A 113,794-nucleotide genomic window follows, 5' to 3' on the forward strand; every position below is an offset into this window, starting at 1 on the left:
GCGCCGAACGGGCGAAGGCGCTCGCTTCCCGATTGGCGCAAACGTACGGCGTCCATTTCGTCGCTGGTTCGGTCGCCAAAAAAACAGCCGCCGGCGTGACAAACACGATGATCGTGGCCGACCGCCATGGCCAAATCGTCGGCGAATACAGCAAACTCCATCTGTTCCAATTAATGGATGAACATTTGTATTTGCAGCCGGGAAGCAGCTTAGGCTTGTTTTCGCTCGACGGGCTTGCATGCGCCGGGGTCATTTGCTATGACATCCGCTTTCCGGAGTGGATTCGCGCCCATGCGTTGGCCGGAGCGGAAGTGCTGTTTGTCGTCGCCGAATGGCCGCTTCCCCGCCTGCACCATTGGCGGACGCTCTTGATGGCGCGGGCGATTGAAAACCAATGCTACGTCGTCGCCTGCAACCGGGCTGGCCGCGACCCGAACAACGTCTTTGCCGGCCATTCGCTCGTCATCGACCCATGGGGCGAAGTGATCGCCGAGGCGGACGAGAAGCCGGGCATTCTCTCGGCCGACATCGATCCCGCACTCGTTGCGGACGTCCGCGCACGCATCCCGGTGTTTGCCGACCGCCGGCCGCACGACTACGAAGCGGCAAAAAATTTTTTCAAAACGTATTGACAATCGATTGATCGACCATGTATCATTCGAATCAAACAACCAAACGATTGACAACATCGTGAAAATTGCAAAAACTGAATACGAGAAATCGGTACTCTTATCAAGAGTTGGCTGAGGGAATTGGCCCAATGAAGCCCAGCAACCGACCGTAATACTATCGTGAGATAGGGCGCACGCCAAGGGCGGCGCCGGAAGCGTCATGCTTCCGCAGGGCACGGTGCTAAGTCCAACAGAAAGACCGATGTCTTTCTGAAAGATAAGAGGCGCGAAGAACGAATGAATCTTCAAGCCTCTTTCCGTATGCGAAAGAGGCTTTTTCATTTGCCGGAAACGCCGAGATTTCAGCGCCGCGTCAGAACCGGCATTTGAAAACGAGCGAAATGAAAAAAGGGGGAACAAGGAAATGACCACTGTTCAAACATCGGTTTACGAACCGCTGACCGAACCGAAGGCGGTATCTCTCGCTGTCCGCCTCGGCCTATTCCGCGACGGAGCGCCGCTTGCCTGCCGCGAGATCGGCGACGGGAACTTGAACCTTGTTTTTCATATCGTCGATCAAGAAACGAAACAAGGCGTCATCATCAAACAAGCGTTGCCGTACGCCAAAGTGGTCGGCGAAAGCTGGCCGCTCACGTTAAAGCGCGCTGTCATTGAAAGCAACGCGCTGCGCACGTTTGCGAGCTACGTGCCGCAATACGTGCCGAAAGTCTACTATTCTGACGAATCGCTCGCCATTACGGTGATGGAAGACTTATCCCGTTTGCAAATCGCCCGCAAAGGGCTGATCGAAGGGAAAACGTATCCGCTTTTGTCCCAGCATATCGGCGAGTTTGTCGCCAAAACGGCATTTTATACGTCTGACTTCGGCATGAACCAGCAAGAGAAAAAGAAATTGGCGCAAAGCTTCGTCAATCCGGAACTGTGCAAAATTACCGAAGACCTCGTCTTCACCGACCCGTTTTTTGACCACGAAACGAACAACTTTGAAGACGAATTGCGCCCAGACGTTGAAGCGCTTTGGCGCGATGACCGACTCCACCTAGAAGCAGCAAAGCTGAAGCGCAAGTTTTTAACCGAAGCCGATGTGCTCTTGCATGGCGATTTGCATACCGGCAGCATTTTCGTAAGCGCCGACGAAACGAAAGTGATCGACCCAGAATTCGCCTTTTACGGTCCGATCGGGTTTGACCTTGGCCAATTTTTCGCCAATTTGCTGTTAAATGCGTTGTCCCGCTCTGAATTAGAGCGCCAACCGCTCTTTGACCACATCGACCGGACATGGGACGTCTTTGCGTCCGTGTTCTCAAACCTTTGGCGCACCGAGAGCGTGGAAACGTACGCCGCGACGCCGGGCTTGCTCGAGGACGTGCTCCGGCACGCGTTCATCGACGCCGTCGGCTTTGCCGGCTGCGAAGTCATCCGCCGGACGATCGGCCTCGCCCATGTGGCGGACCTTGACGGCATCGAGCACAAAGATGAACGGCTTGTTGCCAAACGGCATGCCCTCCGTCTCGGCCGCCGCTTGATCATTGAGCGCCGCGTGTTCACCGGAACGGAAGACTTCCGCCGCCTGTTTGCCGAAACGGAACAATAATGCCATACAATCGTCCGGGTCTCGACGCAAGCTGCGCGGCGCTGACCCGGACAAACCAAAAAAAAGAGAAAGGAAGATGGCGATGAGCACCTTTGCCATCCCACGCTCCGTTGAATGGCGCGAGACGCATGTGACGATTTTAAACCAGCAAAAGCTTCCATCCATCATCGAATATATCGACTTGCACACTCTGGAAGACGTCTATGAGGCGATTGCCACGCTGAAAGTGCGCGGCGCGCCGGCGATCGGCATCACCGCCGCCTATGGCCTGGCGCTTGCCGCTTTACGCTACGACACCGAATCGCTCGATGAATTCCGCCGTCGCTTGAAACGAGATCGTGACTACCTAGCCAGTGCCCGGCCGACTGCCGTCAACTTGTTTTGGGCGCTCGATCGGCTCGTCACCGCTGCGGCCGACGCCCTTTCCGTCAACGAGGCCAAAACGACGCTCGTCCACGAAGCGATTCGCATTCAAGTAGAAGACGAGGATGTGTGCCGCCGCATTGGCGAGCATGCCTTGTCGCTCTTCAGGCCCGGCGAGCGGGTGATGACGATTTGCAACGCCGGCTCGATCGCCACCGCCCGCTACGGAACGGCGCTCGCCCCGTTTTATTTGGCGAAAGAAAAAGGAATTGAACTATCCGTTTACGCTCTCGAGACGCGGCCGGTGTTGCAAGGGGCGCGCCTGACCGCTTGGGAACTGATGCAAGCGGGCGTTGATGTGACGCTCATCACCGACAACATGGCAGCGCAAGCGATCAAGGCGAAAGGCATTGGCGCCATCATCGTCGGCGCCGACCGGATCGCGCAAAACGGCGATACGGCGAACAAAATCGGCACGTTCGGCCTGGCCTTGCTCGCGAAGTCGTTTGACATTCCGTTTTACGTCGCTGCGCCGTTGTCCACGATCGATTTGACGACGAAAACAGGTGCGGACATCCCGATCGAAGAGCGCCATCCGGATGAAGTGACCCACATCGCCGGCGTGCGCATCGCCCCGGAAGGCGTCAACGTATACAATCCGGCGTTTGACGTAACGCCAAACGAACTCATTACCGCGATCATTACCGAAAAAGGCATCATTCGCGGCAATTACAACGCAACGCTGCCATCATTATTCACAAAGGAGGAGCAGCATGAAACGATTTAAGGCCTTATCGTTCCTTTCTCTTCTTTTCTTTGCCGTGTTCTCCGTCTTGGCCGGCTGCACGAACGAGCAAGACGCCGTGAGCTCTAAGCCGGCCAACGAAACGAAGCAAACGGCCATCCAAGGCGACACCGTCTCATCCAACAGCCAAACCGCATCGAGCAGCGAACAGGCGGCCATCCCGGAGAAGCTGAAAAAACCGGTGAAGATCGCCGCCATTATGCAACTGTCCATCGGCACGTTCTCATCGCAATACATCGCCGGCGTCAAAGAACAAGTGCAAAAATTCGGCGGCGAGGTGCAAATTTACAACGCCGACAACGATTTAACCAAAATGGCATCGTACGTTGAGACGGCCATTACACAAAATGTGGACGCCATTTTGCTTGACCACGGCCGCGCCGATGCGCTCGAAGGCCCGGTGAAAAAAGCCGTCGCCAAAGGCATTCCAGTTGTGGCGTTTGACAACGATTTGAACATTCCCGGCGTCACCGTCATCGACCAAGACGACTACAGCCTCGCCTGGAAAACATTAAAAACGCTCGCAGAAGACTTAAACGGGGAAGGCAACATCGTCACGATTTGGGTCGGCGGCTTTACCCCGATGGAACGCCGCCATGTCATTTATGACGCGTTCAAAAAACGCTATCCGAACATTAAAGAAATTGCCAAGTTTGGCACGGCGAGCGCCAACACAGCTTTGGACACACAAACGCAAATGGAAGCGATTTTGAAAAAATACCCGAACAAAGGCGACATTGACGCTGTCTTCGCAACTTGGGACGAGTTCGCCAAAGGGGCGACGCGCGCCATCGAGCAAGCTGGGCGCACGGAAATTAAAGTGTATGGCATCGATTTGAGCGATGAAGACTTGCAAATGATCCAAAAACCAAACAGCCCATGGGTGGCGACAACGGCGACCGACCCAGCCGAAGTCGGCCGCGTCCAAGTGCGGTTCGCGTATCAAAAAATCGCTGGAGAAAAAACGCCGAACATTTACTCGCTTGAGCCGCATTTAGTGAAACGGTCCGATCTTCCGGACAAACAAGTGTCGATGAATGAGCTTTCGCAATACATCCCGGGCTGGGGGCAATCCAATGTCGCCATCTCGCCGTGGATGAAAACGTTGGAAGCCCAGGTGAACAAAAAATGAACGGGTTGTCAATGCGGGGCATGGAAAAATCGTTTGGCGCCGTGCGCGTGCTCGACGGCGTGGACTTCGACGTTCGTCCTGGCGAAGTCCACGCCCTTTTAGGCATGAACGGCGCCGGCAAAAGCACGCTCATGAACATTTTGGCCGGCGCCATTCCGCCTGACGCTGGTACGATCACGATCGACGGTACGATATACACGTTTTCATCGCCGCGCGAAGCAAAACAAGCCGGCATCGGCCTCGTCGTTCAAGAAGTTGACACAGCGCTCTTTCCCGGCTTGCCGATTTACGAAAATGTAGCGGCGGACGAGTTCGTCCATGTGAAGCAACGGCCGATTCGCTCGCTGCGTCAAGAAAAAGAGCGGGCCGCCGCCCTGCTTCGCCGCGTCGGCCTGTCGTTGCCGCCGACGAAATTGGTTCGCGACTGCTCGCTCCATGAAAAGCAGCTGATTGTGCTCGCCAAAGTGCTGTCATCCAACGCGCGCTATATCATCCTAGACGAACCGACGGCCGCCTTAAGCGAGGCGGAAACAAGGCGTCTGTTTGCCATCATCGATGAACTGAAGCAGCAAGGCGTCGGCTTTATTTACATCTCTCATAAACTGAAAGAAGTTCAGGAGATCGCTGACCGGCTGACGATTTTGCGCGACGGCCGCGTCGTCTATCACGGAGGCGCCCGCAGCCTGCCGCTTGAGGACATCGTCCTTCATATGACTGGAACGAAGCGGACCGCCGCCGCGAAACAAGCACGCACATACAGAAGCGACATCGCGTTTGCCGCCCGCGGAATTTTGATCGACAAAACCGGGACAACAGTCGACCTATACGCCCACCGCGGCGAAATCGTCGGCATCGCTGGCCTCGTCGGCGCCGGCAAGACGGAGCTTGCCGAAAGCCTCATCGCCCACCGGAACACATCCGGCGAGTGGGAAATTGATGGCAGACGCTATGTGTTCTCATCGCCTTATGAAGCCATCGACGCCGGCCTTTGCCTCATCCCGGAAGAACGGCGCAAACAAGGGTTGTTTTTGCCCGAATCAGTGAAAACGAACTTGACCGTCCGCCTTCTTTCCCGCCTGTCGCGCTGGCAATGGATCAGCTGGGCGAAAGAAGCGGCTGAAGCCGACGGGCTCGTCCGCTCGCTAGGTGTTCATCCGCCGTCAAGCACCACCGTCGTTCGCCACTTGAGCGGCGGCAATCAACAAAAAGTCGTCATCGGCAAATGGCTCAACACAAACGCACGCGTCTTTTTGTTTGACGAACCGACCAAAGGGATCGACGTCCATGCGAAGCAAGAGGTGTTTTCCATCATTCGCTCCCTTGCCGATGAAGGAAAAACGGTGCTGTACTTTTCCAGCGAATTTCAAGAGCTGCTTGACATTTGCGACACCATCTACGTGATGGTCGACGGCCGGCTGCTCGCTCGCCTGCCGGCCGCTGAATTGACGTATGAACAGCTTGTTTACTATTGCAGCGGAGGTGAGATCCATGAGCCAGCCAGCCGTTTCCACAACGCCGTCGAAAAAAACGGCGCCGTCCATTCTTGAATGGTTGTATAAACACGGCACCTTGCTGGCCATTCTTGCCGTTATCGCCTACTTCGGCATCACGCAAGACCGATTTTTTACGTATGAAAACTTCAGTGACATTTTGCGGTCCATTTCGATCGTGACGCTCGTGGCAATCGGCATTACGTTTTCGCTCATCGTCGATGGCTTCGATTTGTCCGTCGGCTCGACGGTGAGCCTAGCGACGATCGCGAGCGCAGCGGCGCTCGTCCTGTACCGCCAAGAAATTTTCATCACCCTGCTCGTGCCGCTGTTGCTCGGCATTGCTGTCGGGCTCTTGAACTCGTTGTTGATCGTCAAATTCAAATTGCCCGATTTGCTCGCGACGTTGGCGACGATGTACGCCATTAACGGCGTGCAGCTCACCTATACGAAAGGGTTTTCGATCTACAACGACATGCCGCTGCCCGATGGCGGCACGGCGCCGGGCAAATTCATTCCTTCCTTTTTATTTATCGGCCAGGGAGAGCTGTTCGGCGTGCCGTTTTCGGTCTTGCTTATGCTGTTTGTCGTCATTGCCGCTCATCTGTTTTTAACGTACACGAAACCCGGCCGCCTCTTTTATTTGACCGGGGAAAACCGCGAGGCGGCAAGGCTCTCAGGCATCCCGGTCAACCGCTATCGGACATATGCATACGTCATCAGCGGGTTTTTTGCGGCCTTAGGCGGCATCGTCCTTGCCTCGCGCATCGGCACCGGGCAAGTGTCGGCCGGCGCCTCGCTTTTAATGGACAGCGTCGCCGCCGCCTACATCGGCTTTTCCGTCTTTGGCGCCGGCAAGCCGAACGTCATCGGCACATTGTTCGGCTCGATTTTAATGGGCGTGTTGCTGAACGGCTTGACGATGGCAAACGTTCCGTATTACGCCCAAGACATTATAAAAGGCGCCATTTTAGTCGGCGCCCTCGCCTTGTCGCATTGGCAAAAAAAATAACGCCCGATCTCTGCCCCCGTGGATGGCAATCCTCGGGGGCAGACGCGTTTTTCTAGGCAAGCCGTCAGCCTCTTTTTCCGCCTGCTTCATTGCAGCATCCGCATACAACGCCTTCCAAACCCTTTGCCTGTTCCACGAACGCAAGAGCGTCATCTACGTAAGCGGCGCTCAAGCTCCAACAGCTTCGCCTTCACATCGGTGCGGCTTCCAGCATAGCCAATGAGAGCGCCGTTTTTGCCGACAACGCGGTGGCACGGAACGAGAATCGACAGTTCATTCGCCCGGTTTGCCTGACCGACGGCGCGCACCGCTTTCGGGCGGCCGATTTGCGCGGCGATGTCAGCGTATGTCGCCGTCTCGCCGTACGGAATGCGGCAAAGCGCCGCCCACACCTCTTCTTGGAAGGCAGTTCCCTTCCACTTCAGCGGCAAGTCAAATGCTTGGCGTCGACCGTGGAAATACTCATCCAGCTGCCTAAGCGCGCGTTCAAGAAGCGGCGACCAGCTTTTGACAGCCGGATGTTCGCCGGCGAACGCGCGCCATTCTTCTGGAAACAGCTCGACTTTGACAATCGCGTCGCCGTCGGAGGCGATGTAAATGTCGCCGAGCAGCTCTGAGCGGTATACTGCATATTCAATCGTCATCGTCGTCCTCCCTTTCCATTCGTTCGATCGGCAGCGTGATATGGAACGTCGTGCCGACGCCGACTTCGCTTTCCACTTCAATTTTCCCTTGGTGCTCTTCTATGATTTTATAGCTGACCATCAAGCCGAGGCCGGTGCCGCGTTCTTTCGTCGTATAAAACGGCTCGCCAAGCTTTTTGATTTTATCTTTTGGAATGCCGCATCCTTGGTCGGTGATGGAGATGCGCACATAGCACCCGGCGCGGGTGATGCGCACCGTAATGTCCCCGCCTTTTGGCATCACTTCGATGGCGTTTTTCAAAATATTGATGAACACTTGCTTCAACTGATTCGGCTCGCAATACACCGGCGGCAGCCCGCGCTCGAAGTCGGCGATGATTTGCACGTTGTGCATCATCGCTTGGGCGCTGATCAAATCGATCGTGTCTTGCATAATTTTGCAGATATCATTTTGTTTGTACTGCACCGCCTGGGGCTTCGCCAAGACCAGAAACTCGGTGATGATCGACTCAATCCGTTTCAATTCCGACATAATGACATTAAAATACATCGAATAGTCGCCGTCAATGCTTCCTTGCAACAGCTGAATGAAACCCTTTAGCGCCGTCATCGGATTGCGGATTTCATGGGCGATGCCGGCGGCCAATTCCCCGACGACGTTGAGCGTATCCGACTTGCGCAACTGCAGCTCCATCTCCTTGCGCTCGGTCACATCGCGCAGCATCATCATCCCGACGCCGGGAATCACTTCCTTTTTCAGTGAAAACTCAATAATTCTCCCTTTTCCCTCGTCGAAAAATTCGACCTCGCCGCTCGCTTCGCCGGTGCGTTGGCATTGTTGAAGCAGCTTGTTGAGCTGGCGGCGCGCCCGCTCCGGAACGAGCTCGACCACCATTCGGCCAAGCAGCGCCTCCTTTTCGACGGAAAAAATGCCGCAGACAACCGGATTGGCGTCGATGATCCGATGCTTGGCATCCCAAAGCAAAATACCATCCATCGCATGATCGAAAATGCTCCGGAACTTTTGCTCGCTTTCGCGCAGCTCGCGCTCGATTTTCCGCCGCTCGCTCACATTGCGGAAAATCGTCAAGTGGTACCCGTCGATCGCTCCTTTTTTCATGGTGAACTCGAGCTGCTTATCCTCACCGTTCGGCATATGAAACGTCAGCTCGTCACGGATTTCCCCTTTGCGCCGGAACTCGCTGAAAATGCGTTTCACCTTTTCGTCCCCATAGTCGACAAAATCAAACAAATTGCGGCGCACAAGCAAATTCAAGGGCAGCTCAAACGTCCGGCTCGCCGCCGGATTGGCGTTCAATATGTAGCCAAAATCGTCCCAAATGAGGATCGCCTCATGCGCTTGTTCGAAAATAGCCCGGAACCGTTCTTCGCTTTTTTGCAACTTGATTTCCATATTTTTTCTTTCTGTCACATCGCGCATAATGGCCATGTAAAACCCGCTATAGACGTTGGAAGTCGCCGTCAGCTCAAACATTTTCACCGTTCCGTCCGGGCGGACAAGCGACAACTCGCCTTTGGCCGTTCCCTTTTCTTTCACTTCCGCGAGCAGCCGAGCGAACTCATTGGCGCATTCGCGGGCGACGAACTGCTGAAACGACAAATTGAGCAGTTTTCCTTTTTCCAAGTTCAAGCTCATCGAAAACGCCGGATTGACATCGATAAACCGCCCAAATTCATCGAAAATGACGATGCCGTCAACGGCGCGGTTGAATACGTCGCGAAACAAAAACTCATGAATGATGCGTTCGCGCTCAAGCGCCTTATGGGCTGAGATGTCGCGCATCATGACAAGGTCAAATTCGTCGAACACATCCTTTTTCATCGAAAATTCCACATGCTTCACTTTGCCGTCCGGCAGTTTGATGAGCAGTTCATCGCTGAACGAACCGAACTTTTGCAGCATCGACTGCTGAAACAGCAAAATATCGGGCGGCACAAGTTCGAGGAACGAAGAAAACGAATGGCCGATCAACGAAAACTTATCCATCTCAAACAGCTTGCACGCCGCTTCGTTCACATCGACAAATTCACCGTTTTTATTTAAAATCACGATCGCATCGAGCGACCGCTCAAAAATGATCGAATAACTGTTCAACCGCTCTTTTAACCGCCGATTTTCCTCTTCAAGCGACCGCACATCCGTCGATGCATTTTGTTCTTCCCGAGGAGAAAGGCTTTGGGCCATATCCATCTCTCCTTGTCTATTCAAACCATTCAACGAAATATATATTCGATGTGGAAAAATTTACTCCTCCCTTGATTTACGAAGATTTTTTAAAATTCTTTTCCACAATGTTCGACAAGTTTTTCAGCTTTTTCATTTGGCTAAACTGCATGATAGTCAACTCTCCCCCCTCGCTTAAAGCCAAATGAAAGCTTCCAATTGCATCTATAAATTATAGACAAAGGAGTTTTGCTGCTATATTATAGACAAAGGGGTTTTGTTGCGATGAACATCGTCTGTGCGACATTGAATGCCAAATATATTCATATGAATTTAGCCATCCGCTATTTAAAAGCATACGCTCAGCCCGAATTTGACGTCAAGCTTGTTGAGTATACGATCAAAGACCCGGTGCTGAACATTGTGACTGATTTGTACCAACGCCGTCCGGATGTCATCGGCTTCAGCTGCTACATTTGGAACATTGAAGAAACGATCAAAGTCGTCAAGCTGTTGAAAAAAGCAGCGCCGAATATTGTCATCGTCGCCGGCGGACCGGAAGTGTCGTACGATGTGCGTGAATGGATGGAGCGGGTGCCGGAGTTTGACTTTATCGTCGTCGGCGAAGGAGAGGAAACGTTTAAACAGCTGCTTTTCGCTTTAGACGGCCATGGAGACGTCCGTGATGTCGCCGGTCTCGCATTTCGCGACGGGGGCCGCATTGTCATCAATCCGCAGCGAAACAAAATCCACCTTGCCGACATGCCGTCGCCGTTTCGCTTCCCGGAAGACATTCCTCATCTTCCAAACCGGGTCGTGTATGTTGAAACGAGCCGCGGCTGCCCGTTCAGCTGCCAATTTTGCCTGTCCTCGATTGAAGTCGGCGTCCGCTACTTTGACCGCGAAAAAATTAAAGACGACTTGCGCTACTTGATGCGGCACGGAGCGCGGACGATCAAGTTCGTCGACCGGACGTTCAACATCAGCCGCAGCTATGCAATGGACATGTTTCGCTTTTTAATTGACGAACATGTACCGGGCACGGTATTTCAGTTTGAAATTACCGCCGACATTATGCGCCCGGAGGTCATCGAGTTTTTAAACAAGGAGGCGCCGCCCGGCCTGTTCCGTTTTGAAATCGGCGTCCAGTCGACGAACGACGAAGTAAACCGGCTCATTATGCGCAAACAAAACTTCGCCAAACTTTCGCGAACGGTGACGATGATTAAAGAAGGCGGGAAAATCGCCCAGCATTTGGATTTGATCGCCGGGCTGCCGGAAGAAGATTACGACTCGTTCCGAAAGACGTTTAACGACGTGTTCGCCCTCCGTCCGGAAGAACTGCAGCTTGGCTTTTTGAAACTGCTGCGCGGCACTGGGTTGCGCCTGCGCGCCGAGGAGTACGGCTATGTGTATATGGACCATGCGCCATACGAAGTGCTCGCCAACAACGTCTTGTCGTTTGATGACGTCATCCGCATCAAGCAAGTGGAAGACGTGCTCGAAAAGTATTGGAACGCCCATCGAATGGACGAAACGATCGAGTACTTGGTGACCGATGTGTTCCCATCGCCGTTTGACTTTTTCCAGCAGTTTGGCACGTATTGGGATGAGCGCGGCTGGGCGCGCATTGGCCACCAGTTGGAAGACTTGTTCCGCCGCCTGCATGAGTTTTTGCGTACGTGTATGCCAGATGCCCTGCCTGTCGCCGAGTCGCTTATGAAATACGACTATTTGCGCAACCAAAAATACAAACCACGCAAGCCGTGGTGGAATGAAAAAACGGAGAAAACGACGCGCACAACCGTTTACCGCGCGCTGCTTGAGCGCCCCGAGGTGCTTGGGGAGGACTTTGCCGCCCTCGGGCTCGGGGAAAAGGAATTGTTTAAACATACGGTCGTGGAAATCGTGCCGGTTGATGTCGGCCGCTATATCGCCGCGAAGCAGCTCTCGTTTGCGCCAACCGTCATCGTCGCCTATTTTGATCCGTCCGGCACCGGCGCAACGCTGTTTTCCGCGCCGCTGTCCGCCTTGTCCGCTTCGGCATCCGCCTAACGGCCAAACGCCGGAGGCACGGCTTTTTTGTGCACCACGTGAAAAAGCAGGGAGCGTTATCCCTGCTTTTTTCGTTTCTTTTCATTTTCTTTCGCCCGTTTTTGTTCCTCCATGATCCAAAGCGGCTCGTGGGCAGCGAAATCGCCCCATTCAAACGCCGTTTCTTCATTCGTTCGAGCGGGCCGCTTCTTATGCTCTTTACCCATCCCCGCCTCCTTGCCGCCCTTTTTTCGAATTGCGGTTCGCGCCGCGGATCATGTCCTCCTCGCCGGCATATTGTGCCGCAAATTCGGTATCCGGCAGGCTTTCGGTCGGCGTTTTATTGTTGTTTTTCGCCGCGTCAAATTTCACTTTTCGTTTCATCGCTTTGCCTCCTCCTGATCGATCGTTTCCCGCTGGTAAGCGACAAGCACAATTTCTTCTCCTGTTTCTTCACGCAGCCGCTGTTCAAGCTGCTGGAGCTGGCGGAGCGTCCCGTCATGGAGACGGGCGACCGGGAACGCTACATTGTTCACCCGCATCCTCCTTCCCACATTTTTTCTTATCGTGTCTCGGCCGCACTGCCTTTATGCATCGCTAGAACGTTACGGCTTGAGCACGACTTTAATACAGCCGTCTTTCTTTTCGTCGAAAATTTCGTATGCGTATTGCGCCTCATCAAGCGGCAGGCGATGGGTAATGATATCGGTCGGATCGAACTTCCCTTCCACGATCCACTCGTATAACGTCGGAATGTAATGAATGACCGGCGCCTGCCCCATTTTCAGCGTAATGTTGCGTGAGAACAAATCGCCGAGCGGAAACTGGTTGTAGCGGGCGCCATATACCCCGACGAGCTGGATCGTTCCGCCTTTGCGCACCGCCTGCGAAGCGATGACGATCGCCCCCATCGCCCCGCCTTGCAGCTTCAGCGCTGAGCCAATAAGCTCAAGCGGCGTCATCTTTCCGTCGAGCCCGACACAATCGATGACGACATCGGCCCCGCCTCCGGTCATTTCTTTAATATATTCTCCGACATTCTCGTATTCAGTGAAATTTAACGTTTCGACTTTGTTCGTCTTTTTCGCATGTTCGATCCGATAATCGATGTAATCAACGGCGATGACGCGTTTCGCCCCTTTCATCCAGGCAAACTTTTGCGTCAGCAGCCCAACTGGGCCGCAGCCGAGCACGACAACAGTGTCGCCATCTTTTACCCCCGCCTCATCAACGCCCCAAAACGCGGTCGGGATGATGTCCGACAAAAACAGTAATTTTTCATCTTCCAACTCACAGTTTTCCGGGACGACAAACGGAGTGAAGTTGGCAAACGGAACGCGCAAATATTCAGCCTGCCCGCCCGGGTAGCCGCCAAACGTCTCGGAATAGCCGAAATACCCCCCCGATTCGCCGTTTGGGTTCGACGCATCGCATTGGCTTTCGAGCCCGTGCTGGCAATACCAGCATTGCCCGCAGGCGATCGTAAACGGCACGATGACCCGGTCGCCTTTTTTCACTTTCGTCACCGCCGGGCCGACTTCCTCGACAATGCCCATCGGTTCATGGCCGATAATGAAATCTTCCGGCATGTTCGGAATCATCCCATGCACTAAATGGAGATCGGAGCCGCAAATCGCGGTGCTGGTAATTTTGACAATAATGTCATCGTCTTTTAAAATTTTCGGATCAGGCATTTGTTTGACAGCTACATCTTTGATGCCTTGATACGTAACGGCTTTCATGCTACTCCTCCTTCATCGGTTTCTGGGCGAATGAGCCAAAAAGCAGCAGCGCCGCCAAGCAGCGCCATGACGCTAAGAAGCAACAGGAGCGGCGCCGTGCCATGTTTCATCAGCCACGCCGCCAGCAGCGGACCAGCGGCAACGCCGATAAAGCGAAGCGAACTGTAAAATGATGTCACCGTTCCGCGCTCTTTTTCCTCAATCCCTTCGGTGATCAGTGCATCCAAACATGGCAACGCCGCGCCAATGCCGATTCCAGCTGCCGAAAACAGCGCCATCAAAAACGAGAGGGACGGATAAAGCGGAACGATGGCTAACGCGAGGGCGGATAGCGCGCTGCCGGCGATAATGCCCCATTTCATCCGCCATTTATGGTCGCCAATTACTTTCCCGGCCGCAAACGAGGCAAGACAGAGGGCGCCAAGCGGGATGGCGAGCACCCACCCTTTCATCATTCCATCAATGCGATAAACGTCCTCAAGGCGGCTCGAAAGAAAAAATAAAAAGGCAAACAACACGAGCATCAACAAGCCGCCGATGGCAAACACGCCAACGAGCCATCGCCCTTCGCGGCGGAAGATCGCCCCCACCATTGCCACAAACGCTCGAAACGGCAGCGGCCGTTCACGACGTGTCGGCGCCCGGACAAACGATGCCATCATTACCACCGATACAAGGCAAAAGACAGGGAACGAAAAGAACGGCAAAAACCAAACCAATCCAGCCAGCAGCGCTCCGAGAATCGGGCTTAGCACTTTGCCAAACGTATTCGCCGTTTCAATCGTCCCTAAACAGCTGCTCGCCTCGTCGTCGTTCGGAAACAAATCGCCGACAAGCGGGAGCACGATCGGAAATGCCCCCGGCCGCTCCAAGCCCTTGCAGCATGCGCCCAGCAATTATCCATACGTACGGATCATCCATCCGCCAAGCGGTCCACCCTGCCAGCATCCCGCCAGTCGCCGCCAAAAACAGACTCGGGACGATGACCTTCTTCCTTCCGATGCGGTCGCTTATATACCCGGCAACCGGAATGAACAAAATCGCCACGATTGAATACATCGTAATCACTAAACTTGACTGCACCGGCGTAATGCCAAGCTGTTTTCCCATGACCGGCAGTACGGGGATCAGCATCGAATTTCCAAGCGTCATCACAAGGGGAATCGAAGCGAGCGCGGCCACCGTCCACCCCCGCCCGACCTGCCTCCCTGTCTGTTTCGGCAGCTGCATCGTCCACTCCATCGTTCCATTCCTTCCTTATGTACTGGTATTCACCATACCTTTATCATCTCCGTTTTCTCGGCATACATGCGAAAGGAAGATGCGCAACAAATGGATGCTCCCCTCAAAATAAAGATGCAGGGCATCCCGTTTTTTCAGATGCCCTGCAGATGACGCCCTTTTTTTGCGTCCGGTATCATTATTTTCCTCCAGTAAACGAAATGCCTTTGATGAAATAACGGTTGAAAAACGCATAAATGACCAACACTGGCAGCGTAAACACCATCGATGCAGCCATAATGTAGTTCCAGTAGCTGATGTATTACCCTTTGAAGCTGTTAAGCCCGAGCGGCAGCGTAAACAATTGCGGATCGGACAAAATAATGAGCGGGCGCATGAAATCGTTCCACGAACCCATGAAGACGAAAATGGCCTGAGCCGCCAGAGCTGGACGAGCGAGCGGCAATGTCATGCCCAACAATTGCACTTTATGAAAGGCCAGAAAGATCGCAAACCAAATCGGCCCGATAATAAAAAGAAGCAGCACAAATAAAGTAGGAGACAAAAACAGGTAGCTTGCCCCCGCTTCGCGCCACATTCGCTTCGTTGACATTCTTTTCATCTTATTCCCTCTCCTTGCCGAGAATCGAAAATCGCTATTCCCCTCTTTCTAACGCAGCCGAAAACAGCTGCAGTTAGAAAGAAAGGAACAGCTCCCTGGCAGAGCATGCCCGTCTGCCAGGGGCTGATTCGCCTTATTTGCTCTCGATTTCGCTATTGGCCGTTTTTTGCGCTTCTTTCAATGCCTCAGCAAGCGGACGTTCACCGAGGAAAGCGCTGACAAATTGGTTATTGAAGTTGTTCGTAATAATCGGCAAGTTCGTTCCGTTTTGCCATACAGTTGCATACGATGCGCCAGCGACAAGCAGTGCACGCAGCGGATCTTTGTCAAATCCTAGTGCCGCAGCGACCGATTTGCGCGTCGGCAAAGCGTATCTTATTTGCAATCTTTTTTAATGAAAAATTCCTCCTGTAATTCCCAACCATATCTCTTTGTTAGATCGTCCATACTAATCATACCTCATCAAAAAAACCATCAAGGAGGAATTTCATATGGCTCGTTCAAGCAACAAACTGCTTGTCCCAGGCATCGAACAAGCGTTGGAACAAATTAAGTACGAAATCGCCCAAGAGTTTGGCGTACAGCTCGGGGCTGGCACGGTTTCGCGCGCCAACGGCTCCGTCGGCGGAGAGATTACGAAACGGCTCATTGCTCAAGCACAAAGCGAATTGGCAGGACGAAAAATCGAGTAGGAGAGGGTGACTAACCCTCGTCCTCTCACACCACCGTACGTACCGTTCGGTATACGGCGGTTCCATTAAGTCTGACGCAGAGATTCATATCGTTGATAAAGACTCTTCAGCCCTTGGCTCTCCCAATAGGAGTTGCCAAGGGCTTTATGCAGGATGGGACTGGCGGCCACTCTCCAATATTTCTTCCGAGTGTTTCCCCATTCATATGCTTTCTGCTTGGGCACTCCTAAACTTTGCAGTTTTCGGACTCTGGTTCTCGGAAGTTTCCACTCTTTCCATTGGCACATGCGCAGCCTTCGTCGAATCCATCCATCTAGTTCTTTGAACACACTTGGGGTCTCTGCTAGCGAAAAGTATCCACACCATCCCAGAATGTATTGATTGAGCTGTTCGATTCGTTCGGGCATGGGAATCGGTTTCGATCGGCTCGTCATGGTGCGTATCCTTTGCTTCATGCGCCGAATGCTTTCCTTTGCAATTCGGATTTTTGGCTCCTTACTTGGGGTGAAGCTAAAACCGAGGAATTTTCTCCTCCACGGACGATCCACTGCCGATTTGGTTTCGTTGACTTTCAGCCGGAGTTTCTTTTCGATGAATGCCGTGATCGATTTCATCACCCGTTCCCCGGCCTTCTTCGTCCTTACGTAGATATTGCAGTCATCCGCATACCGTACAAACTTGTGCCCTCGTTTTTCCAATTCTTTGTCCAGCTCATCCAGGAGAATGTTGGACAGGAGTGGACTGAGCGGCCCTCCTTGTGGAGTCCCCTCTTGTGTTTCCATGACCACCCCGTTGATCATGACCCCTGCCTGTAGATACTTCCGTATCAACTTTAGGAGGATTTTGTCTGGAATTCGTTTCGCTAATATCCCCATCAGTTTGTCATGGTTGACTCGATCAAAGAACTTTTCCAAGTCGATATCTACCACCCATGTATATCCTTCCTGAATATACTGCTTCGCCTTTTTCACCGCGTCGTGTCCTCTTCGACCGGGACGAAACCCGTAGCTGTGTTCCGAAAAGGATGGGTCAAAGATCGGCGTGAGCACTTGGGCGATGGCCTGTTGGATGAACCGGTCTGTCACGGTCGGGATTCCTAGTAACCTGACTCCTCCGTTCGGTTTCGGGATTTCGACCCGTCGGACCGGGCAAGGTTCGTAGGTCCCTTCTTCTAAAGCGTGCCGTATCGCGTCCCAATGTTCCACGAGGTGTCTTCGCAGGTCTTTGACGGACATTCCATCGGTTCCATGGGACCCTTTATTCTTTTCCACTTGTTTGAGTGCTCGCAGGAGATTCTCTCGTGACATTACCTGTTTCATCCACATTCCGATTCTTCCTCTCTACGTGAACGGTCCGTTCTATTTGTGCCATCTTCTTCTCCACCCTCTTGAGGTTCCCCATGGACTTCACCATTTCCCCCCTCAAGCAGGCCCTTTCGGGTTATCTGCTTCATCAAAGAAGATGAACGCCTAGTGGCCGTTCTCCTTCATGGTTCGGTCCTTCCCCTTCTATCTAAGCTAGACGGGTACTATGACCTCTGCTGACTTCTGTCCGTTCAGCGTTGGATCGCTCCAACGGTTGCCAAGCGCACTTGGCTTCCCGGACAGACCTCCCCGGGTAAGAGTGCAGTCTTTCCTTCCATCCATCTGCTTCATTTACTCGGTATCACCTTCGGCAGAAAGGGCTTCGTTTTGTCGTGCAAACTCACCCAATGATACCCAGCCTCCTATGAAGTTCGTGTTCCTCAGACCGGAAGTTTGCCGCCCGCTTCCTTCAGATTCTGCGTCGCCGCAGACACCCTTGCGTTAAGCTAACTGCTACTTCTGCCTTCGCAGTTCGGGACTTTCACCCTATAGACTGCACCCATGCCGGGCGCACACGGAATAAAGCCGAGCGAAATCACTCGGCTTTTTTCGTTTTGGCATCCATCGCTTTCAAATGGCGGTGGGCGTCGGCTTGGCGGCGATGTCCCTCCTTGCCGCTGTCGCCCCCATTCCCCTTTTTCTTTTCATAATGAGCGCCTGGCCGCAACGGACGGGCGTTCCCATGGCTTTTCCATTTCACATAACTCTCTTTTTCAGGAGAAAGGCTTCCTTTGGTCGGATGAGAATGTTTCTGCTTGCGCGGCGACTGTTTTTCGTTTTTTGATGGCTTCGGGTTTGACTCGTTATGGTTCTGTTTCTTTGACGGCTGTTGTGTCGGTTGTTCTTTGACCGCTGGCATTTTGTTTTCTTTTTCTCCACCTTTGGCCTTATCTTTCCAACCTTCTCCTTTCCGGCCGTTTCCATCTGCCGAGCGGACAGATGCTGGCGCAGCCGGTTTCACCTTTTTCTCGATTTGCAATAGTTTTCCGGTTGTCATCCCCCGTTTGACAGCTTGGTTGCGCACTGCCATCGTACTATTGGCCGTGGTAATGACAATCCGGTCATCCGCCACTGACCGCTGGATTTCCGCGAGCGCTGCGGACAGCTTCCGCGCTGAAGAGGCGTCGCGCTCCCTCTCCACCGTCGTAATCAGCACTTCCCCGCCTTTCTTTAAATACCCCTTTTGTTCGCTTAACGCAATGATTTGTTTCGTTACCGAAGAAAACGGTTGACGTTTCCAGGAAGGAAGCGCCGCCAGCACCTTCTTTCCTTCCTCATTGTAAGCCTTCAGCGTCAACACGCGCAGCTCCGCGTCGACGCCCGCTTCCATGCTTGGGTTGATGTCGATCGACATGTAGGCGTACACCGCATTGGAAGGCCATTGAATCCAAGTCGCTAGAAGCACCGTGGCCGCCGTTAGAACGCTTATGAGCGCATATCGAAACGAACGGCGGCGAAACGGAAAAGGACGGCCAACCGCATTCGCTTTGACCTCTTCTCCAATCTCGCATTCTTTTTCTTTTTTCAATCGAAGAAATTCCCCTTCCGGCGTCAATACAGTGACGAACTCTTCATCCAACTCCAGCACAATTCCCTTTTTCACGATGAAAGCACCCCTTTTATATAGTCCTTCAAGTAAATGTAATCGCCTGCCAAAATGACCGCGACCGCAATAATGTATTTTCTGTTTCTCTCAATCGTCTTGCGGCTGACCGACGCCATCGTTTCCAGCTGTTTGATCGGCAGTTGCTTTTTTCGAAACAAAATACCAAGCCATTCGTCATTCGCAACAAGCAGTTCAGCCACACGAATAGCGTTGAGGCGGGCGTCTTTATGTTTTGGCGATTGTTCGACTAAATCGTGAAAATGAATGCCGAATTGTTTCAGCACTTGCTGGTAATGGAGAATTTCTTCCCGACGCTGTTCCTGTTCGATTTGCCTATAAAACTCCTCAACCGATAATTTCGCATCTACGTACGTTTGCGCCGCCTGCTCGCCGTTTTCTTCATCTTCGACATGCCATATGGCCTCTCGCGTTCTCACCTCTTTTCGAATGTAATCGATGAGGCGCCGCTTAATGAGCAGCTCCGCAAACGACAGAAAGGAACCTCCTTTGTGCAACGCATATTTTTCAATCGCTTCGTTAAAAGCGATCAGCCCGATGCTCGCCTCATCATCTTCCTCGCGGATGAACCTCTTGCATACACTTGAGACTGTTTTGACGATAAACGGCTTATATTGCCGGATAAGCTCATTGCGCAACGCTTCATTTTCCCGCTGAATTTCCACAACCGTCCGTTCAAGCGTTCTCTCTCTTCTTTTCAATAATGTCCCAAACACCCTTTTCACCCCGCTCATACAAAACCGGACTGACGCTCGTTCTTTATACTATTCGCACATCGCAATCCAAATATGACCGTCGTTCAAAGGGGATTTTTTTAGCTGTGCAAGTGAACACAGGTCCCCAAAAGAGCCCAACGCCGCCGCGCCGAGCACACGCCTTCCATCGGCAAAAAATCAGGTGTTTTTCCCATCTAATGAAAAAGGGGTGAAACGCGGTGTTGCCGAAAAGTTTGACGAAATGGAAAAAGGGGCTGTTTCCCCATTGGGACAGCCCCCTTTCCATTATGTGGCCGCTCATCCAGCCTTTTCTTCCGTCCGTGCCATTTCATTCAGCTCACTATGCTTGCGGCCGTAGATAAAGTAAATCACTAGACCGATCAGCAGCCACGAGACAAAACCGATCCATGTCATCGCCGGAAGCTGAAGAACGAGGTAGCCGCAGAATAAGACAGCCAAAATCGGGACGACCGGGACAAACGGAACGCGGAATGCCCGCTTTAAGTCCGGCTGCGTTTTACGCAACACCAACACGCCGATCGAGACGGTGATAAAGGCAAAGAGTGTGCCAATGTTCGTCAGTTCCGCCAATTTGTTGAGCGGGATGATGCCGGCGAATACCGCTACAGCCGCTCCCGTCAGCCACGTATTGACATACGGCACTTGGCGCGTCGGGCTGATGCGAGCAAACACTTTCGGCAGCAAACCGTCGCGGCTGATGGCGTAGAAGAGACGCGTCTGCCCATACATCATCACAAGGAGCACGGTCGTAATGCCGGCGATCGCCCCGAGCGAAATAAAGCCCGCCACCCAGTCTTGGTGGATATAGTTTAACGCAAACGCCACTGGGTTTTTCACGTTGAGCTGCTCGTACGGAACGATGCCTGTCAATACGAGTGAAACCGCAATATACAACAATGTGCACACAAGCAACGAGACGATGATGCCAATCGGCATATCACGCTGCGGATTGCGCACTTCTTCCGCCGCCGTCGACACCGCATCAAAGCCGATGTAAGCGAAAAACACCGTCGCCGCGCCGGTCGCCACGCCAGAGAAGCCATACGGCATAAACGGCGTCCAGTTCTCCGGTTTGACGTACCAAACACCGACCGCCAAAAAGAGCAGCACGACCGCCACTTTAATGGCAACGATCACCGCATTAAAACGAGCCGATTTTTTCGCACCTAAATTCAACAAAAACGTAATGAACAGAACGATGATAATCGCTGGCAAATCGATGAACGTTCCTTTCGCCGGATCATACGCACTCGTTAGCGCCTTCGGCAGCTCGATGCCAAAACCGGCAAGCAGTCCTTGGAAATAGCCGGACCAACCAACGGCGACCGCCGACGAAGCAACCCCGTATTCCAAAATCAAATCCCATCCCAAAATCCAAGCGATGAGCTCACCAAACGTGGCATAGCTGTAAGTGTAAGCGCTCCCCGACACTGGCACGGTTGAGGCAAATTCTGCGTAACAAAGCGCCGCAAACACACACGCCAACCCAGACAAAATGAACGAAAGAACGAGAGCCGGACCAGCGTGTTCCGCCGCCGCCACCCCAGTCAGGACGAAAATGCCTGTCCCGATAATGGCGCCGATGCCAAGCATCGTCAAATCAAATGCGCCTAACTCTTTTCGCAGCGAAGCTCCTTTTGCCCCCGATTCTTTCATGAGCAACTGAATCGGTTTTTTACGAAACAAATTCATAGATGTCTCCCCTTGTCGTTTTTTGTAGAAAATTGTTGAATTTTATTGTCGAATACAGTTGTCATTCTACATGATCCTTGTTTTTTTGTAAAGTGCGAAAATAAGAAAAACAGCAAAAAATTTTTTCCGTTTTGTGCGGCAAAGCAAAAAATAGTTTTTTTGAAATAACAAAAAATATTAATTTACAAATTTTTCAGATAAATATATAATGAATATGTGACAAATTTGCGACAGAAAGGAGGATGGTTCTTCCGATCATCGTCATGCATCGATATCTCATTTTGAAAACGCTTGAATTCAAATCAAGGAGGGATTTTCATGGCCGTCAAAAAGCAGTCGTTTTCCGATCCGGTCGGCGCTAATTACGAAGCGATCGCCCAGTCAGCTTCATTTCGCGCCCTCATCCAAGCGAAGAAACGCTTTATCGTTCCGGCGACCGTCTTTTTCTTCGTTTTTTACTTCACCCTTCCGGTATTAACGTCGTACTCGAAAGCACTCAATGCGCCGGCGATCGGGCCGGTCAGCTGGGCTTGGCTGTTTGCCTTTGCGCAATTTATCATGACATGGGCCTTATGCATCCTTTATTCGAAACGCGCAGCACAATTTGATGCCATCGTCGAGCAAGTGAAGCAAGAAGCGAAGGAAGGAGGAAACGCCTAATGCACGGGTTGGCCTTTTTCCTCTTTCTCATCATCGTTGCCTTGACGCTCGTCATTACGTACTACGCCTCCAAGCGCACGAAAACAACGAGCGAATTTTACACCGCTGACAGCAGCCTCACCGGCTGGCAAAACGGGCTCGCCATCGCCGGCGACTATATGTCCGCCGCCTCTTTTCTCGGCATTGCCGGCATGATCGCGCTGACGGGATTTGACGGCTTCTTTTACAGCATCGGCTTCCTTGTCGCTTATCTTGTCGTCTTGTATATCGTCGCCGAACCGCTTCGCAACCTCGGCAAATACACGATGGCCGATATGATCGCCGCCCGTTTTGACGATAAGAAAGTGCGCGGCGTCGCGGCGTTAAATACGATCGCCATCTCGATTTTCTATATGATCGCCCAGCTTGTCGGCGCCGGCGGCCTCATCAAGCTTCTGTTGGGCTTAGACTACGTTTATTCCGTCTTGATCGTCGGCGTTTTAATGACCGTGTATGTCGTATTTGGCGGCATGACGGCCACGAGCTGGGTGCAAATCGTCAAAGCCGTCTTATTGATGGTCGGTACGTTTATCATTTCCATCATCGTCTTTGCTAAATTCGATTTCAGCATCGCCAAAATGTTCCATGAAGTCAAAACCGCGACACCGCTTGGCGAAGCGTTTTTAAACCCGGGCAACAAGTTTAAAGACCCGCTCGATACGATTTCCTTAAACTTGGCGCTCGTGTTGGGGACGGCCGGGCTGCCGCATATTTTGATCCGCTTCTTTACGGTCAAAGACGCGCCGACCGCGCGCAAATCGGTCGTGTATGCAACATGGATCATTGGGATTTTCTACGTAATGACGATCTTTTTAGGGTTTGGCGCCGCCGCGTTCGTCGGCTATGACAAAATCGTCGCCGCCAATCCGGCCGGCAATATGGCCGCCCCGCTGTTGGCAGAAGCCCTTGGCGGAGATTTCTTGTTCGCTTTCATCTCTGCCGTAGCGTTTGCGACCATTTTGGCCGTTGTCGCCGGGCTCGTTCTGTCAGCCGCCTCGGCGTTTGCCCATGACTTTTACAGCCATATTTTGCGGCGCGGCCAAGCGACGGAAAAAGAACAAATGCTCGCCGCCCGCTGGGCGTCTGTCGGCGTTTCCGTATTATCGATTTTGTTGGCGCTGGTCGCGCAAAAAATGAACGTCGCGTTCCTTGTATCACTGGCATTTGCGGTCGCCGCCAGCGCCAACTTGCCGACGATCGTATTCACCATTTTCTGGCGCCGCTTTAACACGACTGGAGCGATTACGGGGATGCTTGTCGGCCTGATCAGCGCCTTGGTGCTCGTCTTCTTCAGCCCGAACGTCTGGTCGCCGCAGCCGGGTGCTGCCATTTTCGTCGGCGAACCGCTCTTTAAGCTCGCCAACCCGGGCATCATCTCGATTCCGCTCGGCTTTGTCGGCGCCATCGTCGGCACGCTCGTCTCGTCGAAAAAAGCGGATGAAAAGAAATATACGGAAATTGTCGTCAAGGCGAATACTGGGATCGGACGCGTGTAACACAACGAAGAAGGGGCTGATCCAAAACGCGAATGCGTTTTGGGTCAGCCCCAAATTGGCGTTACAACAGTTTGTATAGGTAATATTCATTGACAAATTCTCCGCCCACTCTTAATGATTGAACCCTCTCGCCTTCTAATACGAATCCCATCTTCCTATATAAGTTGAACGCCTTATCGTTCCCTTTCATGACCGTAAGTCCTAATCTCGAAATTCCAACTTCCTTTGCCCACTCAAACGCTTTGTTGAATAGTTTAGTGGCAATGCCCTGTCCTTGATAGTCTTCAAGAACTCCCAAAACAACATTGGCAGAATGTCGATTTCGTTTTACATCGCCTCCCTTTTATCATCCTTTATGCCGTCGCCGTACGATGAAACACCTTCGCAAACTGCGTATACCGCTCCACTTGGCGGCGGTCGACTTCATAGCCGATGCCCGGGGCGTTCGGCACGCGGATCAAGCCGCCTTGCACCTCGACTTCCGGTGTGATAATATCCCGCTCCCAATAATGGGACGACGCGGCGGTGTCGCCGGGAAGCGCGAAGTTTTCCAACGTCGTGATCGCGATATTGTGGGCGCGCCCGACCCCTGCTTCCAGCATCCCCCCGCACCAGACCGAAACGCCGCGCTCAGCGCAAAGATCGTGGATGCGCTTCGCCTCCCAAAGCCCGCCGACGCGCCCGATTTTGATGTTGATGATGCGGCAGCTGCCAAGGTCAAGCGCCTTGCGCGCATCGTCATAGGAACGAATGCTTTCATCAAGGCAAATCGGCGTCTGAAGAAGCGGCTGCAGCCGGGCGTGATCGACAAGATCGTCAGCGGCGAGCGGCTGTTCGATCATCATCAGCCCAAATTCATCGAGCGCCTGAAGCCGCTTGGCGTCAGCGAACGTATACGCCGAATTGGCATCCGCCATGAGCGGCACGTCGGGAAACGCGCGCCGCACGTCGCGAATGACATCAACATCCCATCCCGGTTTGATCTTCACTTTGATCCGCCGGTACCCTTGCGCCACATACCGCTCAATCACCTGAAGCAGATCGTCGACCGTCGGCTGGATGCCAATGCTGACGCCGACTTCAATTTCCTTTTTCGTTCCCCCGAGAGCTTGACAAAGCGGGACGCCGAGCCGCTTCGCATATAAATCCCATACCGCTCCCTCAAGCGCCGCTTTCGCCATGTTGTTTTGGCGGATGGCGGCAAATCGCTCTGGCAATTCCGCTGGATGCCTAAGCGGCTTCGAAAACAAGAGCGGCACGAGAAACTCTTCAAGCATATGCCAGTTCGTTTTCACCGTTTCCTCGCTGTACCACGGGGCGGAAAACGCAACCGATTCGCCCCAGCCGGAAACGCCATCGCAGTCGACCGCCTCCACTAAAATAAACTCTTTCGTTTGAAACGTGCCGAAGCTCGTTGTAAACGGCGCCTTCAACTCCATTTGCAAATGGCGCAATATGACGTACTCGATGTTGATCGCCATTCCTCTTCCCCTTTCTGCGGCAGTCATTCGTTTCTCCTCACCCATATGTAGTGCATCGCCGGCTCCCCGGAACGGCGCCAAGCGCCGGCGGCAATCCAGCCTTCCGTGAGCAACCGCTGAAACAGAGCGCGCGTCGCCAGCCGCCACTCAAGCGCCAGCGCGAGATCCCGCTCTTTCAGCTGCGGAAAGTCAAGCGGAACCGCAGCCAACAACAGCGGTGCTGCTGTTTCATCGATGTCTCTCAGCAAGGGCCGCAACAGACCGTCAGCCCTTTGACCTGCCTCGAGCACCGTCAGACTTCTGGCCTTGAGAAGATCAGCTTTAGCCAAGCTCCGCTCCCCGGTCGGACGCTCATCAAGCCGCCATTCGACAATGAAGCGGTCGGACGGCAGTTGACCGTTCAACGCGTCATTCATTTCGCCGTAGCAGTTTTCCACATACTCGACGCCAAGGGCCCCAAGCTTCGCCAAGTTCAAATAGCCGTTTCGACTTTGCAACGGGTCATACGTCCAGCGGATGACTCGATAACCGCGCCGCCGCGCTTCTTCCGCCTGTTTCATTTTCAAGCGATAGCCGAGGCCACGATCACGAAACGATTCAGCAATCCCCATCATATGGGAACAAAGATACAATTCCCCATTTCGAAACCCAGGAAAGCTGTAGACAAAGCCGACAAGCTTCCCGTCCGCATACGCCCCGATGATAATGCCCCCGTTTTTCGCCACCGTCAGCGTTTGATGGAGCGGAACCGGCGCCGTTTTCCAAATCTCCTCCTCAAGCCTGGCCATCTCTTTCAACTGTTCGATCGTCTCAATGATTTGCAGCGACAGAGACACGTTCTTTCTCTCCCTGTGGCGCAAACGTCGAAAACGTATGGATGACCGTTCGCGCCAAAATTTCCACGCCGGAAAGCAAATCGTCGCGCCGGAATGTCATCTGCGGATGATGGAGCCCAGGGCGCAAGTCACAGCCTAACCCGAGCATCGTTGTCTTCAGCTCCGGTTTTTGAAAGGAATAAAAATGGAAATCCTCTCCTCCCGATGTCACAACCGGCGGAACGCATTTTTCCGTCCCTAAAGTCGTGATAATCGCCTCCTCCATCAGCCGCACAGCATCTGGATCAGGATCAGCGGCGACGATGCGCGTCCGCTCAACAAGCTCAATATCAGCTCCGTAAATCGCAGCGACCCCATTGATCACATGGCGCAGCCCCTCGACGAGCCGCTCCATCGCCTCGTTCGTTTGCGCCCGCAAATCAAGGGCAAATTCCGCGTAGTCCGGGATCGTGTTCGCATCTTTTTCACCGGCGTGAAACTTCGTCATTTTGATCGACGCTGGCACTTGTGGGTCGATATGAATTTTGCCGAGCTCCTGCACGATGGCGCTGCCGACTTCAATGACGTTGACGCCTAAATGCGGCCGCGCGGCATGCGCCGCCACGCCGCGAATCCGCCCCTCGATGCATTGCGCCGCTCCGTGAATGATCGCTGGAGACGCATAACCGCCTTTTACCTCTTGAATTGGGCGCAAATGAACGCCGTACAAAAACGTTAGGCCATCAGCCGCTCCTTTTTCGATCATCTTCAGCGCCCCCGTGCCTTTTTCCTCAGCCGGCTGGAACAAAAACCGCAGCGTCCCCGGCGGCTCATAGCCGATGCGGCGAAGCAATTTCGCCACGCCAAGCACAATCGTCATGTGAGCGTCGTGCCCGCACGCGTGGTTCGGCTGCCAAACGCCGTCAACTTCTTGCCAAAGAGCGTCCATATCGCTGCGCACTCCGACCATCAACGGCCCTGTGCCAATTTCCGCCACCACGCCCGGACAATCGGCAAACGTCCGCGCCCGATACCCTTCGCGCTCCAACTCTCGGCGAAGAAATTCGGTTGTTTGCCACTCTTCCCAACTGATTTCTGGATGACGATGAAGGTGATCGAAAATCTCCCATAGCTCCGCCTTCATCTGCTGAACAATTTCTTTCATCCCGCTCTCCCCCGCTGTTTAAAATCAATAGAAAAAACATGGTTATATTCATTATAATATTCAAGCAAACAAATACAACGATAGGCAAATGATTGGAAAAAACAACTACACGCAGTTAAGGGCGGCGCTTGACCAGTTGGTTGACGACCTCAGAAAAAATGAGCCCCATCGCAATCGCCCCAGAAATCATGAACGCTTTTGCCGCTAGTGAAATGGCCGCATTGTAATCGTTCATGACAACATGGCGCATCGCCTCAAACGCTGTTCCGCCCGGCACAAGGGGAATAATGCCAGAGACGATAAAAATCGTCGCCGGCGTTCGATAGCGGCGGGCGAACCCGTTGCTTACAAAAGCGACGAAAAACGCCGCTGCAAACGTGGCGGCGACACCGTCCACCCCCGACCGGGCGGCGGCCATATACATCGCCCAGCCGCTCATGCCGACAAATCCGCTGTGCGGCAGCAATCGTTTCGGAATATTGAAAATGACGCCAAACAGCGATGACGCCACAAAGCTAAGCAACAGCTGCACAATCATCATCGGTACTCCCTGCTAACGAATCGATAAAATAAAGGCAATGCCGGTGCCGATCGCAAACGCGGTTAAAAACGCCTCAGCACCGCGCGACAAACCGGCGATCAAATGGCCGGCCATTAAATCGCGCACCGCATTGGTAATCGCCAGCCCCGGCACGAGCGGCATCACCGAGCCAATCATCATGTTTCCTACGTCCCTGACAAATCCGGCACTTTCCATCAACAGCACGATCCCACCGGCGACAAAAGCGGCAAAAAATTCAGCGAAGAATCGGATTTTCACGAACCGATGCATCATTTCAAAACACCAAAACGCCATTCCACCAGAAAGAAGGGAAGGGAGAAAATGATTCATGCCGCCTAACAGCGAGGCAAAACAAGCGCTCGCCGCCGCTGCGGCAGCGGTTTGCTGCCAAAGCGGATAACCGAGTGGCTGCTGCTGAACGCGTTCCAGTTCTTTGCGCGCTCCGTCGAGCGACAGTTCGCCGCTGCTGATGCGGCGGGAAATGTGGTTGACAAGCGCCACCTTGGATAAATCGGTCGAACGCTCGGAAATGCGAATAAACCGTGTTACATTCGTTCCCTCAACGGAAAACATGATGCCCGTTGGGGTCACATAGCTGTGTGAGCGGGAAACACCGAACGAAGCGGCGATACGCCCCATCGTATCTTCCACCCGGTACGTCTCCCCACCGCTTTCAAGCATCAATTTTCCCGCTAATAAACAAACATCAACAATGTCATCCACCCGCTCCGTCATGACCGGTTTGCTCCTTTCGTTTTCGCCCGGCATGGCATTGGCCGGTGCCCCCTTATCCCGTCAGCCCCACTAGGCGCTCATCGCAAAAACAAACTCCCACCAAACGGATTGGCAGGAGTCGCCTTGGATATCGTCGTTACCAAACTTGTTTCCATTATACCAAACAGGCGGCTAACTGCCAAACCGTGAAGGGAATCTCACCGTTTCCCTTTCTTTCCTATTTTTCTGCTTCTTTCGCCTGATTTTTCGCGCCTACAGTCGAAAACAGACGGGTCAACTGCGAAAACGTTATAACGAAACCCAAAGCAAAAGGAGGAACGATGGTGATGAACAAGCGATTTTCGCTCCCTCGCATACTATCAACAAGCGCACTTGCCGCTGCTGTTGCGCTCACTCCTTACAGCCCGGCGGTGTTCGCCAGCACAGGAATCGAGGGGAAAACAGACGGCAACACGGCAACCGAAGCAGATGCCGGTGTCAACCACGACGTCCCGGTTTTGTTGCCAGGCGACTTTTTCTACTTTGTCAAAACCATGATGGAAAAAATCGAACTTGCCCTCACGTTTGACGATGCGGAAAAGGCGAAACGGCTCGCTGAATTCGCTGAAGAGCGGCTAGCCGAAGCAAAGGCGCTGCTTGAACGCGGAGACGTCGAGCAAGCAAAAGAAGTGCTCGCCAATGCCCTGAAACAACAAGATCAAGCATGGAATGTGTATGAAAAAACAAAACAAGCGGATGAACCAAGCGGAGAAACCGCAAAACCTGATGCCGAAGCATTGCGCCAACAGCTGGAAGAAAAATTTTCGCAAAACATCACGGCCTTGCAAGCCGCACTTGAACGGGTGAAAAACCCGCGCGCCAAAGAGGTGCTCGCCCGCAACATTGAAAAAGCGAAACAAAAACTGGAAAATAAAATCGAAAAGCGGCTGGCGAAACAGGCAGAACAAAGCAGCCAAGTAGAGGAAATAGGCGATGAACAAACAGCACCGACAGCACCGGCCGGCGAAACGGAGGAAGCGAAAAACGAGAGCGCACCAACGGCTCCTGAATCCATCGAAACAGAAAAGCCAGCCGCTGCACCGGTGGAAGACGATACAGCGGTTCGTCTAGATGAACAAACGAACACCGCCGCCAAAGCAGACACGAAATCGTCGCTGACGCGAGCCATAAAAGCGGAAGCAAAGGGCAGTGTCCGCCAAGGTGTCGCCGCGAGCGCCAAAGCAAACGGCCGGGAACATCAAGCAGCGGCAGCCGGAAAGCAGCAAGCAGCGTTCCGCGCCTCTGTCTCTGTTTCACAACCTCCGAAACAAACAGCCAAACCGCAGGTGAAAAACGACCATTCGCCGGCCCATAGAAAACAAGACAAGGAAGAAAAGAACAAAAAATAAGTTCCGTTTTTGAAGCTGTTGCTAAAGCAAGGGCTGTTTTCCGAAGCGAACGGGAAACAGCCCTTTCTCCTTGACAATAATGGACATCGTCGTTCCATTGTTCTTTCACCTCCGCCTTAACCGCTCGCTTCCTTGCTCTTGCTTCCGTCATTCAGAATATTCGAGATTCTAATAAACCCCAAAACATAGAGGATCGTAAATCCCCAGCTAATCACTTCGCGAATCACAATCGCTCGGTCAAACGCCTCGATGCTATAGCGAATAATCAAATGCGCCTTGATTGCCGCCGGCAATCCATCGCGCAGGGCAAAGCCAACAGCGCTTCCCCATCCCTCGCCCTCCTTACGTCTACTTGCAGTATACGAGTGAATCACTCACCTCGTTTTCACGCCAATGACCCGCAAACGCCCCGGCTCAATCCAAGCGAATACTTCCCCTTCTCCTGCATCCTCGCCATCCGCGTGGATCAGGACAGGAGCGGCAGGGCGGATGCGCACGTTCCGACCAGTGAACACGCAAACTTCTTTCATTCGTACATGCCCGCCCCAAAATACGGTTAAAAACAGCGCAAGAATTTTCCAACGCGGCATCGGCCCGACGACCGTCACATGAAGCAAGCCGTCATCGGCCCGGACGGACGGAGCGATGCGCATTCCCCCACCGTAGTATGGGTGATTCGAAACCGTTGCCAGCCAGGCCTTCAAAAACGAATAATTCTGTCCATCCACACAAATATCAAGGTCAACCGGTTGATAGCGAAACAACTCTCTTACTAAATAAAACACATAAATGAACGAACCGAGTCCAAAACGATTCAGCCTCCCTTTCCATTTTGAACGGTTGGCCATGCGGGCGATATGGGCGTCAAAACCGCAGCCGATGCTGTTGGCAAACACGCCGTCGGGCACGGCGCTGCTGGCAAAACGGCCGAGATCGAAAGCCAAATCCTTGCCGGATCGAACGTCACTCAACAGCCGTTGGAGCGCCTGTTTCGGTTTTCGGGCAAGACGGAAACCGCGGACAAAGTCGTTTCCCGTTCCGGCGGGGATGCAGCCAATCGCAACGTGCGGAAACGAACCCGCTCCGTTCACCACTTCATGCACGGTCCCATCGCCCCCGACCGCCGCGATCACCGTCGGCTCAACGCTTTCCTCGCCGATTCGTCGGGCGATTTCCTTTCCTTCTCCCTTTCGGCTCGTCCAATATGCCTGATAGGCGATTCCTTCCCGATCCAGCAGCGGTTGCAGCTGCTTCCAAATGGACACGGACCGGCCGTTTTTGGCGGCTGGATTGATAATGAAATAAAGGTTCATCCTCTTCCTCCATTCATAACCCCTTTTCTTACCTATTGGCGGTTGGTTTCATTTTTCCTCTCGTCGAAATGAGAAAAATCCGAACCCGCAAACCGGATTCGGATCCTCTGTCATTCCTCGCCAATAATTTTGACTTCCAACTCCAGATCGACCCCGAATTTTTCTTTCACTGTTTTGCGCACCATTTCGATCGTCGCAATGTAATCGGCAGCGGTCGCATTGTTTTTGTTAATAATGAATCCTGCATGCTTCGTCGACACTTCCGCACCGCCGAATCCTTTTCCCTGAAGGCCGCTGTCTTGGATGAGCTTGCCGGCAAAATAGCCCGGCGGACGCTTAAACACGCTTCCGACCGACGGATACTCAAGCGGTTGTTTCGATTCGCGCTGAAAGGTTAAATCATCCATTTTCGCCTTGATTTGTGCATAGTCGCCCGGCCGGAGCGCAAAGACGACTTCAAGCACAATATCATGCGTCCGGCTGATAATGCTTGTTCGATAGCCAAGCTCCAGCTCCTCGTTTTTCAGCGTTTTCAACTCACCGGAGAGCGTCGCCACTTTGACATGGTCAAGCACATCTTTCACTTCACCGCCGTACGCTCCGGCGTTCATCATAATCGCCCCGCCGACCGATCCCGGAATGCCGCAGGCAAACTCCAACCCGGTGAGGTGTTGTTCAAGCGCGAACCGCGACACCGCTTTAATATCCGCCCCGCTTTGTGCGATCACGTTGTTTCCTTCACGCCAAATGCGGTTCAAATGCTTCAGCTGCATGACAATGCCGCGCAGCCCGCCATCGCGGATGATGACGTTCGAACCGTTGCCAAGAAGCGTAAACGGCAGGCCGTACTCTTCTTTCAGCCGCAACACCTCAATGACCTGCTCGTACGTCTCCGGCCAGACGAGAAAATCGGCCTTGCCGCCGATCCGCACCAATGTATGGTTTTTCATCGGCTCATCGCGAAGGACATTTCTTTCTCCACAAATCTCTACGAGTCTTTGATAAATCTGTTCCGCATGTTCCATCGTTCTGTCACCTTCTTTACTTCTTCCGTGCCGCTTGGCGGCATTCATTCCACATCGTTTCCATTATCGCTGGAATCGCGTCGCATATCAAGTGGGCAATGTTCCTTATTCTGTTTTATTCCGGACCAGGAGAAAAGGTGACGTTCGAAGGAAGACGAGATGTTTATGCCTCTTTCAATATGGAAAAGATGATAACAATCAATCATAGTGTAGGAGGGAGTCCATTGTACGACACGTTAGCGGAAGTCAGCGCCATTCTCGGCCGGTCGAAAGAGGCGCTCAGCCAGTTTCAAGCGATTTTAGAGCCGACGATTGAAAAGGCCGCGGACGACCATGAACGGCTGTATTGGCATCATATTTACGAAGAAGAGGAACACCGGTTTGACCGTTTGACCGCCTTGCTTCCAAAGTTGGAGGAGGCATTGGCGGACGAAGCATTCTTATCGCGGGAAAACGGCGACTTTTTGCGCCTGTTGCAAGACATCAGCCTTGAAAAATTCGGCTTGCACAACTTTTTGGAGCATCTCGATTTGTCCCTCTTCCACTATAAAGGGACGGAACATGAACCACCCATTACGGCACTGCGCGACATGACCGCTGCGGACTACCAGCGGATGAAAGCCGCTCTCGAAACGCTCAATCGCGCGCTGGACGCGCCGGTTTCCCTCGCCGCTTCGGTGCCGACTGACGAAAAAGAGCATCAAAAAGACCATTTGAAACTGGCGCAGTACGCCGTCCCGCCTTCCGACCCGGCGCCTGTCCGCCCATCGATCGGAACAAGACGGCAGCTGACAGTCGGCAGCTTAAAACACGGATAAGAAAGGAGAGTAAACATGGATAAAACGAAGCTGTATCCAGAAGCCCCGCTCACAAGCAGCCAATGGGGCGAGCTTGACGAACTGGTCATTGAAACGGCGCGGCGCCAGCTCGTCGGCCGCCGATTTATCGATTTGTACGGTCCGCTCGGCGAAGGTGTCCAGTCGGTCGCCAACGATATTTATATGAACCCGGAACAGGGGGACATGAGCTTCCACGGCAAAGAGCTGAGCCTTTCCGAGCCGGCGCGCCGCGTGCATTTAACGATCCCGCTTTTGTATAAAGACTTTATTTTGTACTGGCGTGACATTGAACAGGCGAAACAGCTCGGCAGCCCGATCGACTTTTCCGCCGCCGCCAACGCCGCCCAGCAGTGCGCGCTGCTTGAGGACGATTTGATTTTCAATGGTTCAACTGAATTTGATGTGCCGGGCATTATGAACGTCAAAGGAAAAATCGCCCACATTCGCAGCGATTGGATGAAATCGGGCAACGCCTTTACTGACGTCGTCGAAGCACGCAACAAGCTGCTTCAGCTCGGCCATACCGGCCCATACGCGCTCGTCTTGTCGCCGGAATTGTATGCGTTGATCCACCGCGTCCATGAAGGAACGCACGTGCTTGAAATTGAGCACATCCGCGAGCTGATGACCGCCGGCATTTACCAAACTCCGGTCATTAAAGGCAAACGCGGGGTCGTCATTGACACAGGGCGGCAAAACATCGACCTCGCTGTTGCCGTCGATGTGCAAACCGCGTTTTTAGATACGGAAAACATGAACTACTTGTTCCGTGTCTACGAATCGGTTGTGCCGCGCATCAAACGTCCAAGCGCCATCTGCACGCTCGAGGATCCGAACGAGTCAGCATGAGCAGCGCCTAATCCGGAGAAGCGGCACGCGGGCTTCCCTTGCCATCAAACAGCAAGAACGGCATATGGCCAGCGATCCGCGCCATGAAAACGAGGCACAGCAAATTCCCTTTAACGAAGACGCGCCCGGACGATAGGGGAGATCGCCGGGCGGTTTCTTGATTTTCCCATTAAGCGGTGCGGGCCGTTTGTCCTTGAACGTTGGAGACGAGCAGCGACAATTCGGGGCTGAGCGCCTCAACACCGATGTCATCGATAATCATTTTCGCTTCCCGCCAAAAATGAACGGTATAACTGCCTTCATAAATCTCAAAGAGGCGTTTTAAATAGCGCCGCTTGTTGTTGATGGCTTCCCGTTTATAAGCGGCGTTGTTCAGCTCACGAATTTTTTTATGTTCAGGCGCAGAGATGACGCTGATGTCATGAACGTTGACGATGAGCCGTTCCCCTTGTTCGGTCACAAAACCGACCGAATAGTATTGGGCGCCTAGTTGATCGATATGAACGATGCAGACGTTTCGATATTCTTCGCCGGAACGGAGGCGGAGAAGCGCCGCTTCCACCGCGCCGCCGACTTTTCGCTCGTTGGCCAAAATCGCTTTCATATCGCGCAGTCCGTTCATCGGAATGCCCATGGTGTCTCCCCCTTGTCCCTAGCCAAGATGGCGTTTTCGCAATTCCTTTTACTATTATGATACCAATCATTCATTCGGATGTAAATGAGATTCATTTTCAAACTAACCATGTAATTTAAAGGAGATGTGTAAAAAAATGGGTAAAACATTCACGGTCGGCTCACTGAAGCCTGCCGTCCGGCCATCGGAGCGCTCCATTTCTGCCGCGCCGCCTAAGCCCGATGGGCCGTCCGCCGTGCGGCCGTCTGTCATTCAAATCGAACAAAAAGGGAAAACGTTCACCGTGCAGCCAGCCCCCGGCGTTTCGCTTCTTGACGCCGCCCTAGGACAAGGTGTTCTGCTCGATCACAAATGCAAAAAAGGAACGTGTGGCCGTTGCATGGTCACCGTTCTGGCCGGCGCTCACCTTCTCGCTCCGAAAACGCGGCGCGAGCGCGAAAAAACGGATCAACCAGCCAAACGGCTTGCCTGCCAAGCACAAATCCAATAAGCCGAGCGCTATTTTAGCACGATCGGCTTATTTTTTCCCATGCAACCGCTCCCACCTACTTTCTCTCATTGCCTGACTCTTTACGCCATGGTATGATGATGAGAAATACAAAAAACGGAGGGGATGCCTATGAGAACGGTCACCTTAACCGACGTCTTTGCCCATCCGATTGCGCAAAAATATTTAAAACGATCCGGCCTCGCCCATGCCATCACCGCGGCGTACCATGCCTACCACCTTGCCCTCCGCCACGGAGTGAACGTCGACTTGGCGACAAAAGCCGCACTGCTTCATGATATCGGCCATTACACATGGTACAAAAACGGCCGTTGGGACTACGAACAATACCGGCAAAACGACATCCACGCCATCAAAGGGGCCGAACGCGCCCATAAGCTGCTGATCCGCCTTGGCGAACATCCGCAAAACGCTAAGGAAATTGCCCTGGCGATTTTGCTTCATACCGATTCCTACCTTCCAGAAGGAGAATGGAAACGAACGCCGCTCCAAGCCATCGTCAAATGGGCCGACGAAGCCGACGAGGAGCCCGGCGGCCGCCACCATTATCGAACGATCAGCGACGACTTAGCGTGGAAAAAAATCCGCCAGCTCGACGAACTCGTCAGCCGTCAGCACGCCCAAAAGTGGCTCGGAGATATCATTTGAACAGTTGCTTTAATGTCGTCATTTCCCGTAAACAGGAAACGAGATATCGCCACAAACCATGTCTGCTCTGAACGGAAGCAGCTCACCCTTGAATCAGGTGGGCTACTGTGCGCGCCAGCAACACCAAGTCCCATCCCCATTGAATGATACATCGTTCGCTCACATTTCAAGACTGCTTGGCATCATCTGTCCTGCTAAAACGCCCGCTGCTGTTCGTTCAAAACTCATATTTCGCAACCTTTGCATAATATACAAAAAACAATCTCAATATTCACATAAAAATAAATGTTTTTCCAAATATTGTAAAATAACTAATTTTTATTCGTTAAAATCAGGCTTACTTTGAATTTTTATTCAGGGTGCGAAATGTAGGTCAAAAAACGGCAAGTCAAGCAAAAGGCGAACGGCCTTGCCTGACAAAAAAGCCACGCTGACCGTTGTCAAACGTGGCTTCTCTCATTTATAACTCATCAAATCCGTTGTCCACTTGCACTTTCGTATATTGGCGCGGTTTTTGCTCGAAGAAGTCTGATTTGCCGAGGTCGACTTCTTCATACGCTTTAATCCAGCGGAGCGGGTTCGTCCGATAGCCGTCAAACGGGCGGTCAAAACCGAGCTGATGAGCGCGGACGTTGGCGTAAAACTTAATGTACGCTTCCAAATCAGCCAAGTCGATGCCATCGATGTCATTCCCGATGATTTCCCCGGCCCATTCGATTTCCAGCTCAGCCGCTTTCGTAAACGTTTCACGGACAAAATCGGAAAGCTCCGGCGTCCGATACTCCGGGTATTCGTTCAACACTTCTTTGAAAATTTTCGCAAACAAATCAACATGAATGTGCTCGTCGCGGTTGATGTAATTGATCATCGTGCTCGTCGCCACCATTTTTTGCTGGCGCGCGAGGTTGTAGAAGAACGCAAACCCTGAGTAGAAAAACAGTCCTTCTAAAATGACGTCAAAAACGATCGAGCGCAACAAGTTTTCCACATTCGGCTCTTCGGCAAACGCCTTGTAGCCGTTCGTCACAAAATCGTTCCGCTTGCGCAGCGTCGGTTCGTTCCGCCAAAAATCGAATACTTCATCTTGCTTCGCTTTCGGCACAAGGCTCGAGAGCACGTACGAATACGAATGGTTGTGAATGACTTCCTGCTGGGCAAGCATGATCATCAAGGCATTGATGCTTGGATCGGTAATGTAATCCGCCACACGTCCGGCGTAATCGGTTTGGATGCTGTCAAGCAGCGCTAAAAGACCGATGATTTTCAAAAACGCATCCTGCTCGCGGTCGGTCAGCTGCGGAAACTGCTTCACATCTTGGGCCATATTGATTTCAAACGGTGTCCAAAAGTTGGCGAGCATTCGCTTATATTTCGCATACGCCCATGGGTAGGCGATATCGTCCCAGTTCAACACATTCGAGCAGCGGCCGTTGATGATGCCCGTCGAACGGTTCGGCGCCTCTGGATCCATAATCGGCCGTTTGACTAAGCTGATTGTCATGATCCATTCCTCCCTTTCAGCTAAGCTTCGGCGTGAATCTTTCCCCGGAATCGGCAACGTCCGGGGGAAGACCGTCAGCTCGCGCAAGAATCGCACTCGTCGATCGTCCCCGATGTCGAACGCACGTAATACGTCGTTTTCAGCCCCGACTTCCACGCCGTCAAATGCAAATCGAGCAGCTCTTTTGCCTTAATCGTGTTCACGACGTAGAAGTTAAAGGAGATGGCTTGGTCGATATGGCGCTGGCGGGCGGCGTTTTGCTTGATGCTCCAGCGCTGGTCGATATGGTACGCCGATTTGTAATACCATGTCGTCTGTTCGTTTAAATCCGGCACCGTAACGGGAATCTTATAATCTTTCTTTTCCTCGGCGTACACTTTTAAGAAAATCGGGTCAATGCTCGCTGTACTGCCGGCGATGATCGACGTCGAGGCGTTCGGCGCCACCGCCATCACATAGCCGTTTCGCATCCCATAGCGGGCCACGTCTTGCTTCAGCCGATCCCAATCCAATTCACCGTGGCTTTCGTAGCCGCGCCGCTCAAAATAAGCGCCTGTCTGCCAATCCGATCCTGGAAACGCCGGGTAGCTCCCTTTCTCTTTGGCGAGCTCCATGCTCGCTTGAATCGCCAAATACGCGATCGTTTCATACAGCTCGTCGGCATAGCGGACCGCTTCGTCCGACTCCCAGCGAATGCCTTTTAACGCCAACAAATGATGCCAGCCAAAGGTTCCAAGCCCGACAGCGCGGTATTTTTGATTCGTCAGGCCGGCTTGCAGCACAGGGATATTGTTTAAATCAATGACATTATCGAGCATCCGCATTTGAATCGGGATCAGCCGCGCCAAAACGCCGTCGGTCACCGCCCGCGCCAAGTTGATCGACGATAAGTTGCAGACGACAAAATCGCCTGGGATTTTCTCAATGATGATCGTCCCGTCTTTCACATATTGCCGCTTCGTCACTGTCGGGCTTTGGTTTTGCGCGATTTCCGTGCAAAGGTTGCTGCAGTAGATCATCCCGAGATGGCGATTCGGATTTTGCCGGTTCACTTCATCGCGGTAAAACATAAACGGCGTCCCCGACTCGAGCTGGCTGCGCATAATGCTTTTCATCACGTCGATCGCCGGCACTTTTTCTTTCGACAGCCTTGGTTCGTTGACGCATTGCCAATATTTTTCCCGAAAGCTGCCGCTCCCTTTTTCCTCATCATAAAAATCTTCCAAGCTAAACCCCATCACCTTCCGCACTTCATGCGGATCAAACAAGTACCAGTCGCCGCGCTGTTCGACTTGCTCCATGAACAAATCAGGGATGCAAACGCCGGTGAACAAATCATGCGTCCGCAGCCGTTCGTCGCCGTTGTTGAGCCGCGCATCGAGAAACGCAAAAATGTCTTTATGCCACACATCCAAATAGACGGAAATGGCTCCCTTTCGCTGTCCCAGTTGATCGACGCTCACCGCTGTATTGTTCAGCTGCTTCATCCACGGGATGACGCCGGAAGAGACCCCTTTGAACCCTTTAATGTCGCTGCCGCGCGAACGGATTTTGCCTAAATAGACGCCGATGCCGCCGCCCGATTTCGACAAATTGGCGATGTCGGTGTTGCTGTCATAAATTCCTTGCAAGCTGTCATCGACCGTATCGACAAAGCAGCTTGAGAGCTGGCCGTACGACTTCCCAGCGTTGGCAAGCGTCGGCGTCGCCACGGTCATGTATAAGTTGCTTAACGCCCAATACGCTTCCTTCACGAGCGCAAGCCGCTGCTTTTGCGGTTCATTCGCCATGAGCGTCATGGCAATGACCAAAAACCGCTCCTGCGGCAATTCATACAACCGCCGCTCATAATCGCGCGCCAAATACCGGTCCGCGAGCGTGCGCAGCCCAATGTACGTAAACAGCTTGTCCTTCTCCGGATCAAGAAACGCACCGATGGCGTCGACTTCTTCTTTCGTATAACGTTCAAGCAAGAACGGACTGTACACCCCTTGTTCCGTCAGCGCAACAAGCAGCGAGTAGAAATCGCCATACCGCTCGCGTTCATCGTACCCGCGCTGCCGCGCCGCTTCACGGTACAATTGCCGCAAATACAGCCGGGCGCACACAAACGTCCAGTCCGGCTCTTCTTCATCAATGTAAGAAAGTCCTTCCAAAATAGCCGTTTGGTGCAGCTGTTCTACCGTGACGGACTCCTTTCGGCTAAGAAGCTGCCAAACACGCTCGACGTATTCATCAAGCGACAGACGGCCGAATCCAGCCGCGGCTTGCTCAATCAGCGCCGCAAACTCTTCACGTGAAAACGAAACCGACTTCCCTTGATCATCGAGGATGACCGTTTTCGTCAATGTGGTCATTCGTTTCTTCCCTCCTCCATAAAAAAATCCGCTCGGGCAGGCGAGCGGATGAAACGACAGACGGAAAAAGGCAGACGAACCCCTTGTTCTTTTCCCCTATCGTTTCATCTTCTCACACCCCGAAGAACATGAAACGTTCCAAGCAAGGCAGGTCTCCTGACTCGTGCATCGTCCTACTTTGGGTCCTTCCCAGCGGCGCGCTGAATGGCTCTTGCCGCCAGTGGCCATCCCATTTCGTCCGCACATACAGTTGCGGGGGCAGTTCCGGATTCACACCGGATTCCCTATTAAGTCCTGATGGACACCGTTGCTTAGCAGAACAATATGTAGTTGTAAAAAAAGACCTCAAAACCAATATATAGTAGTTTAGCATCCTGATGGAACAAGCATATACCAAAACCGGGAAAATTGCAAGAGCGGGAGAAAGCAAATTTTCTCTTTCGCTTCGCCAAAGGCAAGGAAACTGTCCGCACCATCGAAAAAGGCGTTCTAGGTGTCGCCCTTAGAACGCCCTGTCGTTTCCCTGCTACGCCTCCAAAACAGACGCTGGCCGCTCCTCGCTTTGTGCGGATGAAGCAAAATCGTACTTCTTTTCCACATACACTTGATGCCAAACCATAAACGCCAAGACCGTCCACAGCTTGCGGCTGTGGTCCGCCTTGTGGCGGGCATGTTCATCCAGCAGCCGATAGAGCACGTCCTTATGGAACAGATGATCAGTTTCGCTTTCGTGGATGAGCTGTCTCGCCCAGTCATACATTTCGTTTTTCAGCCAGTGGCGAATCGGCACGGGAAACCCTAATTTTTTCCGGTTTAACACATGATCCGGTACGATGCCCTCGGCCGCTTTGCGCAAAATATATTTCGTCGTGCCGTTGGCTGTTTTCATGTCAGGGGCGATTTGCATAGCAACCTCAAATACCTTTTTGTCTAAAAAGGGAACGCGCAGCTCAAGCGAATGGGCCATCGTCATTTTGTCCGCTTTGACTAAAATATCGCCCCTTAGCCATGTATGAAGATCAATATACTGCATCCGGTTGACGGGTGGGTAATGAAGCGTTTCGCGGTAAAAAGGAGCCGTCACCGCCGTATATTCGCGCCCCTCTTGGTACGTTTTGAGCAACGCCGCTTTTTCCTTTTCGCTATAGATTTTCGCATTGCCGACATACCGTTCTTCAAGCGGCGTCGTGCCGCGCTCCAAAAAGCTTTTTCCTTTCATTCCGTCCGGAAGCATCTTCGCGATCACCCGCAACACCGCTTTTACGATGTTTGGCATGCGCGCAAACAGCCGCAACGACTCTGGTTCGCGGTAAATGTTGTAGCCGCCAAACAGCTCGTCCGCCCCCTCGCCGGAAAGCACAACCGTGACATGCTTTCTCGCCTCACGAGCGACAAAATACAGCGGCACAGCCGCAGGATCGGCAAGCGGATCGTCCATATGCCACATAATTTTCGGCAGCTCTTCCATATACTCCTGCGGTGAGATGACATAGCTAATGTTGTCTACCCCAAGCTTCTCTGCGGTTTCTTTTGCGACATCGATTTCACTGAACCCTTCCCGCTCAAACCCGACGGAAAATGTCTTCAGGTGCGGATGGAATTGTTTCGCGATGGCGACGATGAACGATGAATCAATGCCTCCCGACAAAAACGCACCGACCGGCACATCGCTGCGCATATGGACGTTGACCGAATCAAACAGCGCATCGCGGATTTTCTTTACAAGCTCCTCTTCCGATTGGCGAATGGGCTCGAAGGATGCCTTCCAATAACGATGAATGGTGAGCGGTTTTCCGACTTTTTTCTTGAGATAATGCCCCGGCTCCAGCTTGTAAATGCCGGCCGACATCGTCAGCGGCTCAGGGACATATTGGAATGTTAAATAATGCTGCAGGGAATCACCGTTTGGCGATTCCTGTCTGAGGGCCAGCAAGATGCTTTTCTTTTCCGAAGCGAAAAACGTGCGATCTCCTTGCTCCGCATAAAAAAACGGCTTAATGCCGAACGGATCCCGCGCCGCAAACACCGTTTTCTCTTGCTTGTCCCAAATGACAAACGCAAACATCCCGCGCAGCTTTTCGACCGCTTTTTCTTTTTCCGCGCTGTAAAGGGCAACAATCACCTCGGTATCCGAATGCGTCGCAAACGAATATCCTTTCGCCGCCAGCTCTTCCCGCAATTCAAGATAGTTGTAAATTTCCCCGTTAAAAATGATCCAATATCGATCGTTTTCATAAGACAGCGGCTGATGTCCCGCCTCCAGATCGATGATGCTCAAACGCCGAAAACCAAAACTCACGTAGTCATCAAAAAAATACCCCTCATCGTCGGGGCCGCGATGGGTAATCAGGCGGTTCATCTCCACCAACGTTGTTTTCCATGTTTGCTCAATCGCTCTTGGGCGATCATGAATACAGCCAATAAAACCGCACATGGCGATGATTGTCCCCCCACTTTGCTAAGAAGAATCCAAAAACAACACCAAAAACCTTTTTGTTTAAAACTAAAATGATTTATACAAAGACACTTTCATTCTATCGTACACAACATCAAGTTTCAAAAACAATCTGTTTCCATTTTTTCAGGAAAACTGCTTGCAAGATTTTCAGTTTCTCATAATATTAACGATAAAATATGGAGAAAGTGTGAATTTCACCATTTTTGCACATCGATCTGTTACTATAAAAACACACACGTGTTATAAAGGAGTTGAGAATGGCTTGTTAGCGTTTATCCTTTTTTTGACTTTTCTCATCGTTTCCCTTTGTTTTGTTCTCTTGAGAAGACCTCTAAACGGGAGGATGGATCAACTGTCGCTCGGATTGTATATTTCCTGTTTCTTGCTATTGGCCGCCTCATTATCCTATTATGCAAGTTCGGCCCAGACAGGCGATGCCATCAAAGCCTTCATACAGAACAGAAACAGCAGAGAAACCAATCCGTCCCCCAGCAATCAAGCAAAGGAGGCGAATCGATCAGTTGCCTCTTCAAAGAAACAAGCGCTAAGGACATCCGTCCTGATTGACGCCCCCCTTTTGTCTCAGCTTCCGGAACTGCCGAGGGGATGCGAAGTAACCAGCTTGGCCATGCTCTTGAATCATGCCGGCATTCGCGTCGATAAGATGACGTTGGCGAAACAAATCAAGAAAAATCCTACTCCGTATCAAGTGCGAAATGGCCAAGTGTTTTACGGCCACCCAAATGAAGGGTTTGTCGGCGATATGTATACGTTATCGAAGCCTGGATACGGCGTGTACCATAAGCCGATCAAGCAGTTGGCTGAGCGGTACTTGCCTAACCAAATCATCGACTTAACAGGGCAATCGTTTGAGAACATCTATACATACTTGGCCAAAGGCACACCGGTTTGGGTGATCACCAACACCACCTTTCGTCCTCTTCCTCCCTCTGCCTTTCGGGAATGGCAAACCCCGCAAGGCCCGATCAAAATCACGTACCGGGAACACGCGGTGCTCATTACGGGATACGATGAGCAGTACATTTATTTCAATGATCCATTGACCGCTGTCAAAAACCAAAAAGCGCCGAAACAAGACTTTATCGACGCTTGGGTTCAAATGGGACGGCAGGCGATTACCTACCACCGTTAGACATCGGTGAATCCGAATCGCTTGCCTTTTTTTACATTTCAGTTGAACGATTTTCTCCATACATTTTGCACATCTATTTTTTATCATATCATTGCATCTCCCACTACAAGCTTAAGGAGGGAAAACGACATGAAAAAATGGCTGCTTGGCGCCATTTTCGCAGGAGTAGCAGCGATTGGCGCAGCTTGCTCAAATCCATCTTCCATGCAGGGACACGACATGTCCGGCATGAATATGGAAAAAGAAAATACTTCCGCTGAAACGAGCAAGCAGCAATTGCCTTTAGCAACCAATACAGAAGTATTATCCGGGAAAGAAATTCACCTTACTGCGAAGGAAGCGTTATTACCCATTAATGGTCAAATCAAACTCCCGGTATACACGTATAATGGATCCGTGCCTGGTGCACAAATCCGCGTGAAGCAAGGAGACAAAGTAAAAATCGTAGTAAAAAATGAATTGCCGGAACCGACAACGATTCACTGGCACGGCTACCCTGTTCCAAATAACCAAGATGGAGTACCGGGTGTCACGATGGACGCCATTAAACCGGGTGAAACGTTTACGTATGAATTTACAGCAACCGTGCCGGGAACGTATTGGTATCATTCCCATCAAAAAAGCGCCGAGCAAGTGGACAAGGGATTATACGGTACATTAATCGTAGAACCGAAAAATGAAGAAAAAGTCGATCGAGATTACACGCTTGTATTAGATGAATGGATGAGCGACCCGGACGCCGAAAGCCATATGGACATGAATATGAGCGGCATGGATCATAGTAATATGAATAATGGAAATAGCTCTGATAATCAACAAATGGATATGAACAGCATGGGACATAATATGAATATGTACGATATTTTCACGATTAACGGAAAAAGCGGGGCTGCTGTCCAACCGTTAAAAGTGAAAAAAGGCGAAAAAGTGCGGCTTCGTCTGATCAATGCAGGGTACATGTCCCACAAGCTTCATTTGCATGGACATGAGTTTAAAATTGTCGCAACGGACGGCCAACCGTTAAAGAACCCGCAACCAATCAAAGATGAACTGTTGAATATCGCTCCGGGTGAGCGCTACGACATTGAGTTTATCGCCAATAACCCGGGTGAATGGCTGCTGGAATGCCACGGCAATATGAAAGGCACCGATGGCATGAAAGTGAAAATTCAATACGAAGGACAAGCAAACAATACGGACAAAGCAAATGCAAAAGAAAACCTCCCTGTCGTGGATATGACAACATATGGAAAATATGAAACAGGTCCATTTACGTTAGACCAAAAATATGATGTAGAGTATACAATGGATTTAGGAACGGCCATGGGCAAAAATGGCATGATTTTCACGATTAATGGGAAAACGTATCCTGACACAGCGCCTATTCATGTGAAGACAGGAGATTTCGTAAAAGTAAAAATCGTGAACAACTCGCCGATGGATGTACATCCGATGCATTTACACGGCCATTTCTTCCAAGTGTTAAGCAAAAACGGCAAGCCGGTCACAGGCTCTCCATTGATAAAGGATTCCTTAAATGTAAACCCTGGTGAAGAATATGTCGTCGCGTTTAAAGCGGATAATCCGGGAAATTGGATGTTCCATTGCCATGACTTGCACCATGCTTCAGCGGGAATGGTGACAGAAGTCAAATATACCGACTACAAATCGGACTATACTCCAGATCCGAATGACACAACCAATAAAGGTGAATAAAAAAGCTGAAGGGGCTGACCCAAAACACAAATGCGTTTTGGGTCAGTCCCTCTTTTTTTCCGCGCCTGTTACTTTCATTATAACATCTCGCTTTCTCGATATTCTTCAAGAAGAGAAAAAACTTTCCCCAGCCGAGACCCGCTACGTTCTAGATAAAAAAGTGCCCCGTCATCACTTCGGGGCACCTTCCGTATGTTATTTCACATCATATCCTTGCTCTTCAATCGCTTCTTTCAGTTTTTCTACGCTGACCTTTGTTTCATCATACTCCACATCGACAGTTCCTTCTTGCAAATGCACTTCTACACGGCTGACGCCATCCAACGCTTGAAGGGCATTGGTCACCGCTGCTTTGCAATGTCCGCATGTCATTCCTTGTACTTGTAATGTAATGGTCATCGTCCATTCCTCCTTGAATGTTTATAGTTTCACGCGTTTCAAACGAAGCGCGTTGGCGACAACCGACACAGAGCTGAATGCCATCGCCGCTCCAGCGATCCATGGTTCTAATAATCCGAAAGCGGCGACCGGAATGCCAATCGTATTATAAAACAACGCCCAGAACAGATTTTGCCGAATGTTTTTCATCGTTTGGCGGCTCAACTCAATGGCTTTCGGGATATGGCGCAAATCGCCGCCGACCAAGGTCACGTCCGCGGTCTCGATGGCGACATCAGCTCCCGTGCCAATCGCCATCCCAATATCCGCTTTGGCCAGAGCTGGAGCGTCATTAATTCCATCACCGACCATCGCCACACGTTTTCCTTGCTTTTGCAATTCCTCGACGATGTTCGCTTTGTCTTCCGGGAGCACCTCGGCGTACACATGCTCAATGCCGACTTCATTGGCGATCGCTTCCGCTGTCCGTTGATTGTCCCCTGTTGCCATATAGACATCGATGCCCATTTGTTTTAATGTTTGAATTGCTTCTTTGGAGCTTTCTTTTACCGTATCCGCGACAGCAATGATGCCGGCAAGCTGTCCATCGATGGCAACGAGCATCACTGTTTTCCCTTGTTTTTCAAGCTCTACCATTTTATCTTCATGCACAGAAATCGCTACAGAGCGCTCCTTCATCAATTTTCGCGTCCCAATAAGGATGCTTTTTCCGTCAATGACCGCTTCAATTCCGTGGCCGGTAATGGCGGAGAAGTGCTCCAATGGCTTCATCGAAATCGCTTGTTTCTTCCCGTATTCAACAATCGCATGAGCCAGCGGATGCTCCGAAGCGCTCTCGGCGGAAACCGCATAATCGAGCATGTCCTCGCGGAAGGCTAGCACATCGGTGACTTCCGGTTTTCCTTTTGTCACGGTTCCTGTTTTATCGAGTAATACGGCATTGATTTGATGCGTTCTCTCTAGGTACTCACCTCCTTTAAAGAGAATTCCTTGTTCTGCCCCTTTGCCGGTGCCGACCATAATCGATGTCGGTGTGGCCAAACCGAGCGCACAAGGGCACGCGATGACAAGAACGGCGATGGCCGCCTCAAGCGCTTTCGCCAAATCACCCGGCGCAACGAAGAAGTACCAGATTAGAAAGGAAACAACCGCAATTCCGACAACAATCGGTACGAAAATGCCGGAAATGGTATCCGCCATCCGCTGAATCGGGGCTTTCGACCCTTGCGCCTCTTCAACGATTTTAATGATATTGGCCAGCGCGGTATCTTTTCCGACTTTTTCGGCACGAATGGTCAGTACGCCATTCGTATTCATCGTCGCCCCGATCACATAGTCGCCTTCCTTCTTATCAACCGGGATCGATTCACCGGTAATCATCGATTCGTCTACGGAAGAAGCGCCGGAGATGACTGTACCGTCTACCGGAATTTTTTCTCCTGGCTTGACAAGGATCGTATCGCCGATCACCACTTCCTCCAGCGGAACTTTCATTTCTTCCCCATTCCGAATGACGGTCGCTTCCTTCGCCTGCAGGCTGACCAACTTCGAGATTGCTTCGGTTGTCCGCCCTTTCGCAAGCGCTTCAAAGTATTTGCCGACAAGCACAAGCGTAATCAAGACGGCGCTCGTTTCAAAATACAGCCTCGGCATATAGTCAGGATTCCCAAGCGTCCGAAAAGCTTCATACAAGCTGTAAAAGTACGCAGCCGATGTTCCAAGCGCTATGAGAACGTCCATGTTTGCGCTCTTATTTCGTAACGCCCGGTACGCCCCGACATAGAAGGGACCGCCGATGTAGAACTGAACCGGTGTAGCTAAAAGAAGCTGGAACCACGGATTCATCAGCAGATGCGGCATCGGCAAGCCTATATCAAACGGCATATGGGCAAGCATCGTATAAAGCAGCGGCAACGATAAGATGATGGAAATGGCAAGTTGCCGTTGTTTTTGTTTCAACCGCTCTTCTTTCCGGCCAGCATCGTCTTGTTCTTCGTTTCGAATTTGCCCCTTATACCCAAGCTTTTTGATTTTCTCTAAAATGTCTTCGACAGATGCAACACCCTCCTTGTATTCAACCACCGCGCTGTTTGTCGCCAAGTTGACAGCAGCGCTTGTCACACCTTCCATCCGATTCAACCCTTTTTCAATCCGTGTCGCACAGGCCGCACATGTCATTCCTTCAATATCAAGCGTCACTTTTTCTGTCGCAACGCCATACCCCAAATTCTCAATTTTCATTTCGATATCGGCTATATTTTGCTTCGATGGATCATATTTAATCGTTGCTTTTTCCATTGCCAAATTGACATTGGCTTCTACGCCATCCATCTTATTTAATACTTTCTCAATCCGATTGGCGCACGCGGCACATGTCATGCCGGTCACTCTAAGTGTGACATGCTTTTGTTCACTCATAATGCTTCCCACTCCTTTCACTTTGAGAACTGTTTAATGACATCCATTAATTCGCGAATGGATTCTTCTCCACTTCCTTCGCGGATCGCTTTAGACACACAATGGCTGACATGACGTTCTAACAAGTTCAATCCTACTTTATTTAACGCTGCCGTGATCGCTGAAATTTGCACTAAAATATCAATACAATAACGATTGTCCTCCACCATTTTTTGCACACCGCGCACTTGTCCTTCGATGCGCTTCAAGCGCTTGATGATGCTTTCGATTTCCTGTTCCGTTCGTGGAACCATTTTTTTATCCATATTATGATCTTCATAATGGTTCATCAAACATCACCTCTTTTAATTACATTATACCGGTAATGGGTATAAAACGCAACAGAGATACCCTCTACAAATCATGTTCACCACAAAACCGTAATCAATACCTGCGCAGGAAAAAGCCCGCTTTCCACAAAAAATTCACAATTTTAATTGGCATAGGATTCGCTGCGGGCTGGACTCCCTGCACAGGTCCAATTCTTGTATCAGTGATCGCGTTGGCGGCTACCAAACCGAGTGCAGCCATGTTATATATGTTCGCCTATGTATTAGGGTTTGCCGCACCTTTTTTCATCATGTCGTTTTTTATCGGCAAGTTAAATTGGATAAAAAAATATAACACTGTCATCGTCAGAGTCGGGGGAATTCTGATGGTTATCATGGGAATTATGCTGTTTCTTGATTGGATGACAAAAATTATCATCTTTTTTACCGATTTGTTTGGAGGATTCACAGGTTTTTAATATCAAAAACATCCCCCTGAGTGGATAGTCACAATTCCTGTCACTTCCACTCAGTGGGAACCATCATTTACCTTTTATTGAATTCCTGAAATCATGCGATCCATCGTTTCATAAGACATAGGACCTACATATTTATTTCTGATAACTCCATTTTTATCAATGATATACGAGGTAGGAATCGTTATTGCACCATATAGATTTCCAATGTCTCCTTGCTCATCAAGCACAACTTTAAATGTGATCCCTTTCGCTTCCACAAAATCGCTCACCGCATTAGAACCTCTTTCGCTATTCGTCAAGTTGACTGCCAAAATTTCTACATTGCTATCTTTATTGTTTTCGTAGAACTTTTGCATTTCCGGCATTTCAGCTCTGCAAGGCGGACACCAAGTAGCCCAAAAATTCAATATCACTGTTTTTCCACGCAAATCAGACAATTTTATTTTATCCCCTGTAATTGAAAGTAATTCAAAATCCGGAGCAACCTCTCCTTTATTCGTGCCGATTTTTCCCCAATCCAATGAAGTAGATAGAACTGATTTTGATTTGACCTTTCCCGCTTCCTGTTGACTGTTAAAAATAGAAGATACAGCAATACTTACCACCATCACACCTAAAGCGAGTTGATTGATTACATTTCCCCGTCCTTTGTTCCTATCCTCAAGAGCCGCTTCTCTTTCTCGCCTCTCTAACCAATATGAAATACATATAAAAACGATAACGAGAGAGCCGTACAACCATACTTCTTTTGATATGATTACTGTATTTACAACATATTTTTTATACAGGGCTAGTTCGAATTGAATGAGATGGAACCATATCAGAAGTTGCAATAAAGTTTTTTGAGTTTTGACTCGTGATGCTACTATAAAAAAACAAATCGCTACTATTGCTTGCAAAATGATGAAATAATTTTGGGAATTTTCCATTACTCGGATCCATGCAAAAGTGCTAAAATAGCCAAAATATACTGGAACCATTGCCCGCGTATAAGAAGCCACAGGAATATTCTGCTTTTTTACGTATAGCCAAGTATAGACCGTGATAAAAACAATCGCCATACTAATGCCAACATATCCCCCATTAAAATAAAGGATTGTCATCGGATTTTGTAAAACTGAATTCGGATGTAAAACGACATAACTAAATTTCCAAATAAGTACACCGTTAATAAAACTGTTCAAAATTAAATCCATGATATTTCGCTCTATTTTTAATACTTTAATACCATAATAAAACATGACATAACTTATCAATAAGCCGCTGATAAGCAAAAGATTTTCGCCCTGAACGACTATATTGCCGAATTGCAATATACATTCCCCCAAAATTCATATTTCTATCGGTATTAGAAAGGATTCTTCTTTGCGACGAAAAAAATACAACTATAACTACATCACCCTAACCATCTTGAAACGTTCTTCCAAACATTGTTACTGCATCATCTTCTTTAAAACCAATAAGTGATGGTATCTAACACGCCAAGCAATACCATCACAATTCCAGCGGTTTGCTGAATGAGCTTCCCTACCCGTCTTCCTTTTTTCATGACAGCACCGCTCAATCCTAAGTACCAAAGGATGAGGATGAAGAAAATAACCGGTACAGAAGTTCCGACGGCAAAGACGCTCGGCAACAACACTCCATAAGACGTTGAGTATACGAGAGGCATTAGAGTAACAAAAAATAGAACAAACATCGTTGGACAAAAAGCCAACGAAAAGCCAAATCCCATGAAAAACGAACCGATTTTTCCTTTTGCCCATCCCTTCGGCACTCTGAACAAAGTGACATTCCAATACATTTTAAAAAGCCCTAACAAATACAAGCCTACGAGAACAAGAATCGGGCCAATCAGCTTTCTTAACCATGGAAAGTATAGTGTCAGTGTACTTTGAATCTCCTTCCCCATCAACCAGACGATCAAGCCTAACCCGGAAAAAGCGATGACCTTTCCGAAAATAAATAAAAGCAGTTCTTTCCAAGCGATCCCCTTTTGCAGAGATTGGTTGCTGTACAACGTGATTGCTCCTAAGTTGCTAGTCAGCTGGCACGGAGCCATCGCTCCGACGATGCCAAGAAGAAACGCTGACAAAACAGGAAGCGCTGTTGTGCTGTTGGCCATATTCAGAAACGGCTGGCTCAGCAGGTTGCTGATTTGGCTTAGGAATGAATACACTCTTCTTCTCACCCTCTCCATCCGTTACTTATATTGTAGCAGTGAATTTTGCAAAAATTATGGAGCGATATATTTTTAGGCAAACAAAAAGACATGCGCCCGCATGTCCCTATATTTCCCCTTCTGATGCTAGTTTTGTCCAACTTCCACCGTTATTTTTTGTCATAAAAATATCCCCGTTCATTGTAACGATCACAATTTCTTTGTCGTTTGCTGGATTAGAAGTTATATACATGATATGATCTTTTTCATCCAATGGCGGAACAGCAAGAACTTCTTCGTGTTTTGTGTCTAATGATTGTTTGATGAGTATAGACTGATCATTCTCTACAGCTGCAAATACAACCGACTTTTCTTGAAACATAAATGTCGTCGTATCAATTTTTCTCGTAAACCGTTCAAACGTATTCCCGTTATCTCTCGAAATGAAAACTCCCTCGGCTGTACTAATCCCGACCATATTTTCATCCGTTGGGTGAGCCACAATCGTTCTCGCTGCCGTTTGCGGCAGGCCATTCAATTGACTTGGCGACCACGTTTTGCCGTCATCTTTGCTGTAAAATACCCCTCGTCCGAGCGTTTCATTTTCTTCTTGATTCACCACATAGATGGTATGGCTTTTATAACCAACCGTCATATAATGGAAATCGGACTGTTTATAAAATCCTAAATTCATTAATGTTTGTCCATTATCAAAACTTTTCACAAGACCAAGTGGATTTCCTAACGATGAACCTTCTTCAGGATGTCCCGATGAATAAAAGCCGTCGTCCGTAGCTGAAAAGCCCATATAATCATGTTTATTGGAAACCGTTTCATACCACTTATTGTCTTGGTAAACGAGCAACCCTTCATGAGTAGCAAAGTAAACCGCATTTTGATTGCCTGCATAACCAACCCCATGCAAATGTTCGATCTTCCCTTCCTTTTTTTCTTTAAAGAAAGGATTATTGGTAACAGATACATTCGATTTTGACTGTTCTTTGCTCGTAATAAAAGCCTGTTCTTTTTCGTTGGATGATGAACAGGCGCTTAGAAGAAGAGCGGATGTGATGATGATGACTTTCTTCATTTTTGTCATAGATGTTCATTCCCCTTCATGCATAGTGTAAATCGTTGCATACTTTTATACTTTATCGGATAAATTTGCAGAATGTATGGATTTCAATAAACTGTAACGATTTGAAGATATTTTATTGCTATTGTGAAATTAATCACAGCAACCTCCCCCATTTGCCACTATCATGTCGGTAGACTCAACCTAAAGCAAAAGGAGGAAACCGCTCATGCGCAAAACCGCGATTGTATGGTTATCGTTATTGGCGATGTTGGCGTTTGTTCTCGGGGGGTGCGCAGCCAATTCCCCTCAAGACAAAACCGAACCAGAGAAAAATGGGCAGCCAGCCGCCCTTGAACAAACACAAGAAACGAACAAATTCTACTTTACTGCCAACGAGGGCGGAAGCATTTCAAAAATTGATGCGAGAACAAACAAAGTGGTCGGAACGATCAAAGTCGACGGCGCGGTCCATAACGTCCAAGTTTCTCCCGACGGAGCTATTCTCGGCGCTACGTTAGTTCCGGCCATGCACCACGGGCATGATCAGTCGATGGATATGAAAGGAATGGCGTTGTTTTATGATACGGAAACGAATGAATTAATCAAAAAAGTGGAAGTGGGGCACCATCCCGCCCATATCGTGTTTACTGAAAACGGCAAATACGCCCTTGTGACCAATAATGAAGACAATAACGTTTCCGTTATTGATCTGGCGAGCTATTCAGTCATTGAAACCATTCCAACCGGAAAAGGCCCGCACGGGCTTCGCATTTCCAAAGACAGCCAATACGCGTACGTCGCCAACATGGGGGAAGACAGCGTCAGTGTTCTCAACTTGCAAACAATGAAAGAAGAAAAGAAAATCACAGTCGGATCCATCCCTGTCACAACCGGCATTACTTCGGACGGCAAAACGTTAGTCGTAACGTTGAATACCGAAAATGCCTTGGCCATTGTTGACGTAACAAGCGGGAAAGTGGAAAAAGTCCCTGTCGGGCAAGGGCCAGCCCAAGTGTACGTGTCCCCTGACGATACGTTTGCTTATGTCGCCAATCAAGGGACGAAAGAGGCGCCCTCTCATTCTGTAAGCAAGATAAACTTAAAAACGAAACAAGTCGTGGCCACAATTGAAACAGGAAACGGAGCGCATGGGGTCGTCACAAGCCCGGATGGCAAGTATGTTTTCGTTACGAATATGTTCGACAACACCGTGAGCGTCATTGATCAAGAACAAAACAAAGCAATCCAAACGGTTCAAGTAGGCGAAATGCCCAACGGGATCAGCATCATGCCGTAAAGGAAAAAGCAGCAGGTTGGACGTTCCAGCCTGCTGTTTTTTCTGCGGAATAACGGATTTTCATTTTTCCCTTTTCCTCGGGCTCAGTACGGCAATATACACATTGCCATCTTGAATATAAGCGTCAAATGTATCTAACGGTCTTGGCGGTGGCCCCCCTACATTGATACCGTATTCGTCATATTGCCCCGCGTGGCACGGACATAAAAAGCGGATGCCTGTTTTCTGCATGTTCTCCTCAGCATCTCCAACGGTACACCCTAGATGGGTGCAAATCGGGGACATAATGAGTAAAGAACCATCTTCATTTTTGTTAATGTAGACAAACCCTTCCCTTTCCTGTTTGGTCCATGCATCTTTTATGGTGACTTTATACGGCACCTTTTTAGGGAATTCTCCCTTTTCTAATTCGCTTAGAGGACCGAGATTGGCCATTGAACTTGTATTGACCGTTTTCTTATCGTTGCTGCAGGCAGCCAGTCCTGCAGGCAATACCGAAACAGCCAGCAGTCCAGCCGCCCCCTTTAACGACCTGCTAAGAAACTCTCGTCGATTCAACATAAGATTTCCCCTCCTTGCCTCCTCTAATAGTAGGGAGGTGCGTGAAATAAGAGGCGAATCGATCAGCGTTTATCGCGCAATGCGAGTTTTACTGCAAAATACACTACCAATCCAATGGCAAGCAAATTAAGAAACCAGCCGAGAATGCCAAACCCCATCATCCCCCAGCCACTCATCATCCCGCTCATCATCCTCATCACCTCCTGCATGATCTAAAAATAATTCTCACCTATCGCTAACCATTTATGTCATAATTTCGCCTGACTTGAATGAAAAATCTAATTGGAACTCCAAGCACCCTTTTCCGCATCTTTAGCATTTGCCAATACTCCCATTCACACTTGATGCAGCCCAAAATTGATCCACAACGTTTTCATCATCTCCCCTTTTGCTTTACTTTCAGAATAGAGAAAAAGTGTGGAGAAAATATTGATAAAAAACTACAAATATTTGTCAAGGCTTTCACAAAAGTTCATTTCCCTTTTGGTCGCCACGCCTTCTATTGGTCAAAACAAATGCCGAGAAGGTCTGGGCAGCCATCATCTTATGAAACTTTCGCAAATCCAACCATACCAGATTCTTTATGCCCTGGAACCGTACAATAAAATCGAAACACACCGCTTTCGATTGGTATGAACGTCACCTCGGCTGTTTTCCCCGGCAAGGAATGAACATGAATGTCCGCATTTTCTGCATGGTTTCCATGGTCATTCTGTTGTAACAAAATCTTCATATTTTCGAATTCGATATCGTGTTCCATTTGACCGCTATTTTTCAGAATTAAGGTAACAGGCTGTCCTACAGTCAGTTGCAAACTCTCAGGAAAGTAATAAAATTCAGTCGCTTCAACCACTACCTTTTTCCCCTTTGTTTCGATGCTTAACGGAGATGCAGTTTGGTTGTGGTCCTCCATAAAATGGTTCATAGGCGGATTCGTTATCGGAAGATTAGAAGATCGAGAAAATTCATTATATAAATGGTTATACAAATAGAAAAACAGCGGAAGGACGATTGCTAACCATAGCGGGTTATGGAATAGTTTATTTATCAAAAACGCACGGTTAAAACCCGTTTCTTGTTGAAGCATGTATAGAACAATACAAGCCATTCCAACAAATAGAACAAGCATGATGTGAACCGTAGAATCCCGATATTCAGGCGCAATCATTTCTCCTAACATCGCTCCCATCATGCCGCCCATGACTCCTGATAAAACACCGTCGATGATGGCCATGATGCTAATCGGCATCCCAGCTAAAAATCCAGCTAAAAACCCGAAAGCCATTCCTAAAATGGTTGACAAAAAGAGATTGCCGTTGTAAGAAATCCCAGCCAGCAGGCCGCCTGTCAGCCCAACCAACATTCCTAACGCCATCGCCGCCATCATTCCAGCCATGCATGTGATTTTCTTCCTTTTGATAAAGATGAAAGCAATCACAATGAAAGACAAAACCGCCACGATTCCCCCAGTGAATAACATCGGCAACGGATGATCCCTCCTGCAAATGTTTATTTGTACACATATATGTGTGCAAATAACAGGTTAGTCCATGTCAGTGAACATACCGGCTGAGTTTGAACGAAAACAGAGGGCGTGTCATCCGATTACAGCTTTTTGTATTACACCTGCATGTATTCTGTTCATAAAACGACTATCCACACATGCCGCAGCATATGATGAAATTGTGATACCTTCTCTAAAGGGGGAAGATGGAATGCATGGTTACTTGCCAGGAAATCCTCAAACGCTTATTATCACGCCCAATGTAAAAGATGCGCCATTTCGGGTTCTCAAAAACGGGGTAAAACAATTTCACTTGCGGGCGGAACCGGTCGTGCATGAGTTGGTAAACGGAATTAAAATCCGCGGGTATGGATACAACGGAAGTATTCCCGGGCCGACGATTCTTGTCAATCAAGGGGACTATGTTCAAATTACAGTCGAAAACCGTTTGCCAGAAGCGACATCCGTCCATTGGCACGGATTAATTGTTTCCAACCGAATGGACGGCGTACCCGGCCCTGGGGGCAGCCCGATTATCCAACCGGGGGAAAGTTTTACGTATGAATTTCGCATCCAACAGTCAGGAACGTTTATGTACCACAGCCATGTCCATGATGCAAAACAAGAGTTAATGGGATTAGCAGGCATGCTTATTTCGCGCGGCATATACGAAGAACCTGTGGACCGCGATTATGTTCTGTTGCTTCAAGAGTGGGCTGTGCAGATGGAGATGCGTCAGCAAACTAGCAGCCATCCAATGAATGATCACCCTTCCAAACGATCGGCTTCAAATATATATGACATCGATCCAATGTCAATGATGTTTAATTTTTTCACAATTAACGGCAAAGCCTATCCTGATACCGCTCCTTTATTTGTCCGATATGGCGAGCGCGTCCGTATTCGCCTTGGCAATTTAAGTATGGATTCTCATCCGATGCATTTTCACGGGCATGAGTTTAGTGTCACCGCGGTTGACGGAAATCCGATTCCTATGATGGCAAGATTAAAACGAAACACGATTAATGTAGCGCCAGGAGAAACATGGAACATCGAATTTTTGGCCAACAATCCGGGAAATTGGGTCTTTCACTGTCATAAACCTCACCATACAACGAACGCACATGCAATGGAGGGAATGGGCGGCATGCTTACGGTGATTCGCTACGCCAAATAAACGGTCATTCAAGAAAAACGGCACTGCCGCCGTTTTTCTCCGCTCTATTTTTGACGCCCAGTTTAATTACTAAAATCTTCCGGAAGCCTGGTGATTTAGTACAAAATACTGCTATCTCCATCTGTTTCTCAATTAGATAAAACTTGTGGAATCAGCCTTCTTTTTTTGGCACAATGCCGTTGATTTGCTCGTGACAGCTGTTTTTCACCGGCCTTCTAGATATGAAAACAAATGCTGAAGTTCTCAGCAAGGATCAACGAATAAAAGATAAACCACGGTGATTCACCTATACGCGAATCACAAGATAATCTCCATTTTTCATTTGAACAACATCCGCTTTCATCGCTTTTGCAATATCTATATAACTGTAGATGAGCATTTTTCATTACAATAATTTCCATGGTTAGAGAGACAAACAGGGTACCCCTTACGCGATACGGAGCTGTTTTTTGATCACATCAATGGGAATATCTTGCTTTGCAGCGTCATAAATGAACTCGACGACGCTGTGGTCTTTCCGCGACCGAAGAAGCTCCAGCCCGGTGGAGAGGTTTTGTCGGGATTCGGCGATGCTGTACACGCAGGCCAACAGCACCACCGCCCAATACCGTTTCACCGCCCGAATGTGGCGAACGCGGTATCCATCCAGCTTCAGTTGATCTTTCGCCTGCCGGAAAAAGCACTCGATCGTCCAGCGCTGGGCGTAGTAACGCAAGATGTCTTCGTCCCCGAGTTCCCGGTCGGTGCTCAAGATGCAATGAAGATGTTCCGGCGCCATCGGCTGATCCGCCTTCCAAGCCAGCAGCACCACCGCGTCATCGAGGCCATGGATGGCCCCCTCATAGCGATACACGCGATAACGCTCCTGCCCCACCGTGACGAGGCGGGTGTCTTTGGACTCGATATAGCGGGCAAACTGCTTGGCTTGGATGGCGATGCCTTTCGGGTAGAGAATCCGGTTCGTCTTGAGCATCGCGATGACATGGAATCCCTGTTTCAGACAGGCTTCGATGAGCTTTTTGGACGGATACCACGAATCCATGAGCACATACACCGGCTGAGCCCGCTTCACCTTGAGCGAGGAAAGCATCTCAATCGCCAGGTCGATCTTGCTTTTTCCCGCTTTCTTGTCATACAGGCGGAACGCAAATGGGAACGCCTGCGTGAAGGTGTGCACCATCAGCCAAACGAGCGAATGCCCCCAGACCGATTGATGATCTTTATGCGAGTAGTGCCAGTCGCACCCTTGAATGGCGTGCACAGCCCGTGACGAAGGCTTTGTTTTTTGGCAAATCGTATCATCAATCTCACATTTCGCACCCTAACAAGGTCAAAACAAAGGATTTTTTATTTAGTTTTTCAGAATAACTTTTTGACCAACACAACGAGCGATGGCAATCCTTTTTTTACCATCGCTGGTCGTTCCGTATCACGTTACACGTAGATGCTCTCATCCATGCCCAATCCCTGCAGAATCCTTCGCTGATCAGGGGTAAGGGAGCGATCCAGTGAGCGTTGGATGCGCCCATCCGGCAGCTTGAACAGGACGACGTTCACATATTGAAACAGCTGAAAAATCGCCTGTCCCGTCGGCCGGGTCAGCTTGCGGCCTCCAGGACCCTTCAACGGGTGTTCTGGAGTAATAAACTGACGCACTCGGCGCTGAAAAACGCGGTAAATCGCCAAGGCCAACAGAAACAAATAGCCTAATACTGCGACCCGTTCTGGTTTTTTGACGTAAATCTCATCCGTGAAAAACGGATCTTTCAAAAAAGCGAAGTTCATTTCCACCGAGATCTGCCCTTTATACAGCTTCAAGATCTCTTGGGCATCCATGGGTTGGCCCTTCCATTCCTTCGGAACGGTCGTGACGAGGACAAACCGGGACGCTTTCCGTCTCGCCTGTTCCCACGCGTCTTGGTCGAATTCGACGTCAAGGTGCAAGAAATACAGCGTCTCCACCTCGGGTTCCGCCCCTTTTTTCGGCCGTCCGCGCCGTTTTTTCAGGCGTACGATCTCTTCGACCGCGGCCTCAACCCGATGAAACCGGGGGCGAAGGGACGCCTTGAGGGACGCCAAGGCTTGTTCGGCATCTTCCCGGCAGGAGAAGGGGTGACGCTCCCAACGGGCTTGTTCCTCGCGAAGAAGCTCCGCTTCTTTGGTTCGTTCTTTTTCAAGCGTCTTTCCTTTTCGCTGGTCGAGCGCGCTCGATTCAACAACGATCAGCCGAACGGGGTGGCCTTCATACGTCGAGGCCGTTTCCCATACCCGGTACGTGGCGCCGTTTCTCTCCGCCAACGTAAAGGGATCGCTCCACGTCGTGTCCTCAGCATCCGCTTCGGCCAGCGCGGTTTTCACGATCCGGAGCGACGAAGGGCCTCTGGTGATCAAAAAGGCGTTGGCCGCTTTGGTTTGCGCCAGGGTCTCTTTCGTCATCGCGGCGGAATCGGCCACGTAAATCCATTCGTCTTCGATTTTGGCCTGCTTCAGCTGTTCATGGACACGAGACAGCACCTCGGGATTCCATGTTTTATCGGGCAGGTTGCCATCGTGCACATCGCCGTAAAACGGGATGCCGTCCTCGTTGCCGACCAGTCCGAAACCGATCTGTTTTTGCCAACGATGATGGCGGTTGTAGCCATGTGTGATCTGCAAAGCCTCTAATGAGGCCGATTCATACGCGCCGTAAACCGTCTTGTCCGTCGTATCGGCGTGAAAGGCTCGGAGGGAAAGGCCTTCTTTGCGATAAATGTGAATCAAGCAAGTGCTGATCACCTTGTGAATATCGGCCTCATACAAGCGGTCGAGATGACGAGCCAAGGCATCGTCGTTCAACCAGGAAGGATGGAGACCGGGACGGATGAGTTTCTCTAGATCGATCTCCTGAGCCCATCGTTCCACGTGAACGAGGGCTTGCCGGCCGTCAAACATATTGTAGATGATGGCCTGAACGGCATCGCTGACTCGAGTCTGGCACTGTGGATCAACGGGAACGAGATGGTCAATCAATTGGGGCAGGCCCAGTTTCTTGAATAGGGCACTTATTATATTCAAATAATGATTGCGATAGACCTTTTTGACTTGAACGTTCATAAGAGAAAAACTCCTTTACGTTCCTTGTGTGTCAAGGATTCATTCGACATCGGAACGAAAAAATCCTCCCGATTTTCGTCGAGAGGGTGCGAAATGTGAGATCAATCGAAACAAAAAGGGGTTGATTCTTCCGTTTGGCCAGTCGTTCGACCTGGGAAAGGATCCACTCTTGAAGCTTCCCAAGCAGCCTTTCCTCGTTCCAAGGGCTTTTCGTGAAAAAGTGACTGAGCGTCGTTCGATGATTCGGGTGAAAGCTCCAGTAATGAATATCAGTCAATGTTCCCGAGAATCCCTTGGTGGTCAAGGCATCGACAATATGAATGAGATGCTTGATGACCGGTTTGGAAAGCTGCAGCGTCAACCCCAGCGTGAAGAAAAACTTGTGGATTCCTTGGTGATGTGCTAATCTATTCATGAGACATGAACCTCCTTGTGTGAATGGGTTTTGAACACATCTATTTTACCCAAGGAGTCCGGTTCATGTCTCCTTTTTTGTTTAGTTGTCAATTTATGTCAGTGAATTTGCTCATCTACAGTATATAAGTTGCAATAAAGATTTTCCGATTGTTCGATTCTGTTTTCCTTCATAACAAGTCATTTTGATAGAATGCGGTGGGCGCTCTACTGGATGTAAAACAAAGTTTCAACTTATATATCGTCATCGCTTTTTGCTCCTCCTCACTTTCCGCCCATAAAGCCAGCGCCTTCCCACCTAAAATCCTGTTTTGTCTTCGTGTAATGATTGCTAGTATTTCATAAGGAGGCTTTTCTGATGCTTCTCTCCCCATTTTTCTTACTCCTTTCCTACCCAGTTTGTTTTCATGACAGCATGGCTTTTTCGCAAACTTTCAAGCAATGGAGTTTGTCTGACAGCCGCAATAAATTTGTCAATATCTCTTATAATTGGTACGAGTACAATCACAATTCTCCCTTTTTCATAATCCTTTCGCGTAAAATGGTACCGCTTGATCCCAACCGCTCTCGTTGCTTCAAACAAGGCCGCTTGCCGCTGTCCGTAGTTATCCAACGCAATGCGAAAATGCTCTTCCCGCGGATAAATGACAACGGCCATTCCCTCAGTCTGAAACAATCGTTGGGCATTTTCTGTGCCAAGAAGGTTAGAAATATAAATGCCGTCGACAAATAACTCAGAACCGTTAATTTCGATTTTTCCTTCTTTAACATCCGCAATATCGGCTATCGTTTTTCCTTTTGAAAACCGCTTTAAAACAAAAAGAACAACGCTTCCCACGCTGACTCCAAACACCATATCCGCCCATAATGCCCCCGGCAGCAGCTGCATCGTTAATGCGGTGGAAAAGGAAACGATTAAGGCTAGGTAATTTCTCGCCTCAAACGTTTTTGCAATCCCGTCAAATAAGCATTTCCGCGATAAGTATATTCAGTATTCTCAAGGTCCTTTAAGCTGTACCTTTCCATTTTTCGAACATCACAAAATTGTTGAATGGCTAATACAAGAAACGTCACAGCGACAAAATTTTTTGTCATTAATGCTGGAAGAGCAACCGCGCCTAAGGAAGAAGCAACAAAACCTGTTACAAGATGAATGAAATAACCATTCGGATAGCTCGGATATTGTCGGAAATCTTCCTTAATCGTCAACAAACGGGCTAAAGTCCCTAACACAACGGCTGTCGCGATCATGGCAATATGTTCGGCGGAAATCAACTCTTCATTCATATGCCTACCCCTTCAAGAAATGCTGGATATATTCAGAATTTCATGATACAGCTTCACACATTTTTCTATAATGAGTATGCTTCGTTCGCCGTCATGTCGGTGATGGGGATGATCGTCTTTTCGTCCCGAATCAATTGTCCTTTTTCAAACGAAAACCGCCTAAGCTTTGATATCATCATTCAGTGTAGGCATTCTTCTCAAATGTTAAACATTTGATTTTGCCCACTACTCCAAAGGTGCAATATGTCCTCAAAACAAAGAGTACACACATTCTAAAAAATAAGATACAGTACTAACGCCAAAAAAGGGGCTGACCCAAAATGCGAGTGCGTTTTGGATCAACCCTTTGTTTCGCACAATCTATGAAGGCAAGAAGTCCGTCGCCATTAGCGCCCGACCCATTCGATAAACCGCCCGATCACTTGATCCAAAAATTCCACCGTCGCAGCATCAACGAGATTTCCCGCTTCGTCGAATTTTTGGCTTGCAACATTCACCAGCACCTCGTTCCCGGCCGGCGGCAACACTTTCGCAGCCAGCCCCGGGCTTTGCAAGATTTGGCGCAAATGAAGCTGGGCTCGGATTGTTCCCATCATCCCTGTCGATACTCCGACAATCATCACGGGTTTATTGACCAACACTTTGTCCACACGCGACAGCCAATCTAGCGCGTTTTTCAGCACGCCGGGAACGGACCAATTGTACTCCGGTGTCACGATCAAAACCCCGTCCGCATCCGCCACTTGCCGCTTGAATGCCGCCACGACTTCGGGCGGATCGAGTTCATCGTCTTGATTGTAATGCGGCAGAGCGCCGATATCGGCAATGTCCAATTGGAATTTGTCTTTGTACCGTTCTCGCATAAACTCCGCTAATTTCCGGTTATATGAGTCTTTTCGCAAGCTTCCGACAAGAGCCACAATGTTCATCATTTTCGTCCTCCTTCAAATGGGGTTGATGGTCAATTTCCCCCGCAGCGCAAGGCGAGCGCGCATTCCCTTACTATTTTGCCATTCGATTCCATCAGCTGCCTTTTGCTTCAAATTCCCCTTGCGGTCATTCCCATTATAACTCTTCCCCGTTCGTCGCGATGACGTTTTGATACCAATCAAACGACTTTTTCTTTCTCCGCTCGAGCGTGCCGCTGCCGTCATCGTGTTTATCGACGTAAATCAACCCGTACCGTTTTGAAAACTCGCCGGTCGAGGCGCTCACGAGGTCAATGCAGCCCCATACGAGATAGCCAATCAATTCGACGCCATCGGCGATCGCTTCACGCGCTGCTTCGATATGACGGCGCAAATAGTCAATGCGGTAATCGTCGTGAATCGAGCCGTCTTCTTCCACTTTGTCATGCGCCCCAAGCCCGTTTTCCACAATAAAAAGCGGTACGCGATACCGATCGTACAACCGGTTTAAAATGATGCGCAGCCCTATAGGGTCGATCTCCCAGCCCCAGTCGCTCGCTTTAAGGAACGGGTTTTTCACCCCATCAAATACGCTGCCGGGGATGAGCTCATCATCCATCTTGTCTTTTTTCTGGGTGACGGACATATAGTAGCTTAAACCGATATAGTCGACCGTATGCTTCTTGATCAGTTCCAAATCCCCGTCGCGAATATCGAGTTTCACCCCGCGCTCGTCGAACACGCGTTTCATAAAGGATGGATACTCGCCGCGCACTTGAACGTCGGCGCAAAAGAAATTCAACAGCCGCTCCTCTTCAAGTGCATGCATGACGTTTTCTGGATTGCAGTCGTACGGGTACACGGGGGCGGCGAGAATCATGCAGCCGATTTTTGCGTCCGGAATGATCTCGCGGCACGCCTTCACCGCCAGGCTGCTGGCGACAAATTGATGATGGAACGCTTGAAACAACTCTTGATATTTCGTCTCTTCGCTTTCCGGCACAAATCCCATGCTCATGAGCGGAAAATGGAGCGCACCGTTTATTTCGTTAAACGTCAGCCAATATTTCACTTTATCTTTATAACGCTGGAAAATCACCTTGGCGTAACGTTCAAACAACGTTACCAGTTCGCGGCTCCGCCAGCCACCGTATTCTTTGGCCAAATGGAGCGGCATTTCATAATGGGAAATCGTCACCACCGGCTCAATCCCGTATTTATGTAACTCATCGAACACCCGATCATAGAAGGCAAGCCCTTCTTCATTTGGCTCAAGCTCGGTGCCGTTCGGGAAGATGCGCGTCCAGGCGATCGATAGGCGGAACGCTTTAAATCCCATCTCAGCAAACAGGGCTATATCCTCTTTATACCGGTGGTAAAAGTCGATCGCTTCATGGTTCGGGTATGTGTACTTCTCCTTATCAATGGCAAACTGCAACCCTTTTTCCCTAAGCAGTTGTTGCCTCATCTTTCCTCCCGGAAGCACATCGGCAATGCTTACCCCTTTGTTTCCTTCGCCAAATCCTCCTTCGATCTGGTTGGCCGCCGTCGCTCCTCCCCATAAAAAGTTGGTGGGAAACGCCTCGTTCGTTGTAACCACTAGTCAGTCCCTCCTGTGCAAGTATGCCTCCCCACTAGCTTACCACAAACGCCGCTCCGCCTACACCGACGAATGCTTCGTTCCGCTGTTTCTTCTCCCCCATAAAAAACCACCCTTACAACGGGTTGGTTGACATCGGAAGAAACACGAATCGTTTGCCTTTTCGTCAACTCCACATCGACCGTTAACAGCTCTTTTTTCTCCCAACTGACGAAACGGTCTTCCCATAACACGTGGCAAGAGTGATCATTCATTTCAAGCACGATTCCCCTCGCCCACACCGTCCCCGACCACTTTCGGCATCGAGTGGTAGCCGCCTTCCGGGATCAAATGCGCCAAGTACTCGACCGGCTCGCTCCCTTGGAGATACGGCCGGATCATCGGATGGTTTTTGACATATTCGAGCAGCTCGTACGGTTTGATTTTATGTTTGATCAGCCCGGAAAGCAGCGTGCCGACGCCGATGCTTAAGGTGTCTTTATTGGTGTATAAAAATCCGGTTCCTAATATGCCTTTTGTTGCATCGCCGAGCAGCTCGATCGTGCATCCTTGCTCCGGCTCAAGGTTGAAACGTTCTTCGATCACTTTTTTATCGAGCTTGACAATTTCCATCACTGCGAGCGCGACTTCATCCGGCCGCCATTCGCGGTGAAACCCGAGCTGTTTCGCCAAAAGCGAGTTCACGCCGTCCGCCAGCACGACGACATCGGCATACACCTCGCCGTCCGGGCGGTCGGTGCGGACACCGACGACGCGGCCTTTTTCAACGATGCATTCGAGTGCCACCGTTTCACAAACGAGCAACGCCCCTTGTTCGACTGCTTTCTCGGCAAACCATTGGTCAAACTTCGCCCGCAAAACGGTAAAGTTGTTGTACGGCTCGCGCCCCCACTCCAATCCTTTATAGCTGAACGTCACCGCCGACTCTTTATCCATCAGCATAAACCGCTGCTCAACGATCGGCCGCTCGAGCGGGGCCTCTTTATAAAACTCCGGAATAATGTCTTCCATCATTTTTCGATAGAGCACGCCGCCCATGACGTTTTTCGATCCTGGGTATTCGCCGCGCTCAAGCAATAATACGTTGACTCCGGCTTTGGCGAGCTCATAGGCGCACGCCGTTCCGGCCGGCCCCGCTCCGACGACGATACAATCAAACTTTTCAGGCATGGCGGATTTCCTCCTTCGCATCGGCCGATGCGTTTAATTTCGGAAGCTCTTCTTTCAACCGTTTAATGAGTAGCGGCACGATCTCCAGCGCATCGCCGACAATGCCGTAATGGCACGCTTGGAAAATCGGCGCGTTCGGATCTTTATTGATGGCGATGATCAGCTCAGAGTTTTGCATGCCGACAATATGTTGAATCGCACCGGAAATGCCGATGGCGAAATAAATTTTCGGCGTCACCGTCACCCCGGTTTGCCCCACTTGGTGATGGTGGTCGATCCAGCCTGCTTCAACGACATCGCGGCTCGCGCCGACCGCCGCACCGAGGACATCCGCCAGCTCATGGATGAGCTGAAATCCTTCTTTGCTGCCCATCCCTTTGCCGCCGGCAACGACGATATCCGCTTCATCGATACGCGCCTTTTTTACTGTTTGCCTTACGACTTCAAGCACTTTCGTCCGCATCTCCTCCTCGCGCAGCTCGATCCGCTCTTCAACGATTCGGCCGGTCCGTGCCGGGTCAGGTGAAAGCGCCTTCATCACTTTCGGCCGGACTGTCGCCATTTGCGGTCGGTACTTTTTGCACAAAATCGTCGCCATAATATTACCGCCAAACGCCGGCCGACTCGCCAACAATAATCCAGTGTCCTCCTCGATATCAAGAATCGTCGTATCCGCCGTCAGTCCGGTCGGCAAATCAGTGGCAATGGCGCTCGCCAAGTCTTTCCCTGTCGGCGTCGCCCCGTACAGCAGCACTTCCGGTTTATACTTTTGACAACAGTCAAGCAAAGCGCGCATATACGACTCGGTCCGGTAATGGGCAAAAATCGGATCGTCGTATACATAAACGACATCCGCCCCATAGGCAAACAACGTCGGCGCAAGCGGTTTGACACCACTTCCAATCAGCACTCCGCCAAGCTCGGTGCCGCGTTTATCCGCCAGCGTCCGCCCGGCTCCAAGCAACTCCAAGGAAACAGGGGTCACCTTCCTCTGATAGAAACAAGCATTCCTATTATATAGATAATAAAAATGATATTAATATTGTTTTAACACTCAACTAACGCGATCCAATCAAAGATAAAACACTTTTTTCAAAAAAATATACTCAATCACTCGCCGCCAGTGAACAAAACGAACGGCCGCTCCCTCCATATGGAAAGAAGCAGCCGTTCAAGGGGGAGTTCGCACCCGTTTCAAGAATGCACCCACGGTTACTTATGCGCCGCAGCCGGACGGTGCGGATGATTCGGGCGATGCATGCTGCCCATCCGCTCACGGAGATACGGCAATACCCAACGGTCCAAACCGTAGCGGCCCGCGTTCGCTCCAGCGACGAGAATGAACACCGTCAGCAGCACCATTTGCGGGTTCGTGCTCGTCGTGCCCGAGAACATGAAGGCGAAGTTCATGACTGCTCCCATGAGGGCGGCGAATGTCGTAAACAATCCGAGAATAAGTGCGATCCCAACGAGAAATTCGCCCCATGGCACGAGGAAGTTGAATAATCCGACATTCGGCAGCGCTACGTTTTCGATAAACGCCGCCCACCAGCTTTGCACGGCCGGGTGTTCGCCCGTGGCCTTCGCCAATGCTCCTTTTAAAAATCCGGTGGCGTCAAACCCTTGTGTGATTTTTTCCCATCCCGCCACCATCCACTCATATCCTAAATACAGCCTCAATACTACCATCAACGCTGACGCTGTAACGTGTTCGCGCAGCCATTTTACTACCATTGTATGTCTCCCCTCTCATTTTGGAAGATGTTCCTTACACTTTTATCATACTCCTTTTTCAGACAAACGAAATAAGTTTGTTCACCATTTCACAATATATTCAAAAAACTATGGCAAAATGGTGAAAAGGCATGTACGGCGGCAACGATTATGAAGAGAAATGAAGGGAAAAAGATGGCCTGAGTTCGACCCGAGTTCGACAGTCACTAGGCAACGTCCCTTGATACAAAAGGGGATCGGAGGCATTTGGGCATACCTTGAGCGTGTATCTAGGCGCGAGGATGGATGCCTAGGATCTTCGGCGGAGGCTCCAGCCTAGAGCCGCAAAGAGTTGCGCTTGCTTGGACGTCAGCTCGGTTCGTTGAGAAAGGTCTCCGTTTTTAAAAGAATAAATGAATAAATCGTGTGCCTGTGAAATTCGAAGTTTTTTCTAGGATCCGCACCACGAAGTGCTTGATATAACAGCATTTTGATCATTTCCATTTGCCTAAAATGGCCTCAAAACTGTCGAACTCGGGTTATATTTGTTAAAAATTACAAAAAATAAGCCGAGCCACCTGTTCCCTCAAAACGCCACCATGATCATGGACCAATCACGACGCCGCAACTCAAGCCAACCATCCATTAACAGAGAAAAATCTTATTCAAAACGTCCTTTTCTTTTCCCTGCTTCACGTCGTATAATCAAAAAAGAGGAGGTGAACAAGCATGGAGCGCGATACGGTGGTGAAAGAAGTGGTCGAGGCGCTGAAAATATTTTCCCGCGACATCCGCACCCAAATTGACGAAATGGGAAGTCAGCTGAGAGCGGAAATCCAAGACACCGCCAACCAGTTGAGAGCAGAAATCCAAGAAACGGCTAACCAACTGAGAGCGGAAATGCAAGAAACGGCCAACCAGCTGAGAGCGGAGATGCAGCAATTTCGCGCCGAGGTGAACGAGCGGTTCGACCGACTCGAACAAAAATTCGCTGGCTTGCGCGTGGAGCTGACCGAAACGCAAGAAACCGTCCATTTCCTCGCGTCCAAAACCATCCAACACGAGAAAAAACTCCACCATTTGGCCAAGCAGCTTGAAACCATTCGCTAGTTTTCCTTCATCCGAAAGCCGCGTTTGACTGCAAGTCAAGCGCGGTTTTGACTTTTGCATCTCGGCTTCTTCGATCCCGGATCAAATCCCCTCCTGCCCGGCCGCGCACGAAGACGGAAGAGAAGCTGGCGATTTATCCGTTATCATGAACACAATGGTTTCCAATACGCAGCCAAAACTCTGCCCCCGGACAAAACGCCCAAAACAGAGAATGCGCGCCGATAAAGTATGATGGGGCTTTTGCGTGCATAATTGATGCTCCTTTTGACGCACAATATAAATTACAAAAGAATCCTTTTCATGATTTGAGGGAGGAATCATCCATGTCGTTTCTTTGGAGCTTAATCGTCGGGGGCGTCATCGGTTGGCTGGGAGGTCTTCTGACGGGCCGCGATATTCCAGGAGGAATCATTGGCAACATTATTGCTGGGTTTATCGGAGCCTGGCTTGGAACGGCGCTCTTTGGCAACTGGGGGCCGACCATCGGCGGATTTGACATCATCCCCGCGCTGATCGGTTCCGTTATCCTCATTTTGCTTGCAAGTTTTGTCATTCGCAGATGGCACAGGACGGCGTGATTCCAAAAACCTTAGGGTCGCAATGGATTCCGCTTATGCAAGACTCAGAGCGCAATCTTCCATCTCCAAATTCATGCTCACACATGAAGGAACCGGGCTCTTCTCAGCCCGGTTTTTAAAGTTCGTTACTTAGTTCGATATAATTGAAAATCATCCAGCGTTCCCCAAGCGCCGCCATTTGCCTTGATGCTCACTCCGATCGTCACGGTTCCGTCACCAATATAAATATCATGAATCTCAGGATGACTCCAATTCAACCAACCATTCACCCTGGCAGCCGCTCGATACTCTTTACCTCCTGTTTTCGCATACAAGTATATTTCTGCATCGGAGGCATCTCCTCCTTGCAAAAACATCGATAAATCATAATATCCGGGCTCCAATCCCGTGATCGTCTGTTCTACTTGGAAATCAACAGCCTCACTCGAATAGAAGTGAAGGGAATAGTTTCCCGATTTCGCATCCGCAGCTTTCTCCAAATAATCCGTATGTGGAGAGGTGCCGTTTCGATAAATGATGGTCCACATCGTTCTGTCTTGATCCTCGAAGCTCGGATTGACTACATAGTTCTTCGGCGTAATGTCAAGATAGGCTTTTACCGTCTCTCCACCCTCCACTATACCTTGAATCACATGTGTTCCGATGCCAATTCTCAGCGCTTGATCCAACTCGTCCTGATTCCATTTCACAGAAACAGAGCGTTGGCTCCCATCATTATAAGTAGCTGTTACCGTATCAGGCAACTCAACCGGTTCACCAACTATAGCGCGAATATATATGTCTTTGATTTCATCGATTTTCAAAGGAGCTACAGCTCCTGTGTTTACATATTTAAACACATATAATGATGGTAAAGGTCGGCCATTAAAATCGAACAGCGCTTGATTATCTACAGCACTCCCCCCGTGCCATATCGCCGCATCAGGATCATATTCAGCAGCAAAACTAGACGCCCAACCAGATCCATATTTTTCCCATTTTTTCTCATTTTGCTTGAGACGTTCAGGAGGGCCAACAGGAATCCATGCAGGTTCCCAGTAAAACACCCCGATCCCCCGTTTACCTACAGCCGCCACCGCCTGAATCACATCTCGAATCGAGTTCGCTTGCCCTTGGACAGTAATCGGATAGTTCAGTATTTGTCCAGAACTCTTTGGAGCTGTATTTTCATGGCCGTCTCCATCTTTTTTCGTATATGGATAGGATGTTTCTGCCACCATCACTTTTTTATGATACGTATTGGCTACATGTTTCAACACAGACGTTAAATTGGCTAAAGTACCATGCCAAAACGGGTAATAGGAGCTAGCGAACACATCGTAATCCACTTTATGTTCAGCAAGCATTTTCGCTATGGATGCATATCTGCCTGGAGTTTCGGGATTCGTAAAATGAAGCGCAACCAGTATATTCCGATTCATCTCCCTTACCGCTCTGCTTCCTGCATTCATCAACTCACATATTTTCGCCCAATCCGTTTCCCCGACAAAAGCTCCATTTGTTTCATTTCCAATTTGAACCATTCCGACTTGAATTTCTTCTTTCAACATTGCTTCTAAACTTTCCTTCGTGAATCGGTATAAAGCTTTCTTTTTTGCTTCAAAATTGAGGTTTGCCCACGCTTTGGGAGGGCGTTGTTTGGCAGGGTCGGCCCAAAAATCGGAATAGTGGAAGTCCACTAGCACCTTCATCCCATTGGCCGTAGCTCGCTTTCCAATCTCAATGGCTTTTTTCAAATCGTTATTCCCGCCTCCATACCCATGCCCTTTCTCATCATAAGGATCGTTCCATACGCGCACCCGTACATAATTGATCCCGGCTTCTTTTAGCGTTTTAAAAATATCTTGTTTCTTACCAGCCGCGTTGTAAAATTTCACTCCACTGTCCTCAAGTGCGATAATACTCGAAACATCGACCCCTTTAACGAACCCTTTGCTTAGGCCATCCACCCTTTTTACAAAAATATCAGCTGGAACAGGCTTTGGCCCCTCTCGGCCTCCCGCTCTGTTCAGCGATATCAACTGAAAATGATCCATATAGCCCCAAGCGTTCGGTTTCCCAGTAACTATTGCACCGACTTCAAAGTTCAACGCTTCTTCTTCCAGTGTGAATTCCAATTTAACCGTCTCCCAAGAATTATATCCTTTTGTAACAACAGCCTCCGCCATCTGATCGCCTGCGAACAATTGAATATGACCCGCTTCGTCTCCTGCTCCTCCCATTGATTGAACAGAAAGTTCATAACTCCCTGGCGGCAGCTGTCCGATCGTTTGCTTCAATGTAAATGTTTGATTTCCGTTCGCTATATCGCGGACCCAGTATTTAAAGGCGCTATCTCCCTCATTCGGAACGATCCATGCATCATTTGAATAAGAAAAACGCTGTAGATCAACAGAACTCCAATCCTGTGCAGTGACTGTCCATGACCCATCAGCCCAAAAATCCGATTCAAATCCCCCGTTAATTAAATAATTATACGAATCAGCCGCTGCTTTATGAATATGATTGGACGAAAACGGCATGATCATCACCATCATGGCGACTAGTATGAAAAAAAATCGTTTCCTCATCCTCTCCCCCGCCTCCATGACTATTTTAACATCGCACACCAAAACACTTGATTGGCTGCCGTGTGAAACCAGCCTTTCTATTTGACAGATTTGTTGCTTGAACGATTCTCTCTCCTTTATCTCCTTTTCTCCACGACTCGCACCTCGTATTTACCTAGCGTGATCTCCCCTTCGATTTCCTCGCCAGTGAACAGATCCTTCACCTTTTCCTCAACAACAACAGCCTGTTTCTCCTCCGTAAAATTCATAATAAACACATAATCACATTCCGGGGCTTGCCGCGCTTGGACGGATACTCCTTTTCCATGCTTTACAAACAAGACAGGCCTCAAATCGAGCTTTTCCATCAATTCTTGATAAAAATCTCTATGGAATTGATCCTCTAGGCGGCCGCCAATATAATAGGCTTGACCTTTCCCGTATTGGTTGCTCGTCACAGCGGGCGTACCCGCATAAAAATCATCTTCATAAACTCCTTCGACTGTTGCAGTATACACCTTGATCACCGTTGCATAGTCTTTCAACTCGTAAGACTGTCCACGATAATGAACCGAATTTCGATCGCGTGGATAAAGAGTATCCGTTTCGATCGGTTCGATGCCGAATGTTTTCCTCAAATCGGGATGCCAGCCACCTAAATACGCTAAATCACATTCATTGACCATTCCACTTATATAAGTCATGACAAGCGTTCCACCGCTCCCTACAAACTGTTTCAAACGAGCAATCGTCTCTTCGCTCACTAAGTAAAGCATCGGCGCAATCAGCAATTTGTAGCGGGAAAAGTCTTGTTCCTTCGTGATGACATCAACAGGGATATCCCGCTCCCAAAAGGGGCGATAATGCTGTACGAGCGTTTGTGGATACCGTTTCGTTTCAGTCGCAAATCCTTGCGCATCATTTAACGCCCAATTGTTTTCCCAATCATACAAAATGGCCACTTCCGCCGACCGATTGGTTCCGACGATGCCAGACATTTTCTCGAGTGCTTTCCCAACTTTAGAAACTTCTTGAAATACACGGTTATCCGTGCGATTGTCATGGTCGACGACCGCACCGTGAAGTTTCTCAAACGCCCCCCGCGACTTGCGCCATTGAAAATAGAGGATGCTGTCGGAACCATGAGCGATCATTTGCATCGAAGATAAAAAGTGCATGCCTGGCCGCTTCGCTTTGTTCACTTTATGCCAGTTCACCAAACTCGGCGTGCATTCCATCAGTAAAAATGGCTGCTGCTTCAAACTTCGATACAAATCATTGATAAAACCGACTTTCATAGCCAAATCGGCAGTGCTCTCCCAATCATTGTGCCAAGCAGGATAGGCGTCCCAACTAATGACGTCAAGATGCTTCGCAAACTTGCTGTAGTCAAGTCCTTGAAAAGGAATTAAGTCATGCGTATCCGCCATAAAATTCGTTGTAATCGGAATATGAGGCGTCAACTCCCGAAGCGGAACGATCTCGTTTTCAAAAAAGGAAATCGTCTGATCTGTCACAAACCGTTTCCAATCAAGATTCAACCCATGAATCGTATGCTCACCAATCGGAGACGGCGACTCGATTTGCGACCAGTCGGTGTACGTATGGCTCCAAAATGACGTCCACCAAGCGGCATTCAGCGCGTCAAGATCATGATTGTATCTGTTTTTCAACCATTCACGAAACGCTTCTTGGCACAAATTACAATGGCATTCCCCGCCGTATTCATTGGAAACGTGCCACATGAGCAAAGCAGGATGATCTCCGTACCGTTCCGCCAGCAATCGATTGATATGTTGAGTTTTTTCACGGTATACGCTCGAGGTAAAACAATGATTATGACGCCCGCCATGCAACTGTCGAACACGCGCCGCATTCACCCGCAACACTTCCGGATACTTTTGCGACAACCATGCTGGTCGAGCACCGCTTGGCGTAGCCAAAATCACCCGCCCGCCAATACGGTAAATGTCGTCAAACACTTTATCGAGCCATTCAAAACGATAAACCCCTTCTTCCGGTTCGAGAGCAGACCAAGCAAATACACCAATCGTGAATGTGTTTGTGTGGGAGAGTTTCATCAACTCAAGATCCGCCTGCAAAAGATCCGGCCGATCCAACCATTGATCAGGGTTGTAATCTCCTCCATGAAGAATGAAGTTCGCTTGTGTTATATACGTTCGTTCATATTTTGGCATTACGTCGTCTCCTTTCCCTGCATCATCCTTTGATTCCACCCAATGTCAATCCGGACACAAAGTTCCGTTGCAACATCAAAAAGACAATCGCTACCGGAATGCTAATCAGAAGCGCCCCGGCTGCAAACGTCGTATAGCTCGCCCCCATCACTTCGTTAACGAGATTATACAGCCCTATCGGAAGCGTATAAGCATCAGGAGTTCGGAGAATGGCCGATGATAACACAAAATCACCAAGCGGTCCGGTAAATCCGTTCATCGCCACGACTGCAATCATTGGTTTAGACAGCGGCAAAAGAATTTGGAAAAAGATCCTCGTATTGCTCGCTCCATCGATTTTGGCACTTTCGTCCAGATCTCTCGGGATCGAATCCATATATCCCTTCATCAAGTACGTATTCATCGGAATTTGCCCGCCGATATAAAGCAAAATTAATAGCCAGTGACTATTGAGCATCCCAAGCATTTGCGCCAAAACAAACAAAGCGATCAACGCAGAAAACTGCGGCACCATTTGCAGCAGCAAAAACAACGTTAAAGCATTTCTTCTTCCCTTAAATCGAAAGCGCGAAAATGCATAGGCGGTAAACGAAACACTAATCACGGAACCAAGCATCGTAAAAAAGCTAATTTTCATCGAATTCCAATACCAGCGTTCGTACAATAAGCTTTCTTTGCCCGCAAACAACTCGCGATAATGATCAAGCGTCGGTTTTTTGGGGATAAGGGTGGTGCTGATTAAACTGTTCCCCGGATTCAGGCTGGCACCAATAGTCCAAAGCAGCGGATAGATGATTGCCACGGCGACAAACGTTAAAATGGCATAGGATACGAAGAGGCGAAGGAATTTTTTTGACCTGACACTGGATCTCATGTTCTATACTCCCTCTTTAAAAGAATTGGTCCGTCGAAATTGCCATAACGCAATCCCCATGACAAACAAAGATAACAAAATTGTTAAAGCGGCAGCCAACGCATATTGGCTTGATTGCATCGTCAATTTATAAATCCAAGACACAAGGATATCCGTTCCTCCCGCTGTCGATCCCGGAACAGCCGGTCCGCCTCCATTAAACAGATAAATAATGTTGAAGTTATTAAAGTTAAAGGTAAACTGTGTAATAATAATCGGGGCCATCGCCAACAGCACCATCGGCAATGTAATATATCGAAATTTGGCAAACATGGAAGCTCCGTCAATCGTCGCTGCTTCATACAATTCTTCAGGAATCGACTGCAAAACACCCGTCGTCACGACAAACACATATGGGAATCCCAACCATCCTTGCATGAGGATGAGCGCCACCCTCGTCCAATGCTCATCAGTCATCCAAGGGATTGGATCGATGCCAAGCGCCGCTAAAATTGTATGATTGATGGCTCCAAAACTGTCATTAAATAAGCCAGCAAACACTAAAATCGTCACAAATCCCGGCACAGCCCACGGCAATACGAAAATGGTTCGATACAATTTCTTCAACCGAAGGTCTTTTTGGTTGACGATCACCGCCAATAAAATACCTGCCGCCACTTGAAGAGTGGAAGCAACGAGTGTCCAAATGACCGTCCATGACAACACATCAAAAAAGGTTGAGCGCCAAATATCAACCGTAAAAATTTTGAGGAATGTATCGAACCCAACCCAATCGACCAACTTGGCAGGAGGAGTATGATATAAATCATAGTTGGTGAAAGCTAAAGCAAAACTGAACAACACTGGAAAAATAACAGAAAAAACCAAAAGAAAAAAAGCAGGGCTGCTAACAACATACGGGTATCCTTGTTCCACAAGTTGATGGTACTCTTCTTTCAGAGTATTCAACCGATCCCCCCTATCCCTCCGCTCACCATTTTTATAAGCGTCCCACAAATTGAAACAATAAAAAGCCAATCCAAACAAAGCGACAATGACCGCAATAATCCCTTCTGCCAAAAGAAAAATCGAATTATCGCGTTGCACTTCTGTTCCAAGCGTCACAATCCCCCAAAACCCCATGTTGAACAGATCGGCAAACGCCGTCAAAAAAGAGGCAGCGAAAACAAGAAACAAAACTCCCTTCGCCCATTGTCGGTTATACCATTGACCTAGGCCAGGAATAATCGATAAACATAAGGCCATTTTCCGGTGTGACATGGACTCCCCTTCTTTCCTTGAAGAACACATTTTTTCAACACAAAACGCATCAAACAAAAAGATCGTTTCACACCATCACGATCGATTTATTGCAGGTCCTTGCACCTTGTTAGAAACGAAAGCGCAAGGACCTTGTTCTCTCCCCTTATTTGCCGCTATGTTTCGCCTTAATTTGCCCTTTGATCGTTTTCACGGCTTGATCTAATGCCGCTTTCGGATCTGCTTTTCCAGTCGCAATCGTTTGCAATGCCGAATCGGCCGGCTTCCACACCTCATTCATTTCCGGAATATTCGGGATCATTTCAGAAAATTGAGATTGCTCCGCAACCGCCCGTGCCGCCTCACTGTTTTTCACCACCGGATCATCCGCCAACGCTTTGACGGCCGGAACCTCTTTTGTCACTTCATAACGTTTTTTCGAATTTTCTTCATTCGCCAGAAAGATCACCAATTTTTCAGCAAGATCTGGATGTTTCGAGTAGGCGCTTACGTTGTAGCTTTTTACCCCAATAAATGCGCTCATATTTTTTCCGTTCTGTAACGCTGGAAGTTTCGTCACTCCAAAGTTGATTCCCGCTTTTGTAAACGGCTCAATATTCCACGGACCAGAAATGATCGCTGCTGCTTTGCCTTCCGTAAACAGCGATTCAAGTACATTAATCCCCTGCTCACCAATCATTCCTGACGGAAATAGACGTTCTTTATAAAATTTTTGAATCATTTTAGCCCCTTCGACAGCGCCGGCATTATTTAATCCAATATCGTTCGGATTGTAATTTCCGTTTTCGTCCTTGCCAAAAATGTAGCCTCCATACGCACTCATCACACTTTGAGCATAGTAAATCTGGTCAAACAGAGCCAAAAAACCAAATTTTTTGCCATCTGTTACTTTTTTGGAATACTCATACCATTCCTCAAGCGTTTTCGGCAATTCCTCTTCGGAAATAAGATCTTTATTGTAGTAAAGCATCGTTGTCTCGACCGCTTTTGGCAAACCATACACTTTGTTGTTTACTTTTTGCGACTGCATAGCGGCTTCCGTATAGATGGATTGAATGTCTTCCTCAACATTCAATTCTTTAATGAGCCCTTCCGTCACGGCTGTCCCAATTTGATCGCTCGGCATCGTCAATACATCCGGTCCAGTGCCAGCCGGCCCGTCTAAACGCAAATCCTCAATTTGTTTCGCATACGGCTTCTCAATGATTTTTACTGTCACATTGTTTTCCTTTTCAAATTGGGCAATGGCATCTTTAATTCCTGCGCTTTTTTGAATGTCTTCCCAAACGACGAGCTCTACTTTTCCATTGCTCTCTTTGTTTTCTCCTGCACGAGATCCTTGATTAGCATTTTCTTTAGGCCCACATGCAGCTAAAGACAAACTAAAAGCCATCACACTCATAAGCGCAAGATGTTTACTAATACTCCTCATCATTTTCCCTATTCCCCCTTCTTATTTGGAAGCGCTTAACTACCTTCAATATAGCACCAACAATAAAAAATGTAAACAACTTTTTACTAAAATTAATAAAAATATTTACGAAACAAAAAAGAGGGCTAGTTCGTACTTTTCCGTACGATAAGCTCAGCCCCTAACAGCAATGTCTTCACAATGTTTCTCTTTCTTTGTATCCGCTCGAGCAACAACTCGATCGCACTTTTGCAAATTTCATGAATATCAATATGGAATGTCGTCAATGGCGGTGATACGTATTTGGTAATGCTGATGTTATTGACGCCGATGACGCTCACACGCTCAGGGATAGGAATGCGATGCTCATTCAACGCCTGCAGACAACCGACAGCAATGGGATCCGCCGCTACAAAAAACGCGGTAGGCAATCGATCCCCTAGGGTTTCAATGGCCTTGGTCATGAGTTCATAGCCATTGTCAAATGAGAATCCCCGGTGGCAAAAAATATACTCTTCGTTGAGCAACCCCTTTGCTTTCATATAATGTCGAAACGCCCGCTCGCGCGAGTCCATCTCATCCTTTCCTGTATTCGGATTCGGATACGTCCCGCCAATAAAGCCGATGTCCGTATGCCCTTTCTCAAGAAAGAAGTCGATCGCTCGCTCAGTGATCTGCGTTAAATCCGGGCGCACCGAATCAAAACAGCGCGGGTCGGGCGACAAATCAATAAACACACCATTTGTCGTCATCGATCGCAGACGTTCAAGCTCCCGATCCGAAAAAATTCCAACGGCAATAAACCCCTCAATGTTCTCTGGAATTTGGTCAATGCCATCTGAAATTTTATACATTTGCAGTTCTAGATTAAACTCTTTCGCCAGATTTTCTATTTCCATCCTCATTGTTTTGTAATACACGTCTTCTAATTCCTCTTTATCCGTCAACCAATATAAAAAAGCAATATTGCGAATCACTTTTCTGATGGTTTTCTTGCGGTAGTTCAACTTTTCTGCTGCTTCATAAATTTTCTCCCGCGTCTCCTCGGATACCGAAAGATCTGGATCATTGTTCAATACCCGCGAGACAGTTGAAATGGAATAGCCTGCTTGTTTAGCAATGTCGCGAATCGTGGCCATATGCATTACCCCATTCTGCTTAGGTTGTATCCATGAGTATTATAACAAATACGCAATATTTTTACTAAAATTATTTACTATATGATCCTGAATCATGGCAACTTCCTTCTTATTGAGCTAAATTATTGGCATTCTTGCTAGACAGTATTCCCCACTCTACCATTTTTAGAATTCGAATTAGGAACAATACACTATTTATGAATTCCTCTTTTATTACTATAATAATGGATATGTTTGACAAAGAATAGAGAGGGGGAGCGCTCATTGAAAACGTTGAAGCTAGGAACAAAAATCAATATTTTGATTTTTTGCATCATTATTCTATTAACCATTGTTTTGACGGCTGCTGCCATCATCCAAATCAAAAAAGGAATCCAAAAAGAAACGCTTGAAAGAGTCAAATCCAGTCTTTCCTTGGCCTATCACTATCTTGACGAAAAATATGAAGGGAGTTGGGCTGTCAAAAACGGAGCGCTTTATAAAGGAAGCGAGAAAATCAATGGCAACAATCAACTCGTTGACGAAATCGGAAACCTAACGGGCGGAACGGCCACGATCTTTCAAAATGAAACACGGGTTGCCACCAACATTATCGTGAACAATCGACGGGCTGTTGGCACAACCGCGCCTCCAGAAGTGGTGGAACAAGTGTTAAAGAAAGGGAACACCTTCTTCCGTGAAGTGAATATTTTGCATCAATGGTATCAAGCTGCATATATGCCGATCAAAAACGATCGCGGAGAAACGATCGGGATGTTTTATGTGGGGATTCCCCAAACATATGTGGACACAGCCGTGTCTTCCCTTTTGAAAACATTGATCCTTTCTGCCGTCATCATACTCGTGATGGCATCAGCAGCCACAATATGGTTCTCGCGTCGCATCCATGCTCGATTGGCCGCCGTCTCCAGCGCCCTCCAGCGAGCAGGGAATGGAGACTTTACGGTTGCCATCAATGACCAAACTCGTGATGAAATTGGACAAATTGTCGAAAGCTATAACAAAATGAAAGACGATCTTTCTCAAATGCTGACCCGAGTCGCGGATGCATCAGAGCAAGTCGCCGCGGCTGCAGAGGAACTGACAGCGAGCGCGGAGCAAACAGCCTTGTCAACGGAACAAGTTTCTGTCGGCATCCAAGAGGTCGCCAGCAGAGCGGACAGCCAAAGCAGCCAAACCAATGAAATCGCCGCCGCCATGGAGCAAATGACGCAGGGCGTCTCGCAAATCGCGGAGCGTACGACAGCCATCGCCCACTTGGCCGTCCATATGACAAACTTAGCCGAAGACGGGAAAACATCGGTCGAAAAAAATGCCGAGCAGATGCAGGACATTCATCAAGCCGTGCTCCGGTCAGAACAACTGATTCACACGTTGCAGGAGCGGTCAAAAGAAATCGAAGCGGTCGTCCACACGATTCATCAAATCGCGGAGCAGACGAATCTCCTTTCCTTAAACGCCGCCATAGAAGCGGCGAGAGCAGGAGAACATGGGGCGGGATTTGCCGTCGTGGCCGATGAAGTGAGAAAATTGGCCGAACAAACGCAAGCAGCGACAAAACAAATTACCCATTTGTTGTCTAGCATCCATCAAGATGTAGAGAACACATCAACGAGCATGGAAGATGTGATGCAAAATGTTCAAGACGGCATCGATGCTTCCCAAGAAACAGCAGCGAAATTCAACACAATTTTCGCAAACTCGCAAACCATCTCAACCCAATTGGAAGACGTATCAGCATCCGTACAGCAGCTGTCAGCCGGTATTCAAGAACTGGATTCAGCCGTTGCGGAACTCGCCGCTGCAGCCGAAAAGACGATGGAGACGTCCAAAACAATGGCCCATTCCACCGAAGAACAGCTCGCTTCCATGGAAGAGATTGCGTCAGCAGCCGCTTCATTGGCGAATGTATCCGAAACGTTGCAAGAAATGGTGCAAAAGTTTACGATTGCATCAAAACACTCGCTTGATTCAAACGGGTAAGCAAAAAATGTATATGTTTTACATTCACTCTTTTTCTTTACTAAAATAAGCTATTTTTGATCACTCTGATTCAACCGGGTTCGACAGCAGCCGGACAGATAAAATGCCTCTCATCCTTTGAGACAGAAAGGTTGGGAGGCATTTTAGTCATATGGTTATTTATGAAAAATGTTCAAAGAGGACTTCAGTCCCAAATCTGTAAAGCACTGCGCTTATTTGACCGTCAGTTTGGTTCATGAACAACTGAAATCGTTCTGCGCGCTTCCACAATCCCCCGCAGCTTTCATCATCCCCCACAATGCAAAATCATGATTCGATCAAGCGAACAGCGTCACCGCTGTCCGCTTGACGAGAGCAACGCTTCTTTGACCAACTCCATCGCGTGTCCATCGTTCGGGTCATTCGTCCCCAACTCGCCGCGGAAGGCTTTCTGGAGAACGGATTGTTTTACTAAATCGAGCTTTTCCTCCGCTGCCAAAACGAGTTGTTTTTCGTTCTCTAATTTTTCTAATAAGTTGTCGAGTTTCTTGGCGATGCGTTTTTGTTCGTTTAGGGGAGGCAGTGGGAAAGCGATTGCTTCTAACGTGCTTTTTCTAATTGATGGCACTGCAGTAGCTTGAGAATATTTGTAAAAATCTTCTTTAAGAGACCAGTATAATAAAAGTTTATTGTCAAGTATATTCTCATTCGATTTAACCCCCATTAAGTTGTTATCAATACATGCTGGCTTCGGAACTAAACCGCGTCTATTCAGTCTTATAGCTTCTCCAATTTTAGCAAACAGAATAGTGTCTTTTGGAACTTTTTTTGCTTTTAACTTGACTCTTATTTCTTCAGAAATAGTATTTTCTTCACTGTAAATATAGTAATTAGAATCAGTATCTTTAAGATTCCCTACCTTATAAAACGGGATTTCTAAATCATTATATCCTTGATACTGATTCGGAAATGCTGAACCACTAAAAAAATCAACCAAATGTTTTAAACGAACCCACACCCAATTCCCCGGCACTTCGTACGGCTGCTCGTCTTTGGGCACGAGCGCTTCTTCGAGCAGCTGTTCCATCGATTTTGGTTTGGCCTTGCTCATCGTTCTGACACCTCGAGTCGTTCAGCGACGTGGAGCATTTCGGTTTTGGCCAGTTCGTAGCGGGTCGGGTGTTCGGCCGCTTTCAGTTCGGCAATGACTTCATGGAGCAGCGAGATGGCGAGCTCTAATTTCTCCACCGCTTCTTCAGCCGAGTCGATCGGGTCGGGCAAGTTGTCGTACACGGACAGCGATTCGTCGGCGATGAGACCGATGTCGAGGCTGTCGCCTTTTTTGGCGATGTCGTCGCGGGTGAAGACGTTCCACCGTTCATCGTCGACTTGATGGCGGTCTTCGGCGGTGTAGGCTTTCGTAAATCCGGCGAAATGGTCTTTCGTCAACGGATTGCGCTTGCCAAACGACGGCATGTTCGTGCGAAGATCATACACCCATACTTCTTTCGTGTTGCCCGTGTCTGTTTCCCCGCGGGTGAAGAACAAGACGTTCGTTTTCACCCCTTGGGCGTAGAAAATGCCGGTCGGCAAGCGCAAGATCGTATGGACGTTGCATTTGTCCATCAAGTCGCGGCGGATGTCGGCGCCGACGCCGCCTTCAAACAGCACGTTGTCGGGCACAACGACCGCGGCGCGCGCCTTGCCGTTTGGTCTGAGCGCCCGGTAAATGTGCTGGAGGAAGTTCAGCTGCTTGTTTGACGTCATAAACGTAAAGTCGGTCCGTGTCGCCCGTTCCCCGCCTTTTTTTGTGCCAAACGGCGGGTTTGTCAAAATGACGTCATACCCTTTCAGCCGCTCGCCAAGGGGAGAGAGCGTGTCGCCAAGCAAAATGTCGCCGTGCACATCATGCAAGAGGGCGTTCATGACCGCGAGGCGGTGCGTGTCGCGGACGAGCTCGACCCCGGAGAACGCTTCATATTTCTGGAACCGAATTTCTTCTTCCGATAAATCAAAATAGTCGTCCGTTTTCGCCCGGACGTGGCGGCTGGCGGCGATCATAAAGCCGAACGTCCCCGCCGCCGGGTCGTGGCAGCGCTCGCCGGGCTTCGGGTCAACGAGTTCGACGATGACGTCAATCAGCACGCGGGGGGTGAAATATTGCCCCGCGCCTGATTTCAATTCGCTCGCGTTTTTCTCGAGCAGCCCTTCGTACAAGGCGCCGAGCCCTTCTTCTTTCGCGTTGTACCAGTCAAGCGCGTCGATGGTGCGGATGATTTTTTCCAAGTTTTTCGGCTCACGGATGTTGGACGTCGCTTCGGTGTAAATTTGCCTTAACAGTTCGTTCTCTTCCTGCCCAAGCGCCATGAGCAGCTGTTGGTAATACGTTTTCAGCTCGATTCCATCCTTTTTGGCGAGCACGTCCCAACGGTATGGCTCGGGGATGATGTATTCTTGCCCGGTTTCTTTCATCATTTTCAAAAACAGCAAATACGTCAGCTCGGTGACATATTGGTGGTACGTGATGCCGTCGTCGCGCAAGACGTTGCACAAGTTCCACAGCTTTTGGACAATTTCTCGGTTGTTCATCTCTAGGCTTGCTCCTTCTTGGCGTAGTTGTACAAGTTTTCATTAATTTCGCGCACGATTTGCGGCAATTGACCGCCGAAAATATTGTTCAGCTGCTTAAAGCCGCCGTGGCTTTTAAACGGTTCGTAGTCAAACGCTTTTTCCGGGTCGGGATGGAGGACGTATTCTTGCAGCAGCTGTTTTTCGATCCGCTCAAGCCATTTCTTTTGCAGCGGCGGCCATGGTTTCATCCGGTAAATGGCGTTCATGGCGCGGCGAATTCGTTCTTCATGACTGATGAGCGGGTCGCCGAGCGCCTGTTGGCGGATGAAGGCGATAATGTCGGCGGCGATGTCCTCATTTTTCGCCTCCCGCCATGCCGCCTGCAGTTTTTTCTCGGAAAAGCCTCTTCGGTCAAGTTCCAATCGCAGTTGTTTCAACTCTTCCCTCGTCAGTTCGGACGGCCGCTGGCAGACAATCATCAGCGCCGGGATTTTATTCATGTTCGTGCGGATAAATTCACCGAACGCCTCTAAATAGTCGTCCGGTTTTTCCGCATTGCCGTAGCCTCGTTTGACGCCAAGCAGCTTGTCTTCATGGTGGGAAATGTATTGCTTGCGCTCGCGGTACCGGTTTTCGTCCAAATAGCGGAACATCGATTTATATTCTTTCAGCCCGTCTTTCAGTTCATCAGACGGCAGCGATTTCAGCCAGTCGATGAATTCATCGACCGTTTTTCCGCCGGAGAGCACGCGGAAATCTTCGTGCTGCCTGTCGGACCACGTCCGCTTTTTCCGTTGCATCTTCGCAATGATTTGTTCTTTTTGGTATTCCAGATGGGCGGTCTGTTCAAGCGGTTCGAGTTCATCGAACAGCTCCGTCAGCGTCGCCTGCGGGCGGGCGACGACCGGTTTCATGCTTGTATACGGCTTTAACGTTTCGTAAATGCCGACGGCGTCAAAGATGTTGAAATGGTCTTTCCCAATCTCATCGCACCGCCTTGTCGCCCGGCCGAGCATTTGTTCATACAAAATGCGCGAGCGAACGCGGCGCAAAAAGACGAGGTTCGTAATCGCCGGCACATCGACCCCTGTCGTTAACAAATCGACCGTCACCGCGATTGTCGGGTATTTTTCGTTTTTAAACCTGCGGATCGCTCCTGACGGGTCTTTGATCGATCCGGTGATTTTCATGACCGCATTGTCATCGAACTCTCCGTATACGCGCGCAAATTCTTCTTTCAGCAGTCGGACGACGAGATCAGCGTGATCGTCCGTCGCGGCAAAAATGAGCGTCTTCCCTTCATCATCCGGAGCGATATAGTTGACGAGCTCGCGAATGATGACGCGGTTAAAGCTTTCCGTTACGACTTTCGTGTTAAAGTGCGAAACATCAATGTTCAGTTCATCCTCCAAATACTCTTGCGACACCGTATGGGATACGGCGTCGTAGACATCAACCGTCTCTCCTTTCGCCCACGTAATCCCTTCCCGTTTCAGCACCGTATCAAACTGATACGGCGGCTCATGGTCGACCAAATACCCGTCGATGACCGCCTCGCGATACGAATACGTAAACACGGGCGGGCCGAAAATGTCCGTCGTATGCAAGGCGGGCGTCGCGGTCAAACCGATGCGGACGGCATCGAAGTAATCAAGCACTTGCCGATACTTGCTTACATAATCGCGATGGTCTTTAAACCCCAGCTCGATTTCGTTCATTTCTTTATCCAACGTATAGCCGCGGTGGGCTTCGTCGACGATGATGCAGTCATACTGGTCAATCGGCGGAACATCTTCGGGACGATCGTTGTAAAAAATGCGCTTCACCATTCCTTGAACGGTGGCGATATGCACTTTCGTCTCCGGATCGGGCTTTTGGTCGTACAGCGACTGCAAACCGTAAATCTCGGCAAACGTCTGAAAGTGCTCCATTCGGCTTTCTTTAAACGCCGCTTCCGCTTGTTCGGCGAGCGCTTTTCGATCAACGAGAAACAAAATGCGCCGAAACCGTTTCGCTTTGAGCAAGCGGTAAATCAAGCCGATCGCCATGCGCGTTTTTCCCGTTCCCGTCGCCATGGCGACAAGCACGCTCCGGCGCTTGTCTTCAAGCGCCCGCTCAACAGCCTGAATCGCCCGCACTTGGTACGGCCGCAGTTTCAAATAATCGAACGTCTCATCGCGCAGCCGCTGTTCGGATCGTTCAATGTCTTGTTCCAGCAGCTGTTTCAACCCGTCCGGCGTATACCAGCCTTGCAGCGGGCGCGGATGGTTCGTCGATTTCCGGGCGTCCAAAAACCAAATGCCGGACTTTTGTTCAAGCTGTTTCACGTACGGACGGCCGTTGGTGGCGAACAAAAATGGAACGAAATACTCCCCCCACGGCTCGTGAATCACTTCTTGCCCATGGCGCACAACGAGACGGGCGTATTGTTTTGCCTGTTCGATATCGGCGGGGATGTCTTTGCTTGCGCGTTTCGCTTCAATGAGGCCGACCAGCTCCAAGCCGATAAAAAGAGCATAATCGGCAACCCCGTGCCGAAGCGGCCATTCGGCAATCGCCAAATTCCGCCCCTTCTCTGGCCGCGCGCCTTTGGCAAAGCGCAGTTTTTCCGAATCAGCCTCCCAGCCAGCCGCCCGCAGCTGTTCATCGATGATGAGGCGCGTCTCTGCCTCAGTCAGTTCGAAATTCGCCACCGCCCGCCGCGAATAGTCACGCCGCTTTTGTTTTTCCTCGGCACTCGTATACAGCCCCGTCTCGCGGATGTGCGAAAGCTCCGCTTCCAAGTCGGCAAGCCGCTGTTTATACGATTCGATGAGCCGATTCAGTTCATCCGTCGATTCAGATGATGGCGGCAGCGGCTCTCGATACTGGGGAGCTTCGAACGACCAGTCACCGTACACTTCCATAAACCATACAGCTAGGCGAAACGCCATGTGCAATAGCGTCTTTGCCTCATGCACGTCCCCATAATGGGGATCATGCACCGCTTGATTGCCTTTTAAGCGGATCATCGTGAAGATGTCATATATCTCTTTTGGGATGATTTGTTCATACAGCAGCACCTTGAGGCGGTCTTGCTGATCGGTGCCGCGCTCTTCGCGAATGCCTTCGAGCGCCAATATGTATTTCGTCATCGCCTCGGCCAACTTTCGCAGCTCGCTGATCGCCACGTTTGGGTTTTGATGCACATGCCGCTCGGCCGTCTCCCCTACTCGGGCAAGCACATCCCATTTTCCTTCTAGAAATTGAAAGTTATGCGCCATGTCCATCCCTCATCTTTGTCTCTTTTGCAACTTTCTTCTTTTGCCATTATCATATCATGAAAAAAAGCCCGCTGAAAACGGGCTGTTTGTGTTCCCAGACAGGACCATAAAAAAGCGAACAAGGGCGGTTGCTGTCCTCAGTGTCATTGCTGATGTGAGAATCAACTCGCGATGGCAAGGAAAGAGCAGCGCCAATGAAACATCTTTTAACCAATTCGAAATCTTTGATTGCTCATGATTTCATCAATCATCTCATCTATGTCATCCTTACGTTTCCCGCTAGTATCCAAAAGATGCTTTCGATCGAATCCTGATGCATGGAACTCATTCAGCAAAATGAGGCAGCGTTCCCCCATTTGTTGCTCGGGGGCCCTCATCTCATCCCTTTGCCTTAACGTTTTCCCATCTGCCCACAAAACAACATACATAACCGTTACGTTTAAATCCTTTACATTTTCATACAACCATATCGCTTCTTGGGGAAAGGCAATATAATCCACTACCACATCATTGCCGTATTTTACAAAATTTCTTGCAAGACTTAGAATATTATCCCAAATTAATGAAAGCTCTTCTTTACTTTCCCACGGTTTTTTCCGTCCATTGATATGCATATGGCTGATGTCATCGCCGGAAATATACGCACTACGCTCCAACTTGTTCGCCAATGCTGTTGAAATTGTTGATTTGCCAACTCCAGCGGGGCCTGATATGACATAGACTGTTCTTGTTTGATGATTTTTCATATGCATCCCTTTTTACCTGCTCAATATAGTTTTATTACCCGTGGTAATAAAAACGACAACATAAACCTGAATCCGTGATAAAGACGCGTTCAAAGCTGCCAAGAAAACTGGATCAATCAACAAAATATTGCACTCGGGGTTTTTCACCTAATAGGTGAACATTCGAAATGGAGTCGAAGTCTCGGCACGATTGGGCTTCCCAGCATTTTGGATACACTTCTGTCACAGATTCGGGATAAACAAAAAATCCCTTGAAGCCTTCTAGCTCAAGGGATTTCACTCGATGATTCCGACTGGGCTCGAACCAGCGACCTCCACCCTGTCAAGGTGGCGCTCTCCCAGCTGAGCTACGGAATCATATTTTATTGTCCGCTATCGAACACATTTTTAATTATATAAACGGGCAAGTTGTTTGTCAACAACTTTTTTAAAAAAATCGCTGTTCATGATGAAAAAAGGAAAGGTGACTTCCCCGAAAGGAATAATGCGTGTTGGAACGGTTCGACATCGTATTTTTTCTACATTCTGATTGTTCTATCAAACGAGAATTTGCTTGCAAAGGCTGGGGGAATTGATGAAAAACGCCCGCCGCTTCCGGTGCCGCTCAAAATGAAACTGCAGCTGACGGTCTTGTTCAGCAGCACATTTCCTGTCTTATTGTTCAGCTTAGCGACGGAAATCAAATGGTCGCTCGCCGGACCGAGCGCATCCCATTGGTCGTATTGGCCCTGGGCAACCGTGATTTTGCTGTTTTCGATCGCATTTTCCGTTTTCTTGACTCGCTTGTTGGTCGATGAGATCCATGAGCCGGTCAGTGTGCTGTTAAGTCATATGAAACGGGCGGAAAACGAAACGTATAAACCCGTCGCCCACAATGTGTATACTGATGAATTTGCCGATTTGCTTCGCGGATTCAATCATATGATCGATGCTGTGCATCGCCGCGACCGAACGAACAAAGAACTGCTTAACAGTTTCATCACCGTCTTGACAGCGGCGCTTGACGCCCGCGATCCTTATACAGCTGGGCACTCGCTGCGCGTGGCCCGTTACGCACTCGCGATTGGGGAAAAGCTTTCCCTTCCGAATGAACAGCTTGATGCCTTGTATCGTTCCGCTCTACTGCATGACATCGGAAAGATCGGCGTTCCCGATGCCATTTTGCTTAAAGTGGGAAAGCTAAGCGATGATGAATTTGCCCGGATCAAAAAACACCCCGCCCTTGGGGAGGCCATTTTGCGGGAAGTCAGGCCGATCGAACCGATCGAACCGCTTCTAGCCGGCATACGCTCCCATCACGAACGCATCGATGGCAAGGGATATCCGGATGGCTTAGCAGGCGACGAGATTCCGTTGTTTGGCAAAATCATCGCCGTGGCCGATGCGTTTGACGCCATGACTTCCGATCGCCCGTACCGAAAAGGCATGGATATTCGTCAAGCGGCGGACATCTTGAGAAAAGGAAAGGGAACGCAGTGGGACAGCGAACTCGTCGACCTCTTTTTGAAACACTTACAAGAGGAGAAGCTGTTGTCAACCTCAGCGGCATCTTGACCCGCCCGCCAAGCTTTGAAGGCTTGGCGGGCTGATTGCTATGGCGTTGAAACTGACGGCCGCTCTTTCACAAACGACAGCGCCTGCTCGAAATCGGCGATCAAATCGTTCACATCTTCCAGCCCGACGCTCAGCCGCAACAAGCCGTCGGTAATGCCGCGCCGGAGCCTCTCTTCTTTTGGCATCGCCGCATGCGACATTTTCGCTGGGTGCGATAAAATTGACTCGACCGCCCCAAGGCTGACAGCAAACACCGGCAAGCGGACGTTTCGGACGAACGTCCGAGCCGCTTCTTCATCGGCTAAACGGAACGACAGCACAGCGCCAAACCCGGCCGCCTGATGGCGCTGGATGTCATGGCCTGGGTGGTTCTCCAGCCCCGGATAATACACTTCTTCGACCTTTGGATGACAAGCCAAATACTTGGCGATGGCGGCCGCTGATTCAGACGACTGCTTCAGCCGAACGTGGAGCGTTTTTAATCCCCGCAGCACAAGCCACGCATCTTGGACGCCAAGGACGGCGCCAAACGCGTTTTGCAGTTTGTACAATTCTTTTCCCAATTCCTCGTCTTTCACGACCGCCAGCCCGGCGACGACGTCGCTATGGCCGGCTAAAAATTTCGTGGCGCTGTGAAGGACGACATCGACTCCAAGATCAAGCGGCCGCTGCAACGCCGGCGTCATGAACGTATTATCCAAGAATGTCAAACAGCCATGCGCCTTCGCCAACTTGACGACGCCTTGAATATCGGTCACTTTTAACAATGGATTGGACGGCGTTTCCATATAAATGACTTTCGTGTTCGGCCGGATGTTTTCCGCCACTGCGTTTAAATCGGTCATATCGACAAACGTATAGTCAATGCCAAAGCGGCCGAGCACCTCCGTAATCATCCGGTACGTGCCGCCGTAGACGTCTTCGGTCACGAGCACGTGGTCGCCTTTTGAGAGAAGCAAAAACGCCGTTGAAATGGCGGCCATGCCAGAAGCGAAGGCGAATCCGCGCACGCCGCCTTCTAACGCCGCGATCGTTTCCTCAAGCGCCTCGCGCGTCGGGTTGCTGGAGCGGCTGTAGTCGTATTTGCCGAATGAATCGAAATCGAACTGATGGAACGTGGAGGCGTGCTGGATCGGCACGCTCACCGCCCCGGTTGCGCGGTCGACTTTCCATTCGTTATGGAGCAGTTTCGTCGAAAACGCCCATTCCTGTTCCATCGCTTACACCTCTTTCATGTTTTTCAATGCCTGCGCCAAATCGGCGATCAAATCGTCAGCGTGCTCAATGCCGACCGAGAAACGGAGCAGCCGGTTGCAAATACCGTTTTGGATGCGGATTTCCTCAGGAATGTCCGCATGCGTCTGCGTCGCTGGGTACGTAATAAAGCTTTCGACTCCGCCCAGGCTTTCCGCGAACGTAATGAGGCGCAAGCTTTTTAAAAACCCGTTCACCCACTTTTCATCGGCAATCCGGAACGACAGCATCCCGCCTCTTCCTGGATATAAGACGTCTGTAACATCTTCATGTTCGCGCAAAAAGGCGCTGATGCGCTTGGCGTTTTCTTCATGCTGGCGCATCCTTAGCGCCAGCGTTTTCATCCCGCGAATCAACAGCCACGAATCAAACGGCGACAAAACCGCGCCGATGGCGTTCTGATACTCGGCCAGGCGTTGACAGAGCTCCTCGCCCTTGGCGACGACAAGGCCAGCCAACACGTCGTTATGGCCGCCTAAATATTTCGTGGCGCTGTGGATGACAATATCGGCGCCTTGTTCGATCGGGCGTTGAAGCACCGGTGTATAAAACGTGTTGTCAACGATCAACAAAAGCCCATGCCGCTTGGCGAATTCGGAGACGGCGCGGATATCGGTCTCATGCATAAGCGGGTTCGTCGGTGTTTCCAGGAAAATCGCTTTCGTTTTTTCGGTGATACACGCTTCCACCGCAGCGAGATCAGCAAAATCGACGTAATGGAATCCAAGACCATACTTGCGCCAGCCGCGCTCAAACAGGCGGTACGTGCCGCCGTAAAGGTCGGCCGATACGAGAAACTCATCTCCGCTCTCAAACAAGGCGAGCACCGTCTGAATGGCGGCCATGCCGGAGCTGAACGCATAGCCTTGGTCGCCACCTTCCAGTCTCGCGATTGCTTCTTCGACGATTTTGCGCGTGGGGTTGCCGGTGCGGATGTAGTCAAACCCAGTCGACTCTCCGATGCCGGCATGGCGGTAGGCGGTGGAAAAATAAACCGGCGGGTTGACCGTCCCCGTCACCGTTTCGCTCCGGTTGCCAATTTGCGCTAACAACGTCTCCAGTTTCTCCATCTCATCTCTCTCCTTCTGCTGAAAATTCCATCATGGATCAACGGCCGACCACTTAATGCCCAACGAAGCACCACTGTCCGTTGGGCAGCGGCCAAGCGCCTTCGTCCGAAACCGCCTCGCGGTTGATGGAAGCGGCCGCTTGAATAAATAAAAAAAGTCTTCTAAGAAGAAGACTTTTCCATACACATGGGGTCATGCTTCTTCTTATCTGCCGAATTGAATGCTCAATTCGCTGGATTTAGCACCTGGCCGTCGGGCGGCTGGTTGCTGAAGCTTCATTGGGCCAGTTCCCTCCGCTTCTCTTGATAAGAATGGGACGCGTATTCAATTTTTTTAAATTTAATAAAAATGTAACGCATTCCCCACGTTTTTGCAAGCCATTTTTTTGTCAGCGGTGCGATTCGGCAAATTCGCGAAAAATTCGAGCCCTTCATTAACATCTTTGGGCGCAAATATGTTACAATAACAGATGAACTTACGCTTTCATGGAGGATGGTCATGGCGACAGCAACAGGAACGATGCGCGACTGCAAGTTGTACAGCGGAGAGCTGCAAGAAGAAATCGAACTGCTCATCTACTTGCCAAGCAATTTTTCGCCGCTTTACAAATATTCTTTATTAATCGCGCAAGACGGCAAAGATTATTTTATGTATGGAAAAATGAAAACCGTCATCGAAACGCTGATGGAAGAAGGAACAATCGACCGGACGATCGTCGTCGGCATCCCGTATCGGAACGTCAACGACCGCTACGAGAAATACCACCCGGAAGGACGAAAGCACGAAGCATACCTTCGTTTTTTAGCCCATGAGCTCGTCCCGTTTTTGGACCGCGAACTGCCGACATACCAAATGGGCAAAGGCCGGGCGCTGATCGGCGATTCGCTCGGCGGAACGGTGTCGCTTCTAGCCGGGTTGTTGTATCCGCATACATTTGGGAAAATCGCCATGCAGTCCCCCTATATCGATGACTCGGTATTGGCGCGCATCCGCTCATTCCGCGATCCATCGCTCCTTTCGCTTTACCATTCTGTTGGCACAGAGGAAACAGCGGTGAAAACGACGGATGGCCATGTGCGCGATTTTATCACCCCGAATCGAATGGCGCGGGACTTGTTTATGGAAAAACGGTTTGCTTATACGTACCATGAGTTCGAAGGCGGCCATGCGTGGACGTATTGGCAGCCGGATGTACCCCGGGCCGTAGCCGCTGTTTTATCATTATAGGACAAAACGGAGCAACTTCAAAGATGTCGAAGCCGCCGCATCCATTCCGTGCGTTTCCTGTGCATGGAAAAAGAACTGGTTCAAGGAGGGAAAACAAAATGAAGTACGGCATTGTGATCTTTCCGCCAAAACGGATTCAGGACTTCGCCAACTCGTACCGGAAACGGTACGACAGCCATTACGCCCTCATCCCGCCGCATATTACGCTGAAATACCCATTTGAAGCGGATGAGGAGCAAATAAAAAAAATGGCGAAAGAGTTGCGCCGCATTGCGGCGGAAACACCTCCCATTCCGATCAAAGTGACGAAATTCAGCTCGTTTTACCCGACAAGCAACATCATTTATTTGAAGGTGGAACCAAACGACGTGCTCGAGCGCCTTCATGAACAACTGCACAGCGGCTTGTTCGCCGGAAAGCCGGAGTTTGTGTTCGTGCCTCACATTACGATCGGCCGCGATTTGCCGGGCGCAGAATATGCGGACGTCTACAGCCAGCTGAAGCTGCAAGATGTGCACTTCGAGGAGACCGTCGACCGCTTCCATCTTCTCTATCAGCTGGAAAACGGCTCGTGGACCGTCTATGAAACGTTTATCGTCGGAGGAAAGGAAACGGTCTGAGATGAACATTGCGATTGGCACAACGCAAGATCGCGCTTTGTACGAAGACGCCTTGCGCGTCCGCCGGCTCGTATTCATTGAGGAGCAAAACGTGCCGGAAGACGAGGAAATCGACGCATTCGAGGACGACTCGTTCCACCTCGTCCTGTATGATGGCCAAACACCGGTGGGTGCTGGGCGACTCCGTTTCATTGACGAAGGCGTCGGCAAAATCGAGCGCATTTGCGTCCTGCCGTCCTACCGCGGCCGCGGCGCCGGACGGATGGTGATGGAAGCGATCGAACAGCTGGCGAAAACAAAAGGGGCGAAAACGGCGAAACTGAACGCCCAGACGCACGCAGAACCGTTTTACCAAAAGCTCGGCTATACGACCGTCTCCGGCGTCTTTATGGACGCCGGCATCCCACATGTCACGATGGTGAAATCGCTCGAATGATGGCCATAGAACAGCCTCGTCTACACTGATCCAAGGCTTGGGATCATCGAACATCGTTTCGCTCTCCTGAGCCAAGCAGAGCAAAAGGGAGCTGTGCGCACGCAAGCTCCCTTTTGCTTACTTTTTGTTGTTCAGCATATTGGCGATCGTATTGAAATCAATTTGCTTGCCGTTATGGACGATCGCCTTGACGATTTGATCCTCAAGTTCTTTTGGCACTTTCCGGTTGGCAATTTGCGCCACCCGCTTCACCACTTGGCGCACCGTTTTTTCATCGCTGAAATTGGCGTTTTGCAGCGAGTTGGCGAGCTCAAAAACGTCTTTCATATTGACACCTGTTTTCTTTTCGATGTTTTTAAAAAATTGCTGATCCATCGTTCCGCCTCCTTCTCCCTGCTATATCGTATGATGCTCCCGCCTCGGCGTGCATCAAATTAGGGAAAGAAAAATACGAGCCGCTCCGTGGCGCCGAAACGGCCCGTACCCCTTTCGCTTTTTCCGTTAGGCGACAAATGCCGCGCCGACAATAATCAACAAAATGAACAACACGACAATCAGCACAAAGCCACCGCCATAGCCACCGCCATAGCCGTAGCCGTAAGGATAACCATAACCGCAGAAGCCCATCATAATGTGCACCTCCTTCTCCGTTTACTGTATCGTATTCACCGGCTTAGCGGGGCGTATGGGCGCAAAGGCCATTTTGTCATCCAAATCGGCGGAACAGCTCGGCAAATTCCCGCTCCTTTTTCGCAAACCATTGCTCGATGTAGTCTAAGTTGCCTTGCACACTTTTTAAAAATCCATTGTTCAATTTTTCGATTTCTTGCAACTGTTTGTTAAAGTCCTTTCCCCATTGTTCAAACAGGCGGATGAACGTTTCATGCCCTTCTTTGCGTGACGCAACCCAACCTTCGAGCGCCTTTTCCAGTTCTTTGCTCACACTTTCCCCCCTTTCTTACTGTTGTATGCAAAAACGACTGCCCGAGGTGAAGGCATCCCCGTTCTTTTTTTGCCTTGCCATATGATAAAGTAAAGATGAACGTCAACATGAAAGGGAGGAAACGAATGTGAAACGCATTGAAACAGTGGAGCAATTCGAGGCGGCCATTTCCGGCGATAAGCCAGCGATTATGAAGTTTTACACAACTTGGTGTCCAGACTGCGTGCGCCTGAACATGTTCATCGATGACATCATCCGCGATTACGGGCAGTACGACTGGTTCGAAATCGACCGAGATCAGTTTCCAGATATTGGTGAGAAGTACCAAGTGCTTGGCATTCCAAGTCTTCTTGTGTTCCGAAACGGGGAAAAAATCGCCCATCTGCATAGCGCTGATGCGAAAACGCCGGAAGAAGTGCGCGCCTTTTTGCAATCGCTGCCGGCTTGATAGCCCTGCCGCGCCTCCCACGGCTCTGCCTAAGGCACGGCATGAAAACCGCCGCCCACGCTTCGGGCGGCGGTTTTCACTCCAGAGCGTATTTGATTGTATTTTCCACACGTGCCCGTACACACCCAGACGGCAGACTTAGTATTCAATCTCGTCATAATCTTTCTGCTGGCGCGTCAATTGCGGATTATCAAACATCAATTCAATCGAAATTTCCTCATCGGTCGTCCGCGTTCGCTCCGGACGGCCGTTCGTTTTTAATTGGATTTGGATTTCCTCATCGGTTGTTTTCGTTCGTTTGTTTTCCATTGTTTTTGTCCTCCTCAACGTTAGTTTCGCAGCAGCGGCTCGACTTTTTGAATGAGCTCCGTCATTTTTGCCGCCTGTTTTTCATAGAGCACTTTTGCCTCTTGCGAATCGGTTTGCAGTGCGTACAATTCGAAATCAGCTTGCACTTTTTTCATCGCAGCCAACAGCAGCTTTTTCTCTTGCGGTTCCGCCACTTGAATTTTGTCGTCATACAAATCGACCGTCAGCTGCCCATACGAATCCACTTGGGCAAGAAAGACGTTTTCCACTGCCACTCCTTGTTTGTCAAGCTGTTCCTTCAGCCAGCCGCGGCCAAGCCCCATCGTAGCGAGTGGCTCATCCAAAATCATGCCGTCCATAATGACCGTTTGCGGCTCTTTTTCCCGCGGTGGGTTTGGGAACACATCTCCGACGGTGAGCGGCTGCTTTTCCCGCTTCAGCAACACGTTCAAGTCGCCGTTTGGCTCAAGCACCGCAAACTCGACGTCGGCGACGCGGAACACATCTTTTTTGCGCAGCTGTTCGAGCAGCTCGTCAACCGTATATTTCTCCCGTTTCAAGTTTTCCTCTAAAATTTTGCCGTTTTTAATAAAAACCGTGGAATTGCCCTCGACAAAATCGCGAAATTTCTTGTTGCGCAGCGAGAGACGAGCGACAGCCACTGGAAACAGCGACCAAATCAAAATGCTGGTGATGCCTTCTTGCAACGAAATTCCTAAATCGACCGACATCGTTCCAGCGATATCGCCGACGGTAATGCCGACGATGTATTCAAAAAACGACAATTTTGATAATTGCTTTTTGCCGAGAATGCGGGTGATAACAAACAACCCGATTAAAATGCAAATCGAACGAATGGCGGTTTCTAACCATATAGGCATCGATCATGCTCCTTACTTTCCGTGGTATTGCGGCTCTTCGAACTCGAGCCGGCCGATCCGGTCTTTGATGTCCGCGATGATCTCCTCTGTCGCAAGCATCGCTTCATGAAACGTCCGCTGCGCCGTTTCATCCTGGGAAGTGAGCGCCAGCTGTTGCAGCCCAGCGTGAATGCCTTTTAAGCTCGCCAACGTTTGTTTCACCTGCGAAGCAACGGTCATGGAAGATCCCTCCTATCCTTTCGGGCGGAACAAGAGCGCCCCGATAAACCCAAAGACGATCGCCGCTGAGATGCCGGCGCTCGTCACTTCAAACATGCCGGTCAATACGCCGATAATGCCGTGTTTTTCCGCCTCTTGCATCGCGCCGTGAACGAGCGCGTTTCCAAAGCTCGTAATCGGAATCGTCGCCCCGGCGCCGGCAAAATCAATGAGTGGCTCATACAAACCGAATCCATCCAAAATCGCCCCGACGACGACGAGAATCGTCAACGTATGCGCAGGTGTCAGTTTAAACACATCCATCAAAATTTGCCCGATCACGCAAATCAGCCCGCCGACGACAAACGCCCAAAAAAACATAGCCAACACGCTACGCCTCACCTCCATACTCGATCGCCACCGCGTGGGCGATGCATGGAATCGTCTCGTTTTGCTGGAACGATAGCGGCGACAATAGCGCTCCTGTCGCGACTGCCAAAATGCGCTTCAGCTCGCCGCGCCGCATCCGTTTGATGAGATGCCCGTAAACGACGACAGCGGAACAAGCCGCCCCACTTGCGCCGGACAAAACCGGCTGCCCATCGCGGTAAATGAGCAGCCCGCAATCTTGGTAGCACTCTTCATCAATGTCAATGCCGTGCTGACGCAGCAAGTCAAGGGAGACTTGGCGTCCGATTCGCCCTAGATCGCCGGTGACGATCAAATCGTAATACGATGCATCGATTTGCATGTCGCGCAAATGCGCCTCAATCGTATCGACCGCCGCCGGCGCCATCGCTCCACCCATGTTGAACGGGTCGGCAAGCCCCATATCCACAACGCGGCCGATCGTCGCCGCGGTCACGCGCGGCCCGTCCCCTTTCGGGCTGACGATCGCCACGCCAGCTCCCGTTACTGTCCACTGCGCCGTCGGCGGCTTTTGCCCGCCGTATTCCGTCGGGTAACGAAACTGTTTTTCGACGGCAGCGTTGTGGCTTGAGGCTCCGGTTAATATATAATCTGCCCCGCCGTAGTTGGTAATAAAAGCGCTTAGCGCCAGCCCTTCCATCGAAGTGGAACAGGCGCCAAAAACACCGAGATACGGCATGCCGAGCGTTCGGGCAGCAAAGCTTGTCGGGGTCATTTGGTTGATCAAGTCGCCGGCGATGAGAAATTGCACTTTTTCTTTCTCTAGGCCGGCTTTTTCCATCGCCTGAAACGCTGCTTCCTCCATGAGCACGCGGTGCGCCTTCTCGTACGACTCCTCTCCGAGCCATAAATCTTCGTGAAGAAGATCAAAGTCTTCCGCGAGGCGGCCGTTTGCCTCAAACGGCCCGCCGACCGCCGCTGTTGCGATGATTGCCGGCTTGTTCGCAAACACCCATGTGCGGTGCCCTTTCAGCATTACAATCCCCCCCACTGGGTCGCAATCGTTTTGACAAGGGCGATAACAAAGGCGGCAAACGTACCGAACAAGATGACCGATCCGGCGAGCTTGAACATGTTCGAGCCGACGCCTAACACAAATCCTTCCGTCCGGTGCTCAATCGCCGCCGAGATGACGGCGTTGCCAAACCCTGTCACCGGCACGGCGCTTCCCGCCCCAGCGAATTGGGCGATCCGGTCATAAACGCCAAGCCCAGTTAAAATCATCGACAAAAAGACCATCGTCGCCACCGTCGGATTGCCTGCCGTTTGCTCGGTAAAGTCAAAAAAATACATGTAAAAATAAGAGATCGCCTGTCCAATCACGCAAATGATTCCGCCAACGAGAAACGCGCAAACACAGTTGCGAACGATAGGGCGCTTCGTTTCCCGCTCTTTTTCGAATAAATGATATTCCTGCTGAACCGGGGTCAGCTTTTTCCGTTTTTCATTCGCCATAATGACACCTCTTATGTTTGCTCTTTGCTTAGCTTTTCAATGCGCCTGACTTCCCGATTGACTTTTCGTTCATCCCAGCGTCGATTGTCCATGTTAGCTTTTAATTCCTTCGTCTTCCAAAAAATTTTCAAATCGCTCGAGGAAACAACGTCATAGCCAGGAAACAGGTCGCGCAGTTTTTGGTCAATGTCTTTCTCAATTTGTTTTCGACTCCACCGCTTCATATGGGGAATTTGATAAGCAATGAGCAACCGATCCCCGCTGTTGACCGCCACCACGTCCCGAACATCGTCGCGCCCGCGCAAATAGCTGGCCGCCCGCTCGGCCGGACCTTGGTTCAGCTCCGCATGTTTCGCCGTCCCGGACGTTTGGGTTCTCAGCAGGTTTGCCCCTTGCAGCGATTGCTTTTGTTCCGTTTCTTCTTTGGCGCAGCCGCCGACCGCGATCATCGCAACGACGGCCGCCAACCACCATTTTTTCATCTTCATCAACCCATTCGTTTTTATGTATTTCCGCCAAGTCGGGAAAGGTTGGCGTGCTGTGCCAACCTTTCCGCCTAAACCATCCCATTCGCTTCTGCGAAGGTTATTGTTGTTTATATTGTGGCTCTTCGTTTTGAATTTCTTGCATGCGCGAGTTCACCAAATCAATGACCGCCTGCGTTTGTTGGGCAGCTTGTTGGTAAAGCTGTTTCGCGGCTTGGTTTTCGGTTTGCAAAGCAAACGTTTCGAAGCTCGCTTGAGCCGATTTTAACCCCGCCAATGTTTGTTTCACTTGTGTTGCAACCGTCATGATTCATGTCCTCCTTATATGGTGTAAGATTGGTGGTGACAATGTTTAGAATGGTTTTTCGCCGCCAAATTATAATTGTCATTTTCTGCAAAACGTTCTCCCGCCTTTCCAGCCTTTCCGGGCACGAAAAGGGCGCCTTCTGCAGGCGCCCATACGGTTTACGACTTGTCATCAACTTTGTCGGAATAACCGCGGCCGAGCGACGGGTTGTTTAAAATACCGGCCATCACCAAAATGCTTAAGAAGGCATGGTACAGTTGTTCATATTTGCCAAGATCAATGTCGACGCCGAATGTCTCAAGCGCAATCACGGCAAACGATCCGATTGCCAGCCAAAGCCCGTAATTTTTAAAACGCTCCACCGTTTGCGTCCCCCATTTGCTTTATGGCTAGATCCACGAGAACGGTCTCCGTTCTCCTTCGTTTCGATCATGGCCTCCTTCACCATGTTCTTCCTTATCCCGGTCCCGCACATCTTCAACGGCTTCCATTTCCGTATCATCGCGGTGCGGGAACAACCATGGATCGCGGATGCGGCCGCGCGGCATAATGACGATGTCATCGGCATGAATGATCAATTTATCGACATGAATCACTTTCGCTTTTTTCCGATCCGACATGCCCTTCCCTCCTTCCTTTCGCCTAGTTGCACTGTTAGACTATGCAAGGAGGCGAAGCGAAGTATAGGCATCTCTCACAGATTTCCGTTATTTCTTCTTGATGACGGCTGGCCGACCGCATCCGCATCCGCTCGGACGCCGCACAGGCTGCGTTGTCGAAGAAAGCACCCTTGTCACCGGTTTCGACGGAGTAGGCTTCTTCATTCCTCATCCCTCCATCCCGAAAAAAGTGTAGCCCTCGCCGATCAACCAATTTATGTTCAAGTCCATTTCCGTACGATTCGTCTCTAATCGAAACGGCATAAAAACAAACAATGTCTAACGGCGAGAGAAAAAGCGAGCGGCTACTGCTATTGTATGGCTTGGCGAGCCAAGGGTGCCTCTCATTTTTCGTTTCGCTCCGGGTGTGGCATGATGGCATTTTCTTGCCTCAGTGTGCGGAAAAACCAGCTGTCCGGCCGTTCGTCCTCATCTGCCTTGCCCGTTTTTTCGCTCCATGGCGATTGCAGCAGCTGGCGGCGAAGCTCGTCATTTTCCTTCGCCAGCTGTTTGAGCTGCTCGTAGCGCTTGGCGCTTTGGTAAGCCAGTTCCTTTAACACAATGTTTTCGGCTTCCACCTCTTTCAGCCGGCGCTCCAGTTCAGCCATTCGCTCAGCAAGCCGCTGTTCACCTGTCCCCCTTCTCTCTTCATTCATCGCCCCATGTTTGTCTTTCATCATTCGACATCTCCTCCTTTGATTCATCGTTGTCTGCACCCACCAGCAAAAAATCCGCATCTGTCCCAACACATTTACCTAAGCCGTTCCATAGTATACAGTAGTCCCAAACCACCAGGCGTTGGGGAACAACTGAACGATAGGAGGAACGAAGAAAATGGGTCATCATCACCGTCGCGATACAGAAAGAGTATGCATCAGAACGCGCAAAATTTACGACTGGGTGACGCGCCAAGTCGATGTGCCATTGCGAAGCTTCAGCGGCGAGGATTTGGAAGCGATTTTCCCGATGGACCACTGCCAGCGGGAAGGAACGATTTGCGATTTTTTGGGAGCGCAACATACAAACCCGCAACACTTGACGATCCGTTGCTTCCTGACAGACGCCGACGGAAACCCGATCGACTCGGTCGTTGACCAGGACGCATTGATTTGCCAGGAAATTACGCAGCCAAACGGCCGGCAGTCCGTAAACGTCACCCTTCCTTCTGGGGAAACGGTGACGCTGCAAAAAGTCAAAGCGCTCATCAAAGGGCATGTCGTCGTGCAAATTGTCAGCCCAGCCGGCACGGTCATTTGCCAATCGAAACCAATTCCGTTCGCTACAGCACAAACGTTCATCTTGTGCGCCCCAGAAGGCACGCAGCTCAACTGCCATATTTCGTTCTTCGAATGCGACACGAGCCTAGTCTGCACAGACAACTTTGCACAACTTGATGTTTCCATCACCTTATGCCTTGAAGTCCAAGTGGAAGCTGATGTCAAAATCGAAGTCGAAGCTCGTTTCTGCCAACCGCGCGAAGAATTGGCCGAAGCCGTGCTTTGCCCGACAACCAAATTCCCGCCGCAATGCCCGGACGTATTCCCGGCCATGTAGCGTCCTGCACCGTTCAGGCTGTTGTTCCAACAACAGCCTTTTTTATATGGCATGCACCCGCAATGGATACATAAGATGAGAATGGAAGGGGTGGAAACCGTATGAAAAACAAAAACGACCAACATCTCCGTCTGCAGCAGCAAATCATCCACTACCGGTCAGAAGCAGCCTCATGCCGGCAACAAGTGCAGCAACTGGAGGCCGAGTTGGCCAAGGAAAAAATGCGCAGCGCCTATTTGAAAGAGAAGCTGCGTGAAGCAGAAACAACCAACGTTGAAACGTACAAGAAAAAAATCGCCGCCTTGGAACGCCAGCTTCTGTTGTGTGAAATTGCACTGGAAGAAACGCGATATAACACCTCAAAAGAGACACAGACACCAGCGTTTGAACGAGCTGCTGCCGTGTCAGCGTTGTTTCACTATTCTGTCGTCGTTCCGACGCATCTTGATGAGGAGGAGCTGACCATCATCGGCGATTTCATCATTCGCAATCACGGAACAGCGCCGCTTCACCATTTGATTGTCTGTCTCCGCCTTTCGCCTCCAAAAACGGCGGTGCTCAGCGGGAAAATTGTTTTGCCAAACAGCGGACGGGCCGAGCAGGAAACGCTGATCTCCAATAGCGCGGAAAGCTGGACGTTCACCCACGAAAACTGGCGGGAAAAAGTGCGGCAAAGCGGGGAATACTGGCTTGCCCCGCTTTATGACGCCCCGCTTGAACCAAGCGAGGAGCGGCGCTTTTCCCAGTTCGAAATCACTGTTCCCCCGTCCAGCAATGCCCGCTCATTGACGGTTGATGGATTCGTGTATTGCGCAGAACTGCCAAAGGGCGTTCCTGCCGCCAACCATATTGCCATTCAATGGTGACCCGCTCGTTTTCCGCCTTCATGCCGACCAGCGGCGCACCTGCTGTTTGGGCCGGCCGTTTTGAGCCGGCTCCGCTATTTCCTATTTCAAACAATAGGAGTTGGACGTTTCCTTCCATCAACGTCATCCCGACAAGCTGCGCGGCTGTTTTTGCATCACCGGCTGACGACGACTTCCATCCACACCGCCGGCCATTCCTTCAGCGAACGTTGCCCAACCAGCATCAGCGATTCGCTGTCCATTTTTTGACCAAAACGACGCCCGCCGGCATCCCTCATTGGCTGTGTCATGACCTCAATAGCCGCCTTTCTCCTTACGACAACCATTTACTAACGATCGTCTCCATGATCGCCGCCCCGCCGGCAATCGCTAGAAGCATAATGAGCGGCTCAAAAACATTCGGCCAAAGCATTAGGCCAATATAACAAAACGCCGCACACCAGATCCCCGTGCACCAGTAGCAGCTCAGCAGTTCGCCAAACCAGCGACGCAGCCCGCCTCCCTTGAAAGAAAGAAACACTTGTTTGCTTCCGTCCGGAAGCTCCTGCTCCGTCCATTCGTGAAAGGGACGGCGAATCCAGGCGGTGATCGCGTCATATACGATGAGCCGTGTCAGGCGAAAGCTGGCTAAACAAAGAAGGACAAATGAAAACGGATCGTCCATGCTCCCCTCCCCTTTCCATGATTATGACCGCAAAAAACCGATTGCCTTCTGTCGTTCCCATTTGGCAGCTAGCGAATTCTCTTTGGTACAGACGTTTACCCAAACGCTCTCCTACGCCAATCATATGATGGAGTATAGGTTTTTAACACAAGAGACTAGAAAGGAGGCGACGCGATGTACCATGTCTTTTTCAACCGACGCCCAACCCGCCCCCGCCTTCCCCGTGCTCTTTACGAACAGCTGGCCGCGCTTCCACTCAACACTGAGGTTAACGTGCACACCACCAACGAGACGCATTACAATGCGCTTTTTCTCGGCTTCGAGCCGCGGACGAACAGCGTCTCGCTATTGGTTGACCGCTTTTATAAAGAGGGGGGGCGCTCGCTTACGATCGATGCTGCCACGATCACCTCAATCGATCTCCCTGCCTCCATGAGGCCAGCTCCATCCGCCGACACAGATGAAGAGGAAGAATAGCTAGAAAAGAAGGCACAGCCGGCTGACGCCAACCAGCGCGGTCGGCGCTTATTTTTTTGGCGGCGCCGTTTTCTCATTGACTAGTGCGCTTGTCTATACATTCGCTTCTCGTATTACATACACTTTTACTAATCGACAATAGATGCTAGGAGGAACTGATCTTGGCTTCGAAACGATCTCGCTTGTTGTTTGACATTTTAAGCAGTTACGACCTGACTGGAACTGAAGTCGATATCATGAAGGAACTGAAAAACGACAAAGTATGGCTTGTGCGAAACAAAAAAACGAGGGAACGGTACGTGCTGAAACGGCTGAGCGAAGACAAAACGAATTTTCCGATTTTGCTTCATTCAAAGCTGTACCAAGAAGGATTTCATGTCCCAAAAATCTTCCAAACGAAAACAGACCAATATTACATCCACCGAAAAGGCCATTACTACTATTTGATGGACTACATCGTCCCAAGCGGAACGAAGCCCTCTTTCCAACAACGGATCGAAGGGCTCGCCCGCTTTCATGCTCACAGTCTGTTTGCCGATTGGATCGGCCCCTGCCCTTCATCGTTTCCGGAGCCAAAAGACGTGCTGAGCGCACATCGGCAAAAAGCAGCACAGTTAGAGGAGCAGGCAAAGGCCATCGATCATGGTGACACTCTTTCTCATATAATGGAACAGATGGCCCGGATCGCTAATCAAAGTTATGCATGGCTTGAAAAAAGCAATCTAGCTGATTTTTGCCGCACAGCGAAAGAACGAAAGGCCATTTGCCACGGGGATTACAACAGCAACAACCTTTTATTGGCGGAAAACCACGAAGTCATGATGATTGACTTTGACCGCGCCTACTATGGCCTCCCGCTTGATGATTTTCGCTTTCTGCTTGTTTCATTGATGAAAAACCCGAAAAACGATGCGGTAAAACGAACGGGGCTGCTATTTGACCTTTATTTCTCCGTTTGTTCCCTGTATGCTCCATACAAAAGTGTCTATTTGGCTGATGCCATGTTTCCGCACGTGTTTTACAGCGAAGCGGTCGGCCGTGAAAAACAAAAGCAAGCGTTGCACAGCCCATCGTCCTTGGACTTGCTCACCCGCCTCGCCGAACAGGAAACAAAAAAATTCGCATTCTTGTCCGATTTTTTCAAAAGCGAGGGATAGAGAAAAATGAAACAAACGATCGCCCACTTTCTTCATGAAAAAATGAAAATCAATCAACGTTTTATTTACAACCAAATGGTTCATTTAAAAAAATACCGCCCGATCATGATCGGGTCATTCGCTGATGACGGCATCCATCCGTTTCCTCTCATCAACTATTACCGCCTCAACGACATCGACGATTTCGGCCGCTTCGCCAAAGAACAAAATATTGTCGCCATTCACGCTCACCATGGAAAGCATGCCGTCGAAATTCTTCCGCTTTGCATCGCCCATCGCATTCCGCTTGTCGTCAGCATCCGCGGCCGCGATGGATCGGCGAAGCATCAAAGTTTGCGGCGCAATCAAAAACGGTACAATTTGCTCAAACAGCATGGGGCGCTCTTTCTTCCTGTCTGCCGCTACCTTGCCAATGAACTGATCACGCTAGGCTTTCCGCCGAAAAAAATTCAAGTTCTCTACGGCGGCATCGAGCTCGATTTATTTCCGTACCGGGAACGGACGATTCCTGCAAACGGAGACATCATCATTCTCTCGATCGGCCGGCTCGTCGAGAAAAAAGGGTTTTTAACGCTCGTGCGCGCCTTTTGGCGCGTGCATGCAGTTCATCCGCGCTGCCGCCTCCGCATCATCGGCAGCGGCAAAGAGGAAGAAAACATCCGCCGGCTTGTCAGCGAGCTGAAGCTCGATCCGTTTGTCGACCTGCTGGGTGCCATGGATGCCGCTTCAATCGCCCGCGAAATGGAACGCGCCCATCTATTTTGCTTGGCGAGCGAGACCGCTTCTGATGGAGACATCGAAGGCATCCCCAACGTGTTGAAAGAGGCGATGGCAAGCGGGCTGCCGGTCGTCTCAACGAATCACGCCGGCATCCCCGAATTGATCGAACACAAACGCACCGGCTATCTCGCACCAGAAAGAGACGATCTTGAGCTAGCGAACGGCATTCGCTTTTTTCTGGAACATCCGGAACGAATTCCATCCTTCACGAAAAAAGCGCGCAAAGTGATTGAACAGCGGTTTGATATCACGAAACAAATCAAGGTGCAGGAGCGGCTGTATGATGAATTCATCAAAAAAACCAGGTAACTGTCACCTGGTTTTTTTTGATGCTCAATTCTTCCCCTTTCCTTTCCAAACAGTAGAAAGGTTGTCCGACGAAAATAGGCCGCACCATTTCCAGCGTTTTAGGCGCTTGCCATGTAGCAAACCACACTTGTCCGTTAATACGCTATAAAAGCCGGAGATTTCACGAAGGAGGCCTATTAGCATGAACATCTGCATCATTGGCGCTGGCTACGTCGGACTAACCACCGCTGCCGTCCTTGCTGAACTTGGGCATGAAGTGCATTGCATTGATCATGATGAATGGAAAATCCGCCTGCTCAATAACGGGGAAGTTCCGTTTTATGAGCCAGGGCTCGAAGAATTGATTGCCAAAAATGATAATTATTTGACGTTCAGCGGCCGCTGGGATGATATCAAACGGGCGGCCGTCGTTGTCATTTGTGTCGGCACCCCGCCGCGGCCCGACGGCGGCACCGATTTGCGCTATATTGAAGCGGTGCTCGACCGCTTGGCAACGACGATCAAATCGTACAAAACGATCGTCACGAAAAGCACTGTCCCGCCGGGGACGAATGAATGGATGCGTGCCGAGCTTATCCGCAAAGGAGTGAAACCGCAGTTGTTCCGAATCGTATCCAACCCAGAGTTTTTGCGGGAAGGGTCGGCTGTCTACGATATGTTTCACCCAGACAAAATCGTCGTCGGACTCGAACCGGATGATGACCAATCGCTTGCCGTCATGCAGGCGGTGTATGCCGGCATCAACGCCCCTTACCTCACAACGAGCCTGACCGGCGCGGAACTGATCAAATACGCCGCCAACGCGTTTTTGGCGACCAAAATTTCCTTTATTAACGAAATGGCGCGCATCTGTGACGCGTTTGCCGTCGATGTCAATGACATCGCCCGCGGGATCGGCCTCGACCCGCGCATCGGCCCACACTTTTTGCGGGCCGGCCTCGGCTATGGAGGATCTTGCTTTCCAAAAGATATCAAAGCGCTCGAACATGCGGCGCGTTCGCGCCAAGTGGAGCCGCATTTGCTGAAGGCGGTGCAGACCATCAACGCCACCCAGCTTGACGTTTGCTTCCAAAAACTCAATGAGCAACTTGCCCCATTGACGGACAAAAAGATCGCCGTGCTTGGCATCTCCTTCAAGCCGAATACAGACGATACGCGTTTTTCCCCCGCTGAAGCGCTCATCCGCCGATTGAGTGAAAACGGCTGTACGGTTGCCGCCTACGACCCGAAGGCAACGCTCTCGGAGCCGCTCACCCGCGTCACACAAGTCCAGTCGGTGCACGAAGCGATCCAAGGGGCGGATGGCTTGGTCATCGCCACCGATTGGGACGAATTCCGCACGCTTGACTGGGGGCAAGTGAAAGCGGCGATGAATGGGACGCTCGTGTTTGACGGTCGAAACTGTTTGGATCGCCATGCAGTCGAACAAAGCGGTTTGCGCTACATGGGGGTGGGGCGCCCGTGAACATTCTCGTCACCGGTGCGGCCGGATTTATCGGCTCCCATTTATGCGAAAAACTGCTGGAAAACGACGAGCATCATGTGATTGGCGTCGACGGCTTTCTCGGACCGACGCCGGCGCCGCTAAAAGCGAAGAACATTGCCCATTTGCAGTCTCATCCACGGTTTACCTTTCTTGAGCTGGATTTGTTGACAGCCGATTTGCCGTCCTTGCTGCAAAACGTCGAAGCGGTCTACCACTTAGCCGGCATGCCCGGTGTGCGAACGAGCTGGGGGACGGAGTTTGCCGCCTATGCTGCACACAACATTTCCACTACCCAGCGGTTGCTTGAGGCATGCAAAGACCGGCCACTCAAACGGTTCATCTACGCTTCGACCTCATCCGTCTACGGCGAGCGGAGCGGCCCGTTGTCGGAAACGCTTGAACCGGCCCCGCTCTCCCCATATGGCATTACGAAGCTCACCGGCGAACATTTATGCCGCGTCTATTTTCGCGAGTTCGCCGTACCGATCGTCATTTTGCGCTATTTCACCGTCTATGGCCCGCGCCAGCGCCCGGACATGTCGTTTCACCGCTTCATCCGCCAGCTGCTCGCTGGACAACCGCTCACCGTGTTCGGCGACGGAACACAATCGCGCGATTTCACCTATATTTCTGACTGCGTTGATGGAACGATCGCCGCGCTCGAGCGGGATGGCGTCATTGGAGAAACGATCAATATCGGCGGAAAAGAACGAGCATCGGTCAATGAGGTGATCCGTCTGCTGGAAACGCTGACGGGAAAACAAGCGATCATTCAGTATACCCCCTCCGCCCGCGGAGAGCCGAAACAAACGTGGGCCGACTTGGCAAAAGCGGAGCGGCTGCTCGGGTACAAGCCGGTTGTAACGCTTGAGGGCGGCCTACAAAAAGAGATCGAATACATCCGTTCGCTGTATGAGGGTGAGCATTCATGAAAATCGCCTATGTCTGCACGGAAAAGCTGCCCGCCCCGGCAGTGCGGGGCGGGGCCATTCAAATGATGATCGATGGGATTGCTCCATTGATCGCCCGACGCCACGAACTGACGATTTTTTCAATCGCTGATCCGCTTTTGCCGCCTGAAGAGACAGACGGAGACATCCGCTACATCCGTTTTCCAAAAGCCACGTATGAAACGGATGTGGCACGTGCGTTGGCCGCGCACAAATTCGATGTCGTCCACGTCTTCAATCGTCCTGTTCCGCTCATCGATTACCAAGCGGCGGCTCCGCAAAGCGCCTTTGTGCTAAGCCTGCATAACGACATGTTTTCCCCGCTGAAAATTACAGCAGAACAGGCGAAGCGGGCGCTAGACGCCTGCACCTTGCTGACCGCCGTCAGTGAATACATCAAACGGACGGTGACAAACCGTTACCCAATCGATCCTCAGAAAGTAAAAGTCGTTTATTCCGGAGTCGATGCTTCCCAATACATCCCCGTCTGGACGGAAGAAGGCAGGCGCATCCGCCAAGCGGAACGCGAAGCGTACGGACTCACCGATAAAAAAGTCGTTCTCTTTCTCGGCCGACTCAGCAAAACAAAAGGACCGCATTTGCTGATTCAATGCCTGCCATCCCTTTTGATCCGCCATCCCGAGGCAGCGCTTGTCATCGTCGGCGGAAAATGGTTCGGCGACACCGGCCGAAGCGAATACATCGACTGGCTTCATGAGCTCGCGGCGCCGATGGCCGATCGCGTTCTGTTTACGAATTACGTTCCGCACAGTCATATCCCCAAACTGCTCTTAATGGCCGATGTGTTTGTATGCAGCTCGCAATGGCACGAGCCGCTCGCCCGCGTTCATTACGAAGCGATGGCCGCCGGCATTCCGGTCGTGACAACCAACCGCGGCGGCAACACCGAAATCGTCCGCCACGGCGAAACCGGCTTTGTCATCGATGACTACCAAAACCCGCACGCTTTTTTTGAAGCGATTGATTACATGCTTGTGAACAAACATGAAGCGGAAACCATGGCGAAAAAGGCAAGAACGCTCGTTGAACAGCAATTTCAATTCCACCATGTGGCCAAGCGGTTTGAAACGGTTTATATCGAAGCATGTTCCTCTCTTTCCCCAAACCAATAAGGGCTGTCTAAGAGAAATGTTTTCGGGACAGCCTTTTTCTCTTTCTCCGATGAAATCAACCATGCCGCTCCTTGTGCATCTATCCCCACTCGTCACACTTTCGCCGCCCCCCAGTTCGTCAAACTGCAGAGGCTTCGGGAAATATCCTCTATTTAATGAGCTTACCCAGTCCAATTTCGTTCTCCATACATATCCTAGTAGCAATCACACATATTTCACTTCGTCCATTCCCAAATACCTGACAGGAGGGATAGCATGAAAGACATCGTTATTGAACCATGGCTCGTCGATGAAACGACCCATGAATTTTTTATCCCTGAGTATATCATCCAGCTGGCAGAGGAAGTGCTGAAAAACTACGATTTATCCGTTCAAAACATGCAAATCGTTACGACAAAACCGGACAAGGGAGGAGCGATTTGGAAGCTCGAAACGAAATCAGGCCCGAAAAGTTTGAAGCTGCTGCACCGGAGGCCGACAAGGAGCCTATTCAGCCTAGGAGCACAAGAATATTTAGTGGAAGTGCGCAAGGCAAGAGTGCCGCCAATTGTAAAAACAAAGGATGAAAAAAGTTATGTCGAGGCAGGAGGAAAACTATGGTTTGTGGCGGAATGGATTGAACCGTTGACGCCAGTTACAAAGGATTTGGAAGGAGCAAGAAAGCTTTGTTATGCCCTTGGTGAATTCCATCGGCTAAGCAAAGGGTATGTCCCCCCAAAACAGGCGGAAATGGCTTCGCGGCTGCACAAATGGCCAAAAAACTATGAAAAAATGATTACGAAAATGAGCTGGTTTCGGAACATTGCCAAATACTACCCTGAAATGCCGGCAAGCCCACCATTATTAGAGGTAGTTGACCGATTTGAAGAACAGGCGCGAAAAGGCATGGAACGATTCCTGCAATCCAGCTATGTTGAATTCGTCAAGCAAGGAACGGCTCATTGGGGGTTGGTTCACCAAGACTACGGTTGGTCCAACGGCCAAATGGGCGCGGACGGAATGTGGATTATTGATCTCGACGGAGTTGCCTTTGACCTTCCGATTCGTGATTTACGAAAACTCATTAGCGGCACAATGGCGGATTTATACAAATGGGATGCAACATGGGTGCGGGAAATGATTCTAGCGTACCACGAAGCAAATCCAATCACACCTGAATTATACGAGCTTTTGATGATTGACTTGGCCATGCCAAACGAATTTTATAAAAATATGAAAGAAGTCGTCTATGAACCGGAAATTTTTCTCAATGAACAAACAGCACAGTTAATTCAAACGATTGTCGAAACCGACCAGTCAAAGTGGCCTGTATTGGCAGAAATCGAAAATGACTGGAAAGGAGTGGGATAAATATGAGGATTTTGATGGTTTGTACAGAAAAACTCCCCGTTCCCCCTTTATTAGGCGGGGCCATTCAAACGTATATTTCCGGCATTCTTCCACATGTAAGCCAATTCCATGATATTACCGTTTTAGGCATCAGCGATTCGTCGCTTCCCGAGCAAGAAACCATCCATGGCGTTCACTACGTGCGCGTACCGGGAAAAATATTTGAAATATACCGGGAAAACGTTGTTCGTTATGTGGAAGCGAACAAGTTCGATCTCATCCATATCTTTAACCGCCCCCGCCTTGTTCTGCCCATCCGGCAGGCAGCGCCCGACGCCAAAATGACGTTAAGTATGCACAATGATATGTTTCAACCGGAAAAAATCGATCCAGAAGAAGCAACGGCGGCCATCGCAGAAGTGGCCTACATCGTAACCGTGAGCGATTATATTGGCAATGTCATCCGCAGTCTATATCCGCAGGCATCGCCAAAATTGCGCACGATTTATTCTGGAGTAGACAGCGAACGATTTTTGCCGGGAAATCATCCAAAAATGCAGAAAATACGCAACGACATTCGGCGGGCACATGGGTTGGAAAACAAAACGGTCATTTTGTTCGCCGGAAGGCTGTCTCGCAATAAAGGGGTCGATAAACTCATTCTAGCATTGCCGGAGCTGGCAAAAAAATTTAAAAACTTAGCCCTGGTGATTGTCGGGAGCAACTGGTTTAGCGAAAATGACATTACTGATTATGTCGCATATGTAAGAGCACTGGCGAAACGAATGCCTGTCCCCGTTGTCACGACAGGCTTTGTCCCACCGAATGAAATCCAAAATTGGTTTGCGGCGGCTGATTTGTTTGTATGCACCTCGCAATGGCAGGAACCGTTGGCGCGCGTCCACTATGAGGCCATGGCAGCAGGCCTTCCGATCGTAACGACCGCGAGAGGCGGCAATCCGGAAGTCATTTTCGCCAATGAAAACGGCCTTATCGTAGAAAATCCGGAGGACCCGAGTGATTTTGCCAACAAGATTGCCCAAATATTATCGGATCAATCATTGATGAGAAGAATGGGAGAAAAAGGCCGGCAGCTTGCGATTTCGATCTATCATTGGGAGCGAGTCGCTTCCGAGTTATTGGAAGTTTGGGAGCAGGCGGAGAAAACAGAACAAGCTGTAGTGAGTGAAGAACAAGCAGCCGGCATGACAATAGAACCGCTGAAAGAAGATGCAACAGAACAACTGAACCGGCCAACCCCTAAAGCGGATGCAAAAGAAAAAGTCCACTCGAAAAAGAACGCGGCAGCGTCATCCGACAAAACGAAAAAGGGAAAAACCAAAAAAGAGCGTGCCATATCAATGGAAGACCATCAACAAACAGCCAAACAAAAAGAAGCTGCGGCAGAGCGAACTGAACTCGCGAAAAGCGCCCCAGCTCCTAAACAGCCCCAAACCGGCCGCCACATAAAACCTTTTACCATTGCAAGCGGCAACCAACAAACGCTGGACGCGTCGCCTAAAACGCATTTGAACCGCAAATTGGCTCAAGCGAAACATGACACCAAACATTTTACGATTGCAAGCTCACACTAACACGAATCGAAAATCGCCAAGAAGAAAATGACGGACATCCAAAATAAAAATGAGAATACACTCCCACAGCAAATGAAGGAAACAAACCCTCATCATCCTTTCCTGGCGCCGCAACGCATTCAGGCAAAGATGCGTTTCAACGCAAGGAAATGCGTTACTGCACAAACCCGATCATCGTCACCGCGAGAAAGCTGCGCGCGCCCGATGACCGTTTCGTTTCCCTGTTCATCGGCGATCGTCAACTCGGTCGCCGTGCACTTCTTTAATATGCCTTCATAGCTCTTATCCTTCATGACAAATTGGCATTTCAGCGGCGGCAAATGGCCGGGCAGCTCCGCCAAAAAGACCAGCCGCTCGTCGAGCGCCATCGCTTGGAATTCTTTTTTGGCAAAAAATTCAGTCGATTCCTCCTCGCCGCCTCGTTCATCGCTGGAATTTCCTTCCTCTTCCTGTTGCATTCGGCTAGTCCACATAAACGTTTCTTGCATATGCGCCGCCGCCCGCATCGCTTTTGGCTGCACAATGTAAAGCAACGGCTCCGTCTCCACAACGTTTTGTTTCCGCACGTCGATCCCCCTTTCCATGCTTGCCTTACCTTATATATGTATGCCCGTGATCTCAATAATTGCCCAAGTCAAGCAAAAAACAGCCGCTCCATCAACAGGAACGGCTGCTCGCACGTTTTTAATATCCTAAAATGTGGTATCCCGAGTCGACGTGAATAATTTCCCCGGTGATGCCGCGCGACAAGTCGCTGAACAAAAACAGCGCCGCATCGCCGACTTCTTCTTGGGTCGTCGTCCGGCGGAGCGGAGCGCGTTCTTCGATTTGCTTTAAAATCGAGTTGAAATCGCTCACCCCTTTGGCCGACAGTGTGCGAATCGGTCCAGCGGAAATGGCATTGACGCGGATGCCGTATTTGCCTAAATCGTTCGCCAAATATTTCACGCTCGCATCAAGCGACGCTTTCGCCACACCCATAATGTTGTAGTTTTGCACGACGCGCTCGCCGCCTAAGTACGTGAGGGTGACGATGCTGCCGCCTTCCGTCATCAGCTCTTTCGCCTCGCGCGCAACCGCGGTGAGCGAATATGCGCTGATATTGTGGGCGAGCAAAAAGCCTTCGCGGCTGACGTTCATATATTCCCCGCTCAAGTCTTCTTTATTGGCGTAGGCGATGCAATGAGCGACGCCGTGGATGACGCCGACTTGTTCTTTGATTTGCGCGAAACATTGAACGATGTCTTCATCTTTTGCCACATCGCATGGCAGCAGAAGCGAACGTTCGTCCCCAAGCGTATCCACAAGCGCCCGCACCTCTTTTTCAAACCGCTCTCCGGCATACGTAAACACCAACCGAGCGCCGGCAGCGTGAAGCGAACGAGCAATGCCCCAGGCGATGCTTCGTTTGTTCGCCACCCCCATCACGACATATGTACGTCCTTCCAACGATAAGACCATTCGTTCATCCTCCCAATTATCATTTATTCTTAGCACCAGGTGTTAATTCTATTATAGGCGATGCGGCGGCCGATGTAAATGCACGCTTCCCTTTTGCCTTCCGATTCCTTCATGCTGGCGGCGGTTTTTCCCACTTTGCAAAACCGGCGCGATTCGCTAATATGGTATATGGCACATTTGAATGGAGAGGATCGTTCCATGGATCATGATCGTTTTTCCAAATCGAAGCTGGATTACCATATGCTGTTCCTTTTATTCTTGATGGCGGTCGTCAGCGCCATCGCCATCCATAGCGCAGAACCGATGCTGCCGGAGAAACTGCAAAACGTCAACTTCGCTTCGAAACAGCTGCAATGGTACGCCATCGGCGCTGTCGTGATCGCCTTGACGATGATCATTGACTATGATCGGCTGTTTCAAATCGCTTGGTATTTGTATGGATTCGGGATGTTGCTGTTGCTTGGGCTGGAATTGAACGTCCCAGGATCAGTAACCATTAAGGGGGCGACGAGCTGGTACCATCTACCTGGAGGCAACTTTCAACCATCCGAGCTGATGAAAATTTTTATGATCATCGTCCTAAGTCGCATCATCGTCAACCATCGGGAAAAATATCCCGAACCGACGATCAGCGATGATTTTAAATTGCTTGGCAAAATCGCTTTGACCGTCTTGCCGCCGCTCATTTTGCTCGCCAAGCAGCCGGACATGGGCATGTCGATGGTGTTTATGGCCATCACCGCCACCTTGGTGCTCGTTTCCGGCATCCGCTGGCGCATCATTTTCGGCATTGTCCTTTCCGGTGTAACAATGGTGGCAGTCGTTGTGTTCATTTTCTTTTATTTTCCTGATTTCTTCCATAAGTACATTATTAAAGAAGATTACCAGTTGAACCGGTTTTACGGCTGGCTGGCTCCATATGAATATTCCAACGAACAAGGCTTCCAGCTCATCCGTTCGCTTATGGCCATTGGGTCAGGGGAACTGTATGGGAAAGGATTGGGCAACTTACAAGTCTATTTGCCGGAGGCGCACACAGACTTTGTGTTTGGCGTCATCTCAGAACAGTTCGGATTTGTCGGCTCAAGCATCGTCGTGTCTCTCTTTTTCCTGCTCATTTATCGCATGATCCATATTGCCTTGGAGAGCAACGATTTATATGGCAGCTATTTATGCGCCGGCGTCGCGGGCATGATTACGTTCCAAGTGTTCCAAAACATTGGCATGACGATTGGACTTTTGCCGATCACGGGGTTGCCGCTTCCGTTCATCAGCTATGGAGGAAGCTCGCTGGCGACTTATATGCTGGCGATCGGCCTCGTCTTAAACGTTCATTCGCGAACGCGGAAGTTTATGTTCGCAAGCGATGAATAAAGCCGCTTGCTGTGTCCGCAGGCGGCGTTTTTTGTCGCCATCAAGCTCAACTCCACTTCTTTGTTTCCTGGCCGCGGGCTCCGCCGTTTGGGCGTTGCCCCCGCAAAAGCCGCGATGAGACGGGCAAAACCGCCGCATCTTTTCTTTTCCTGACTGAACGGACATACTGGTAGTACAACCACTATGGCGAGAAAGGAGCACATTCGATGCAAGTGGACATCATCGGCGA

At 50.1% G+C, this 113,794-nt stretch carries 107 protein-coding genes, 1 tRNA gene, 9 pseudogenes and 3 riboswitches (2 of these 120 running past the window's edge); of the genes and pseudogenes, 40 read left to right on the forward strand and 77 right to left on the reverse strand.

Annotated elements, in window-relative coordinates:
- The 6 genes from ACVX3G_RS15520 to ACVX3G_RS15545 form a co-directional block, all read left to right on the forward strand.
- Nucleotides 1–632 carry the 3' portion of a carbon-nitrogen family hydrolase gene (locus tag ACVX3G_RS15520; RefSeq protein ID WP_014195268.1) on the forward strand. Its footprint begins 181 nt before the window's first position, so only the last 632 of its 813 coding nucleotides appear in the window; its start codon lies beyond the left edge, outside the window; its stop codon occupies nt 630–632.
- Between the two features lie 94 nt (nt 633–726).
- A riboswitch (SAM riboswitch) is annotated at nt 727–895 on the forward strand.
- Between the two features lie 140 nt (nt 896–1,035).
- Complete coding sequence (mtnK, locus tag ACVX3G_RS15525; protein ID WP_014195267.1) at nt 1,036–2,226, forward strand: S-methyl-5-thioribose kinase; 1,191 nt, start codon at nt 1,036–1,038, stop codon at nt 2,224–2,226.
- A gap of 82 nt (nt 2,227–2,308) precedes the next feature.
- Entirely contained in the window at nt 2,309–3,376 is a 1,068-nt protein-coding gene (mtnA, locus tag ACVX3G_RS15530; RefSeq protein ID WP_011230450.1) for an S-methyl-5-thioribose-1-phosphate isomerase, read from the forward strand.
- On the forward strand, nt 3,363–4,526 hold the full coding sequence (locus ACVX3G_RS15535; RefSeq protein WP_014195266.1) for a sugar ABC transporter substrate-binding protein: 1,164 nt from the start codon (nt 3,363–3,365) through the stop codon (nt 4,524–4,526). Before mtnA ends, ACVX3G_RS15535 begins: the two co-directional genes overlap by 14 nt.
- On the forward strand, nt 4,523–6,073 hold the full coding sequence (locus ACVX3G_RS15540; protein WP_011230448.1) for a sugar ABC transporter ATP-binding protein: 1,551 nt from the start codon (nt 4,523–4,525) through the stop codon (nt 6,071–6,073). Before ACVX3G_RS15535 ends, ACVX3G_RS15540 begins: the two co-directional genes overlap by 4 nt.
- A complete protein-coding gene (locus ACVX3G_RS15545) occupies nt 6,015–7,028 on the forward strand; it encodes an ABC transporter permease (protein WP_011230447.1) in 1,014 nt (337 codons plus the stop codon). Before ACVX3G_RS15540 ends, ACVX3G_RS15545 begins: the two co-directional genes overlap by 59 nt.
- 149 nt (nt 7,029–7,177) lie before the next feature.
- On the opposite strand, the gene ACVX3G_RS15550 is transcribed toward ACVX3G_RS15545, so the two are convergent.
- Both ACVX3G_RS15550 and ACVX3G_RS15555 read right to left on the reverse strand, forming a co-directional pair.
- Entirely contained in the window at nt 7,178–7,672 is a 495-nt protein-coding gene (locus tag ACVX3G_RS15550; RefSeq protein ID WP_011230446.1) for a methylated-DNA--[protein]-cysteine S-methyltransferase, read from the reverse strand.
- The gene (locus ACVX3G_RS15555) at nt 7,662–9,878 is read right to left on the reverse strand and encodes a PAS domain-containing sensor histidine kinase (RefSeq protein ID WP_033012781.1); all 2,217 of its coding nucleotides are present in this window, start codon (nt 9,876–9,878) and stop codon (nt 7,662–7,664) included. The genes ACVX3G_RS15550 and ACVX3G_RS15555 overlap by 11 nt, the downstream gene beginning before the upstream one ends.
- Nucleotides 9,879–10,142: 264 nt before the next feature.
- On the opposite strand from ACVX3G_RS15555, the gene ACVX3G_RS15560 reads away from it, so the two are divergent.
- Nucleotides 10,143–11,912, forward strand: a complete 1,770-nt coding sequence (locus ACVX3G_RS15560) for a B12-binding domain-containing radical SAM protein (protein ID WP_014195261.1) — start codon at nt 10,143–10,145, stop codon at nt 11,910–11,912.
- Nucleotides 11,913–11,968: 56 nt separating this feature from the next.
- Here the strand turns inward: ACVX3G_RS15560 and ACVX3G_RS15565 are convergent, their stop codons facing one another.
- The 7 genes and pseudogenes from ACVX3G_RS15565 to ACVX3G_RS15595 form a co-directional block, all read right to left on the reverse strand.
- The gene (locus tag ACVX3G_RS15565; protein WP_014195260.1) at nt 11,969–12,118 is read right to left on the reverse strand and encodes a hypothetical protein; all 150 of its coding nucleotides are present in this window, start codon (nt 12,116–12,118) and stop codon (nt 11,969–11,971) included.
- A complete protein-coding gene (locus ACVX3G_RS15570; protein ID WP_014195259.1) occupies nt 12,111–12,275 on the reverse strand; it encodes a hypothetical protein in 165 nt (54 codons plus the stop codon). The genes ACVX3G_RS15565 and ACVX3G_RS15570 overlap by 8 nt, the downstream gene beginning before the upstream one ends.
- On the reverse strand, nt 12,272–12,427 hold the full coding sequence (locus ACVX3G_RS15575) for a hypothetical protein (protein WP_014195258.1): 156 nt from the start codon (nt 12,425–12,427) through the stop codon (nt 12,272–12,274). Before ACVX3G_RS15575 ends, ACVX3G_RS15570 begins: the two co-directional genes overlap by 4 nt.
- A 69-nt stretch (nt 12,428–12,496) precedes the next feature.
- Nucleotides 12,497–13,633, reverse strand: coding sequence for a zinc-dependent alcohol dehydrogenase (locus ACVX3G_RS15580; RefSeq protein ID WP_011230439.1), 1,137 nt, complete (start codon nt 13,631–13,633; stop codon nt 12,497–12,499).
- Nucleotides 13,630–14,875 (reverse strand): annotated as a pseudogene (locus tag ACVX3G_RS15585) (MFS transporter). Before ACVX3G_RS15585 ends, ACVX3G_RS15580 begins: the two are co-directional and overlap by 4 nt.
- A gap of 178 nt (nt 14,876–15,053) precedes the next feature.
- Nucleotides 15,054–15,326: pseudogene (locus tag ACVX3G_RS15590) on the reverse strand (carbohydrate ABC transporter permease); the annotation flags it as partial.
- A 283-nt stretch (nt 15,327–15,609) separates the two neighbouring features.
- A pseudogene (locus tag ACVX3G_RS15595) lies at nt 15,610–15,849 on the reverse strand (sugar ABC transporter substrate-binding protein); the annotation flags it as partial.
- Between the two features lie 118 nt (nt 15,850–15,967).
- Between ACVX3G_RS15595 and ACVX3G_RS15600 the strand changes: the two are divergent.
- The gene (locus ACVX3G_RS15600) at nt 15,968–16,168 is read left to right on the forward strand and encodes an alpha/beta-type small acid-soluble spore protein (RefSeq protein WP_014195255.1); all 201 of its coding nucleotides are present in this window, start codon (nt 15,968–15,970) and stop codon (nt 16,166–16,168) included.
- Nucleotides 16,169–16,233: 65 nt separating this feature from the next.
- Here ACVX3G_RS15600 and ltrA read toward each other — a convergent pair whose 3' ends face one another.
- The 4 genes from ltrA to ACVX3G_RS15620 form a co-directional block, all read right to left on the reverse strand.
- Complete coding sequence (gene ltrA, locus ACVX3G_RS15605) at nt 16,234–17,493, reverse strand: group II intron reverse transcriptase/maturase (protein WP_011230853.1); 1,260 nt, start codon at nt 17,491–17,493, stop codon at nt 16,234–16,236.
- A gap of 574 nt (nt 17,494–18,067) precedes the next feature.
- Entirely contained in the window at nt 18,068–19,135 is a 1,068-nt protein-coding gene (locus tag ACVX3G_RS15610; protein WP_014195254.1) for an anti-sigma factor domain-containing protein, read from the reverse strand.
- Nucleotides 19,132–19,890, reverse strand: coding sequence for an RNA polymerase sigma factor SigI (gene sigI / locus ACVX3G_RS15615; RefSeq protein WP_014195253.1), 759 nt, complete (start codon nt 19,888–19,890; stop codon nt 19,132–19,134). The genes ACVX3G_RS15610 and sigI overlap by 4 nt, the downstream gene beginning before the upstream one ends.
- Before the next feature lie 279 nt (nt 19,891–20,169).
- A complete protein-coding gene (locus tag ACVX3G_RS15620; protein WP_014195252.1) occupies nt 20,170–21,585 on the reverse strand; it encodes a branched-chain amino acid transporter BcaP in 1,416 nt (471 codons plus the stop codon).
- 318 nt (nt 21,586–21,903) lie between these two features.
- On the opposite strand from ACVX3G_RS15620, the gene ACVX3G_RS15625 reads away from it, so the two are divergent.
- Entirely contained in the window at nt 21,904–22,245 is a 342-nt protein-coding gene (locus ACVX3G_RS15625; RefSeq protein ID WP_011230430.1) for a DUF485 domain-containing protein, read from the forward strand.
- Nucleotides 22,245–23,780, forward strand: coding sequence for a solute symporter family protein (locus ACVX3G_RS15630; protein WP_014195250.1), 1,536 nt, complete (start codon nt 22,245–22,247; stop codon nt 23,778–23,780). Before ACVX3G_RS15625 ends, ACVX3G_RS15630 begins: the two co-directional genes overlap by 1 nt.
- Before the next feature lie 61 nt (nt 23,781–23,841).
- Here ACVX3G_RS15630 and ACVX3G_RS15635 read toward each other — a convergent pair.
- The 6 genes and pseudogenes from ACVX3G_RS15635 to ACVX3G_RS15660 all read right to left on the reverse strand — a co-directional run.
- Nucleotides 23,842–24,090, reverse strand: a pseudogene (locus ACVX3G_RS15635) (N-acetyltransferase family protein); the annotation flags it as partial.
- A gap of 43 nt (nt 24,091–24,133) precedes the next feature.
- Nucleotides 24,134–25,261, reverse strand: a complete 1,128-nt coding sequence (menC, locus tag ACVX3G_RS15640) for an o-succinylbenzoate synthase (RefSeq protein ID WP_014195248.1) — start codon at nt 25,259–25,261, stop codon at nt 24,134–24,136.
- Between the two features lie 23 nt (nt 25,262–25,284).
- Nucleotides 25,285–26,097, reverse strand: coding sequence for a GNAT family N-acetyltransferase (locus ACVX3G_RS15645; RefSeq protein WP_020279521.1), 813 nt, complete (start codon nt 26,095–26,097; stop codon nt 25,285–25,287).
- Nucleotides 26,072–27,241, reverse strand: coding sequence for a M20 peptidase aminoacylase family protein (locus ACVX3G_RS15650; RefSeq protein ID WP_014195246.1), 1,170 nt, complete (start codon nt 27,239–27,241; stop codon nt 26,072–26,074). The genes ACVX3G_RS15645 and ACVX3G_RS15650 overlap by 26 nt, the downstream gene beginning before the upstream one ends.
- A 115-nt stretch (nt 27,242–27,356) precedes the next feature.
- Entirely contained in the window at nt 27,357–27,782 is a 426-nt protein-coding gene (locus tag ACVX3G_RS15655) for a threonine/serine exporter family protein (protein ID WP_020279520.1), read from the reverse strand.
- Nucleotides 27,783–27,794: 12 nt separating this feature from the next.
- The gene (locus ACVX3G_RS15660) at nt 27,795–28,538 is read right to left on the reverse strand and encodes a threonine/serine exporter family protein (protein WP_014195245.1); all 744 of its coding nucleotides are present in this window, start codon (nt 28,536–28,538) and stop codon (nt 27,795–27,797) included.
- 326 nt (nt 28,539–28,864) lie between these two features.
- Between ACVX3G_RS15660 and ACVX3G_RS15665 the strand changes: the two genes are divergently transcribed.
- Nucleotides 28,865–29,926 carry a DUF5667 domain-containing protein gene (locus ACVX3G_RS15665; protein WP_227016057.1) on the forward strand — a complete coding sequence of 354 codons (1,062 nt, stop codon included), beginning with the start codon at nt 28,865–28,867 and terminating at the stop codon, nt 29,924–29,926.
- Nucleotides 29,927–30,042: 116 nt separating this feature from the next.
- On the opposite strand, the gene ACVX3G_RS15670 is transcribed toward ACVX3G_RS15665, so the two are convergent.
- The 3 genes from ACVX3G_RS15670 to murB all read right to left on the reverse strand — a co-directional run bounded on the left by ACVX3G_RS15670 (nt 30,043) and on the right by murB (nt 32,264).
- Nucleotides 30,043–30,300 (reverse strand): hypothetical protein, encoded by a 258-nt coding sequence (locus ACVX3G_RS15670; RefSeq protein WP_014195242.1) that lies wholly within the window; start codon nt 30,298–30,300, stop codon nt 30,043–30,045.
- The gene (locus ACVX3G_RS15675; RefSeq protein ID WP_014195241.1) at nt 30,301–31,239 is read right to left on the reverse strand and encodes a diacylglycerol/lipid kinase family protein; all 939 of its coding nucleotides are present in this window, start codon (nt 31,237–31,239) and stop codon (nt 30,301–30,303) included.
- 110 nt (nt 31,240–31,349) lie between these two features.
- Nucleotides 31,350–32,264, reverse strand: a complete 915-nt coding sequence (murB, locus tag ACVX3G_RS15680; RefSeq protein WP_014195240.1) for a UDP-N-acetylmuramate dehydrogenase — start codon at nt 32,262–32,264, stop codon at nt 31,350–31,352.
- Between the two features lie 224 nt (nt 32,265–32,488).
- On the opposite strand from murB, the gene ACVX3G_RS15685 reads away from it, so the two are divergent.
- Together ACVX3G_RS15685 and ACVX3G_RS15690 are read left to right on the forward strand one after the other, a co-directional pair.
- Nucleotides 32,489–33,082 (forward strand): IMEF encapsulin system ferritin-like cargo protein, encoded by a 594-nt coding sequence (locus ACVX3G_RS15685; protein ID WP_014195239.1) that lies wholly within the window; start codon nt 32,489–32,491, stop codon nt 33,080–33,082.
- 15 nt (nt 33,083–33,097) lie between these two features.
- Complete coding sequence (locus ACVX3G_RS15690; protein WP_011230417.1) at nt 33,098–33,952, forward strand: family 1 encapsulin nanocompartment shell protein; 855 nt, start codon at nt 33,098–33,100, stop codon at nt 33,950–33,952.
- Between the two features lie 169 nt (nt 33,953–34,121).
- Here the strand turns inward: ACVX3G_RS15690 and ACVX3G_RS15695 are convergent, their stop codons facing one another.
- The gene (locus ACVX3G_RS15695) at nt 34,122–34,586 is read right to left on the reverse strand and encodes a hypothetical protein (protein WP_011230416.1); all 465 of its coding nucleotides are present in this window, start codon (nt 34,584–34,586) and stop codon (nt 34,122–34,124) included.
- Between the two features lie 136 nt (nt 34,587–34,722).
- On the opposite strand from ACVX3G_RS15695, the gene ACVX3G_RS15700 reads away from it, so the two are divergent.
- Together ACVX3G_RS15700 and ACVX3G_RS15705 are read left to right on the forward strand one after the other, a co-directional pair.
- Nucleotides 34,723–35,076 carry a 2Fe-2S iron-sulfur cluster-binding protein gene (locus tag ACVX3G_RS15700; protein WP_011230415.1) on the forward strand — a complete coding sequence of 118 codons (354 nt, stop codon included), beginning with the start codon at nt 34,723–34,725 and terminating at the stop codon, nt 35,074–35,076.
- Between the two features lie 129 nt (nt 35,077–35,205).
- Entirely contained in the window at nt 35,206–35,742 is a 537-nt protein-coding gene (locus ACVX3G_RS15705; protein WP_011230414.1) for an HD domain-containing protein, read from the forward strand.
- Nucleotides 35,743–36,202: 460 nt separating this feature from the next.
- On the opposite strand, the gene ACVX3G_RS15710 is transcribed toward ACVX3G_RS15705, so the two are convergent.
- From ACVX3G_RS15710 to asnB, 3 genes are all read right to left on the reverse strand, one after another.
- A complete protein-coding gene (locus ACVX3G_RS15710; protein ID WP_025039080.1) occupies nt 36,203–37,243 on the reverse strand; it encodes a ribonucleotide-diphosphate reductase subunit beta in 1,041 nt (346 codons plus the stop codon).
- A 74-nt stretch (nt 37,244–37,317) separates the two neighbouring features.
- Nucleotides 37,318–39,600: a ribonucleoside-diphosphate reductase subunit alpha gene (locus ACVX3G_RS15715; protein ID WP_021321429.1), complete on the reverse strand. Its 2,283-nt coding sequence runs from the start codon at nt 39,598–39,600 to the stop codon at nt 37,318–37,320.
- Nucleotides 39,601–39,729: 129 nt separating this feature from the next.
- Nucleotides 39,730–39,925, reverse strand: a riboswitch (cobalamin riboswitch).
- A gap of 201 nt (nt 39,926–40,126) precedes the next feature.
- A complete protein-coding gene (asnB, locus tag ACVX3G_RS15720) occupies nt 40,127–42,034 on the reverse strand; it encodes an asparagine synthase (glutamine-hydrolyzing) (protein WP_025039079.1) in 1,908 nt (635 codons plus the stop codon).
- Nucleotides 42,035–42,320: 286 nt separating this feature from the next.
- Between asnB and ACVX3G_RS15725 the strand changes: the two genes are divergently transcribed.
- Together ACVX3G_RS15725 and ACVX3G_RS15730 are read left to right on the forward strand one after the other, a co-directional pair.
- Nucleotides 42,321–43,211, forward strand: a complete 891-nt coding sequence (locus ACVX3G_RS15725; protein ID WP_013146009.1) for a C39 family peptidase — start codon at nt 42,321–42,323, stop codon at nt 43,209–43,211.
- Between the two features lie 129 nt (nt 43,212–43,340).
- Nucleotides 43,341–44,927, forward strand: a complete 1,587-nt coding sequence (locus ACVX3G_RS15730) for a multicopper oxidase family protein (protein WP_011230405.1) — start codon at nt 43,341–43,343, stop codon at nt 44,925–44,927.
- A 195-nt stretch (nt 44,928–45,122) separates the two neighbouring features.
- Here the strand turns inward: ACVX3G_RS15730 and copZ are convergent, their stop codons facing one another.
- The 3 genes from copZ to ACVX3G_RS15745 are packed head-to-tail and all read right to left on the reverse strand — an operon-like array spanning nt 45,123 to nt 48,073.
- Nucleotides 45,123–45,326 carry a copper chaperone CopZ gene (gene copZ / locus ACVX3G_RS15735; protein ID WP_011230404.1) on the reverse strand — a complete coding sequence of 68 codons (204 nt, stop codon included), beginning with the start codon at nt 45,324–45,326 and terminating at the stop codon, nt 45,123–45,125.
- Between the two features lie 21 nt (nt 45,327–45,347).
- A complete protein-coding gene (locus ACVX3G_RS15740) occupies nt 45,348–47,744 on the reverse strand; it encodes a heavy metal translocating P-type ATPase (RefSeq protein WP_021321432.1) in 2,397 nt (798 codons plus the stop codon).
- A 17-nt stretch (nt 47,745–47,761) separates the two neighbouring features.
- Nucleotides 47,762–48,073, reverse strand: a complete 312-nt coding sequence (locus ACVX3G_RS15745; protein WP_011230402.1) for a metal-sensing transcriptional repressor — start codon at nt 48,071–48,073, stop codon at nt 47,762–47,764.
- 137 nt (nt 48,074–48,210) lie between these two features.
- Here ACVX3G_RS15745 and ACVX3G_RS15750 point away from each other — a divergent pair.
- Nucleotides 48,211–48,531, forward strand: a pseudogene (locus tag ACVX3G_RS15750) (urease accessory protein UreH domain-containing protein); the annotation flags it as partial.
- 74 nt (nt 48,532–48,605) lie between these two features.
- Here ACVX3G_RS15750 and ACVX3G_RS15755 read toward each other — a convergent pair.
- The 3 genes from ACVX3G_RS15755 to ACVX3G_RS15765 form a co-directional block, all read right to left on the reverse strand.
- Complete coding sequence (locus ACVX3G_RS15755; protein WP_021321435.1) at nt 48,606–49,844, reverse strand: TlpA disulfide reductase family protein; 1,239 nt, start codon at nt 49,842–49,844, stop codon at nt 48,606–48,608.
- Nucleotides 49,845–49,981: 137 nt separating this feature from the next.
- Nucleotides 49,982–50,710: an urease accessory protein UreH domain-containing protein gene (locus tag ACVX3G_RS15760; RefSeq protein WP_014195228.1), complete on the reverse strand. Its 729-nt coding sequence runs from the start codon at nt 50,708–50,710 to the stop codon at nt 49,982–49,984.
- A gap of 109 nt (nt 50,711–50,819) precedes the next feature.
- Nucleotides 50,820–51,791 (reverse strand): F510_1955 family glycosylhydrolase, encoded by a 972-nt coding sequence (locus ACVX3G_RS15765; protein WP_014195227.1) that lies wholly within the window; start codon nt 51,789–51,791, stop codon nt 50,820–50,822.
- Nucleotides 51,792–51,996: 205 nt separating this feature from the next.
- On the opposite strand from ACVX3G_RS15765, the gene ACVX3G_RS15770 reads away from it, so the two are divergent.
- Nucleotides 51,997–53,067 (forward strand): YncE family protein, encoded by a 1,071-nt coding sequence (locus ACVX3G_RS15770; protein WP_014195226.1) that lies wholly within the window; start codon nt 51,997–51,999, stop codon nt 53,065–53,067.
- 60 nt (nt 53,068–53,127) lie between these two features.
- Here ACVX3G_RS15770 and ACVX3G_RS15775 read toward each other — a convergent pair whose 3' ends face one another.
- The 3 genes from ACVX3G_RS15775 to ACVX3G_RS15785 form a co-directional block, all read right to left on the reverse strand.
- On the reverse strand, nt 53,128–53,628 hold the full coding sequence (locus ACVX3G_RS15775) for a QcrA and Rieske domain-containing protein (RefSeq protein WP_021321438.1): 501 nt from the start codon (nt 53,626–53,628) through the stop codon (nt 53,128–53,130).
- A gap of 62 nt (nt 53,629–53,690) precedes the next feature.
- Entirely contained in the window at nt 53,691–53,819 is a 129-nt protein-coding gene (locus ACVX3G_RS15780; RefSeq protein WP_011230394.1) for a hypothetical protein, read from the reverse strand.
- A 353-nt stretch (nt 53,820–54,172) separates the two neighbouring features.
- Nucleotides 54,173–55,108, reverse strand: a complete 936-nt coding sequence (locus ACVX3G_RS15785; protein ID WP_020279695.1) for a cupredoxin domain-containing protein — start codon at nt 55,106–55,108, stop codon at nt 54,173–54,175.
- A gap of 235 nt (nt 55,109–55,343) precedes the next feature.
- Here ACVX3G_RS15785 and ACVX3G_RS15790 point away from each other — a divergent pair, with 235 nt between their 5' ends.
- Entirely contained in the window at nt 55,344–56,309 is a 966-nt protein-coding gene (locus ACVX3G_RS15790; protein WP_014195223.1) for a multicopper oxidase family protein, read from the forward strand.
- A 286-nt stretch (nt 56,310–56,595) separates the two neighbouring features.
- Here the strand turns inward: ACVX3G_RS15790 and ACVX3G_RS15795 are convergent, their stop codons facing one another.
- The 11 genes and pseudogenes from ACVX3G_RS15795 to ACVX3G_RS15845 all read right to left on the reverse strand — a co-directional run bounded on the left by ACVX3G_RS15795 (nt 56,596) and on the right by ACVX3G_RS15845 (nt 66,515).
- Entirely contained in the window at nt 56,596–56,688 is a 93-nt protein-coding gene (locus ACVX3G_RS15795) for a capping complex subunit for YIEGIA (protein ID WP_394606835.1), read from the reverse strand.
- 48 nt (nt 56,689–56,736) lie between these two features.
- A pseudogene (locus ACVX3G_RS15800) lies at nt 56,737–57,615 on the reverse strand (IS701 family transposase); the annotation flags it as partial.
- Nucleotides 57,616–57,743: 128 nt separating this feature from the next.
- Nucleotides 57,744–59,402 (reverse strand): IS1634 family transposase, encoded by a 1,659-nt coding sequence (locus tag ACVX3G_RS15805; RefSeq protein ID WP_014194949.1) that lies wholly within the window; start codon nt 59,400–59,402, stop codon nt 57,744–57,746.
- Between the two features lie 94 nt (nt 59,403–59,496).
- A pseudogene (locus ACVX3G_RS15810) lies at nt 59,497–59,817 on the reverse strand (IS701 family transposase); the annotation flags it as partial.
- A 169-nt stretch (nt 59,818–59,986) separates the two neighbouring features.
- The gene (locus ACVX3G_RS15815) at nt 59,987–60,190 is read right to left on the reverse strand and encodes a capping complex subunit for YIEGIA (protein WP_025039189.1); all 204 of its coding nucleotides are present in this window, start codon (nt 60,188–60,190) and stop codon (nt 59,987–59,989) included.
- Nucleotides 60,191–60,195: 5 nt separating this feature from the next.
- A pseudogene (locus tag ACVX3G_RS15820) lies at nt 60,196–61,103 on the reverse strand (YIEGIA domain-containing protein).
- 386 nt (nt 61,104–61,489) lie between these two features.
- A complete protein-coding gene (locus tag ACVX3G_RS15825; RefSeq protein ID WP_020278731.1) occupies nt 61,490–62,032 on the reverse strand; it encodes an NADPH-dependent FMN reductase in 543 nt (180 codons plus the stop codon).
- A gap of 136 nt (nt 62,033–62,168) precedes the next feature.
- Entirely contained in the window at nt 62,169–63,611 is a 1,443-nt protein-coding gene (locus ACVX3G_RS15830; RefSeq protein WP_014195217.1) for a glycoside hydrolase family 1 protein, read from the reverse strand.
- A gap of 276 nt (nt 63,612–63,887) precedes the next feature.
- Nucleotides 63,888–64,781: pseudogene (locus ACVX3G_RS15835) on the reverse strand (FAD-dependent oxidoreductase); the annotation flags it as partial.
- A complete protein-coding gene (locus ACVX3G_RS15840; protein WP_049787560.1) occupies nt 64,774–65,766 on the reverse strand; it encodes an electron transfer flavoprotein subunit alpha/FixB family protein in 993 nt (330 codons plus the stop codon). The pseudogene ACVX3G_RS15835 and the gene ACVX3G_RS15840, both read right to left, overlap by 8 nt.
- Nucleotides 65,767–65,993: 227 nt before the next feature.
- Nucleotides 65,994–66,515: a DoxX family protein gene (locus ACVX3G_RS15845; protein WP_014195214.1), complete on the reverse strand. Its 522-nt coding sequence runs from the start codon at nt 66,513–66,515 to the stop codon at nt 65,994–65,996.
- Nucleotides 66,516–67,223: 708 nt separating this feature from the next.
- Here ACVX3G_RS15845 and ACVX3G_RS15850 point away from each other — a divergent pair.
- On the forward strand, nt 67,224–67,604 hold the full coding sequence (locus ACVX3G_RS15850) for a hypothetical protein (RefSeq protein ID WP_014195213.1): 381 nt from the start codon (nt 67,224–67,226) through the stop codon (nt 67,602–67,604).
- Between the two features lie 323 nt (nt 67,605–67,927).
- Complete coding sequence (locus ACVX3G_RS15855; RefSeq protein WP_014195211.1) at nt 67,928–68,182, forward strand: GlsB/YeaQ/YmgE family stress response membrane protein; 255 nt, start codon at nt 67,928–67,930, stop codon at nt 68,180–68,182.
- Between the two features lie 125 nt (nt 68,183–68,307).
- Here ACVX3G_RS15855 and ACVX3G_RS15860 read toward each other — a convergent pair whose 3' ends face one another.
- From ACVX3G_RS15860 to ACVX3G_RS15885, 6 genes are all read right to left on the reverse strand, one after another.
- Nucleotides 68,308–70,752 carry a glycosyl hydrolase 53 family protein gene (locus ACVX3G_RS15860; protein ID WP_014195210.1) on the reverse strand — a complete coding sequence of 815 codons (2,445 nt, stop codon included), beginning with the start codon at nt 70,750–70,752 and terminating at the stop codon, nt 68,308–68,310.
- A gap of 116 nt (nt 70,753–70,868) precedes the next feature.
- Nucleotides 70,869–72,929 carry a beta-galactosidase gene (locus ACVX3G_RS15865; protein ID WP_014195209.1) on the reverse strand — a complete coding sequence of 687 codons (2,061 nt, stop codon included), beginning with the start codon at nt 72,927–72,929 and terminating at the stop codon, nt 70,869–70,871.
- Between the two features lie 22 nt (nt 72,930–72,951).
- Nucleotides 72,952–73,803 (reverse strand): galactooligosaccharide ABC transporter permease GanQ, encoded by an 852-nt coding sequence (locus ACVX3G_RS15870; RefSeq protein ID WP_014195208.1) that lies wholly within the window; start codon nt 73,801–73,803, stop codon nt 72,952–72,954.
- Between the two features lie 3 nt (nt 73,804–73,806).
- Complete coding sequence (locus ACVX3G_RS15875; protein ID WP_014195207.1) at nt 73,807–75,063, reverse strand: galactooligosaccharide ABC transporter permease GanP; 1,257 nt, start codon at nt 75,061–75,063, stop codon at nt 73,807–73,809.
- A 145-nt stretch (nt 75,064–75,208) separates the two neighbouring features.
- Complete coding sequence (locus tag ACVX3G_RS15880) at nt 75,209–76,495, reverse strand: galactooligosaccharide ABC transporter substrate-binding protein GanS (RefSeq protein ID WP_025039188.1); 1,287 nt, start codon at nt 76,493–76,495, stop codon at nt 75,209–75,211.
- 125 nt (nt 76,496–76,620) lie between these two features.
- The gene (locus ACVX3G_RS15885) at nt 76,621–77,613 is read right to left on the reverse strand and encodes a LacI family DNA-binding transcriptional regulator (RefSeq protein WP_025039187.1); all 993 of its coding nucleotides are present in this window, start codon (nt 77,611–77,613) and stop codon (nt 76,621–76,623) included.
- A 264-nt stretch (nt 77,614–77,877) separates the two neighbouring features.
- Here ACVX3G_RS15885 and ACVX3G_RS15890 point away from each other — a divergent pair, with 264 nt between their 5' ends.
- On the forward strand, nt 77,878–79,596 hold the full coding sequence (locus tag ACVX3G_RS15890) for a methyl-accepting chemotaxis protein (protein WP_014195204.1): 1,719 nt from the start codon (nt 77,878–77,880) through the stop codon (nt 79,594–79,596).
- Between the two features lie 331 nt (nt 79,597–79,927).
- Here the strand turns inward: ACVX3G_RS15890 and ACVX3G_RS15895 are convergent, their stop codons facing one another.
- From ACVX3G_RS15895 to ACVX3G_RS15915, 5 genes are all read right to left on the reverse strand, one after another.
- Entirely contained in the window at nt 79,928–80,686 is a 759-nt protein-coding gene (locus ACVX3G_RS15895) for a restriction endonuclease subunit S (protein ID WP_014195203.1), read from the reverse strand.
- Complete coding sequence (locus ACVX3G_RS15900) at nt 80,683–82,164, reverse strand: class I SAM-dependent DNA methyltransferase (RefSeq protein ID WP_014195202.1); 1,482 nt, start codon at nt 82,162–82,164, stop codon at nt 80,683–80,685. Before ACVX3G_RS15900 ends, ACVX3G_RS15895 begins: the two co-directional genes overlap by 4 nt.
- 2 nt (nt 82,165–82,166) lie before the next feature.
- Entirely contained in the window at nt 82,167–85,409 is a 3,243-nt protein-coding gene (hsdR, locus tag ACVX3G_RS15905) for a type I restriction-modification system endonuclease (protein WP_041470280.1), read from the reverse strand.
- 206 nt (nt 85,410–85,615) lie between these two features.
- Complete coding sequence (locus tag ACVX3G_RS15910; protein WP_014195200.1) at nt 85,616–86,161, reverse strand: P-loop nucleotide/nucleoside kinase family protein; 546 nt, start codon at nt 86,159–86,161, stop codon at nt 85,616–85,618.
- Nucleotides 86,162–86,439: 278 nt separating this feature from the next.
- Nucleotides 86,440–86,512 (reverse strand) — tRNA-Val (locus tag ACVX3G_RS15915).
- A gap of 252 nt (nt 86,513–86,764) precedes the next feature.
- On the opposite strand from ACVX3G_RS15915, the gene ACVX3G_RS15920 reads away from it, so the two are divergent.
- Complete coding sequence (locus ACVX3G_RS15920) at nt 86,765–87,709, forward strand: HD-GYP domain-containing protein (RefSeq protein ID WP_231293763.1); 945 nt, start codon at nt 86,765–86,767, stop codon at nt 87,707–87,709.
- Nucleotides 87,710–87,747: 38 nt separating this feature from the next.
- On the opposite strand, the gene metC is transcribed toward ACVX3G_RS15920, so the two are convergent.
- Entirely contained in the window at nt 87,748–88,926 is a 1,179-nt protein-coding gene (metC, locus tag ACVX3G_RS15925) for a cystathionine beta-lyase (RefSeq protein ID WP_014195198.1), read from the reverse strand.
- Nucleotides 88,927–88,929: 3 nt separating this feature from the next.
- Nucleotides 88,930–90,033: a methionine biosynthesis PLP-dependent protein gene (locus tag ACVX3G_RS15930; RefSeq protein ID WP_011230367.1), complete on the reverse strand. Its 1,104-nt coding sequence runs from the start codon at nt 90,031–90,033 to the stop codon at nt 88,930–88,932.
- Between the two features lie 201 nt (nt 90,034–90,234).
- Nucleotides 90,235–90,345, reverse strand: a riboswitch (SAM riboswitch).
- Nucleotides 90,346–90,531: 186 nt separating this feature from the next.
- Between ACVX3G_RS15930 and ACVX3G_RS15935 the strand changes: the two genes are divergently transcribed.
- The 3 genes from ACVX3G_RS15935 to ACVX3G_RS15945 all read left to right on the forward strand — a co-directional run bounded on the left by ACVX3G_RS15935 (nt 90,532) and on the right by ACVX3G_RS15945 (nt 92,316).
- Nucleotides 90,532–91,260, forward strand: coding sequence for an alpha/beta hydrolase (locus ACVX3G_RS15935; protein WP_011230366.1), 729 nt, complete (start codon nt 90,532–90,534; stop codon nt 91,258–91,260).
- A gap of 98 nt (nt 91,261–91,358) precedes the next feature.
- Complete coding sequence (locus ACVX3G_RS15940) at nt 91,359–91,880, forward strand: YjcG family protein (protein ID WP_011230365.1); 522 nt, start codon at nt 91,359–91,361, stop codon at nt 91,878–91,880.
- Nucleotide 91,881: 1 nt separating this feature from the next.
- Complete coding sequence (locus ACVX3G_RS15945; RefSeq protein ID WP_011230364.1) at nt 91,882–92,316, forward strand: GNAT family N-acetyltransferase; 435 nt, start codon at nt 91,882–91,884, stop codon at nt 92,314–92,316.
- A gap of 117 nt (nt 92,317–92,433) precedes the next feature.
- On the opposite strand, the gene spoVIF is transcribed toward ACVX3G_RS15945, so the two are convergent.
- The 3 genes from spoVIF to ACVX3G_RS15960 form a co-directional block, all read right to left on the reverse strand.
- Nucleotides 92,434–92,691, reverse strand: coding sequence for a sporulation-specific transcription regulator SpoVIF (gene spoVIF / locus ACVX3G_RS15950; protein ID WP_011230363.1), 258 nt, complete (start codon nt 92,689–92,691; stop codon nt 92,434–92,436).
- Between the two features lie 126 nt (nt 92,692–92,817).
- On the reverse strand, nt 92,818–92,946 hold the full coding sequence (locus ACVX3G_RS15955; protein ID WP_013146038.1) for a YjcZ family sporulation protein: 129 nt from the start codon (nt 92,944–92,946) through the stop codon (nt 92,818–92,820).
- A gap of 76 nt (nt 92,947–93,022) precedes the next feature.
- Nucleotides 93,023–93,259 (reverse strand): hypothetical protein, encoded by a 237-nt coding sequence (locus tag ACVX3G_RS15960; RefSeq protein ID WP_011230361.1) that lies wholly within the window; start codon nt 93,257–93,259, stop codon nt 93,023–93,025.
- Between the two features lie 127 nt (nt 93,260–93,386).
- Between ACVX3G_RS15960 and ACVX3G_RS15965 the strand changes: the two genes are divergently transcribed.
- Nucleotides 93,387–93,707 (forward strand): thioredoxin family protein, encoded by a 321-nt coding sequence (locus tag ACVX3G_RS15965; protein WP_289668035.1) that lies wholly within the window; start codon nt 93,387–93,389, stop codon nt 93,705–93,707.
- A gap of 138 nt (nt 93,708–93,845) precedes the next feature.
- Here the strand turns inward: ACVX3G_RS15965 and ACVX3G_RS15970 are convergent, their stop codons facing one another.
- The 11 genes from ACVX3G_RS15970 to ACVX3G_RS16020 all read right to left on the reverse strand — a co-directional run bounded on the left by ACVX3G_RS15970 (nt 93,846) and on the right by ACVX3G_RS16020 (nt 99,110).
- A complete protein-coding gene (locus tag ACVX3G_RS15970) occupies nt 93,846–94,016 on the reverse strand; it encodes a hypothetical protein (RefSeq protein ID WP_237419956.1) in 171 nt (56 codons plus the stop codon).
- 20 nt (nt 94,017–94,036) lie between these two features.
- A complete protein-coding gene (locus ACVX3G_RS15975; protein WP_289651980.1) occupies nt 94,037–94,897 on the reverse strand; it encodes a DUF421 domain-containing protein in 861 nt (286 codons plus the stop codon).
- Between the two features lie 12 nt (nt 94,898–94,909).
- Nucleotides 94,910–95,116, reverse strand: coding sequence for a DUF1657 domain-containing protein (locus ACVX3G_RS15980; RefSeq protein ID WP_011230357.1), 207 nt, complete (start codon nt 95,114–95,116; stop codon nt 94,910–94,912).
- Nucleotides 95,117–95,128: 12 nt separating this feature from the next.
- Nucleotides 95,129–95,485: a stage V sporulation protein AE gene (gene spoVAE, locus ACVX3G_RS15985; RefSeq protein WP_013146042.1), complete on the reverse strand. Its 357-nt coding sequence runs from the start codon at nt 95,483–95,485 to the stop codon at nt 95,129–95,131.
- Nucleotide 95,486: 1 nt separating this feature from the next.
- Nucleotides 95,487–96,500: a stage V sporulation protein AD gene (gene spoVAD / locus ACVX3G_RS15990; protein ID WP_479454554.1), complete on the reverse strand. Its 1,014-nt coding sequence runs from the start codon at nt 96,498–96,500 to the stop codon at nt 95,487–95,489.
- Nucleotides 96,500–96,979, reverse strand: a complete 480-nt coding sequence (gene spoVAC, locus ACVX3G_RS15995) for a stage V sporulation protein AC (RefSeq protein WP_011230354.1) — start codon at nt 96,977–96,979, stop codon at nt 96,500–96,502. The genes spoVAD and spoVAC overlap by 1 nt, the downstream gene beginning before the upstream one ends.
- 11 nt (nt 96,980–96,990) lie before the next feature.
- Nucleotides 96,991–97,467 (reverse strand): YhcN/YlaJ family sporulation lipoprotein, encoded by a 477-nt coding sequence (locus ACVX3G_RS16000; protein ID WP_033005017.1) that lies wholly within the window; start codon nt 97,465–97,467, stop codon nt 96,991–96,993.
- 97 nt (nt 97,468–97,564) lie between these two features.
- Nucleotides 97,565–97,771: a DUF1657 domain-containing protein gene (locus ACVX3G_RS16005; RefSeq protein ID WP_011230352.1), complete on the reverse strand. Its 207-nt coding sequence runs from the start codon at nt 97,769–97,771 to the stop codon at nt 97,565–97,567.
- A gap of 158 nt (nt 97,772–97,929) precedes the next feature.
- Nucleotides 97,930–98,133: a hypothetical protein gene (locus ACVX3G_RS16010; protein ID WP_011230351.1), complete on the reverse strand. Its 204-nt coding sequence runs from the start codon at nt 98,131–98,133 to the stop codon at nt 97,930–97,932.
- Between the two features lie 27 nt (nt 98,134–98,160).
- A complete protein-coding gene (locus ACVX3G_RS16015; RefSeq protein WP_011230350.1) occupies nt 98,161–98,391 on the reverse strand; it encodes a hypothetical protein in 231 nt (76 codons plus the stop codon).
- Between the two features lie 383 nt (nt 98,392–98,774).
- Nucleotides 98,775–99,110, reverse strand: coding sequence for a spore coat protein (locus ACVX3G_RS16020; protein WP_014195191.1), 336 nt, complete (start codon nt 99,108–99,110; stop codon nt 98,775–98,777).
- A gap of 154 nt (nt 99,111–99,264) precedes the next feature.
- On the opposite strand from ACVX3G_RS16020, the gene ACVX3G_RS16025 reads away from it, so the two are divergent.
- Together ACVX3G_RS16025 and ACVX3G_RS16030 are read left to right on the forward strand one after the other, a co-directional pair.
- Nucleotides 99,265–99,984 carry a BMQ_0737 family morphogenetic spore coat protein gene (locus ACVX3G_RS16025; RefSeq protein ID WP_011230348.1) on the forward strand — a complete coding sequence of 240 codons (720 nt, stop codon included), beginning with the start codon at nt 99,265–99,267 and terminating at the stop codon, nt 99,982–99,984.
- A 101-nt stretch (nt 99,985–100,085) separates the two neighbouring features.
- Nucleotides 100,086–100,850, forward strand: a complete 765-nt coding sequence (locus tag ACVX3G_RS16030) for a hypothetical protein (protein ID WP_011230347.1) — start codon at nt 100,086–100,088, stop codon at nt 100,848–100,850.
- Between the two features lie 155 nt (nt 100,851–101,005).
- Here the strand turns inward: ACVX3G_RS16030 and ACVX3G_RS16035 are convergent, their stop codons facing one another.
- Together ACVX3G_RS16035 and ACVX3G_RS16040 are read right to left on the reverse strand one after the other, a co-directional pair.
- The gene (locus tag ACVX3G_RS16035) at nt 101,006–101,140 is read right to left on the reverse strand and encodes a hypothetical protein (RefSeq protein WP_014195190.1); all 135 of its coding nucleotides are present in this window, start codon (nt 101,138–101,140) and stop codon (nt 101,006–101,008) included.
- A gap of 23 nt (nt 101,141–101,163) precedes the next feature.
- Nucleotides 101,164–101,514 carry a DUF1360 domain-containing protein gene (locus ACVX3G_RS16040; RefSeq protein WP_011230345.1) on the reverse strand — a complete coding sequence of 117 codons (351 nt, stop codon included), beginning with the start codon at nt 101,512–101,514 and terminating at the stop codon, nt 101,164–101,166.
- Nucleotides 101,515–101,688: 174 nt separating this feature from the next.
- On the opposite strand from ACVX3G_RS16040, the gene ACVX3G_RS16045 reads away from it, so the two are divergent.
- The 8 genes from ACVX3G_RS16045 to ACVX3G_RS16080 all read left to right on the forward strand — a co-directional run bounded on the left by ACVX3G_RS16045 (nt 101,689) and on the right by ACVX3G_RS16080 (nt 110,730).
- Complete coding sequence (locus ACVX3G_RS16045) at nt 101,689–101,991, forward strand: hypothetical protein (protein WP_011230344.1); 303 nt, start codon at nt 101,689–101,691, stop codon at nt 101,989–101,991.
- 161 nt (nt 101,992–102,152) lie between these two features.
- Complete coding sequence (locus ACVX3G_RS16050; protein ID WP_014195189.1) at nt 102,153–103,148, forward strand: aminoglycoside phosphotransferase family protein; 996 nt, start codon at nt 102,153–102,155, stop codon at nt 103,146–103,148.
- 6 nt (nt 103,149–103,154) lie between these two features.
- Nucleotides 103,155–104,237 carry a glycosyltransferase gene (locus tag ACVX3G_RS16055; RefSeq protein ID WP_011230342.1) on the forward strand — a complete coding sequence of 361 codons (1,083 nt, stop codon included), beginning with the start codon at nt 103,155–103,157 and terminating at the stop codon, nt 104,235–104,237.
- 181 nt (nt 104,238–104,418) lie between these two features.
- Nucleotides 104,419–105,702, forward strand: a complete 1,284-nt coding sequence (locus ACVX3G_RS16060) for a UDP-glucose dehydrogenase family protein (protein WP_014195188.1) — start codon at nt 104,419–104,421, stop codon at nt 105,700–105,702.
- On the forward strand, nt 105,699–106,655 hold the full coding sequence (locus ACVX3G_RS16065) for an NAD-dependent epimerase/dehydratase family protein (RefSeq protein WP_011230340.1): 957 nt from the start codon (nt 105,699–105,701) through the stop codon (nt 106,653–106,655). The genes ACVX3G_RS16060 and ACVX3G_RS16065 overlap by 4 nt, the downstream gene beginning before the upstream one ends.
- On the forward strand, nt 106,652–107,806 hold the full coding sequence (locus tag ACVX3G_RS16070) for a glycosyltransferase family 4 protein (protein ID WP_011230339.1): 1,155 nt from the start codon (nt 106,652–106,654) through the stop codon (nt 107,804–107,806). The genes ACVX3G_RS16065 and ACVX3G_RS16070 overlap by 4 nt, the downstream gene beginning before the upstream one ends.
- A 255-nt stretch (nt 107,807–108,061) precedes the next feature.
- On the forward strand, nt 108,062–109,156 hold the full coding sequence (locus ACVX3G_RS16075) for a CotS family spore coat protein (RefSeq protein WP_011230338.1): 1,095 nt from the start codon (nt 108,062–108,064) through the stop codon (nt 109,154–109,156).
- Nucleotides 109,157–109,158: 2 nt separating this feature from the next.
- Nucleotides 109,159–110,730 (forward strand): glycosyltransferase family 4 protein, encoded by a 1,572-nt coding sequence (locus tag ACVX3G_RS16080; RefSeq protein WP_014195185.1) that lies wholly within the window; start codon nt 109,159–109,161, stop codon nt 110,728–110,730.
- A 119-nt stretch (nt 110,731–110,849) separates the two neighbouring features.
- On the opposite strand, the gene ACVX3G_RS16085 is transcribed toward ACVX3G_RS16080, so the two are convergent.
- The gene (locus ACVX3G_RS16085) at nt 110,850–111,296 is read right to left on the reverse strand and encodes a CotO family spore coat protein (protein WP_479454555.1); all 447 of its coding nucleotides are present in this window, start codon (nt 111,294–111,296) and stop codon (nt 110,850–110,852) included.
- Nucleotides 111,297–111,414: 118 nt separating this feature from the next.
- Nucleotides 111,415–112,191 carry an enoyl-ACP reductase FabI gene (fabI, locus tag ACVX3G_RS16090; RefSeq protein WP_011230335.1) on the reverse strand — a complete coding sequence of 259 codons (777 nt, stop codon included), beginning with the start codon at nt 112,189–112,191 and terminating at the stop codon, nt 111,415–111,417.
- 198 nt (nt 112,192–112,389) lie between these two features.
- On the opposite strand from fabI, the gene ACVX3G_RS16095 reads away from it, so the two are divergent.
- Together ACVX3G_RS16095 and prpE are read left to right on the forward strand one after the other, a co-directional pair.
- Complete coding sequence (locus ACVX3G_RS16095) at nt 112,390–113,565, forward strand: FtsW/RodA/SpoVE family cell cycle protein (RefSeq protein WP_011230334.1); 1,176 nt, start codon at nt 112,390–112,392, stop codon at nt 113,563–113,565.
- A 206-nt stretch (nt 113,566–113,771) separates the two neighbouring features.
- Nucleotides 113,772–113,794, forward strand: the start of a protein-coding gene (gene prpE, locus ACVX3G_RS16100) for a bis(5'-nucleosyl)-tetraphosphatase PrpE (RefSeq protein ID WP_011230333.1). It continues 715 nt past the right edge of the window; only the first 23 of its 738 coding nucleotides appear in the window; the start codon lies at nt 113,772–113,774; its stop codon lies beyond the right edge, outside the window.

Source organism: Geobacillus sp. PLS 41 (assembly GCF_056494105.1).

What these genes read in the sequence shown, in the direction of transcription:
- ACVX3G_RS15580 (WP_011230439.1), bottom strand. Translation starts at nt 13,633, where the DNA reads ATGAAAGCCGTTACGTATCAAGGCATCAAAGATGTAGCTGTCAAACAA.
- ACVX3G_RS15790 (WP_014195223.1), top strand. Translation starts at nt 55,344, where the DNA reads ATGCATGGTTACTTGCCAGGAAATCCTCAAACGCTTATTATCACGCCC.
- ACVX3G_RS15970 (WP_237419956.1), bottom strand. Translation starts at nt 94,016, where the DNA reads ATGGAAAACAAACGAACGAAAACAACCGATGAGGAAATCCAAATCCAA.
- ACVX3G_RS16040 (WP_011230345.1), bottom strand. Translation starts at nt 101,514, where the DNA reads ATGGACGATCCGTTTTCATTTGTCCTTCTTTGTTTAGCCAGCTTTCGC.
- ACVX3G_RS15795 (WP_394606835.1), bottom strand. Translation starts at nt 56,688, where the DNA reads ATGCTCATCTACAGTTATATAGATATTGCAAAAGCGATGAAAGCGGAT.
- ACVX3G_RS15880 (WP_025039188.1), bottom strand. Translation starts at nt 76,495, where the DNA reads ATGAGGAGTATTAGTAAACATCTTGCGCTTATGAGTGTGATGGCTTTT.
- hsdR (WP_041470280.1), bottom strand. Translation starts at nt 85,409, where the DNA reads ATGGCGCATAACTTTCAATTTCTAGAAGGAAAATGGGATGTGCTTGCC.
- ACVX3G_RS16030 (WP_011230347.1), top strand. Translation starts at nt 100,086, where the DNA reads ATGAAAAACAAAAACGACCAACATCTCCGTCTGCAGCAGCAAATCATC.
- ACVX3G_RS16095 (WP_011230334.1), top strand. Translation starts at nt 112,390, where the DNA reads ATGGATCATGATCGTTTTTCCAAATCGAAGCTGGATTACCATATGCTG.
- ACVX3G_RS15730 (WP_011230405.1), top strand. Translation starts at nt 43,341, where the DNA reads ATGAAAAAATGGCTGCTTGGCGCCATTTTCGCAGGAGTAGCAGCGATT.
- ACVX3G_RS15700 (WP_011230415.1), top strand. Translation starts at nt 34,723, where the DNA reads ATGGGTAAAACATTCACGGTCGGCTCACTGAAGCCTGCCGTCCGGCCA.
- ACVX3G_RS15910 (WP_014195200.1), bottom strand. Translation starts at nt 86,161, where the DNA reads ATGCATATGAAAAATCATCAAACAAGAACAGTCTATGTCATATCAGGC.
- ACVX3G_RS16005 (WP_011230352.1), bottom strand. Translation starts at nt 97,771, where the DNA reads ATGACGGTTGCAACACAAGTGAAACAAACATTGGCGGGGTTAAAATCG.
- ACVX3G_RS15705 (WP_011230414.1), top strand. Translation starts at nt 35,206, where the DNA reads ATGAGAACGGTCACCTTAACCGACGTCTTTGCCCATCCGATTGCGCAA.
- ACVX3G_RS16025 (WP_011230348.1), top strand. Translation starts at nt 99,265, where the DNA reads ATGGGTCATCATCACCGTCGCGATACAGAAAGAGTATGCATCAGAACG.
- ACVX3G_RS15710 (WP_025039080.1), bottom strand. Translation starts at nt 37,243, where the DNA reads ATGACAATCAGCTTAGTCAAACGGCCGATTATGGATCCAGAGGCGCCG.
- sigI (WP_014195253.1), bottom strand. Translation starts at nt 19,890, where the DNA reads ATGAGCGGGGTGAAAAGGGTGTTTGGGACATTATTGAAAAGAAGAGAG.
- ACVX3G_RS15860 (WP_014195210.1), bottom strand. Translation starts at nt 70,752, where the DNA reads ATGAGGAAACGATTTTTTTTCATACTAGTCGCCATGATGGTGATGATC.
- ACVX3G_RS15845 (WP_014195214.1), bottom strand. Translation starts at nt 66,515, where the DNA reads ATGGTAGTAAAATGGCTGCGCGAACACGTTACAGCGTCAGCGTTGATG.
- mtnK (WP_014195267.1), top strand. Translation starts at nt 1,036, where the DNA reads ATGACCACTGTTCAAACATCGGTTTACGAACCGCTGACCGAACCGAAG.
- ACVX3G_RS15940 (WP_011230365.1), top strand. Translation starts at nt 91,359, where the DNA reads ATGAAGTACGGCATTGTGATCTTTCCGCCAAAACGGATTCAGGACTTC.
- ACVX3G_RS15565 (WP_014195260.1), bottom strand. Translation starts at nt 12,118, where the DNA reads ATGGGTAAAGAGCATAAGAAGCGGCCCGCTCGAACGAATGAAGAAACG.
- ACVX3G_RS16055 (WP_011230342.1), top strand. Translation starts at nt 103,155, where the DNA reads ATGAAACAAACGATCGCCCACTTTCTTCATGAAAAAATGAAAATCAAT.
- ACVX3G_RS15740 (WP_021321432.1), bottom strand. Translation starts at nt 47,744, where the DNA reads ATGAGTGAACAAAAGCATGTCACACTTAGAGTGACCGGCATGACATGT.
- ACVX3G_RS15920 (WP_231293763.1), top strand. Translation starts at nt 86,765, where the DNA reads ATGAAACTGCAGCTGACGGTCTTGTTCAGCAGCACATTTCCTGTCTTA.
- ACVX3G_RS15560 (WP_014195261.1), top strand. Translation starts at nt 10,143, where the DNA reads ATGAACATCGTCTGTGCGACATTGAATGCCAAATATATTCATATGAAT.
- ACVX3G_RS15815 (WP_025039189.1), bottom strand. Translation starts at nt 60,190, where the DNA reads ATGGGGAGAGAAGCATCAGAAAAGCCTCCTTATGAAATACTAGCAATC.
- asnB (WP_025039079.1), bottom strand. Translation starts at nt 42,034, where the DNA reads ATGTGCGGTTTTATTGGCTGTATTCATGATCGCCCAAGAGCGATTGAG.
- ACVX3G_RS15625 (WP_011230430.1), top strand. Translation starts at nt 21,904, where the DNA reads ATGGCCGTCAAAAAGCAGTCGTTTTCCGATCCGGTCGGCGCTAATTAC.
- ACVX3G_RS15540 (WP_011230448.1), top strand. Translation starts at nt 4,523, where the DNA reads ATGAACGGGTTGTCAATGCGGGGCATGGAAAAATCGTTTGGCGCCGTG.
- ACVX3G_RS15620 (WP_014195252.1), bottom strand. Translation starts at nt 21,585, where the DNA reads ATGAATTTGTTTCGTAAAAAACCGATTCAGTTGCTCATGAAAGAATCG.
- ACVX3G_RS16075 (WP_011230338.1), top strand. Translation starts at nt 108,062, where the DNA reads ATGAAAGACATCGTTATTGAACCATGGCTCGTCGATGAAACGACCCAT.
- ACVX3G_RS15865 (WP_014195209.1), bottom strand. Translation starts at nt 72,929, where the DNA reads ATGCCAAAATATGAACGAACGTATATAACACAAGCGAACTTCATTCTT.
- mtnA (WP_011230450.1), top strand. Translation starts at nt 2,309, where the DNA reads ATGAGCACCTTTGCCATCCCACGCTCCGTTGAATGGCGCGAGACGCAT.
- murB (WP_014195240.1), bottom strand. Translation starts at nt 32,264, where the DNA reads ATGGAACATGCGGAACAGATTTATCAAAGACTCGTAGAGATTTGTGGA.
- ACVX3G_RS16080 (WP_014195185.1), top strand. Translation starts at nt 109,159, where the DNA reads ATGAGGATTTTGATGGTTTGTACAGAAAAACTCCCCGTTCCCCCTTTA.
- ACVX3G_RS16000 (WP_033005017.1), bottom strand. Translation starts at nt 97,467, where the DNA reads ATGAAGATGAAAAAATGGTGGTTGGCGGCCGTCGTTGCGATGATCGCG.
- spoVIF (WP_011230363.1), bottom strand. Translation starts at nt 92,691, where the DNA reads ATGGATCAGCAATTTTTTAAAAACATCGAAAAGAAAACAGGTGTCAAT.
- ACVX3G_RS15630 (WP_014195250.1), top strand. Translation starts at nt 22,245, where the DNA reads ATGCACGGGTTGGCCTTTTTCCTCTTTCTCATCATCGTTGCCTTGACG.
- ACVX3G_RS15570 (WP_014195259.1), bottom strand. Translation starts at nt 12,275, where the DNA reads ATGAAACGAAAAGTGAAATTTGACGCGGCGAAAAACAACAATAAAACG.
- ACVX3G_RS15775 (WP_021321438.1), bottom strand. Translation starts at nt 53,628, where the DNA reads ATGTTGAATCGACGAGAGTTTCTTAGCAGGTCGTTAAAGGGGGCGGCT.
- ACVX3G_RS15770 (WP_014195226.1), top strand. Translation starts at nt 51,997, where the DNA reads ATGCGCAAAACCGCGATTGTATGGTTATCGTTATTGGCGATGTTGGCG.
- copZ (WP_011230404.1), bottom strand. Translation starts at nt 45,326, where the DNA reads ATGACCATTACATTACAAGTACAAGGAATGACATGCGGACATTGCAAA.
- ACVX3G_RS15895 (WP_014195203.1), bottom strand. Translation starts at nt 80,686, where the DNA reads ATGAGCAAGGCCAAACCAAAATCGATGGAACAGCTGCTCGAAGAAGCG.
- ACVX3G_RS15930 (WP_011230367.1), bottom strand. Translation starts at nt 90,033, where the DNA reads ATGGAGAAACTGGAGACGTTGTTAGCGCAAATTGGCAACCGGAGCGAA.
- ACVX3G_RS15600 (WP_014195255.1), top strand. Translation starts at nt 15,968, where the DNA reads ATGGCTCGTTCAAGCAACAAACTGCTTGTCCCAGGCATCGAACAAGCG.
- ACVX3G_RS15665 (WP_227016057.1), top strand. Translation starts at nt 28,865, where the DNA reads ATGAACAAGCGATTTTCGCTCCCTCGCATACTATCAACAAGCGCACTT.
- menC (WP_014195248.1), bottom strand. Translation starts at nt 25,261, where the DNA reads ATGGCGATCAACATCGAGTACGTCATATTGCGCCATTTGCAAATGGAG.
- fabI (WP_011230335.1), bottom strand. Translation starts at nt 112,191, where the DNA reads ATGGTCTTATCGTTGGAAGGACGTACATATGTCGTGATGGGGGTGGCG.
- ACVX3G_RS15535 (WP_014195266.1), top strand. Translation starts at nt 3,363, where the DNA reads ATGAAACGATTTAAGGCCTTATCGTTCCTTTCTCTTCTTTTCTTTGCC.
- ACVX3G_RS15870 (WP_014195208.1), bottom strand. Translation starts at nt 73,803, where the DNA reads ATGAGATCCAGTGTCAGGTCAAAAAAATTCCTTCGCCTCTTCGTATCC.
- spoVAD (WP_479454554.1), bottom strand. Translation starts at nt 96,500, where the DNA reads ATGCTGAAAGGGCACCGCACATGGGTGTTTGCGAACAAGCCGGCAATC.
- ACVX3G_RS15875 (WP_014195207.1), bottom strand. Translation starts at nt 75,063, where the DNA reads ATGTCACACCGGAAAATGGCCTTATGTTTATCGATTATTCCTGGCCTA.
- metC (WP_014195198.1), bottom strand. Translation starts at nt 88,926, where the DNA reads ATGGAACAGGAATGGGCGTTTTCGACGAAACTGCTCCATAACGAATGG.
- ACVX3G_RS15650 (WP_014195246.1), bottom strand. Translation starts at nt 27,241, where the DNA reads ATGAAAGAAATTGTTCAGCAGATGAAGGCGGAGCTATGGGAGATTTTC.
- ACVX3G_RS15675 (WP_014195241.1), bottom strand. Translation starts at nt 31,239, where the DNA reads ATGAACCTTTATTTCATTATCAATCCAGCCGCCAAAAACGGCCGGTCC.
- ACVX3G_RS15660 (WP_014195245.1), bottom strand. Translation starts at nt 28,538, where the DNA reads ATGACGGAGCGGGTGGATGACATTGTTGATGTTTGTTTATTAGCGGGA.
- ACVX3G_RS15935 (WP_011230366.1), top strand. Translation starts at nt 90,532, where the DNA reads ATGGCGACAGCAACAGGAACGATGCGCGACTGCAAGTTGTACAGCGGA.
- spoVAC (WP_011230354.1), bottom strand. Translation starts at nt 96,979, where the DNA reads ATGGCGAATGAAAAACGGAAAAAGCTGACCCCGGTTCAGCAGGAATAT.
- ACVX3G_RS15855 (WP_014195211.1), top strand. Translation starts at nt 67,928, where the DNA reads ATGTCGTTTCTTTGGAGCTTAATCGTCGGGGGCGTCATCGGTTGGCTG.
- ACVX3G_RS15900 (WP_014195202.1), bottom strand. Translation starts at nt 82,164, where the DNA reads ATGAACAACCGAGAAATTGTCCAAAAGCTGTGGAACTTGTGCAACGTC.
- ACVX3G_RS16015 (WP_011230350.1), bottom strand. Translation starts at nt 98,391, where the DNA reads ATGTCGGATCGGAAAAAAGCGAAAGTGATTCATGTCGATAAATTGATC.
- ACVX3G_RS16045 (WP_011230344.1), top strand. Translation starts at nt 101,689, where the DNA reads ATGTACCATGTCTTTTTCAACCGACGCCCAACCCGCCCCCGCCTTCCC.
- ACVX3G_RS15885 (WP_025039187.1), bottom strand. Translation starts at nt 77,613, where the DNA reads ATGGCCACGATTCGCGACATTGCTAAACAAGCAGGCTATTCCATTTCA.
- ACVX3G_RS15690 (WP_011230417.1), top strand. Translation starts at nt 33,098, where the DNA reads ATGGATAAAACGAAGCTGTATCCAGAAGCCCCGCTCACAAGCAGCCAA.
- ACVX3G_RS15765 (WP_014195227.1), bottom strand. Translation starts at nt 51,791, where the DNA reads ATGACAAAAATGAAGAAAGTCATCATCATCACATCCGCTCTTCTTCTA.
- ACVX3G_RS15695 (WP_011230416.1), bottom strand. Translation starts at nt 34,586, where the DNA reads ATGGGCATTCCGATGAACGGACTGCGCGATATGAAAGCGATTTTGGCC.
- ACVX3G_RS15975 (WP_289651980.1), bottom strand. Translation starts at nt 94,897, where the DNA reads ATGCCTATATGGTTAGAAACCGCCATTCGTTCGATTTGCATTTTAATC.
- ACVX3G_RS15945 (WP_011230364.1), top strand. Translation starts at nt 91,882, where the DNA reads ATGAACATTGCGATTGGCACAACGCAAGATCGCGCTTTGTACGAAGAC.
- ACVX3G_RS15745 (WP_011230402.1), bottom strand. Translation starts at nt 48,073, where the DNA reads ATGAACCATTATGAAGATCATAATATGGATAAAAAAATGGTTCCACGA.
- ACVX3G_RS15785 (WP_020279695.1), bottom strand. Translation starts at nt 55,108, where the DNA reads ATGTTATTCACTGGGGGAATCGTGGCGGTTTTGTCTTTCATTGTGATT.
- ACVX3G_RS15655 (WP_020279520.1), bottom strand. Translation starts at nt 27,782, where the DNA reads ATGATGATTGTGCAGCTGTTGCTTAGCTTTGTGGCGTCATCGCTGTTT.
- ACVX3G_RS15550 (WP_011230446.1), bottom strand. Translation starts at nt 7,672, where the DNA reads ATGACGATTGAATATGCAGTATACCGCTCAGAGCTGCTCGGCGACATT.
- ACVX3G_RS16070 (WP_011230339.1), top strand. Translation starts at nt 106,652, where the DNA reads ATGAAAATCGCCTATGTCTGCACGGAAAAGCTGCCCGCCCCGGCAGTG.
- ltrA (WP_011230853.1), bottom strand. Translation starts at nt 17,493, where the DNA reads ATGTGGATGAAACAGGTAATGTCACGAGAGAATCTCCTGCGAGCACTC.
- ACVX3G_RS16060 (WP_014195188.1), top strand. Translation starts at nt 104,419, where the DNA reads ATGAACATCTGCATCATTGGCGCTGGCTACGTCGGACTAACCACCGCT.
- ACVX3G_RS16035 (WP_014195190.1), bottom strand. Translation starts at nt 101,140, where the DNA reads ATGACACAGCCAATGAGGGATGCCGGCGGGCGTCGTTTTGGTCAAAAA.
- ACVX3G_RS15555 (WP_033012781.1), bottom strand. Translation starts at nt 9,878, where the DNA reads ATGGCCCAAAGCCTTTCTCCTCGGGAAGAACAAAATGCATCGACGGAT.
- ACVX3G_RS15825 (WP_020278731.1), bottom strand. Translation starts at nt 62,032, where the DNA reads ATGAACATTGTGGCTCTTGTCGGAAGCTTGCGAAAAGACTCATATAAC.
- ACVX3G_RS16020 (WP_014195191.1), bottom strand. Translation starts at nt 99,110, where the DNA reads ATGATGAAAGACAAACATGGGGCGATGAATGAAGAGAGAAGGGGGACA.
- ACVX3G_RS15780 (WP_011230394.1), bottom strand. Translation starts at nt 53,819, where the DNA reads ATGATGAGCGGGATGATGAGTGGCTGGGGGATGATGGGGTTTGGCATT.
- ACVX3G_RS15715 (WP_021321429.1), bottom strand. Translation starts at nt 39,600, where the DNA reads ATGACCACATTGACGAAAACGGTCATCCTCGATGATCAAGGGAAGTCG.
- ACVX3G_RS15980 (WP_011230357.1), bottom strand. Translation starts at nt 95,116, where the DNA reads ATGACCGTTGCTTCGCAGGTGAAACAAACGTTGGCGAGCTTAAAAGGC.
- ACVX3G_RS15545 (WP_011230447.1), top strand. Translation starts at nt 6,015, where the DNA reads ATGAGCCAGCCAGCCGTTTCCACAACGCCGTCGAAAAAAACGGCGCCG.
- ACVX3G_RS15850 (WP_014195213.1), top strand. Translation starts at nt 67,224, where the DNA reads ATGGAGCGCGATACGGTGGTGAAAGAAGTGGTCGAGGCGCTGAAAATA.
- ACVX3G_RS15805 (WP_014194949.1), bottom strand. Translation starts at nt 59,402, where the DNA reads ATGAACGTTCAAGTCAAAAAGGTCTATCGCAATCATTATTTGAATATA.
- ACVX3G_RS15955 (WP_013146038.1), bottom strand. Translation starts at nt 92,946, where the DNA reads ATGATGGGCTTCTGCGGTTATGGTTATCCTTACGGCTACGGCTATGGC.